The organism is Paludibacter jiangxiensis (genome assembly GCF_001618385.1).
GTDB lineage: Bacteria > Bacteroidota > Bacteroidia > Bacteroidales > Paludibacteraceae > Microbacter > Microbacter jiangxiensis.
Genome location: NZ_BDCR01000003.1, coordinates 403,700 through 519,042, shown reverse-complemented (window position 1 = coordinate 519,042; position 115,343 = coordinate 403,700). Strand labels below are relative to the sequence as shown.

Here is a 115,343-nt window from a genome sequence, read left to right as displayed (position 1 = left end):
AAATGTTTTAGGATGAGGATAATCCAATCGCTGGAAGAATTTTTTTACAGGAATAGCACCTGCTGTTTCGGCAAGAAAAGCCAGTTCAGACAAATATTCTTTTGCCTGCTGTTCGTTTTGTTCTCTGGTGATTAAGCCAACGAGAACCGTTTGTTCTGAATAAATTTCGGTTTGTTCAATCATATATTATTCAAGTAAAAAAACCGTTTGACATTAAGCCAAACGGTTTTTTCTAATATCAAGTGTAAAGACTACTGCAACTTAAAGTTTACAGGAAGAGTATATTTTACACGAACGGGTTGGTTACGTTGTTTTCCAGGTGTCCATCTGGGCATGCTTTGGATTACACGTACAGCTTCTTTATCGAGGCTTGGGTCAACACCACGTACAACTTGTACATCGACGATAGAACCGTCTTTATTAACCACAAACTGACAAATAACGCGTCCTTGAATACCGTTTTCCTGAGCAACTACCGGGTATTTGATGTTTTTAGCCAAATAGCTTGCAACATCGCCATCCGGGAATGCCGGCATTTCTTCTACAATAGTAAATACTTCTTCCGGAGCTTGTTTTACTTCAACTACCGGTTCTACTTTCGGAGCTTCTACCACAGGAGGAGGTCCACCTGTTTCTACCATGATCACCTGTTTACCAAAGTCTTTAGTAACCTGAGTTGTGTCAGTAGTAACTTTAGGAGCCACAAACTTCACCTGCTCAACAATCTTCTCTGCGGGAGGAGGAGGAGGAGGAGGAGGAGGAGCATCCTTTTGATTGGTAATTTCAACCGAAGTTTCAACCTGTACTTTTTTTCCTATGTTTTCCTTATCAAGGAAACTTTTTATCAGAGGGTAAGCAATTACAGCTCCCAGAAGGAAAAGTCCGATAGCCAAGGAAATAAGTACATATTTCTTGTACTTTTTCCGGAGCTGATAAGAACCGTATTCTTTGTTACGATTCTTGAAGACCATTTCTTCAAGTGATTCTATATACTGTTTTTCATTAGTCATAGCCATTTTCTTTCAGTATTAATTCACAACTATCTGGGTTGTGCTTTAAGCAATGTTTTTTCAACACTACTCAAATCAACAATCGCATAGCTAGCTATGTTTGTAATTGCCATTTCATCTACAATCGAGACGATATCTTTGTACTTAGCGGATTCATCTGCTTTTATCAAAATGATAGGACCAACATTATCATCCTTTTTCAGGCTTTTAATGTGTTCATCTGCAGCAGCATCCGATACGTGAATTTTACCTTTAACCCGGCTTTCGTTGTATTCTGTAATTTTGGTGAACAGATCTTTGTTTTTCAACAAGAGAACTTTTCTGATACCATCTTTACTGAAATTAGATCTTACAAATTGAGGCTGGGGTTTTCCCGGTTCAATAGCACCCACATAATAATATACACGATCGCTGTCTGTTAAAAGAATGTTCAACGTACGTCTAGCATCAATCTTAGGCGGTACGGTGTTATCATCCTTCTCAGGCATTGTTATCGTCATTATTTTGGGCTTACTGAACGCGGCGGTAAGAATAAAGAACGTCAACAAAAGACACATCAAGTCCACCATCGGTGTCATATCGATCCGGCCAGGATGTTTTTTGGGGCGTTTCTTTGCACCTTTCTGCGCTTTTTCTTCTGTAACTACTTCACCCATAATTTTTTTATGTTATATCTGTTAGATAAATCTTTTCTCAGTTATCCTATTGTTTAGGAATATCTTTTATTCCGACTTCTTGTTTGTCGTACGTTGTTACGAAATTAAACTTGTTAATTCCGTTCTTTTGAATCAAGTCCAACACTTTCTTAACAACAGGATAGGGTGCGTCTCCATCAGCCTTGATAGCCACTTGTGCCTGAGAGTTTACAGTACGTGCTGAACGTACCCACCAAGCAAATTGGTTGTCAATAGAGTCTGTAGGAATACCAACCTGAAATTTATCGGATTCTTTCGAATCTTCAGTGTTGAGCCATTGTTTCAAATAAGCCATTGGCATACCGAAAGAACTTTTTCTTGAAAATTGTGTAATTTCCTTTGGAGTAAAGTTGATCTTGTATTGGGTAGCCATTGCTTTTAAAAGTTCCGCACGAAAATGTTTGGAAGTGTCTTTCCCGTTGTCGAAATTGAAATAGATTTTTTTATCCGTAGAAATGAAAATAGTCATAATGTCATTATCCGGAGCAACTTTCTCCGAAACTGAATTAGGTATTGTCAATTTTGCCGGATCAACAGGACGAAACGTAGCAGTCAAAATAAAGAAAGTAAGCAGCAGCGAAAATAAGTCCACCATAGGCGTCATGTCTATGTGTGGTGATCTCGCAATTGATTTTATTTTTGGCATGGAATTATTATTTAATTGTTCTTCTAATTAATTTTTTAATAAGTCCGCCTGCTTATTCCCTCTTTATTTTGTGGAAGCTGCAAACGATTGTACTAAGCTAAAACCTGCTTCGTCAATTTTATATGTGAAGTTGTCAATACGGGTTGAGAAGTAGTTGTACAAAATGATTGCCAACAAAGAACCACCGATACCGAATGCTGTGTTGATAAGAGCTTCAGAGATACCAGTTGACAAAGCAACAGCATCAGGAGCACCTGCAGTTGCCAAAGCAGCAAACGCACGGATCATACCCATTACAGTTCCCATAAGACCGGTTAACACTGAAATAGAAGCAATAGTAGAAATGATTACAACGTTACGAGAAAGGATAGGCAATTCAAGAGCTGTAGCTTCTTCGAATTCTTTCTGCAAAGCCAAAATTTTCTGATCTTTTGTCAGTGTAGATTCTGATTGAAGTGCACGGTAACGGAGAAGACCAGCTTTCAATACGTTAGCCAATGAACCTTTTTGTTTGTCGCAACGAACGAGAGCTTCTTCGATTTTATCGTTTTTCAGGTCTTCCTGAATGTTTTTAACGAATACGTTCAAACGACCTTTACCGGCAGCTTGACCTAAAGAAATAAAACGTTCGATTGTGAAGATGATCAATACCAAGTTGATGGTCATCAACAGAGGTACGATAAATCCACCTTTGTAGATAATAGCTAAATAGTTGCCAGGTAAACCTTTTCCTTCAGGGTTGCCACCTTCAAAGTTAATGGGGTTACCCATGATGAAATGGTAAACTAATGCGCACACCACAAAAGCAACTAGAATGGCGACGATAGTCATGGTGGATCTTAGTGCATCCCCCAATTTCTGTTCTTTTTTTTGATTTGTCTTGCTCATTGTAAAAAAAATTTAATGGTTTGAGTTGATAATTTGTTTTCTTACGAATGCAAAGGTAAAAAAATATTTATTATCCCAATGCACGTAATTTTGTTTTTGTACGTAGAAAATTACTTTTTTTATTTTTTTTGAAGTCAGCTCAAAGAGTGTCTAAGATTCTTTTATTTAGAGGTATTACTAAATAAAAGAATCTTAGATGACATGTTAAATAGATTTATTTTTTGACTACGGGACGGTTCATGGTTTTCTCGATCGCGTCATTGATCTTTTTCGCATTGGTGTCGTTAGGATCGATTTCTAGTACTTTATTCCCGTATTCAATTGATTTACGACCGATTTCGTGAGATTTTGTAGCATTGAACTGCACGAAATAGTAATAATTCAGGTATGAATAAGCCTCTTTTCTTTCCGATTTATATTTATCAGCTTCAGCTTGAGTTTTTTCAATCAAAGTTTGATATGCAGTTAATGCAGCTCCGGTTTTACTATCAGGGTCAGTCTGAGAAAGAGATCTTGCTTTCCAAAGGTAGCCACCAATAAATGTCGGAACTTTTTCAATCAACATGGTGAAAGTGCTATCGGCTTTCAGGAATTGCTGAGTTGTGTAATAGGCTGTGCCTAAGTAATAGTAATCCTGAACAGTTTTGAAAGGTGTAGCAAGTTTCTTTTGGTAAGCTTCTATTGCTTTGCTGTACGCTTTACATATGGTAAAGGAAGCTGCAGCTTCTGAAAGATATTCTACACGAATAGTATCTAACGAGTAAGCTTTCATCAGGAATGTGCCGGCAATTGAATCTTGTTTCATTTTTGCAAATGAACGACCCAGGTAAGCATAGTCTGAAGGACGTACGCTTTCTTCAGGTGCTTTTTTGAGAAAAGTTTCCAACGCATCTTTTGCTTCTGAATATTTGCCAATTTCATAGTTTGAATATGCAAGAGCGCGATAAAGGTCAGTATTTGACGCGTTTGAAGAAATTGCATTTTGTGCTTGTTTTGCAACTTCGGCAAAATCTTTTAGTTCAAACAATGTATTGATATACTGCATTTGAGCATCAGTGTTTCCTGAAGACAATTCAAGGAATTTCTGGAAATTTTGTTTTGCTTCGTTTGAATTACCTAACTGAGCGTTAAGGAATCCGAGTTCTTTATATGCAGGAGCATAAGAAGCATCCAGTTGAACGACTTGCTTGTAAGCGGTCAAACCGTCAGGATAATTTTTTGAACGAACCCACAGACGGCCGATGCGTAACTGAGCTGCCGGAGATTTAGGATTGATTCTGTATGCCTTGTTGTAATTATTGATCGCATTGGATCCATCATTCAATAGATAAATATATGCGTCTCCCTCAACCAAATAGATATTAAAGTCTTTCGGATTCAGTTTTTCAGCCTGACGTAAAGCTGAGAAGATAACCGCTGTGTCATTTGTCATGCTGATAACGTAAGCTTCAGCGATTTTAATATAAGCAGTAGCCTGATCTTCTTTGGCCATTTTTACTTTATTCTGCTTGCTGGGCAGTAAAGCTTTAGCCTGATTCAGATATTCCTGAGCTTTAGCTGTGTTCTTTAGAAACAGAGCCGATTCAGCCATACCAATAAAGTTCAATGGATTAACAGGATCAACACTTACTCCTTTTTCAAAGGTTTTAGTTGCATCCGCTGTCGCTTTTTTAATATTAACAGCTACAGTGTCAGCCAAATATTTACGGATGTAATAATCACCGTAATAGAAATAGTTGGTGCCATTCTGAGGTTGTTGCCCAATGAGCGATTGATAGGCTTTGTTTGCATTCTCAAATTGTTCACTTTGCGTAAAACGGATGGCGTCTTGTAAGGTTTGAGCTTTCGTGATGCTCACGCCTGCTACCCACAAGGCTACGCAAATAAAAAGTCCGATTGTTTTTGTTTTTGATGACATAGATGTTCAAATTGAATATTAGTAGCTTATGTTTATTTCTTTAATTCGATAACTCTTATTGGAGCCGAAGCAGGAACCATTCCTGAACGAAGGATAACTGTCTGACCTTTTTCTCCGGCAATAAAGGATGCTAATCCAATGCCTAACCCATTGTAAGTTTGTCTGTTGATGAAATATACATCTCTGACAAAAGGATATGACTGGTCTAATATGTATGCCTGGAATGGTTTGTAGTATGTGTCTGCATCAGTGCTTCCTTCAAATGCCGTAATACCTGCAACCTGAGTTCTCTGCAGGAAATTATGCGAAATAGAGTCCTGAGGATCGCTGATCCAGTTAACGCTTATAATTCCTATTGTACCTTTGTCTTTTTCGACCGCATTAATTACCTGATTATTTGACGTGGATGCAGAAAATGTTGAAGGAAATTCTTTAATTTTGAATTTTTCCATGAAATAACGAACATTGGCTGATCCGTTTTTGTCAAATACCATTTTGATGTTGCCAAGACCGGATTTTGAATCTATCTGATTCCAGCTTTTGATTTTTCCCAGGAAAATGTCTCTTATCTGATCATAAAGGAATTTATTCGTCTTATTGTTTTTGTTTACAATAAAAGCGATTGCATCATGCGCAATTAATGTTGTTGTAGGAACGATTAAATTGGCACGTAAGTCAGCTATCTGTTTTTTAGATAACTGTTTTCCAATGACCATCGTTTGTATAGAGTCTTTTAGGAAAAGGTTTACAATATTGGTTTCAGCATCATAGATGGTGTCGAAAGAAGCATTCTTGTAGAAATTGGTAAACAAGTCAAACTGAGCTTCCATCATGAGTTTGTATGAATCATCGATACCAACCTTGATTTTTCCGGATGTGGGAGTGTCTAAACTCTTATTAGTATTACGTTGTCCGCACGATAACATAACAATGCCAAAAAGTGCAGTGGAAAATAAGACAATAATAAACGGGCGGATTGCATTGCGCTTCATGATAAGATGATTTTAGTTTAGTAAGAGATAATATAAAATCGTATTTTACTCTTCTCCTTCTTGAGCAGATTTGTTTCTGTCTTTTTTTGTCAGAATACGAGCCAGACGGTAGCCTCCATATAAAAGTAAAATGACACCAATGATTATTCGAAGTTCACTTTGTAATCCTCCAAGATAAAATTGATGATTAAAAATAATATACTGAGGATTAATGAGAAGCAATAATCCAAGAATGAAATACATGAGGATTACAGCAAAAGAAATGTATTTTCCAAACTTCTGCATTTGTTCTTTTTACTTAGGTTTTGGTTTACCGTAGGGTTGTTATAAACTGAAAGCTAAAATCACTATAATTTTATTGTTCCTATTCAAAGGAGCAACAATAAGACAAAAGTAGTATTTTTTTTAGTGATTGTAATAGTTTTTGTTTTATTTCTGCTTTTTTTGAAAATAGAAACACTTGGTTATGCTATAACATGCACGGGAACAAGTATTTCCATGCCTTTACGTAGCGCTTTTTCGTTTTGAGGCAGAAGGTGATGGTGGCGTTCAGGCAATGATTTCTTTAAGCCTAACAGAACATCTTCAATTTTTACAATCGGACGAACTTTGAGAAATCCTCCAAGAATGAACATGTTAAATGTCTTTGCCATGTTCAAGGCGATGGATTGTTCAAGAGCATCAATTCGATAGATGTTTATATCTGTCCGTTTTGGTGGGTGAACAAAACCATGACCATCATATATCAATGTTCCACCGGGTTTAATGCGGCTTTCGAATTTATCCAACGATGGCTGGTTCAGGATAATAGCTGTATCAAATTCGTACAAAATAGGTGAACTGATACGTTCGTCACTCAAAATTACAGTAACATTTGCAGTACCACCTCGTTGTTCGGGGCCATATGAAGGCATCCAGGATACTTCTTTACCTTGCATAAGGCCTGAATAGGCGAGGATTTTACCCATGGACAGGACTCCTTGTCCTCCAAAGCCGGCTATAATTATTTCTTCTTTCATCTGTATTGCAGTTTGTAATCAAAAGATCAGAAACCCATGGAGTAGAGTCTCTGATCAAGATTTTCTTATCTGTCTTTTATATCTCCTAATGGATAAGCGGGAAACATATTTTCCACCATCCATTTGTTGGCCTGGTGTGGAGTCATTTTCCATCCGGAATTACATGTAGATACTACCTCTACAATGGAAGTCCCTTTGCTGGCCATGGAATTTTCGAGCGCTTTGCGAATTGCCTTTTTGGCTCTCACTGTTGAAGCTGCTGTGTGAACGGCCTGACGGGTTACGTAGCAAGTGCCATCCAAGAGGGCAAGCATTTCGCTGATCTTTAATGGATAACCTTCCATTGAAACATCGCGTCCGTTGGGACAAGTAGCGGTTTTCATTCCCTCCAAGGTGGTAGGAGCCATCTGGCCGCCAGTCATACCATAGATTCCATTGTTTATGAAAAAGATGGCAATATTCTCGCCACGATTGCAGGCATGAATAGTTTCGGCAGTACCAATTGCAGCCAAGTCGCCGTCGCCCTGATAAGTGAAAACGCAATTTTCAGGGTTGAGACGTTTGACAGCTGTTGCTAAAGCTGGTGCCCGTCCGTGAGCAGCTTCCTGCCAGTCGATGTCTATATAGTTGTAAGCAAATACGGCACAGCCAACAGGCGCTATACCTACGGTTTTATCGGCAATGTTCATCTCTTCAATCACCTCGGCGATGAGTTTATGAACGACGCCGTGACTACACCCCGGGCAATAGTGCATCGGAGTTTCTGTCAATAAGGGAGTTTTGCCGTATATTTGATTCTCGGGTTTGATAATTTCTTCTAAAGTCATAGTAGTAAAATTTACTGGGTGAAAAAAGCTTTCTGCCAGACTGATTTTATTTAATCAATTTGGATTTCAAGGCCTTTACTACTTCATCGGGTGTCGGGGTCATACCGCCCTGACGACCGTAAAATTCTACAGGGGTAACGCCATTTACGGCAAGTCGAACATCTTCAACCATTTGTCCTGCGTTGAGCTCTACCGAAAGAATGCCTTTTACCTGTTTTGCAAATTTAGCAATAGCTTCGGTTGGGAACGGGTAGAGTGTTATTGGTCTCAATAAGCCGGCTTTAATGCCTTCCGATCGCAATATTTCAATCGTTTTCTGACAAATACGTGCGCATGATCCGAAAGCTGTGATCAGGTATTCAGCATCATCGCAAAAATATTCTTCGAAACGAACTTCGTTTTGTTCAACCTGATTATATTTCTCCTGCAAGCGGTTGTTGATTTTTTCCATTTCCTCAGAACGGAGTTCCAATGAGGTAATGACGTTTTGTTGCTTGCGTCCGTGTTTGCCTGTCGTAGCCCAAGGGCATTGTTCTCTTACCTGTTCGTCGGTAAGTCTGGGCTGGTAGGGCGGCAATTGAACTTTCTCCATCATTTGTCCGATGATGCCATCGGAAAGTACCATTACCGGGTTGCGGTATTTGAATGCCAGATCAAAAGCAAGGACTGTGTGATCAGCCATTTCCTGAACGGACGCGGGAGCCAGGGTGATAAGCTTGTAGTCGCCATGTCCACCGCCTTTTACCGTCTGAAAATAATCGGCCTGACTCGGTTGGATTGTTCCCAAGCCGGGTCCCCCGCGGGTAACATTGACCACCACGCAGGGCAATTCAGCACCGGCGATATAGGATAAACCTTCCTGCATCAGGCTGATGCCGGGGCTTGATGATGAAGTCATTACTTTCTTTCCGCAACCAGCTCCTCCATAAACCATATTGATGGATGCGGTTTCGCTTTCGGCTTGCAGAACTACCATTCCGGTTGTTTTCCAAGGCTCTAGCGCCATCAGGGTTTCCAGTATTTCCGACTGGGGAGTTATAGGGTAACCAAAATAACCATCGCATCCACAGCGAATCGCAGCTTCAGCAACAGCTTCGTTACCTTTCATCAATTTAATTTCTTCCATGATTAATCAGTTTTTTACTCTGTAAACCGTAATACAGGCATCAGGACATACATAAGCGCATGAAGCGCATCCGGTGCAAGCTTCTGCCGCTTCCATGTAAGCATAATGGTAACCTTTGGAGTTGGCATCGATGTTCATATTCAACACTTTGGACGGGCAAGCCTCTTTACATAGCTGGCAACCTTTACATCGTTCGGTGTCGATTACAACAGCTCCTCTGTTTTTAGCCATATTTACAAATGTTGGGGTTTGATTGGTTTGTTATGTGGAAGTGTAAATGCCTGGTTGTGTAAGGATTCCCTCTTAATTTGAGAAAGAACTCTGAATTTTAGCATTTTTTTGAATTGGCAACATTCATGTAGCCTCCGCTTGCACATAAAAATGGTTTCGGGGCGCAAATATACCACATGTTTTGCACTAACCGTGCTAAGGAAGGGTTAAAAAGGTTGAATTTGGGGTGCGGAAATCGTGAATGTGTAGAAGAAAAGAGGAGGTTGTTGCAGTGGGTTTTGTCCATAATTCGTTTTGACGGATTATTTTGTACCTCTCTCTAAAAATGAAAAGCTCGCAAATCATTGATTTTGCGAGCTTTTATTATTTTCTGATTTTCTTTTGGCGGAGAGAAAGGGATTCGAACCCCTGGAACCTCTCAGTTCAACGGTTTTCAAGACCGCCGCAATCGACCACTCTGCCATCTCTCCAAAAGCGGGTGCAAAGATAAGAGGTTTATTTTATATCTGCAAATGTTAAGACTGAAAAATGAAATGAAATATGCATTTTTTGTTGGGTGCTGAATGTTGCTCTGTGTAAGTTTTTGAAAATTAATCGTAAAGCTTTTTTGGCTTTTTGTGGCTAAAAGCGAGCGGAAGTGTTGTTTTTACTGAAAAGGGCATTCTTATTGAAATGGGATTGGGAAAAACAGTTATCTTTGCAATGGTTGAAAACGATTTTGAAGCAAAACTATGTCGAATACAGGGCTTTCATTTCCTAAAAAAGAACATCTAACTGGGGAGATTCGTGTTAAACGGTTATTTACTGAGGGACAATCTTTTTTGGCATATCCGCTCCGGGTTGTGTTTCTTCCTGATGAACCGAGGGAAATTCCTTTGCAGGCATTGTTTAGTGTTCCCAAGCGAAGGTTTAAGCGTGCCAATAAGCGAAACTTGCTGAAACGACGTATGCGCGAGGCTTTTCGTTTGCATAAATCATCATTGACCGGAGTTTTGTCACAAAAAGCCCTGACAATTGATGTGGCATTTACCTATGTCGCAAACGAGCCAATTGCTTTTAGTGTTATTGAGCGTAAAATGATTGAGGCGCTGAATATTTTGAAAGAAAAAGCAGTATGAGGAAATTTCTATCGTTGATAGTGTTGTTGCCTATCTATTTCTATCGCTATTGCATATCGCCTCTGAAGCCTCCAACTTGCCGGTATACACCAACCTGTTCTCAATATGCAGTGGAAGCTGTTCGAAAGCATGGGCCTTTGAAAGGAATGGTTCTTGCAGTGAAACGAATATTGAGATGTCATCCCTGGGGAGGACATGGTTATGACCCTGTTCCGTAGCTTCGTAATAAACAGCTTCTTTGAGGATTTGCTTATGTTTTATTGAGTTCCGGTTAATTATTGCGGACTTATATGATAATGAAAATGAGCTTTTTGTATTTATTATGAGTTGGCTTAGTGTTTTTTAACTGGAACGATGGATATGTTAGTGAGTAGCCGAATAATTTTGTTTCTGCCTCAAATGTTAAATCGGAATGTTTGGTATTATTCTGAAATTTAGTTGCTTGTGCGAACTAAAGAGGCTGGTATTTGAAGGTAAAATGTTAAAACGAGTAGCCGGCTTACGAAATAGTGGGTAAACATTTATTTACACGCCGTTGAGTTTTACATTACAACCATTGGCGAAAGATACTTTTATTGGAATAAATAAAGAAGAGAATCCCGGAGAATCGGGTCGCTTCATTCTATAATCAACAAACTAAATTTATGATGAATCCAACAGTTGATATCAGAGAATTAAATGAGCGCATAGAAAAGCAAAGTGCGTTTGTCGATGCCCTGACTATGGGTATGAATCAGATGATTGTCGGCCAGAAGCATCTGGTAGAATCCTTGCTGATCGGTATGCTTTCAAACGGACACGTATTGCTCGAAGGTGTGCCGGGTTTGGCAAAAACACTTGCTATCAAAACACTGGCGCAACTGATTGATGCCAACTATAGCCGTATTCAGTTTACTCCAGACCTTTTACCTGCTGACGTTATCGGTACAATGATTTACAGTCAGAAAAAAGAAGAGTTTGCGATTAAAAAAGGCCCGATTTTTTCTCATTTCATATTGGCCGATGAAATTAACCGTGCTCCGGCAAAAGTACAGAGTGCTTTGCTCGAAGCGATGCAGGAACGTCAGGTGACCATCGGTGATCATACTTTCAAACTCGAAGAGCCTTTCCTCGTTTTGGCAACTCAAAACCCTATCGAACAGGAAGGTACTTACCCTCTTCCGGAAGCTCAGGTTGACCGTTTTATGCTGAAGGTGATTATCAATTACCCGAAGAAAGAGGAAGAAAAAGCAATTATCCGTCTCAATATGTCGGAATCGTTGCCTACAATTAAACCGATGTTGAAACCGGAAGATATTGTAACAGCCCGTAATGTGGTTCGCGAAGTGTATATTGACGAAAAAATCGAACGTTACATCGTTGATATCGTATTTGCTACCCGTTTCCCGGATGAATACGGAATCAAAAATCTTTCCAGCATGATTTCGTTCGGTGGTTCGCCACGTGCTTCTATCAATCTGGCGCTGGCCGCAAAAGCGTATGCCTTTATCAAACGCCGCGGTTATGTGATTCCGGAGGATGTTCGTGCCGTTTGCTTCGATGTATTGCGCCACCGTATCGGCTTGAGCTACGAAGCAGAAGCCAACAATATGACTTCGGAAGAAATTATCAGCGAAATTCTGAACGCAGTTGAAGTACCCTGATTTTCAATGTGCCAGTGAGGCAATATGCCAAAGTGCTAATGTGACGGCTTAGAAAGCCTGCCACAATAGAATTTTGGAATTTGAAACCTGAAATTGGAATAACAATTGAATGGAAACATCGGAATTACTAAAAAAAGTCCGGCAGATTGAAATAAAGACCCGTGGCTTGTCGCGCAATATTTTTGCCGGCGAATACCACTCGGCCTTCAAGGGGCGAGGTATGACCTTTTCGGAAGTGCGCGAATATCAGTTCGGTGACGATATTCGTAGCATTGACTGGAATGTTACGGCTCGTTTCAATCATCCTTATGTCAAAGTTTTCGAAGAAGAACGGGAGCTTACCGTGATGTTGCTGGTGGATGTGTCGGGTAGCCGCGATTTTGGTACAGTGAACCAAACCAAGCGTAGCCTGATGACGGAAATTGCCGCAACGATTGCATTCTCTGCGATTCAGAACAAAGATAAAATCGGGGTGGTCTTCTTTTCGGACAAGATTGAAAAATTCATTCCTCCCCAAAAGGGGAAAAAACATATTTTGTACATCATTCGGGAGTTGCTCGATTTTCAGCCCGAAAGTTCCCGTACAGATGTGTCGCAGGTACTGCAATACTTTACCAATGCCATCAAACGTCGTTGCACGGCATTCCTCATTTCCGACTTTATTGACGGCGAATTTGAACGCGCGATGATGATTGCCAACCGCAAACATGATGTGGTGGCTCTTCAGGTATATGATCCGCGCGAAACAGAATTGCCCGATATTGGTTTGGTAAAACTGAAAGATGCCGAAACGGGAGAACGTTTGTGGGTAGATACCTCGGATCGCCGTTTGCGTATGGCATATCATAACTGGTGGGGAGAAAACCAAATATCCTTGCAACAGGTACTGGCCAAATGTAATGTCGATTCAGTGTCGATCAGTACCGACGAAGATTATGTGAAATCATTAATGCGGCTTTTCAAGCTGAGAAGTTGATATTGTGAGAATTCCCTGCTTAATAAGCTTAAAACATGAGAACATTTTACAGATTATTGCTTTTCTTTTTTGCCCTGTTGCTTGCTCATAATGGATATAGTCAGCAGATTTCGGTAAAGGCATCTATCGATTCGACCTTGATTCTGATAGGAAAGCAATCGCATTTATCTTTTGAAGTAGCTCAGCCAAAGCATATGGTTGTACGGTTTCCATTGCTTGCCGATACGCTGGTTACTGGCGTAAATATTCTTGGCAAACCAAAAATGGATACTGTAGACCTGGGGCATGACCGCATTCAGGTGAAACAAACCTATACCGTTACTTCTTTCGATTCGGCTCTTTACTATATCCCGTCCTATAAATTGATTTCAGGACGCGATACTTTCAAGACTAATGCGTTGTCGTTGAAGGTTATCACTTACAGCGTAGATACCGCCAAACAATCCATTTTCGATATTAAAAAAGTCTATGCGCCTCCGTTCGATTGGGCTGCATTTTTCAGAATGATCCTCATCATTGCTTTGATTCTGATTGTTTTGGCCGCAATTGTATATGTGGTTTGGAAATATGTTCTGAAAAAACCGATACCGTTTATTGAAAAGACGGTACATGTATTGCTTCCTTATCAGAAAGCTATTCAGGAACTTGACCAGATCAGTTCTCAAAAGTTATGGCAGCATGGACGGGAAAAAGAATATTATACTCGCCTAACAGAAGTGATAAGGGTGTATATGGAAGCCCGATTCAATATATCGGCTCTTGAAATGACCTCTGCTGAGATACTGGATGAAGCCCGGATGATTCAGACAGAATATCCCGCGGCATATGATAGCCTGAAAAAGCTTTTGCAAATAGGTGATCTGGTGAAGTTTGCAAAATGGCATCCACAGCCGGAAGAAAATGAACTTAGTCTGAATATTTGTTATCTGTTTGTAAACCAGACAAAGGTGGAAGAAACCGTCGTTGTGGAAGAGCCGGTTGTTGATGACAAAACTGAAGCTGCTGAAGACGCTTCAGTGCCGAAGCTTCACTAAAGTTGAACTGAAAAATTATCTTGGATATGATCTTTAAAAATCCGGAATATCTGTTTTTGCTTCTTATTCTTATCCCTCTGATAGCGGGATATGTTATGAGATTGAGCAAGTCGGATGCCAGCCTGCAAATTTCATCAACGCGTTATTTTGCGGGTTTTAAAAAGACGAAGAGGCTTTACCTGCGGCATGTTCCGTTTGCACTGCGTATGCTGACAATTATTGCTTTGATTATTGTTATTGCGCGTCCACAAACGTCCGATTCAGTGACCGATTCTACTTCTGAAGGTATTGATATAATGATGGCGGTAGATATATCGGGGACAATGCTTGCTAAAGATTTTCGTCCAAACCGTATTGATGCAGCAAAAGCAGTAGCGACTGAATTTATTAACAGTCGTCCTAACGACAATATCGGTTTGGTGATTTTTGCCAGCGAAAGCTTTACCCAATGTCCGTTGACTACTAATCACGCGGCATTGATCAGTTTGTTGCACAGTGTGCAATTTGGTATGGTGGATGACGGTACTGCAATCGGAATGGGACTTGGAAGTGCTGTCAGCCGATTGCGCAATAGCCATGCAAAGTCGAAAGTTATTATTCTTTTGACTGACGGATCGAATAACACCGGCGATATTGCTCCTTTGACTGCGGCCGAAATAGCCAAACAGTTTGGTATTAGAGTTTATACGATTGGGGTCGGTACTCGAGGTGTAGCACCAATGCCGGTTCAAACTCCGTTTGGATTGCAATACCAGAACATGCCTGTGGAGTTTGATGAAAGTACGTTAGCCCAAATTGCTCAAATGACACATGGGAAATATTACCGGGCAACCGACAATAATACGCTGCAATCTATTTATCAGGATATTGATAAATTGGAAAAGCATAAGCTAGAAGTAAAAGAATATAATCGTCGGAGTGATGTTTATACAGGATTTGCTTTGTTGGCGTTACTCTTACTGGGCGGAGAACTCGCACTGCGCTATACAATGTTGCGTAGAATACCATAATAAGCGAACTAAAATCCGGAGATGATTAAAAATTAGACACGATGTTTCATTTTGCACAACCAAATTATCTTTTTTTATTGCTGTTGGTTCCTCTGTTTCTTGGGTTGTTTTATTACAGTAACTTGGTTCGGAAAAGGAAACTGGCAAAATTCGGCGATTACGAATTGCTGAAGGATTTGATGCCCAATGTATCGCAAACACGGCAACGCATTAAATTCTACCTGACACTGGCAGCACTTACGCTTATAATCTTAGCTATTGCACGTCCTCAGTTCGGGGCCAGTACCGAATCGGTAAAAAGAAGAGGTATCGAAGTCATGATTGCACTTGACGTATCCAACTCAATGTTGGCGAAAGATGTATCTCCAAGCCGGCTTGAAAAGGCCAAACAAATGTTGTCGAAGCTGTCCGAATCATTGAGCAACGATAAAGTTGGCGTTATTGTGTTTGCCGGAGAGGCTCAAATGCAGATTCCACTGACGGCGGATTATGTCGCAGCAAAGATGTTCCTCTCTTCAATAGAACCGGGAATGATTTCCCGGCAGGGAACAGCCATCGGTTCGGCTATTGATCTTGGAATTCAGGGATTATCAACAAATGCAAAGACAGGTAAGACCATTATTGTAATAACAGACGTTGAAAACCATGAGGATAATGCGATTGATGCTGCTAAACTTGCAGCGGAAAAAGGTATTATGGTGAATGTTGTGGGTATTGGAACTCCGGAAGGTTCTCCTATCCCAGCCGCAGGGACAATGAGCTATAAGAAAGATCTCAGTGGTAATGTGATTATTTCAAAGTTGGATGAGCAGATGGGAAAAGAAGTTGCAGCTGCCGGTAAAGGAATGTATGTAAGAGCCGATAATTCTAACGGAGCGTTAAAGGCGCTGACTTCTTCACTGGATAAACTGGCAACAGCACCTGTCGAAAGCAAAATTTATTCTTCGCGTGACGAACAGTTTACGACGATGGCATGGTTGGCTTTTTTTCTGTTAGTCATTGAGATTGCTATCCTTGGCCGCCAGAATAAATGGGTCAACAGATTTAAATGGTTTTAATATTGCAACATGCAGAAATTGAATTTGTTGTAATAAAACATCATCGCAGAAAATTATGAGAACTCTTTTTATTTTACTCGGAATGTTGGCATTTGTACCGTCTTTTGCTCAGAAAGAAAGTGCAAATGTGAATGCCGGAAACAAATTATATAATAAGCAAAAATATACTGAAGCAGAAAGTGCTTACAGAGATGCCCTGAAAAAGAATAAAAAGTCGTTTGAAGCGAACTACAATCTTGGAAATGCACTCTATAAACAAAACAAGTACGCAGAAGCATTAAATGCATACAAACAGGCATTGCCTCTTACTCAGGATAAAAAGAGGATGGCTTCTGCAATGCACAATCTTGGGAATTCGCTGATGACACAAAGACAGTATGATAAGGCTTTGGAAGCTTACAAACAATCTTTGCTGCTGAATCCGGATGACAATGAAACCCGCTTTAATTATGCGTTCGCAAAGGCCATGATGAAAAATCAGCAAAACAAGAACAAGAACAAGAATAAAGATAAAAAGAACAAAGACCAGCAAAAGCAGCAGGATAAAAAAGATCAGAACAAGAAGGATCAGAAGAATAACAATCAGCAGAATAATAACCAGAATCAAAACAATAAAGACCAACAAAATAAAAACCAGCAACAGCAGCCTCAGGGTGGTGGCATGTCGAAACAAAATGCAGAGCAGATTCTGGATGCTATTCAGCAAAATGAAAAGAACGTGCAGCAAAAAATGAATGAGCGAAAAGCCAAGGCACGTTCACAAAATCCCGAAAAAGACTGGTAATATGTGTTGTTAATAACAGAACGATTTGGAAGTTATTGACAGCAAAGAAATTAATATTGCCGTTTTAGTTTACAATTCAGCGTATAGAAATCGAAATATAAAATGAAGAAATACAGTCTATTGGTATTCGCACTGATACTGTTGGGTGCCGGTCAACTGAGCGCACAAAAAATTTCTTTTGTGGCGAAGGCTCCTTCATCAGTCGTTTTAGGTTCACCGTTCCAACTATCGTATGTTATAAATACTGCTGCAGATGCAGATGAACTGAGGTTGCCGGATCTGAGTAATTTTGAAATTTTGGCAGGCCCATATACCACCAGTTCGCAGCAGATGATTAATGGTCATTATAGCGGTTCGTTGACAATCACTTATACATTGATGGCCCGTAAACTCGGAACGTTTCCGGTAGGTCCCGCAACTATAACCGTTGCTAAGCAGCGTCTCGTTTCCAATGGATTATCACTCAAGGTGCTCCCGCAGGATAAGAATGCAAAGGCAAATAGTAATAGCGGCGGCGGAGAACCTCAGGGCGGCGGAAGTTCGTCAGTTTCCCTTTCGTCGGGAGACGCTTTTTTGAAGGCCAATGTTACCAAGACAAAAGTGTACGAACAGGAAGCATTTCTTGTTACTTACAAGCTTTATTCTTTGCCGGATGTATTGGGAGTGGAAAGTTTTAAATTGCCCGAGTTTAAAGGGTTTGTGATGCAGAAAATAGATCTGCCGACAGATCAGCGTCCGCAACTTGAAAATTACAAAGGGCACAATTATACAACCTTTGTTCTCTATCAGGTGCTTTTGTTTCCTCAACGCTCAGGAACGTATGACATTGAAAAGGCTTCGGGAACATTTGGTTTTCGTTTGCGTAACCAACGGAAAGTAAAAAGTATATTCGACGATTTCTTCGATACGTACCAGGATGTAAAACGTACACTGGTTGCCCCGTCAATCCGCATAAACGTCACTCCGTTGCCTCTTGCAGGTAAACCTGCAACATTCACAGGCGCTGTTGGCGACTTTCATGTGAATGCGCAGATTGATAAAACCACCATGAAAACCAACGAACCTGTTACGATTCGTATTACTATTTCCGGTACAGGTAATCTGAAGCTGATAAATACGTTGCCACTAAAATATCCGGCCGATTTTGAGGCTTACGAACCGAAGGTGGATAATAACTACAGACCTTCTGCATCGGGCGTTACCGGTACAAAGACAATGGAATATCTTGCTATTCCCCGTCAGCCGGGTGACTTTGTCATCTCTCCCGTTTCGTTCTCGTATTTTGATGTATCGACCCATACGTATAAAACCGTTTCTACACCGCAATATAAGATTCATGTAGATAAGGGATCGGGTAGTTCATCCACAGTAGTTGACAACTACACACAAAAGGAGAATATAAAGGTGCTGAATAAAGATATTCGTTATATCAATACGGGTGATTTTAGTGTCTCGAAGCAACCTGAATTTTTGATTAAATCAGTTGGTTTCTGGTTGCTGTATATCATACCTCTGTTAATTGCGGTGATATTATACTTCCTGTTCCGCAAACAAGCACGCGATAACGCAAATATTGCTTTGGTTCGCAACCGGAAAGCTAATAAAATGGCATTGAAACGGTTGAAACAGGCATCTGTATATCTCAAAGACCAGAAAAAAGAACCGTTCTACGATGAAGTGTTGAGAGCTTGTTGGGGTTATCTGAGTTATAAGCTCAACATTCCGGTTGCTGATCTGACGAAGGAAACAATGAAAGCGGAACTGGAAGCTCATTCAGTAGAGGAGGCTCTTATCGGTCGTTACATGGAACTGCTCAATACATGTGAGTTTGCACGTTATGCACCTGTAACGTCTAATGATGCCCTTGACAAGGTGTTTGCAGAGGCAGTTGCAGTTATTGAAGCGTTGGAAGGATGCATTAAAAAATAACGAGAATGGAAATGTTAAGATATAAAACCGGAATGAAAAGACCTTTTGTTATCTGCATATTTGCATTAATGACGTTGGTCGTGTTTGCTCAACAGGCATCTGTGAAAGAAGCAAATGTATTGTATGCCCAGAAAAATTATACAGCGGCTGTTCAGCAGTATGAAATGGTGTTGCAGTCGCAGGGTTCTTCTGCTGAATTATATTACAATCTCGGGAACGCCTATTATCGTTCGGGTGATATAGCAAAAGCTATTTTGAATTATAATCGTGCTTTGTTGCTAAAGCCGAATTATGATGATGCTGAGTTTAATCTGGAAATAGCGCAGAAGAAGGTCGTGGATAATGTTGATGTAACATCTGTCTTCTTTTTGAAACAATGGGTCAATAATCTGGGCGATATTATGTCGTCCAACGGATGGGCAGTATTTAGCGTTATTTTGTTTATGCTGGCCCTTACGGCTTTCCTTGTTTTTATTTTCGGGCGTTACCGTTCATTGCGGAAGACCACATTCAATGTTGCAATTGCTTCATTTGTAATTGCATTGATATCGGTTGGGTATGCGGTAAAGCAAAGCAATAAAGTGGTTAACTCTACTGATGGAATCATTATGGTGGGTTCTGTTACAGCCAAAGATTCTCCGGCTTTGAATGGAAAGGATATGTTTGTGATGCATGCCGGTACCAAGGTAACGATAAAAAACAGCGTTTCCGGATGGACGGAAGTGGAACTGCCTGACGGCAATGCCGGATTTATCCCTGCTACAAGTATCGAAAAAATATAAGCATTCTAATTAAAACAAATAAGGCGCTAAACATAGTTTGGCGCCTTATTTGTTTTTACTCTCTCTTGAGCCACTTGTCAATAATGTAGTCGGCTGAATATCGTCCCGGGCCCATTAATAAAATGATGATGTAAAGCAGTAGATAGATTCCCGCAAGTTCTTTTGCTGCAAACGGCATACCGGCATGGATGACAAAAAATGCGATGCTCATTCCGAAGATGGAGGGCAATGTTGCAAGGCGGGTGAATAAACCAAGCAAAATAAGCAGAGAACAACCAACTTCAGAGAAAAGCATCATGATTAAGGAGGCAGAGTGGCCGACTCCAAGCGGATCTGGAAATTCTTCGGCAAGAGAGCTGAAATTACTGAGTTTTTCCAGTCCGTGTGTCAGCATAAAACCGGCAGTAAGCAATCTTAATAAAAAGAGTGCGGCATCCATTGTGATGCTGTTGGCTGTTGAAAATATTAAAGACGATCTGTTCATACAGTTAGTTTTTGTTGAATTATGAAGTGCTAAATAATGTTTTAATATCTCAAAGATACATTTGGCGGGAGCAAAATCCAAATATCTTGGAAGAAACATGTATTTGAAGGTCAACGAAAGATCGTCATTCTCTGGATATAGGCAAAACGCAACGGTCAACAATGATCCGATATTTATTGAAATGCCAGATTATTTAATCATTAAAAAAATGCCCTACCTTTGCAATAGAAAATTCCAATGTATATGAACCACGGATTCCTAAAAGTTGCAACTGCAATACCGCATGTCAAAGTCGCTGATTGTACCTATAATGCAACACGCATTCAAGCATTAATTGAAAAAGCGTCTCAGCAAGATGTGCAGATCGTTTGTTTTCCGGAACTATGTATAACGGCTTACACATGTGCGGATCTTTTTCATCAACAATTGCTTATTTCAGAGGCTGAGAATGCTTTACGGAATTTAGTGAAGGAAACGGCTCATCTGAAGATTATCTCAATTGTAGGTTTGCCGGTTAAAGTGGGAAGCCGTTTGTTTAATTGTGCAGTTGTGTTTAAGGCAGGCGAAATCATTGCTGTTGTTCCGAAAACTCATCTGCCCAACTACAATGAATTTTACGAAAAACGGTGGTTTGTTTCCTCTAAAGATGCGATAGTTGATTCGGTTGAGCTGGCAGGGCAACGCGCACCGTTTGGTATTAATCTGCTGATTGGTAAGGTCGATTTCCGTTTTGCGATAGAACTCTGCGAAGACCTTTGGGTTACTGTCCCTCCAAGTTCCTTGCACTCAATCATGGGCGCTCAGGTTATTTTTAACTTGTCGGCCAGTAACGAAATTATCTCTAAGAACGATTATCTCCTTTCTCTAATATCTCAACAATCAGCTCGTTGTATGGCGGGATATGTATATGCCGGAGCTGGTTTCGGAGAATCGAGTCAGGATGTGGTGTTTGCCGGCAAAGGCATTGTGGCGGAAAATGGCCGTCTTGTTGCGCAGGCAGATCGTTTTTCATTTGAAGAACAGTTGCTCGTTAGCGAAATTGACATTGAATTATTGGCTAACGAACGACAAAAAAACACGGGTTTTGCTCAGGATAGCACTGCGTTATTCCCATCCCTTCCTGAATATCGCCTGATTGAGTGTTCTGTCCCCGAAATCGAAACTTTCGTACTTTCCCGTGAAGTTTCTCCGACACCGTTTATTCCTGCCGGCCTGGAACTGGATAAACGTTGTGAAGAGATTTTCTCTATACAAATCGGAGGCTTGGCGAAACGCTTTGTTCATACTCAATCCAAGATAGCTGTTATAGGCATTTCCGGAGGATTGGACTCTACGCTTGCCCTTTTGGTTACCGTCCTTACTTTTGATAAACTGGCGATGCCCAGAAAAAATATTATTGGGATAACCATGCCGGGCTTTGGTACAACCGGGCGGACATATAAAAATGCTATCGACCTGATGAACTCATTGGGCATAACAATTCGTGAGATTGATATTACGGAAGCCAGCCTTCAGCATTTTAGCGATATAGGGCATTCGGAAGATATTCATGATGTGACTTACGAGAATACGCAGGCTCGTGAACGTACGCAAATACTGATGAATGTTGCAAATAAAGAGGGTGGACTGGTGATTGGTACCGGCGATTTATCCGAACTGGCGATGGGGTGGTGTACTTATAATGGCGACCATATGTCGATGTACGGTGTCAATTCAGGCATTCCGAAAACGTTGATTCGTTACTTGGTGACCTGGGTGGCCAACCATAAGGTAAGCGGAGAAAGCGCAGCTACTTTGCATGATATTCTGGATACGCCCGTGAGTCCGGAACTGCTCCCGATGGACGAGAACGACGAAATAGTTCAAAAGACGGAAGATATCATTGGGCCTTACGAACTACACGACTTTTTTCTTTTCTACATGGTTCGCTATGGCTTCAGACCGGCTAAAATATTTTACCTGGCACAACATGCTTTTGAAGGCAAATATACCAACGAGGTGATTCGTAAATGGCTGAAGACGTTTATACGACGCTTCTTTAGTCAACAATTTAAACGCTCGTGTTTGCCTGACGGGCCAAAAGTCGGCTCTATCAATCTTTCACCACGGGGCGACTGGCGTATGCCCAGCGATGCTGTTGCAGCATTGTGGCTTCAGGATATAGAACGACTGTAGTTTAAGGAATCAGCATCTTATCAAGAAGAGCATCTTCGTACTCCCATTGTCCGTCTGTTTTCTTCATGATAACAAAGTATGCAGTGATTGGTGCAGAGTTGCCTGATATATAAAAGATAGCTCTGTTTTGTGCGGCATTAAATCCCACCCGGGAAATATAAGTGCCTGGCCCAAACATACCCGGCGTTCTACTGAGGCCATGTTGTTCTTTCTCTTTTCTGTAAGCTTCTTCCGTATAGATGGAAAAGTCGGGCACAAGTATACGGTCTGTAATCCGGTGTTCGATTCTATTATTTTTTAGATAATTGTCGAACATTGTCTTCGCATCGCTTCCCAAAACATCTTTCAATAGCTTTGGTATTGTCTTGTTTTTGTCATTAATAACTGATGTCATTTCAAAAACAGAACGGGATCTCAGCATATACTCAAAGTATGGTGGATAGTTTGCCTGTTCTTTTGTAGGGGTACTGAAGAAGCCTTCAAAAACTTTATATTCAGCATCAGTGATAGTTGGAGTAGCCTTCTTCGTTGGTTTCTCCTTCAAAGTAAGCGACTTTACAACTAGTTCAAACAGGTTTTGGTGCTTTTGGGCAATGGATATTGGAGTTTCCATTGTAATAACAGTAAATCCTTCTTTTTGAGGAAATATTGCATATCGTTTAACAACGTCGATGGCACTGTCTTGAGAGCCTAAAAGTGGAGAACGTTGTGTTTTGATATCAATACGTATTGCTTTTTGTCCGTTTACCAGAATAGTCTCTGTTTTGCTGTAATCTTCAAAAGGAGGCTTGAAATCAGGGCGTTGTAAGTCAAATAAATATCTTTCGGCGGTTTTGGTTGGTTCTGCAATTGTACTTACAGATAACATTGTTTTGTCGTCATTAAACAGGTAAAGTCGATGAGATTTATCGATCAGCATATCGTCCGACTCTGACTTTTGCCATCCTGTAGGAATCTTTACGGAATACGACTGATCTTTTGGTTGAAATGTTTCAAGCGAAACGGGTCGGTATGCTGCCTCTTCATGTAAACGACTATAGACAATTCCCGGAGTCTCCTCCTCAACCCAAATGGCATGGTTAACTCCCTTTGAAAAATCGTATAGAATGTCGTTTGAAAAAGAATAATCGCCTCTGAATTGCGCCATTTGGACAAACAATTTCTGCTTTCCAAAAAACTGCGAGGCGTCCGGCATTATGTCTGTCACTTCGCCAGTTCGTAACTCGGAAGAAGAGGTTGCCTGCATGTTGAATAACCCGAAACATCCCGGAGCCAAATTGCTTACCGGTGTGCAGGGAGAGATGGTAATCAGGTCGATGCTCCCAACACCTCCAAAAGAATTTGTTGTTTTAAGAGGGTAGTAGAGTTGTTTGGATTTGAAACGATATTGAATTGGCTCAATCATTTTTGTCGTTGAGTCAATATTAACATAATCGAATACAAACCAGTTGATTCCTCTCGAAGTATAATCGGCTGCAATTTTTGCTATGTCCTTAAAGTCGTTTTCAGACTTAATGTTTTTTGAGGCGAGAAAATTAGAAATCCATTGAGAAAAGTCGGCTGTGTTATTGATTTTTATCACAGAGATATCGTGTGCTCCCAGTTGCTCATTGAAAGTGATTTCAACGTTATTGACGTGTGTGGAACTCTTCGTGAAGAATAACTTTTTTAGCTGGTGTTCGTGTATTAGTTTTTTTGCAGATTCAAAAGCCTTTGGAGAAGCCAATTGTACTTTTGGTTCCGATGGAAATGGGATGAAACGGATTAGGCCGGTTGGCTTATCGGCATTCAAATCTGTACCGAGAATGAGAATCTCTTCATCGAAATTGTGGAGAATAATTGCTTTCTGCCCTGTTTCAGTAACCTTCGCGTCACTGATTCGTATTCCTCCCATGTCTGCAAAAAGCGGGCTGGAAAAGCTACTAATTAGTACCAGCGTGAATATGTACGGTAAGCAGCGAAATGTAATATTGAATTTGCCTGACTTCATACACGGTAAGAATAAGGTGATGGTTTAGTTATTAGGCACAATTTACTTGGTTGGCGCTTTTTTTATCCGGGCAATGTAAGGATTTACGATAAATTTGTTGGTGATAGTAAGCGCTTTGTTTGGGTCAATTCCAGCTTCTTTTAAGGAGTAAATAAAACTGACAGGAGACTCCATTGCTTTGCAAAAGTCAGGTCTTGTGCGGTTGATGGTTAGCTGATTCCCTTTTACAACGAATTGAAAATCCTGTTTTTGCGTACAGCCAGAACTGGCAACTGTGATGGTAACTTCCTGTTTGTCGTAATCGAAACTGATACCCAATAATGTTTCAGGTTCGGTAGCTTTCAATATTGGAGTACAAATGAAAGTTGCGATAATCACAATAAACAGCGCTTTTGGAAAAAAGAAATTCTTCATTGGAAATGTTTTTTTGAGTGGAAAACTTATTTCTGAATAGATGTTATGCAAACGTAAGCACTTGGCATGTTCCAATAATTACGCTTATAGACAGTGTAAAATGTTATCCGGTATTTAGTGTTGGGCTTGAGTTGTGTATAGTCGTTGCCTAGGATACCAACCAGATGATACCATGGACCGCTTTTAGACATCCCTTCGACGTGTAGTATCGTATTGTTTTGAGCATTACTTTCAACCCAGGCAGTGGTGGTAATTCTCTCTCTTGCAAAGTTCTGACTGAAGAAATCCTGAGGTGCTTGTTTGCCTTCGGGTAGCGTGTATTTGTCTATGGGCATTTTCTGGTATGTTTCCAGTTCGATTTTTAGAGAATCAAGCGTCTTTTGGAATTCCGCAGCTTCGGCCGGTGCGTTTTGTTGTTTGCGCACGTCAATCCAACGCTGGTAGTTTGCTATTTCGAGCTGGATGGCGGTTTTGGTTGCTTCCAGACAGAGCTTTTTTATCTCGTATTGTGTGGGTTTACTTGTAGATATGGATTGTTGTTGTGCAAATACAACGAAGTAAAACATTAAAGAAACCAACAAAGCGATAGATTTGTGTGTCATGAGGCGTGGTATTTGAATGTTAGTTACGAGATATGAGATAAATCAATTTGTTTGGCTACAAAAACACAGCTATAATTGATTGGAAATTCCTACAAGCCGCACCATGCTATTGTTTTCAGGTGAAAATATGATGAGGCCATCCTGAAAGAACTTCAAAAAGCCTCCATATTGATCAGACAACTTATATACTTTGGTGTTTTTGATATAGAAGATGGATTGTTGCGTTGAGAAAAAAATGATATCATTATGTTTGTCATACGCCAGCGAAATGATTTTGTTGCCGTTTCCCAGCGATGCCATGGATTGTAATTCACCTTCAACGGGATTGAAAGATAGTACTTTTGTTCCTGTTGTGAAAACGAGTTTCCCTTTAACTTCAGTCACCGCTGTAACCGGGACGGGGGATGTAAACAGTTTTATATATCGTCCTCCCTTGAATACTACATAGAAGTTGCATCTTGATATCGGGTCTTTGTCATAAACATACAATAAACTATCTCCGGCTACTACTCCCATGTTGGTATTGGGTAAAGTGAGTATCTTAGACAGGTTATCATTGTTGTCCAAATAGCAAAGATCCTGATTGTGAATAGCAACGACAAATCCTTCCTTGTTGATTGTAAAGGCGTTGATGTGACCATCGAATACACCTCCTAATGGTTGGATGCCTCCCCAGCCTAACAAATAGAATTGTGTGCCGGTGGCCAACAGAATATGATGGTTGCGTGTAACATCGAGGTCGTTAAGCAACGTTCCGTTTATATCAGTATTTTTCAATATTTCTTTTGTGAGCAATCCTTCAAAACGCAATGTGTCAGGGGAGTTGGATCCGTATATTGGTTGCAATCCGACTACAAAAAATATAAGCATTGTGATTGTTGTATGTATCTTCATGGTCTTCCAGATGTTTGATTGATAATAAATAAAGGATAATAGCCTATTTAGTTTGTTCATCTCTGATGGAGGGAGCTTTGTAGATTTCATATAAATCTTTAGCATTTTCAGCAACGTCGATGCCAAGTTTAGAGAATGTTTTACTTATTTTTCCGAATTTGCGATCGAGATATTCGACACCGAGTTCTTTGTATGGATCGTGTGCAACATCCACGGCAGCTTCTTGAATGTTGTTGGTTAATGATTTGTTGATGACTACTTTCACGCTTAAATTTTGTATTTCTACGTCGGTGAGCTTCCCGGTAACAAAAGCGTCCGTAGCATCCTGTACTGCCGTAAAAGTATTGTTAGTGACATTGAGCATAAATGTGCCAATAGCGGCAGGTAGTTTGCCTCCGGGAACTTCTTCTATTTTAGAAAGATAGTATTCGGCTATTTTGTATTCTCTGTAATCTTCCAGTTTAAGTTTTTCAGGAGTTTTCTCTTCTATTCCTTTATTTGGATCACTATAAGCCATGTATCGATAGTCATAACAAAGTTTTAACGATCGGGTCTTGCCATCAAGTGTTGTTATGGTTAAGTTGTTGTTGGTTGGAGTACTGCCATTGGATATTGTTCCAGTCCCTTGACTTGTGTTTCCAGATCCCGGAAAAGGCCGGGGACGGGATGTCGTATTGTTGTTTGTTGTGTTATTGTTTGCAACCTGAGGTGTGGGTTTGACGGGTTTATAAACGGGGGCGTTGTGCGAACGATCATGAGCTGCCCTTGCTTTTGCCAGATTGGATTTTACAGTTGCATTAAACGGATCATACCATTGTGCCTTTTTGAGCATCCTGATGGCTTTGCCGTAATCACCGGAGTTCATGAACCGGATTGCTCTCTCATTGTAGTTGCTTGCTTTTTCAAGCCGCTTGTAATAGGAGGCGGAATAGGAATTGTTGGTGTTTGTATTGTAAGATGAAGAGGTATTTCCTCTGTCAATACGTACTCCAGTCATGTGTTCAAGCTGACCGATAGCGCTTTGAGCGTTTATTTGGTTGCTGGCTGAAGGTATGAATGAGCACAATAGTATCAGACAGAGGACTTGTATGCTGATTTGCGATCTGGTTTTCATGATCTTGTAAAATTAAAGGTGCTTTTGAAGAAAATGATGTTGTATGATTACAGCTCATTCAGAATATCAGCTCTTTTGCTTTGATATTCAGTGTCGGTGATAAGTTTTTTATTTTTGAGGTCTTCCAGTTGCGCAAGCCGTGATTCGATGTCGCTGTTTTGTGTAGTCGTTGTTTTGTCTGTTATTTCTTCGTGATTAATATCTACGTCCATTACCGACAGACCTTTGTTACTAAAGAAGTTTACCAACGAAAAAGTGGTAATGCCCAGCGCAAATAATATGAAAATAATAAAGAACAGAGTAATCACCGTTCCTCCGTCGTCGAAACCTGATTCCTGACTGACAGTGATAAAGAAAACAATACCAAAAATGGTGAAACACAGGCCTGCTACTGCACCCATCAGGGAAGATGCTTTACTTGGCTTTACTTTAGTGTTAAGCTTCATAGGGTTATGTTTTGAATTTGAACAGAGTTTTTCGGTTGAAAAACTGTCTTTAATAGAAGCAGATGCGCAGTCCTATTTGTTTAAGCCAATAAAACTGATCTCCGCCGTAGAGATTATATACAGGACGTACACCGATAGAAATGGCAATGGGAGCTAACGTGCATTGCAATCCGAAAGTGCCGTCAAGTCCGGCAAACGTGTTGTCGTGTTTTGCATTATCATTCCAATGGGTTTTCTTCCAGGATCCCACGTGTCCGCCAAATCCAAGATACCAGTCAAAGGGATATGCAATTGGAGTGTGGACTTCTCCCATTAATGTGAAGTTGTAATATTCTTTGCCAAAACTTCCTATAATGTCGAAGCAATGGCTGGCAGTAGTAAATGCTTTTAGGCTAACTTCGTAGACAAAGTGGTCTGGGTTGGTAATGTCTTTGGAGTTAACGGCAAGTGGGGAGCTGATATAGGTTCCTATTCCCGCAACATATTGGGAATAAAGGGGTGATGAACCTAATAATAAAAAGAGACTAACAAAAATCGTTTTTTTCATGGTTAGTTATGGGTTAATGTTAGTGTCATGCAAAAAGTTTCGCTTAGTTGCCGGGAGGCGGTGGAGTCTGTTCTGCTTGTTGCTTATGTACTTTCTTTTTAGGAGCGCTGAAGGCAAAAGATATTCCTGTTTGCACGTTGCATTGCTTCATTTTGGGAATGCCGCCTTCGGCATACGAAAGGGGCAGATAGTCTGTGATGACGTACCAGTTGAAAGGTCCGGCAATGATGTTTAGTCCTGCCCCAATGTTACTTCCTTCGTTGTTGATGAGCGAGTAACCTACCGACAGGTTTATCCATGACAATGGACGCAGGTTGGCCGAAGCCGTGATAGTGCCGCTTGTTGCAGAGCTTGCAAATCTGCTGTCGTATAGTAGTCCGAATCCTATTTTGTCTTTCAGTATAGAATATTCTGCTCCTACTTTTACATGGGCTGTAAGTGATGAATTATAAGCTGACCCGTTCGGTTTGAAATGGAGAGATTGTTTAAGCGTATCAAGTACAGCTCCGAAATCATTACCACCATTCACAGCAAACGACATATTGTTGAATGTTGTATTTGCTTTTACCGATCCTTCCCAGTCGCTTTTTTGCCAGTGGATAAAGCCGAGATCTGTGATGGCTGCCGAGATGGTCAAATCTTTTGTGAGTTTATAAGCAGCACCTGCATCAATTCCTAATCCTGTTCCTTTGAATTTTGTCGGGCCAAAATCATCTCCGTGCATGTTTGCAAAATCAGGATAACCTTCTTTATCTGCATATATTTTACCGGGGACACTCAAGCGCATGGTTCCGGCTCCGGTCATAGTCGTTTGGGCTTCTGTTCCACTCAGTGAAAGTTGAGAGAACGACATTTTGGTATTAAGTTGGCCAAATAGTAATTTGAGTTTGCCACCAACGCTTAAGCGGGGAGTAACCTGACGTGCATAACCGAATGAAGTTTCTACATAAGCAGTGGCATCAATTGCCAAAGAGGAAAGATCGAAATGTTGCGATGTTGAGTTTTGATTTACACCTTCGAGCAATAATCTGAACATGTCTTTGGGTATGCTTGCAGAAGAAACTACTTTTTCGGATAATCCGAAAGAAAAATAATTCTTGTTTTTGCGGAATCCAAATCCCAGAATACTCAGTGTCGCTTCGGATTTTATTTCTGTGAGAGGTTTAAGGATATGTAAAAAGCTTTGGTATTCAGCCCCTTTGTCAAATGGGGTGACTGTTGATCCATTGACGGATTTAAGAAGATCGCTCATCGCAAACGAATTGTTACCCATGCCTGCATAAACAGACGGCAAACTGATATAAAAATCCTGAGATGGAATAAATCCGGGGTTTACGCCAGTTCTGCCCGGGATTTTATCCATGAAATAAAGCGTGTTTGTTTGCGCGACAGAGTTACCGGCAATGGAAAAAAGTATAGCGATTGCAATACAGGCAGATATATGGAATCTCATAATTGACTATTTTGTAGTATAAATATCCTGGGGATCTTTTCTACAAAAGTATACTATTTATGATATAGATGCAAATTTTTTTTGCTGCAGATTGATGATGAAATGTCAAACAGTATTTTATCTGTGTGATGTTTTTCTGTCTCTTGTATTTTGTTTGTATTGAGTTATATATGGCTTATTGTGATGGGGAAGTGTTGCTTTTTGTTAGCTGTGTTGACGATATGTGTTTATGTGTAATTCTGAATAATGATTAAACACATATTATTTATTAGTTTATTTATTAACGGATATGTGCAAGATATTTGTGTTGTTTAATATATGGTGGATGGCGTTTTAAAAGGCGGTTTTCGATCTTTTGTCAGGGTTTCGATTGTTTTTTATAGTTCCTATTTTTTATACCTTTGTGTTCAACGATAGTTTTGAAGATAATTAAAACCGAGATCAATCATGAAGATAATTTCATATAATGTTAATGGTATACGATCTGCAATAAGTAAAGGGCTGGGAGATTGGCTGGCTCAGGAACAGCCTGATGTGTTGTGCTTGCAGGAAACAAAAGCTCAGCCGGAGCAAATAGATCAACTATTATTTGAGGAACTTGGCTATAACAGTCTTGTTAATTCGGCAGAGAAAAAGGGATATAGCGGAGTTGCTATTTTTAGTAAAACAAAGCCTGACTTCTATACAACAGGCATTGGCGTTGAAAAGTTTGACAACGAAGGACGCGTTATCCGAGCTGACTTTGGCGATTTGACCATTGTTTGTGTTTACATACCGTCGGGGACTACCGGTGATATTCGCCAGGATTTTAAGATGGAGTTTCTCGATGCGTTTACTGCCTATTTGCTGGAATTAAGAAAAGAACGCTCGAATCTATTGGTTTGCGGTGATTTCAACATTTGCCATAAACCGATTGATATAAATCACCCCGAACGTCATACGAAAGATTCGGGCTTTTTGCCTGAAGAGAGGGCGTGGTTCGACCGTTTTGTTGCGCTGGGCTTTATTGATACTTTCCGTGAATTCGATCAAAGCGGCGAAAGATACAGTTGGTGGAGCTTTCGGGCAGGAGCACGAAGCAAGAATCTTGGCTGGCGTATCGACTATCACGTTGTTACGACAGAAGTGAGATCCCGTTTGACGAATGCTTCTATTTTACCCGAAGTGATGTTTTCCGATCATTGCCCTGTTGTGGCTGAACTTGAATTTTAGAATACGATGGATAACGAAGATATACTGTTTATGCGTAGAGCTATAGAGCTGTCGCGCGCGAGTGTGAAGAGTGGCGGAGGTCCGTTTGGAGCTCTGATAGTAAAGGAGGGGGTGATCATTGCTGAAGGTTCAAACTGCGTTACAAAGCATCATGATCCTACTGCACATGCCGAAATCGTTGCCATCAGGGAGGCTGCCGGTAAACTCAATGCTTTTGATTTGTCAGGTTGCGTGATATACAGTTCCTGCGAGCCGTGTCCTATGTGCCTAGGAGCTATTTACTGGGCACACCTCGATAAATTGTTTTACGGAAATACCAAAACAGATGCTCATGATATAGGTTTTGACGACTCGTTTATTTATCGGGAACTCGATTTGAGTCCGGACAAAAGGCAGTTGCACATGACACAAATGCTGGCTGACGAAGCGATACTGGCTTTTCGTGAATGGACGGAAAAATTGGATAAAACTGAATATTGACGATTGTTTTTGGAATAAAACAGAATTAATTTTGTTAAAAAAGAGCTCTTCGGATGAATGTCTGAAGGGCTCTTTGTATTAATTGGAGATGGGGCGTGTATGTTGTTTTGTTTCGTAAAATTCATATTTACAAATAGTTGTTAGTGTGTTGTTGTGTTTGTGAGTTGCATTATATAATTATAACAGTTTCTTAATTGTTTTGAAGTGATAATAGTTATAAATTTGTAACCGTTATTCGATAGTAATAATTCAAATTTGAAATAAGATGGAAAAACAGAACAGTGAAATAGATTCCGTTGCGGAAAATCTGGCTCATATTGTTCCAATTTTGAAGCGGATATTTATCAAAGGGCTTCGAACTAAAACAAATCTGTCTCCGCAAACTTTGTATACTCTGGGTGCTTTGTCGTATCACAGCAAGCTTACCATGAGCGGAATAGGGAACCATCTTTCGGTTCCAAAGCCACATGTAACGGCGTTGGTTGATAAACTGATTTCTGAAGGGTTGGTAGAGCGTTTGAGCGATGAACGCGACCGGCGGATTATTTATATTCAGCTGACAGACAAAGGAAAAGAAACCTTCAGGGAAATCAAAAGAATGATGACGGAGTCGTTTCGTGCTGATCTTAGCATTTTTGACGAAGCTAAAATACACAAAATGTATGAATGCTCACTTTATATCCGTGATACGTTGGATGAGATGGCAAAGTCGCTTCAAGCCGGTTGTTGTTCAGGTAACTAAATAGATACTAAATATAAACTGAAAGGGAATCGCCCTTCTTAAAATTAAAATGGTATGAGTGGTGTAAAAAAAGATTGGAAAGTGTATATTCCTTTGGCTGTAGTTGTTATAGCAGTTGTCGTAGGAGGAATTTATTGGTATGTGGATTATTCAAGCTATTTAAAAACGGATGATGCTTATGTCGCATCCGACAATATTTCAGTAAGTTCGAAGATTATGGGGCGTATTTCGCACCTGTATGTTCAGGAAGGTGACTCCGTAAAGCAAGGTCAGCTTGTGGCAGAACTTGATAGTGCCGATTTGTTGGCACAAAAGAAACAGATTGTGGCCGGCAAAGCACAGACCGAAGCTAATAAGGCACAGACAGAGGCAAAATTTATCTTTGATCAAAAGAGTATCAAGGTAGCCCAAATTGCTTTTGAAAAAGCAAAAGAAGATTTTGAGCGTACAAAAACTCAGTATAACGGTGGTGTTGCAACAAAAGAACAATACGATCATAGTAAAAAAGCGCTGGAAACTTCTCAGGCTCAATATGAAGCAGCAACTGCTCAGTTGCAAGTTTCAAAGTCGCAAATTAAAACAGCAGAAGCATCTATTGTAAGTGCCGATGCACAAATTGGGGTAATATCTACCCAGTTGAACAATACAAAATTATATGCTCCTGCCGACGGTGTAATTGCAAAACGCTGGTTGTTGCCGGGCGATATTGCACAACCCGGACAATCGATTTATACGGTAAACAATAACAACAAGTTCTGGATTCTGGTCTATCTTGAAGAAACAAAGATGGAGAAACTCCACCTTGGTCAAAATGCTATCTTTACAATTGATACCTATCCGGATGTTATCTTCAAAGGGAAAGTATTTACTGTAAGTTCATCCACAGCTTCTCAGTTTTCTTTGATTCCACCCAATAATGCCTCAGGTAACTTTACAAAAGTGACACAACGTGTGCCGGTAAAAATTTCGATTGATGCAACCGAAGGTGGTCAGAAATTATCATCGTTCAAATTCCTGACGGGAATGTCGGCCGTAGTTAAAATTGTGAAGGAATAATGCGGAGAATTTCTACAACACACAGAATACGCCGCAAGCTAAGAAACCGCGAGTCTCTGTATCATCCCAGCAATCCGCGCTATAAGTGGTTTGTGCTTGCCAATGTAATGTTGGGAACCTTTATGGCGGTGCTTGACTCGACTATTGTAAACGTTGGTTTGCCGAAGATTATGTCTTCGTTTGGAGTGGGCCTTGATACAATACAGTGGGTTGTGACGGCTTATATGCTTGCAATGGCGGTTATGTTGCCTACTTCGGGGTGGTTAGCTGATAAGTTCGGGTATAAGAAGGTTTATTTCTGGGGCTTGTTTGTCTTTACATTAGGGTCACTATTGTGCGGGTTGTCAAATGATGAAACCACTCTGATTACCTCGCGTATTATTCAGGGGCTCGGTGCCGGTACGGTACAGCCTTTAGGTATGGCAATTATTACCCGTGAGTTTCCGCCGAAACAACGCGGTGTTGCTCTTGGTTTCTGGACTATTGCAGCGGCAGCCTCCGTGTCATTCGGTCCGTTGCTGGGAGGATATTTGGTCGATAACTTCAGCTGGCAGTTGATCTTTGATGTGAATGTCCCTGTTGGAATTCTGGCATTGTTTTTTACCATTGTCATTCAGCGGGAATTTATCCATCCGAATGTACGTAAGTTCGATTTTATCGGTTTCGTATCGGTTATCATCTTTTTGCCTGTTTTGCTTTATGCTCTTTCCGAAGGGAATGCAGCAAGTAATTCGGCAGGTTGGGGGGCACCGCACATTCTTGCCTGTTTTGCTATCTCGGGAATCGCTCTGGCCGTGTTCCTTACCAGAGAACTGACAACGGAATCGCCGTTGCTGGACATAAGGTTGTTGCGCGACCGTAATTTCGGATTGTCCAATTTGTTTATGCTCATTTTCGGGCTGGGTATGTTTGGTAGTACATTCTTGCTGCCTCTGTATCTTCAAAATTCATTGGGATATACAGCATTGCAGTCGGGAGCGGTATTTTTGCCGGTGGGAATTATTCAGGGGCTGGTGTCGCCGATTGTTGGGCTGGTGTCAGACAAAACCAATCCCAAAATTCCGATTCTTATCGGAATCAGTATGCTGGCCGCCAGTTTCTTTCTCAATTACAATCTCTCCTTTACATCGGAGCATTCGTTTATTATGTTGGCTCTTTACATTCGGGGATTTGGTATGGGATTGATTTTTGCTCCGCTTAGTTCGATGTCATTGCTGACGATTTCGCGCGAGCACATGGCTCAGGCTTCTAGTATTTCAAATACGGTACGACAGATTGGAGGTAGCCTTGGAGTTGCTATTCTGAGTACGTTGCTTACTTCGCGTACCAGTTTTCATGCTCAGGTTTACGGGCAGGCAATTGAGTCGACATCTCAGACATTTCAGAATGTCACTCAAAACATGGCATACTACATTCAGCAACACGGTGGAAGTACATTGCCAACAGCTCTGAAACAAGGACAAACTTTGCTGTTGCAACATGTAAATGTGCAGGCATTCATTCAGGGAGTTGATGATGATTTCTTTCTGGCAGCAGTGATTTCTCTTTTAGGTTTTATCCCTATTTTGTTGTCGCAATCTAAAAAGAAAAGCGTGGTAGTCAAATAAATAGCAAATAAAAAATTGACGTATGAAGCATATTTTTAAATACATAATGATTTTGACTTGTGGATTGCCTGTGGCGTTGACAGCTCAGAATCAAGTGGCTCAGCCTCAGGCAGACTCTTTGTCTTTGGCAGGAGTTATTACCAAAGTAATCGGTAATTATCCCTCGGTGAAGAAAGCAGAACTTGAAATAGAAGCTGCTAATGCTAAGATTGGTCTGGCAAAATCGGCTTATTATCCGAACATTGATATTTCATCTTCTTATTCGCATATCGGACCGACATCAAAGTTCGTGTTGCCGGGTTTGGGAACTTTTCAGCTGTATCCGGCCGACAACTATTCGGCATCGCTGAATGTGAACCAGCAAATTTATGATTTTGGCAAAACTGAAAAGAATATCACATTCGAAAATCAGGCAAAAGTTCTTTCTCAGTTGTCGTTGGAGCAGTTGAAACAAAAGCTGTCTCTTTCACTGGTCGGAAATTATTATTCCATTGTTTATTTACAGGAAGCGATCAGTATTAAGAACGAGGAGCTTAAGACGCTTAGAGAACATTTGGCTTTTGTGGAAAAGAAAGCGGCTACAGGCTCGGCTACTCAATATGAGATACTTACTACTAAAGTGAGAATTTCTAATATTGAAAACCAGAAAACCGATTTGGAGACTAATCTCAAAGTGTTACAATGTCAGTTGAACTCGTACCTGGGAGAATCGCAGCAGTCGAATGTGTTGCTGAAAAAGGATGTTCACGCTCCCGAAATTCTTGAAAGTGCAGATGCTTTGAGTGTTAAAGCCCTGGGACAACGTGATGAACTGAGGATTGTACGTCAGCGTGGTATGATGGTGGATACTCGCCTCAAGATGGTGAATGTCCAAAATAATCCGGTGCTAAACCTTTTTGCTATGGGCGGTTACAAAAATGGATATGTTCCGGAATTGGGAGATCCTAAGGCAAATTATACTGTAGGTGTCAGCTTTAAGCTCCCTATTTTCGATGCAAACAGATCGAAGTATAATCGCCAGCAGGTTCAGACAGACTTGCGCGGAGTAGATCAGGATACCGAACTTGCCCGCCGGAATATTGTAAATGAGGTGGTTGAAAGCCGGGCAAACGTTGATGCTGCTCTGAAAAAGATTGCACAGACAGAATTACAACTGCAACAGGCCCAACAAGCATACAAGTTGGCTGATACTAATTATATAGCAGGGGCAATCACTAATCTCGATTTGCTTGATAGCTCCACTTCGTTGGCAGAGAGTCGCTTGTCTGTGATGAAATCGCGTATTGACTATACCGTTAGTCTTTTGAAACTGAAAATTGCTCTCGGAGAGAGAATTTATTAATAATAGGTTGATAGTAGTTTTTTTAAGCAAAAGGCACTTCCGGTTTGGAAGTGCCTTTTGTTGTTTGGAGGATCCCAAGTGTTGTCTTGAGAAGTTTATTGGGCATGTAATGATTTTCTGATTTTGATAAAATATTTCCAGATAAAGTTCTTGTAATTGAAACGATAGGTTGATATTACATCTTCGAGATAATATTTTACAAAATGAGGATGGTCTTGTAATGCTTTAATGAAGTAGGGTGTGACCGTATCTGCATGTAAAAATTTATGATACAGGTATCCCCATTTCATATTCTTCTTGATCTTACTGCATTTACAGGTGTAAATTTTTTGGAGAGATCTCTTTGGGTTGCCTGATGCTTCAAGAACCGACTCGGAAGCAAAGATTCCCGACAATAGAGCGTAGTAAAGGCCTTCTCCGGTAATTGGGTCGATGAACCCGGCGGCATCGCCAACCAAAATTGTGTTATCCATGACCGACAGAGCATTGATTTTCTTGCCGGAAGGAATAAATGCTCCTTTTGAGGGAAGGCCAGTCGTCTTTGTTACTTCCTGGAAAAACAGTTCAGCTTGTTTGGGTAATGTCTTATTCGTGTTTTTGCCCCCCACACCAATAACGTCATGATCGTTTTTCGGGAAATACCAGCCGTAGCCGTTTTGGACAGGTCCTAGATAAATCCGGAAGGGCTGCTCTTCCGTCGTCTCTTTTGCAACCCGGGCTTCCACACAAAAGTAATCATTCCTTGATATGCCGAAAGGTTTGGTCAGTAAGGAGGAGCATCCGCAAGCTCCTATAAGGTATTTGTATCGCAGTGAATCGTTCCCGAGCAGTATCACATTTTCTGTGAAATTTATATCTTTCGCATTGATACGCGTATTTTCAAGCAGTGTGCCTCCTTTTTCTTTGTACAGTTCAATCAGACTTGTGTCCAGAAGTTTTCTGTCTGTAAAGAAATAAGGCGTGTTTATTTTGGTGTGTGTTATTTGATCGGTTTTGTAGTAGAAGTCCACATTGTCGGACTGTCCAAGAATAAAAGCGCTTTTATCCAATTCCGGACAATAAGTGTCTAACAATTCGATTGTCTTCAGGGTTAGTCCACCACCACACAACTTCTCCCTTGGAAATGACGCCTTGTCAATGATGCAGGTGTTGAATCCATGTTTTTGAAGTTCTATGCCTGTCATGGCACCCGAAGGGCCGCCTCCTATTATCAGAACGTCAAACTCTTTCATTGTTATTTTTATTATTTAATGGTGTTGATTATCGGGTAAATATCCATTCCTTATTGTTCGATAGCTCGGGCCGGAAATAGTATCCTCCTTCCGTAAATCCCTGCAAGTGTTCGGGATTGCTTATCCTGTTTTCTATGATAAAACGCGACATCCATCCGCGAGCTTGCTTGGCAAAAAGGCTGTTGACCGTATACTTGCCGTTGTGCTCCTGTTTGAAAACGGGCGTGATTATTCTGCAATGTGCGGGCAATTGTTTTTGGTTCAGCATTTTGAAATATTCAGCCGAAGCTAAGTTGATCAAAGTGTTATCATCAGTTTTGAGCAATTTGGAAATTTCTTTTGTCACCTGTTCTTGCCAGGTGTCATAAAGTCCGTCAATGAGTTTGGAATTCATATCAAGACGGTAAGGCTGAATGATGTCCATCGGGCGAAGTACGCCATAAAGGGCTGAAAAAATGCGGAGGTGTTCCTGTGTGAAGTTTATGTCATCTTTGCTGAAATCAGATGGATTCAGCTTGTCGAATACATTCCCGGTATAGGCAAACAAGGCCGGCTTTCCCACGTGTTGAGTCGTGGAAAAAGAATGGAAATAGTCGCGGGTAGCAAACGCAATTTTCAGGCTTACACGCTCGCGTTGGGAAATATCTTCGGCAGCAAAATGGCGGAGCGAAGTAATGATCTTGTTGGCTTTAGATGAAAAAATCGGCCATGTCGTCTCGAATGGTGGAGCAGGGGTGTGAAAATTAATTGTTTTTGAAGGAGATAATATAATTAGCATGTAGTTCCGCTTATTTTTTTTATAAATTCGCCGTTCTGAACGCTTGTGTTGCAAAGATACAAGAAATAAATCAGGAGATGCAGTCGGATTGAGCTCTTGTAACGAAAGATTCAAAAAGGTTTGAGGTTGTTTGAGTGAGCATTGGTTATTGTTATCGTTTTCCAGTTATTTCCGCACTTTAGTCTTTATATTTGTGAGACAATCGCTTATTTGCGATGTTTCTGATGTTGATCCTTAAATAAATGCTAAATTTACAATGAAGAATGTCTTGTTTGTTTTGATTCTGTTGCTTGTCAACTTTCAGACAACAAAATCACAGTCTGGCGATGTTGCCGGATACGTTGATCCGTATATTGGCACTGGCGATCACGGTCATGTGTTTTTGGGGGCTCATGTGCCGTTCGGAGCGGTTCAGGTTGGCCCGACAAATTACGTGAAAGGTTGGGACTGGTGTTCCGGCTATCACTATTCCGACAGTATTCTGACCGGATTTTCGCAATTACACCTGAACGGAACAGGTGTAGGCGATTTGGGTGATATTTTGGTGATGCCTTATATCGGAAAGGTACAGTTTGCTCCGGGCACAGATAAAGCCCCATTGTCAGGCTGGGCAACCAAATATACACACAAAGATGAGATTGCAAAGCCAGGTTATTTTTCGGTAAATCTTCGGCAATATCTGATTAATGCTGAAATGTCGGCAACCGAACGTGTCGCTTTCCATAAATATACTTTCCCGCAGTCGACAGAAGCTCATATCGGTATTAATCTGGCAATGGGTATTGGCTGGGACAGGCCAGTGAAAACGTTCATCAAAAAAGTAGATCCTTCTACATATACAGGTTATCGATTTTCAACCGGATGGTCGAAAGATCAGCGTCTTTATTTTGCAATCAAACTATCCCGTCCTGCCGACGCAACATTGTTGTTCGATGGTATGCATCCTAAATCAGGTGACGTTCTGGAGGGAGACTCCGCTGTTTTGGTTATTAACTACCGAACGGACCAGGGAGAGGTGATTATGATGAAAATCGGCATTTCTCCTGTGAGTGAAGAAAATGCATTGTCAAATATTGCGGCAGAAATTCCGGTCTGGAATTTTAAGCAGGTAGTGGATAAGGCTTATGCCAGTTGGAACAAAGAGTTGGGACGCGTGAGTGTTGTAACGAAAGATAAACACCAGCTTCGTGCTTTTTATACAGCGTTATATCATACTTTTACTTCTCCTGTTTTGTTTAATGACCATAATGGCGATTACCGTGGAACCGACAAGGAAGTGTACAAAAATCCGGGTTTCAACAACTATACAGTATTCTCTCTTTGGGATACCTATCGAGCAGCTCATCCTCTTTACACGTTGGTTCAACCCGGTCGTGTTTCTGATATGGTACAGTCGATGCTTGCCATTTACAGACAACAGGGGAAATTGCCTATCTGGCCTCTGATGGGTTGCGAAACCGACTGTATGGTAGGTTATCCGGCTGTTCCGGTTGTCGCAGATGCTATTTTTAAGGGATTCAAAGGAATTGATCCGCAGTTGGCGCTGGAAGCCATGAAGGGCTCTTCCATGCGCGACGATTACGGGATGAACTATATCAAAGCCAAAGGTTATATTCCTGCGGATAAAGAAAAAGAATCGGTTTCCAAAGCCCTGGAATATGCTCTTTCCGACTGGGCAATAGCTCAATTGGCTCAAAAGCTCGGGAAGCAGAGCGATTATGAGTATTATGCAAAACGTGCAAAAGCTTATACCGAATACTTTGATCCGAAAACAGGCTTTATGCGTCCGAAGCTGGATAATGGAAAATTCCGTGAGCCTCTTGATCCGTTCAGGTCGATTCACGAATGGGGTGATTATACAGAAGGAAATGCATGGCAATACACCTGGTTGGTTCCGCAGGATGTGGAAGGTCTGATCTCTCTTTTCGGAGGAGAAAAACCTTTTGTTCAAAAGCTGGACAGCTTGTTCATTGTGCAGGGCGATATGGGCGATAATGCCTCTCCCGATATCTCAGGGTTGATTGGTCAGTATGCTCACGGTAATGAACCTAGTCATCACATTGCATATTTCTATGCATATGCCGGACAGCAGTGGAAAACCGCCGAAAAAATCCGCTATATTCTCGAAAACCGTTATTTTGATAAGCCTGCAGGTTTGAGCGGAAACGAAGACTGCGGCCAAATGTCGGCCTGGTATGTTCTTTCTTCGTTGGGCTTCTATCAGGTGAACCCAGCCAGTGGATGTTTCGTTTTCGGCTCTCCGTTGTTCGACAGAGCATCGCTCGTTCTTCCTGCCGGAAAGAGATTTACGATCAATGTTCGTAAGCCCGGAACCACCAATATTTACATTCAATCGGTAAAACTCAATGGCAAACCCTATAGCCATTCGTTTATCACTTACAAAGAAATTATAGACGGAGGCACTCTCGAGTTTGTGATGGGAGATCAACCCAATAAGGATTTCGGGGCAAAACCGGAAGATCGCCCGCAATCTCGAGTCTTCTGATTTGAGACCGGATTGATTGGAGGTGAGATCAGCATGAAGAGGTGACAGCTTGAGGCAAGGCGCTGAACCATCATTAGATGTTGCAGCTTTGAACTTGAAATTTTGAACTTTATAACTACATAACCTGATTAAATAATTGATGATGAAAAACTGGAAAACGCTGGGGTTGATAATCAGTGTGCTATTTTTTTCAACTCGTTGTATAGCGGGAGAATCGAATATCACTATTATCCCGAAACCAAATCAGCTTACCGTGAATGACGGTGACTTCGTTTTTAAAAACGGGATGACGGTACAGGCTCCATCCGATTGCCAAGGAAAAAAACTGCTGGTAAAGAAGCTGGCTTTGGCAGCCGGTATTACCCTCAGAAATAGTAAAGACGGGCAAAAGGCCGCTATAGTATTTGCTTTGGTAAATAACAACGAACTGGGTCAGGAAGGCTATCGTCTGACGGTGGATAAAAACAAGATCAATATAGAAGCAGCTGCGCAGAACGGTTTGTATTACGGTGTTCAATCGTTGCTGCAACTTTTGCCTCCCCAAATCGAAAGTAAAACAAAAACTGCTGCAGTGTGGAAGGTTCCCTGTGTTGCCATTACCGATGTGCCCCGTTTCTCGTATCGCGGGGTTCATCTCGATTGTTGCCGTCATTTCACAACCATTGACGAAATCAAGAAGATGCTCGATCTGTTTGCTATATATAAGATCAACAAGTTCCACTGGCACTTTACAGAAGACCAGGCATGGCGCATCGAAATTAAACGCTATCCGAAGCTGACTGAGATCGGCTCCAATCGCATTGACGATGGTAAACCATATGGTGGTTTCTATACGCAGGAACAGGTCAAAGATGTGATCAAATATGCGGCGGCCCGCAACATCGAGATTATTCCCGAAATTGAAATGCCGGGCCATGCGCTGGCTGCACTTGCGGCTTATCCCGAACTCTCCTGCACCGGCGGCCCCTTCAAACCACGTACCATCTGGGGTATTGAAGACGATGTTTTTTGTGTGGGAAATGAAAATACCTACAAATTCTTCTACCATGTTCTCGACGAGGTGTGTGCATTGTTTCCTTCGAAAATTGTACACATTGGAGGCGACGAATGTCCGAAGATACGTTGGCATGAGTGTCCCAAATGTCAGGCTTTGATAAAAAAGGAGGGCTTGAAAAATGAGATGGAATTGCAAGGCTATTTCACCAGAAAGATGGAAAAATACCTTATTGCAAAGGGGAAACGCATGTTTGGATGGGACGAAATTCTTGAAGGCGGTGTGGCTCCTACGGCAATGATTATGTCGTGGCGTGGAGAGCAGGGGGGTATCGAGGCAGCCAATGCCGGTCATGATGTGGTGATGACGCCTTCCGGCTACGTTTATCTCGACTTTTATCAGGGCGATTTGCTTTGCGAACCCTTAAAGATTGGTGGTTTTTCACCCTTGCAAAAAGTTTACAGTTATGACCCTGTTCCGAAAGAAATTGCAGCCGATAAAGCTCATCATGTTCTGGGTTTGCAGGGTAATCTCTGGCAGGAATACATGTACGAACCCTCTCAGATAGAATTCCAGTATTTTCCGCGTGTGCCGGCTATTGCTGAGGTGGGGTGGACGCAGAAGGAGAACAAAAATGTGGATGATTTTATCAAACGTCTTGATGATCAACAAGTGCGTTGGGATTATCACAACCTCAACTATTATATTCCGATGCCGGAAGGTAATATGAACTACATTCAATTTGCGGATAAAGTAACTCTGCCCTTCACCAGTAACCGTCCGGTGAAAATAGTTTATACGCTCGACGGGTCGGAGCCTACCGCATCATCGGCGGTTTATGCGCAACCGATTACGATTGAAAAGTCATCGGTGATGAAAATTCGTAGCGTATTGCCTCATGGAAAACTGAGCCCGGTACGTACCATTACCTTGACAAAGGTGACTCCATATCGCGGCGTTGAAAAAATGGAAGGTTTGCAAAAAGGGATGAAGATGCGTTTTGTAAAAGATGGCGATTTCAAAGCGGTTGCACAACTGGCATCGGTGACCAACTGGAAAGATACTGTGGTAACCACTCTGAACGACTTCTTCAAGCTAAAGAAGAAAGAAGAAGCCGGTGGTGCTGCTATTTTTGAGGGTTACATCTATGTTGAGAAAGACGGATCTTATATTCTGCATTGCCTCGGCGATCAGTTCTTCCTTGGCGACAAGCTGCTGATCGAAAATAAGGGCATAAAGAAGAATGCCAAATCGGATGTTGCCGTTCCCCTTACGGCCGGTTATTATCCTATCAAAGTGGTGCTTCTCAACCGAACATTGGGCGGGGTAGTTTCAGCATGGGTGGATGCTCGTCCAACCCTTCGTCCGGTGGATAATACCAATCGCGAAAACCCGACTCCGGTTTACTATTAACCGGTTGCACTTTATACAACAAAGCCGCAGGTAGTTCTTCTAACTGCGGCTTCGTTATTTTACTCCTGAATTTTCCTTCATTTCTTGTGGTTATGGATGTTATCCCGAAATATATTTCCCGTAAGGTAGTTTATTTACCACAAAGATAATGGCCGACGAGATGACGAGACACACCAGAATGGTAACCGGAATGCCGACGATCGGATCGATGAGTTGCCAGTTGATGCCGTAGTCGCCAAGCTGGAAGAAGATGAGTACGTGCACCAGAAAGATGCCGTAGCTGTAGCGGCAGATAAAATCACGCACCTTTACAAACGGACGAAAACGGATGTCTTTGTCTTTCAGTAGCAGAAATATTCCCATGGAATAGAGCAGGATATTGGGCGAAAGGCATTCGTAAAAGGTGGAAGCATACTCATGCTTGAACCGGAGAATCAGGTAGGTGCCGGAGATGGTCGACAGCAATCCCGCAAACAGAAAGCTAAGTGCTAACGTGTTTTGTTGTTTCCTGCTTTTGAAAGTTTTGTTTTTCAGGTAATAACCAAGCACCAGATAGCCAAGAAATCCGCTGAAATAACTCAATTCGATATCCGGTTTCAGTTTTTCAATTATTGGTTGTCCGAAAACGATGGTAAATGCCCAAATACCCAGAAAGTAGAGTTGTTCCTTCTCCGTACTGTTGCGCACCCATTTTCCGATGATGGGGATAAAAAGATAGACGCCGACAATCATGTAGATATACCAGAAGTGAAGCGAACTGCCGTCGCGGAACTGCACGAAAATTTCGCGTGCGATGGAATAGGGCGTCAGTAGAACACCTTCGTCGTGCATATCCCAAAGCGATTTGGCAATGTAGATGCAGCTCCAAAAGAGGAACGGAATCACCAATCGCATCAATCTCTTTTTCAGGAAAACGCCGATGGGATATTCTTTGGATAACAACAACGCGCCGGAAAGCATGACGAAAACCGGTACGCTGAACCGCGACAGGCTATCAAAGATGTTGCCGATCCAAAAACTGTATTCGGAAATGGACCCCGACGACGGTTGGTAATCTGACGAGACGTGGATACCGATTACCCCGATGGTGGCGATCACCCGCAGGTTGTCGTACCAAAGGGTTTTTGCCGCGGACTGCGGTGTGTTGTAATTGGTTTGTGCCATTCCGAATCGGTTGTCTGTTTGGTGCTGCAAAAGTAAGAAAAATTGTAGAGACGCTTCATGTATCTTTACAAAACGCGTGATTAACATGTTATTCTCATGCATTGAAACAGGATAGCTGAACATTAAGTCACAAATAAATATTTCGGCATAGATTGATTTTTTATTAAAACAGTGGGCATCGGCTTTATTCATCAGCTTTTCGCCGGAGAATCGTTACTTTTGCATGCAATTTTACTTTAACCGAAGAATAGTATGCGTAAGAACATTGTGTTGTTGGTATTGTGTTTCGTGGTGGCGTCTGTGGCGAAAGGAGCAACCGGAAACGACAATTATACCATTATTGTTTCGCTGGATGGGTTTCGCTGGGATTATCCCTCGATGTATTCCACGCCAAATTTGCAGTTAATGGCTCATCTCGGGGTGCGGGCAGTGAGTATGAAACCCTCTTATCCGGCATCCACCTTTCCCAATCATTATACCCTGGCTACAGGTTTGGTTCCCGACCATCACGGCATTGTTAACAACTCGTTCTGGGATAAGAAAACAGGGATTCGTTATTCGATGGGAGACTCTGCAACGCGTAACAATCCTGCCTACTATTTGGGAGAACCGATTTGGATCACAGCGCAGAAGCAGGGAGTGAAAACCGGAAATGTGTATTGGGTGGGATCGGATATCGCCATTAAAAATACGCATCCTACCTACTATAAAATTTACGATCAAAAACCGATGATCTCTTTCGAAGCCCGTGTGGATACTGTTATTTCGTGGTTGCGAATGAAGCCGGAAGATCGGCCCCGACTGATTATGCTTTACTTCGATGAGCCCGATGCGAAAGGACATCATTTTGGTCCCCGGAGCCCGGAGGTGGCAAAAGAAGTTCATCGGTTGGATAGCCTGATCGGTGATTTGATGAAGAAAATTAAACAGTTGCCGGTAGCGTCAAATGTGAATGTGATTGTGACTGCCGACCACGGCATGACGGCAATTAGTCCCGATCGTTTTGTGCAAATGGAGAATTATTTGCCTGCCCGTTGGATTGATAGAGCCGAAGGAGCCAATCCTACCTCATTGTTTACCCATTTCGGATATCGCGACTCGGTGCTGATTGCCTTGAATAAAATTCCGCATATCAAAGCCTATAAAAAGGAGGAGGTCCCGGCATCGTTGCATTATGGCACCAGCGATAGGATAGGCGATGTGGTGGTATGCCCCGATTGTGGATGGCAATTCGGTTCTAAACCTTCGCCCAACAAAGGGGCACATGGTTACGATCCGGATGCACCCGATATGCAGGTCGCTTTTTATGCTTACGGCCCCGATTTCAAAAAGGGGTATGTCTCTCAAGGATTTGTCAATGTGGATGTCTATCCGCTGTTGGCCTATTTGATGGGAATCACTCCGGAAAAAACCGATGGTAATTTCGACAGGGTGAAAGATCTGTTGAAGAGCAGATAAGCGTTTGGGTAGAAATAAAAAATGCTCCGGCTTTCATGTAAAGTCGGAGCATTTTTTATTTGATAGGCGGTATCGATTTTTATTTTGTATTGAACACCTGGTTTTTTACCAGTTTGTCTACGTCATACGGTGCCGGATCGCCGCCCAGGTATTTGTGGAACCAATCGAGGTGTGCATCGTAGTAGAGTGGCATCGATTTTACCGTGTTGGGCCAGTGACCGTCGTTTTTCAGGATAATGAGGCGCGACGGAATATTCAGCGTCTGCAAAGTGGTGAAATATTGCAGGCTCTGGTTGTACGATACCCGGAAGTCGAGCTGGCCGGTGATAATCAGGGTTGGGGTAGCAAAGTTCTTTACGTATTCCGAGGGCGACCATTTCTTGTACAAGTTTGAATTCCAGGGCTGACCTTTCAGATCGAAGTTCGGAAACCAGACTTCTTCCGTTGTTCCCCACATCGATCCCAGATCAAACAAGCCCATCATCGAAGCCAGACATTTGAAACGTTTGGTTTGAGCCTGAAACCAGTTCATCATGTAGCCGCCGTAGGACCATCCCATGGCGCCCATGCGGGTAGAATCCACATAAGACAGGTTAGCCAATGCATCGGTTACCTTCATCAGGTCAACAAACGGCTTGCCGCCCCAGTCGCCCGAGATGGAGGTGGTATATTCCTGTCCGTAACCCGTAGAACCGTGCGGGTTGGGGTAGGCCACCACGTAACCGGCACCGGGATATACCTGCCAGTCACCGCGGAACGAGTTCATCCACTGGCTTTGCGGGCCACCATGAACGTTAAGAATGAGCGGATATTTCTTGTTCGGATCGAAGTTGTGAGGTTTTACAATAAACACTTCCAATTTACGACCGTCGGCACCGGCCACCCAAAGTGTGTCGGACGGGCGGATATCCACTGTGTTTTCCAACTCTTCGTTTAAGAAGGTGATCTGTGTGGTTTTGCCTTTGGTTAGGCTCTGGCGATAGAGCGCAACCGGTTTGCCGGTAGAACTGGCAGTGTAGTAAATGTTTCCTTTGTTGTCGAGATCGAAAGCAAAAGTGGCTTTGTCGCCGCTAACCGGAGTGATCTTTTTCGATGCAATTTCAATTTTGTAGATCGGTTGATTGCCCTGTACATCGCCCGAAAAATAAATTGATTTGGAGTCGGCATTCCATTTGAAATCGGTCACCCAGTTGTCGAATGCGTCGGTGATGATTTCTGATGTGCCGGTCTGACGGTTGTAGAGAGCCAGACGAAAACGATCCGATTCATGACCCGGTACCATCTGTTTGCGGTAGGCTATGTATTTTCCGTCGGGAGAATAGATAGGCGAACCGTCCCATGCCGTGTTATCTTTTGTGATGTTTACCGCCTGCCCGCCAGTTACCGGTATTAAATACATATCAGCATTGGTGTTGGCTTCGGGATGATCGGTGTGATTGGAAACAAAGCACAGTTCCTTGCTGTCGGGAGAGAAATTAAACCCGATGCCTCCGCCCAGCATAAAAATGGGTGAAACAAAATTGCCCGGAGTCAGGTCTGTGTAGGTCTGTTTCGCAAGGTTATAGATGATGATGTGCGAACATTTTCCTTCCGAGTAGGATGTCCAGTGACGGAACAACAGGTGGTCGGCCATATAAGCCTGAGTCGGTCCGTTGGCAGCCAGCGAATCGGCAATGGCGTTTGCGCGGCTGTCGGCGCCACATTCGGGATATACGTCGGCCGTGAATGCTATCAGTTGGTTGTCGGGCGACAAAACCGGTCCGCCAATTCCCATCGAAAAATCGGTAAGCTTTTCTGTTTTAGAGTCAGCAAACGAATAGCGATAGACCTGAGGGGCGCCGCTTTCGGAAGAGACGAAATAAAGATTCTTGTTATCGCTGCTCCAGAAAGGGGTGTTGGCTTTTCCGCTGGTGGTAATAGCCACCTTGTTGGTGCCATCGGTATTCATTATGTAAACATTGGAAAACGATTTGCCTTTCGGCAGGTCGTAACTTCTTTCGGCAAGGGCAATCCGGTTGCCATCGGGCGAAATTACCGGGCTTTCCACGCCTTTTATTTTATACAAATCGGCGATGGTGAAGGCTCTTTTCTGAGCAAATGCTGATATTGCAGCCACGCAAATCAACAGGGAGAGAATCGAGATCAGTTTCTTCATATTGATAATGATAATTAGTACTGGTGAAAAACGATTACAAAAGTACATATTTATGCTTAAATCAATGAGTTTTGAGAGATGTTTTTGAAGTGAAGATTCGCAAAAAAAACGATTGAAAATCACGTTTTCCGGTTATTCTGAATATTTCATCGAATTGGCATCTCTTGCAGATTATAGCACAAAAAAATGCCTCTACTAAAAGTAAAGGCATTTTTCAATATCGGTTATCTTACGATTAATATCTTCTGGAACGGTCACCGTAACCACCGCGGTTGCCACCACCCTGGTAACCACCCTGACGGCGTTCTCCATAAGGTCTTTCTTCGCGGGGACGAGCTTCAGAAACAGCAATAGTACGACCGTCAACTTCAGCATCATTCAATTTGCTGATAGCGAGCTTAGCAGCATCGTTGTCAGGCATTTCTACAAAACCGAAACCTTTAGAACGGCCGGTCATTTTGTCAGTGATTACAGTTGCGGAAGTTACTTCGCCAAATTCGGTAAAAAGTTCTCCAAGTTCAGCGCTGTTTACGTTGAAGCTTAATTTTGCTACAAAAATGTTCATTTTGAAATTAGGATTAAATAAAACTTGATTTATTATTGAAGAGAAAGGCAGAGAAAGAAACTCTATAATAATCCTAATCGAGAAATGAAGTGGATTGAATAGCGAATAAACCCGGACTTGTTGTTCAATGATGGTGCAAAGATACGCATAATCCATTGAATTATCATACAATAGGAAAAAAATATTTGATGCGTAAAGTTTCTTTTAGAATTGGATCTGCAAAATATCCGCTTTTGCTGTGTTTCGTTAAACTTTTTTATGGCAGATAATTAGCTGTGGAGCAATTGCAGAACTTATTGAATGATTTCAGATTGACAGGATAGATATGAAGTGGCAGATGCTTCCGCCAAGTACAAACAAATGCCAAACGGCGTGATTATACAGGGGTTTGCGGTTGGCGTAGAATATTGTTCCTATGCTATAAAGAACTCCTCCGCCAATAAGCCACAGAAAGCCTTCGAACGATAGAGCCTCATATACCGGACGAATGAAAAAAACGATAATCCATCCCATTGCGAGGTATATGTAGAGCGATAATTTGGGGTGTTGTTTCCACCATACCAATTTATACACAATGCCTAAGACCACAATACCCCAAATAACAGATAGCAATAACCATTTGAGAGAACCTTGTAAGCAGAGCAATATAAATGGTGTGTACGTTCCTGCTATCAGAAAATAGATGGAGATATGATCGAACAAGCGTAAAGTTGTTTTCAATTTTATAGGTTTCACCAAATGGTAGATTGTTGAAACGCTATACATTTCGAACATGCAAAAGGCAAATGCCAGAATGCCGAAACGGGTTTCGGAGATCATGGCGGAACTTCTGAATAACAGGAGGATTGCTATTGTGCTGAAAATAATACCGAAAGCATGAGTGATGCTATTGGCAATTTCAGCCTTTCGTGGAGGAAAAACATGGGTGGTGGAAGACATTGCGCAATTCAAATTATAACGTTGAACGTTTCAATGATTAAATTTCGCGACTGTTAGCATAAGCGAATAAAAACGGAAAAGAAACGGTTCGGGTTGATTAAACCCGAAGCCGCTTAATATCGTCTTTGGTTGTATCCACCATTGTATCCGCTATTGTGTCCACCATTATAACCACCACGATTACCATACCCTCTGTTATTCTGTTCGGTTTTAGGGCGGGCAACACTCACACTAATTTTGTTGCCTTCAAATTCGGTATCGTGCAAATTGTCAATGGCGCGTTGTCCGTGTATGTCATTGGGCATTTCTACAAACCCGCAGCCTTTGGGGTAGCCGGTCATTCTGTCTACCATGACTTTAACACCGGTTACAATCCCGTATTCTTCGAATAACTCTTCCAGACTGTCGTTTGTGGTATCGTCACTTAAGTTTGAAACGTAAATATTCATCAGTATATAATTTGTTTTGCAATAGGCTGATGGACCTTTATGCTGCTGAAGATTCTCAACACCATCCGGGATGTTTTCCGGGAATGTGTCTTGTTATTAAGCCTCTGGAGCGATGAATTGAATGTGTTATTTCGAAAGCTCAATTCGCACAGCATTCATGCCCTTTTGTCCTTTTTCCAGTTCAAAGGTAACAATATTTCCTTCTGAAATATTCTCCGGCGCATTGCTGATATGAAAAAAGTATTTGTTTACACTTCCCATGTCCTTTATAAATCCATATCCTTTGTCTGTGTTGAAGTGCTCCACACGGCCTCTAAGTGGTTCTTTTTCAATATCTTCTTTTTTCGGAGAAGAAACGGCAATAGATTCGAGTTCTACTTCTGTTTTCTTTGTAGGATCCGGCGGGGTGTCGGTAATCATGCCGAATTCGTCTACATAGGCAATCATATCCTCAAAGGATTTGCTACCTCCACTGGCTTTGCGCTCTTCTTTGCGTTTTAGCTTTTCTCTTTTTTTCTGTTCTTTCTTCTTTTCTAATTCTTTTTTATTCACTGAAATTAATTTAGCGGTTATTGTTTATTTTGAGATTCTTTATGCTGGAATAGGCTTTGCATTCAATGTTTTGCCTGTTAGTTTTTGAATATCACGAAGCATACTGCGTTCTTCTTCTGCGCAAAACGAGAGCGCTGTGCCTCGGTTACCTGCACGTCCGGTTCGTCCGATGCGGTGTACATACGTTTCGGCTACATCGGGCAGGTCATAGTTGATGACAATTTCCAGATTGGCAATGTCAATTCCCCGCGCAGCAATGTCAGTTGCCACAATTACCTTGGTGGCGCCCGATTTGAAGTTAGTCAGTGCCCGTTGTCGTGCTCCCTGCGATTTATTGCCATGAATGGCCTCGCATCCAACGCCTTTCTTTCCCAGTATACGGGCAATTTTATCGGCTCCATGCTTGGTTCGCGAAAAAATCAGAACAGATTTGTCCTGTGCTTTTTCAAGCAAAGAAACAAGCAGTTCGCTTTTCTGGGGCTTTTCAACAAAATAGAGATGTTGCTCAATGGTATCAACAACTGAGGAAACCGGAGCAACTTCCACACGTAATGGTTTATTTAGGATCGTTTTGGACAGTTGAGCGATTGCCGGAGGCATGGTTGCCGAAAAAAACAGTGTCTGTTTCTGCTTGGGCAACAGAGGCAACAAACGTTTAATATCGTGAATGAAGCCCATGTCGAGCATTCGGTCTGCTTCGTCGAGCACGAAATGACGAATATGTTCAAGCTTGATATGCTTTTGCTGTATGAGATCAAGTAATCTTCCCGGTGTTGCCACCAGAATATCGGTTCCGCGCGTTAACTGTTCTACCTGAGGACGTTGATTTACCCCTCCGAATATTACCGTGTTACGTAAGCCGGTATATTTTGCATAGTCGGTGAAACACTCGTCGATCTGAATGGCCAGCTCGCGTGTGGGAGTAAGTATCAGAGCCCTGATTACACGCTTGTTTCCTTTGATCTGAGATTGGTCTAATTGCTGGATAATGGGGATCGCGAATGCCGCTGTTTTGCCTGTTCCTGTTTGTGCTATGCCCAGTAAGTCGCGGCCGTCGAGCGCTCCCGGTATGGCCTGCTCCTGAATGGGTGTCGGTTTTTCGTAATTTTTGTTTGCCAGAGCTTTCAATATAGGCTCTGAAATATTAAGTTCTTTAAATGTCATGAATTGTTCGACGACATCCGTCGTCTTTGTTTTAATTAAAAAATGCCAATAAGTTATTTACAAAGGAGATGGTGCGGAATCGGTGTAAAAGCTTATTGTAGGCAAACATCTGTTTGCTGGTCTTGGTTTTTGTCGGGTAAAGCCGATGCAATTTTTACTTGCGTGACCGGTCTTTCGAAACAAGAAAGCTGATTTTGATGTCGATTTTGACGATGGTAGTTCCGCCAATAGCTGACGGAGCAAAACATTGTAGAGAAGGATTCAATACTCACTTGATTGTTCTGGATGCAAAGGTACGGATTATATTTCACTTATTTGCAATAGAAAGGGAACCGTTACAATGTTTCCATCGCGGCGGTTCCCTTTCTGTAGTTTCGTCAACTTAATAAGTCGTCTGCATCCCGTTGTGCTCGTTATACCACATGCCGTTGTATTGCGATTGTTCGACGCTGACTTCAAAGCTCAGGTTTTTATTGGCCTTATATTTCAATCCCACGCCATAGGCATTTTGAGGCACAAAAGGAGCGTAACCGTAGAATTTGTTAGTATTCGTGGAGGCGCTTACCTGTCCGAAAGCCTTGACCGCTACCTTTTCCGAAAGATTATACTGCGCTCCAAAGCTGCACGAAAAATCGGTAAATGGGGAGAGTTGTTTGTTGCCGAAAAAGTAATGCGCAATCACCGGCGACACTTCAAACGTAAGCTTGTTCAAGGGACGAAACAGAAACGAGGTGCCGAACGAAGTGATGTTTTCGTATTTGAAGTTATAGCTCGACTTGCCCAGTGCTACCGAAAATTGTTCGTTGATAAAAAAGGGTCCGCGTGAGAAAACCGGCTTTGGGAGTTGCTGTACTTTTTGCGATAAAGAGTCGTTCAGATAAAATGACGGCAGATTGACCGGAGCCGGAGCAATGGTGCTGATCTCTTGTCTGGATAATGAGTCGGTTGCCGGCATCGTAATCGTCGGTTGCTTGACGCTTTTGTCTCCTGCATAAAGTTTTTCAGGCGATTGCCCGAAAGCCAAAGCGCCGAATAGTGACAGCGATAATATAAGTGTTGTAATTCTCTTCATGCCGGCAAAAATTACGTTGTGAGTATTTATGCGGCAAACTTACGAAAAAAACAAACCGTCGATAATTTCAGTAGTAAATATTATCCTCAATTAACAAGATTTCAGGGCTTCATAGTGATCCTTGGGCAAACCGGGTGGGCATCCAGTGTTTCCAATGCAAAGAGAGGATTTTAACAATTTACAGCGACAGGCGAAGTTTCAGACCTATCATTTTTTCAGTGTGATTAAGGGAACGGAAGGTAAATTTAGGCGAAATTCCAAGTTGCGATTCCTTCCCTAAACTCCAGCTGAACATGCCATTTCGGTGTCTTTTGTTTATTTTGGAGGCTGATATCGGTGCATCAATCAAAGAAGCCAGATAGTCTAATGAAAAAACTACAGCGCTGATACCTCCAATGAAAAATTCCATAAAAGGTTCGTCTTTGTGCGACATGGTAATAGCACAATATGTTATCACACTCAACGAACCTGCTCCTATTGAACTGAATATTATTCCTTTGGTTTTTTGTCCGTTGTAGAACTGCCCAAGACCGGGAAAAAACAGTGAATTAACAAAGGCAGCTCCGGGTTTCTTTGGCAGCAGCGGCTTGTTGCTGTAACGGATTGTTTGGATTTCATCATAGGTATAACATTGTGTCGTTCCGTTTGCAGTTTGAATAGTGATAGATTGGTTTGGGATGCTCTGAAGAAATAGGCCCTTGATTTGCACTCCATTTTTTAATGTTATATAAACGGATCGAACTTTGTTTTCGATAGAATCAGGAACTATTTTTTGAATTTCAGGGTAAGTGAAAATAAGGGCCTTGCCATCCGCATTTTTAATACGTACCAATTCATTGGGGATGTTCTCTGTGATTTCTCCTTTTGCAACTCTTCCATCTTTTAAGTAGATGTGACAAAGCTCATTCGATTGAGCAGGCAGTTGATAGTTCGCAAAGAGAAAGCAAGCAAAAGACAACACAAAATAAGTTATTATCCGTTCCATAAAGTGTTCTGTTTTATGAAGTTTACCTTGTGCTTTGGCGCGCTGTGCGAAATGCTGTAACAAATTTAATGTCAGATGGAAAAATGTGTGTGCCGGATGTTGATTTTAACATGTTAATATTGAACCGTTACGGAAGAATAGTCGATGGTATGTGTAGTCATACGGAAGACGCTAAAAACAAAGGCTGCCTCCTGAATTTCAGAGAAGGCAGCCTTTGTGTGTGAGTCGCAAAATGATGCTTTACGGGTGGAGATAGCAATCGACATGGAATCGATTTGTGGGTATCGTTCTTATTAAATATGTTTTTGAAAGACAGAGTTTTATTCTACTTTCCAATGCAAAACTTATGGAAGATATTACCCAAAATCTCGTCGTTGGTAATGCTTCCCCCGGTGATAAGTCCCAGATAATAAATTGCTTCGCGAATATCCTGCGAGACGAACTCCCCTGAAATGTTGTTGTTCAACCCTTCGATTACCCGCAGGATGGCTTCCTGCGCTTTTAGCAAAGCTTCGTAATGGCGGGCATTGGTTACGATTACGTCACTCGCGTCTATTTCAGGAATATTGGCCGCAGTTATCAGTGCTTGTTGGAGCTTTTCGTAGCCTTGTCCGAATTTGGCCGACAAGAAACAGCAGGGTTCATTCATCAACACCGGCAAAGCTTGCAGTGCCGTGCGTTTTTCTTCTGTCAGCGAATCAATTTTGTTGACAATGAAGATGCGCTGTTTTCCGCTTGTTTTTTCGACGATATCGGTAGCAAACTGTGTCAGCTCGGTGATGCTGCGCGTAGAGTCGAGCACCGGAAGAACGATTGTTGCCTGATCGATTTTGTGGAAGGTGCGTTCTATGCCGAGGCTCTCAATTTTATCGCGGGTGTCGCGGATACCGGCGGTGTCGATAAAGCGGAATTGCACACCGCCAAAAGTCATTACCTCTTCGATGGTGTCGCGCGTGGTGCCATGAATATCGGAAACGATGGCTCGTTCTTCGTTGAGCAGACGATTGAGCAAGGTCGATTTGCCTACGTTGGTTTCGCCGACAATGGCAACGGGGATTCCGTTTTTAACGGCGTTTCCTACGCTGAACGAGTTGATTAGCTTGGTGGTAACCAGTTCTATGTGGTTAATCAGTGTGTTGAGCTGGTCGCGGTTGGCAAACTCCACCTCTTCTTCGCTGAAATCGAGTTCGAGCTCGATCAATGAGGTAAAGTCGAGTAATTCTGCACGCAAGCGATTGAGTTCTTCTGAGAATCCACCTTTGAGTTGGTTGATAGCCAATTTGTGAGCAGCTGCCGATTCGGCGGCAATCAGGTCGGCAACGGCTTCGGCTTGCGACAAATCCATTTTGCCGTTCATGAAGGCGCGTTGCGTATATTCGCCCGGTTCGGCCATGCGGCAACCGTTTGCAATAAGCAATTGAAGTATTTGTTGCTGGATAAATGCCGATCCGTGACACGAAATTTCTACCGAATCTTCGCCCGTATAGGAGTGAGGATTACGGAAAACGCTTAGCAAAACTTCATCTACCGTTTCTCCTTTTTGATTGATAATGTTGCCGAAACTCACCGTTTGTCCTCTTTGTGAGAGTACATCGCGTGTATTATTTTTAGCTTTGAAAATAGTATTGCAGGCGGCAATTGCATGTTGCCCCGAAACGCGCACAACAGCAATTGCTCCTTGTCCGGGAGCTGTTGAAACAGCGCAAATAGTATCGTTATTCATTCGAAAAATCTTGACTTGTGTAATGCATTCCGCTTGTTGGTGCGACTGATTTTCGCTTGTTTTCTTTCTTTAACCGAATGGTCAGGAATATGCCCGAAATGCCGGTGTAGATAAGGGCTGCAGCTCCAAAGTAGCCTATCAGGTTGACAACTCCCTCGGGTTTAACCAGTACCAGAATGCCAAGTCCCAATAAGACCAACGGACTCAGGTAGTAGAGTGCCGACACGGAGCTGTTAAAGCTGCGGAGCGAGGTGATTTCAATGAGTTGCAATATGGCGAGGCCGATGATACAAATGGCAATAACCACAATGAACCATTGCGCAAAAAAAGAGGGTTTGATGATAAATGCCAAACCTACAACCAATGAAACAATTGAGTTAATAGATGCTGTGTGAATCAACATGTTGCGAATTGCATGGCGAAAGGAGAGCAGAAAGGAAATTACTCCGTAAAGTACCAGTAAAATACCGATTCCAACAACAACTCCGGTGGCAAAAGCATCGGGGTACATCCAAAGAAGGACTCCGGCTGCAATGCAGATAATATTGCGAAGCAACATCCAGTCGGTTCGGGCCGTAAAACGGCTTAATATCGATTCTTTCATATGTAATTAATTTAGATCCTGTCCAGCACTTTTTCCACCAGCATCTGAACCGATTCTTTGTAGTTGGGGAATGCGTCATGGATGCGACGATTGGCAATGATGCAGCAAACGGTCACCGCTTTATGTCCCATTAATTTCGATAAGCCGGCAATGGCTGAACTCTCCATCTCGTAGTTCGTGACTTTGAAACGGCCATAGCGAAACGTTTCTATGTTGTCGTTAAGGGTCGGGTGGGCGAGAGGAAGTCTGAGTTCGCGTCCCTGGGGTCCGTAAAATCCGTTTGCGGAAATAGTCACGCCTCTCAGCATGTCGTCTTTCCCGATACGCTCTACAAGTTCCGGATCATTATCGGCAACATACGGAGCGCACCATTGAGGATGCCAGTTGACATGATGCGTGAACGCTTTTTCAAATTCGATATCGCATGCTGCATTTCTGTTGGCATAGAAATTCAGTACTCCATCAAATCCTATTGATTTTTCGGACAGGACATAAGTCCCCGGTCTAATGTCGGGCTGAACGGCTCCTGATGTTCCGATTCTTACCAAAGTCAGTTGTTTGTGCTCCGGTTTTTCTGTTCTGTTGACAAGATCAATATTTGACAGGGCATCCAGTTCGTTGACAACAATATCAATATTGTCGGTTCCAATTCCGGTTCCCACCACTGTCAGGCGTTTGCCTTTGTAGGTTCCTGTAATAGTGCGGAATTCACGATTGGCAACATCACACTCAATATTTTCGAAATAAGAGGCAATCATTTCAACGCGACCCGGATCGCCTACTAGAATAACTTTATCTGAAAGTTGTTCCGGAAGTAAATGCAGGTGAAAAATTGAACCGTCATCATTGATAATAAGTTCCGAACTTGGAAAATGTTTCATATCGATGTTGTTTTGTTTTATAAAATTCATGGGAAATTTCTGGCATTGTCATCATATGAACTACTTCGTCTACAAATAGATGAGGTAGTTTGAGGAAAGCCAAATTTAGTTAATTTTGAGGACAAACAAAAATACGACTTTGTTTAAGAAATTGTGCCTTTAGATGTAAATTTATTATTTGTCGATTTTTAAGAGAGAATCAACGGCTTCTTTTACAAAAGGAAACCTGTTGTAATCCTGATGAACAATCTCTTCATTACAAACAATAATATCCAGATCCATGGGTACAATACCCTGGGCTTTTTGCTCGGGAGTGCGGCCAAGCTGAGCTTCCATGGTCTTCAGCTTTGGCTTCAGTTCCAATGCAGGCAGGCTGCTCTCAAAGCTTACGGCTCCGTTGTAAAACGGTTGCGTGTAATGATCGCCGATTGCCGGAATCCATTGAAAGTTGGAAAAATGAACATTGGCAAATGCTTCATTCAGTAGGAATTGCACCTCGCTAACATTTTGTTCCGCGTTGAAGTTTGATCCGATGGAAACGATATATATATTGGACATTGGATTATGCTTATAAACAGATGACAAAAATACATTAATCATGTCTGATTTGGAAAATATAAATCCGACTTTATGTGGGTTCAAATTCAAGCTGTCTTTTTATTTATGCTATATTGTATTGATATATAGATGAATGCATCTGTTTGTTCGTCTCGAAGTCTTCCTTTTGTGGTTAAAAGTCTTTAATTTTCATTAATGGGCACACGTTTAAACGTTTAACCTGCTATATTTGCATCGTAATAATCATGTTCGCCTTTAATCTGAAAATTCAGCTATGAAGAAAAAGACTTCCTTAAAAGATATTGCAGCGCAGGTCGGAGTATCGACCGCGTTTGGTCTCTTATGTGCTGAACAATAAGAAAGAAGGTAGAATCAGCAAGGAGATTACGGCAAAAATCAAACAGGCCGCTATCGATCTTAATTACCAGCCGAACCATATTGCACGGAGCCTTCAGGCACAAAAGACCATGACCATCGGTTTGATTGTGGCCGATATTGCCAACCCATTTTCTTCCCAGATTGCACGGATTATTGAAGACGAAGCGCAAAAAGCCGGCTACTCGGTGATTTTTGGCAGTTCGGACGAAAAAGCCTCGAAAACCGAAAAGCTTATTAAGTTGTTTCTGAATCGTCAGGTCGACGGCTTTATCATTGCTTTCCCCGAAAATACTCAAACTCAGGCTCAATACCTGAAGCAAATCGGCATACCGTTTGTGATGATCGACCGTTATTTTCCGGAAATTACCTCCAATTGCGTGTCAATCAACAACTATTCTGCCGCAGCTTCGGCAATTAATCATTTGCTGGAGAATGGCCGCCGGAAGATAGGTATTGTGACATATGCCACTGCTTTGCACCATTTGAATGAACGTAAGCGCGGTGCCATCGATCTTTTGGGCGATGATGCCGCTGTGGGAGAGATACGTATCGACCACGTGGCAGAAGATGTTGCGGAAGCGATTGCTGGTTTTCTGGCTTTGCCCGAACCGGTGGATGCCGTTTTCTTTAGCACTAACTTACTGACAGTCGCAGGTTTGAAATATCTCAACTCGCTGAATGTTAAAGTGCCGGATCAGGTTGCTGTTGTGGGTTTCGACGAAACCGACGCTTTCGATCTTTTTTATGCTCCCGTCTCTTATGTGAAACAGCCCATGACCGATCTTGGCAGAGAGGCTGTGAATCTGCTCCTTGAAACCATTGACGATAGTAGTTTGCAAAAGTCGGTCACTCTGGATACCGAACTCGTTGCTCGTCAATCGTCTGTTTTGCTCCGATAAATTTTTTTTGCACGAACGTTTAAACGTTTAAACAAATTCTGTCTTCTGAAAATTAAACCCCAAAAATATTTTATTTATCATGAAAAATGAATCTAAATCAGTTGTTTGTTTCGGAGAAGTGCTATGGGATGTTCTTCCCAATCAGGTGAAACCCGGTGGAGCTCCGATGAATGTGGCTTACCACCTGAGAAAGTTCGGTGTCGATAGCCACATGATCTCTCGTGTGGGTGCCGATGAAATGGGCCTGCGCTTGTTGAATTTGCTGGATCAATGGCAGATACCGGCCGGTTATTGTCCTCGCGATACCGAGCATGTTACCGGGCAGGTGATTGCAAAAATTTTACCCGGAAACGAGATGGAATATACCATTCAGCATCATGCTGCCTGGGATTATATCTGCTGTAGTGAAGAGCAGGAATCGCTTGTTGCAAAGGCTGATGCATTTGTTTTCGGTAGTCTGGCTGCCCGTGGCGAGACTTCGCGCGAAACGCTCTTCCGTCTTCTGGAAAAGGCTCAATACAAAGTGTTTGATATTAATCTGCGTGCTCCGTTTTACAATTCAGAGATAGTTGAACAACTGCTTGAAAAGTGTAATCTGTTAAAGATGAACGAAAACGAGTTGTATCTGTTGTCGCAATGGTATTTGCTGAGTGCTGATAATGAAGCCGCCAGTGTTAGAACGTTGCAGGAACGTTTCGGAATTGACGAAGTAATTGTTACACGAGGAGGGGATGGTGCCTCTTATTATTCTGCTTCGGAAACTTGTTCGATTGCTGCCTATCCGGTTGAAGTTCAGGATACCGTAGGTAGCGGCGATTCTTTTTTGGCTGCATTTCTTGCCCAAAAACTGCAAGGCGCAGCGCCTTATGATAGAATGAAATATGCATCAGCCTTAGGTTCATTTGTTGCTTCACGCGACGGTGCCTGTCCGGCATATACTCTCGATCAACTTAAATTATTTATAGCTCAAAAAGAAGAAGAAGTCGTTTGGTAATCAATTCCTTGAATCATAAAAACACAAAATTATGCAAACTTCAAATTTTAATTCACCCAAGGCCGTTGTGGCCACCACATCGCTCGATGCAAAAGTTCAGAAAGCAAGTTATCTGATCCCATTTGTTCTCGTTATCAGTCTTTTCTTTATGTGGGGAATGGCCGGTAACCTGAATGATATTCTCATTAAGCAGTTCAAAAAGACGTTCGAATTGACAGATTTTCAATCGGGTTTGGTACAATCGGCTTTTTACATGGGCTATTTTTTGTTTGCCATTCCGGCTTCGTTGGTAATGCGCCGTTTTAATTACAAGTCAGGCATTATAATTGGCCTGTTGCTTTATGCCACGGGTGCTTTTCTCTTTTTCCCGGCCGCCAATCTGGCTTCCTATGGCTTCTTTTTGTTTGCTTTATTTGTCATTGCTTCCGGTCTGGCATTTCTGGAAACGGCCGCCAATCCGTATGTATCGGTGCTGGGTGCCCCTGAGACGGCTACTTTCCGTCTTAATCTGGCGCAATCGTTCAATCCTATTGGCTGCGTGACAGGAATTTTGGTGGGACAACATTTTATTTTCTCTGGCGTGGAATATTCGAAAGAACAACTGGCGGCTATGGCTCCCGAAGCGATAAAGGCTTACCACCAAACTGAAGCGTTGGCCGTACAAACGCCTTATTTGGTAATTGGTATGGTAATATTGATTGCAGCTTTGGCTATCGCCATTACTAAATTTCCGACCGTAAAAGACGAAGAAGTTTCCGAGCAAAGTTCAGCAAAAAGCACTCTTAAATTTATTTTTGGCAAACGTCATTTCAAACAAGCAGTGTTGGCTCAGTTCTTTTATGTTGGTGCGCAGGTCTGCATCTGGAGTTACCTCATTCGCTACATACAGGGTACTATGCCCGGAACACCCGAAAAGGTGGCTGCCAACTTCCTTACAATCTCTCTGGTCGTTTTTACCATCGGACGTTTTGTGGGAACTGCATTGCTCAAGAAAATCAAGGGTCATAACTTGTTGGGACTTTATGCCGTAATGAATGTCGCTTTGTTGATTGTCGGAATTTTGTTGCCGGGAAATATCGGAGCCTGGATGCTGGTTGCCACCAGTTTCTTCATGTCGATCATGTATCCCACTATTTTCTCTCTCGGTATCCGCGATTTGGGCCAACACACCAAACTTGCCTCTTCAGTACTGGTGATGGCCATTATCGGTGGCGCTACACTCACCATGCTTATGGGTGCTGTTTCAGACCTTGCCGGTATTGCCAACTCGCTGATTGTTCCGTTGCTTTGCTTCGTGTTTATTGCGTTCTACGCATTGAAAGGCTACAAAGAAAAAGTAGAAAGCAATTCGCATCTCTCTTCTTATTAAATCATCCACACGATTTTTTTACACGAAAGTTTAAACGTTTAAACTATGAAAAACGTCATTTCAATAATAGTTTTTTTGATGGTTGTACATGCCGTGAGAGGACAGGTGGTGATTACCAATACCCGGATGTCGTTCGGAACTACCGGTCGTATCGGAGTCGGATTGTCGCCTACCGGCGAAGGGAATATGTGGAAGCCGCTGAACCTGACCGGTCAGGGATCGCTGGCCGGCAGAATGGAGCAAAATGACTACATGGATTTATTGCCGGCACTCCATTTTACACCGATGTTGAACGGAAAAGACAGCACCAATGTTACGTTTCAGGTTCGTCTGGGTATGTATGCGGCAAATGGCCAGTTTATGGGCAATACCGGCACACGCACCGATGGTGGTCTGACTTTTATTTTGCCCGAGACTTACATCGAAGCACGGAATATTCTGGGTAGCCGTTGGTCGGCCTGGGTGGGTGTTCGTTTCCGCCGCTACGATGATATTCATATTTGCGATTATTTTTATTTCGACGACCATTCGGCGCAAGGTGCAGGTGTTAGTTACAAGAATACGGAACTTGCAATGTATATGCCGGCATCTACCGATTCATATCCATACAATTACAAGGTGACCGTGGCCGGAGCTACTAATCCGGTGATTCGCCAGCGCCAGGTTTATGTGCTTGAACACAGCATTATTTCCAACAATGGGAATACACTAAAGCTATTGGGAGAATTTCACCATGTGGCAGCCTCCTCCGATTCGGCGTCTATGCATTTTAAGTCCGATAACGGTTGGGTGATCGGGGCAAAGTACAACAATGCCATCAAAACCCGTATGCCCGGTTCGTTCAACCAGTTTGCCGTTCGTTACGGAAAGGGAATTGCCAACGGTGGCGACAACGGGACTACTTACACCTGGTCGACTTACGGAGCTCCCGACGAAAATGGGAAATATACCAATGCTTACTCCTTTACCACGGTAGAACATTTTCTGTTGAACCTGTCGCGAAAAATTACCCTCAATGGATACGGCGTGTTTACCCAAAGTAAAGGTGGGGCTTCGAATGATAATAAAGCGACCTACTTCGACGGATCTGAGATTTATAACCGGAAAACTGATTTTGTGGTGGGCATGCGCAGTATTTTTTATGCCACCAACTGGCTGCACCTGATCAATGAGTTGCACTATGCTGTTCGTAAAGACGGCTCCAATCCCGATGCAGCCATGTGGAAATTCTCTTTTGCTCCTACGATTGCCCCGCTTGGCAAACGCGATCCTTGGTGTCGGCCACATATTCGTCTGGTAATGACGTTGGCCCGCTACAACGATTATGCCGCGGCCAACCACTATTCTCCCTGGTTGCAAATCAACAACAAACGCTGGGGAACCTACGTCGGTGTGAAAACGGAATGGTGGATTTTTTAATCGCTTTATAATTAGTAATAAATAATACTATGCCAAAATTCGGATCAACAATACTCTCTTTTATTCCATCATGGACTCCGGAGGGAGGAAAATATGCCATTGAAAAGTGTGCGGAATATGGTTTCGATATGCTCGAAATTATTTTGCCTGCCACGCTCGATTTCGATGCCAAAACTGTAAAAAAACAATTGGACAACGTCGGTCTGGAAGGTAGATGTACGCTCAATCTTCCTTCTGATTGCCACTTGCCTAAACAACCTGAAAAATCTCTTACTTTGATCAAACGAGCAATAGACAAAGTGGCTGAAATGGAGGGCGATTTTCTGGGAGGAGTCCTGCATTCAGCTATTGGAAAATTTACCGGACAGCCTTGTAGTGACACGGAACGTAAGGTAGTGAATCATGTATTTGCAGAGTTGGCCGTTTATGCCGCTGAACGCAATATTATCGTTGCGCCGGAACCAATCAATCGTTACGAAAGCTATGTGTTTACTTCGGCAGATGAGGTCTTGTTTATGATTGATCGCGTTGGATTCCTCAATCTGGGTCTTCATCTCGATACCTTTCACATGAATATCGAAGAGTCTGACTTTTACACTCCTGTGATTAAGGCAGATAAAAAGCTAAAACATCTGCACATTACAGAGAGCGACCGAGGAATGCTTGGTGAAGGGAATGTTCATTGGGATGATCTTTTTCGGGCTCTTGCAACGATAGATTATCAGGGACCGCTGGTACTGGAAAATTTTTCTTCGGAAATACGAGAGTTGGTCGGACCTACTTCTTTGTGGCGACCGTCGAAGTATAATTCTGAAGATCTGGCTAAAGGCAGCCTTGCGTTCATGAAAAATAAGGTGGCTGAGTTTTATATTAATTGAGAAAAAGAGCGGCTCGAATGTGATTGGACTGGTCGGGTTGTCATTGTAAAGTGGCAACCCGTTTTTTTATACAGACAATCCGCTGGATGATTTGCACAGCTTGCTGATTAATTGTAAATTTGCACTCCGAAAAAAAGAAATTCAAAAAGCAAATCTTTTTCATATATGTTTGAAAATCTAAGCGAAAGACTTGAACGGTCGTTTAAGATACTGAAAGGTCAGGGATCGATTACCGAAATCAACGTTGCCGAAACGTTGAAAGATATCCGTAAAGCATTGATCGACGCCGACGTAAACTACAAGGTGGCCAAGACATTTACCGATGAGGTAAAAGAAAAAGCACTCGGTCAGGATGTGTTGACTTCGTTGCAACCCGGGCAGTTGATGGTGAAGATCGTGCACGACGAATTGGCTCGTTTGATGGGCGGTACTACCGTCGATGTCAATATCAAGGCCAATCCGGCAATTATTCTTATGTCGGGTTTGCAGGGTTCCGGTAAGACAACCTTTTCCGGTAAGCTGGCCAGCATGCTTAAGTCGAAACGAGGCAAGAATCCTTTGTTGGTTGCTTGCGACATTTATCGTCCGGCTGCTATCGACCAGTTGAAGGTGCTTGGAGAACAAATCGGTGTGCCTGTTTATGCTGAAATTGGCAACAAAGATGCGGTAGAAATCGCAAAAAATGCCGTAAAATTTGCCAAACAGAACAATCATGACCTGGTAATTGTCGATACCGCTGGTCGTCTGGCTATCGACGAGCAGATGATGAAAGAGATTGCTGCCGTGAAAGCAGCCATTCAGCCGCACGAAACCCTCTTTGTGGTCGACTCTATGACCGGTCAGGATGCGGTGAATACTGCCAAGGAATTTAACGATCGTCTCGATTTCGACGGGGTTGTCCTTACCAAACTTGATGGTGATACCCGCGGTGGTGCGGCGCTTTCTATCCGTACGGTGGTTACCAAACCGATCAAATTCGTGGGTACCGGCGAAAAGATGGATGCCCTCGACACTTTCCACCCCGAACGTATGGCCGACCGTATTCTCGGTATGGGCGATATTGTTTCGTTCGTGGAAAAAGCTCAGGAAATGTACGATGAAGAAGAGAGCCGTCGCCTGAGCAAAAAACTGGCTAAAAATCAATTCGACTTCGACGATTTTATGGGTCAGTTGACTCAGATCAAAAAGATGGGTAATCTGAAAGATGTGGCTTCAATGATTCCCGGTATGGGCAAAGCATTGAAAGATGTTGAATTTGACGACAATGTTTTCAAATCGACCGAAGCGATTATTCACTCCATGACACCGTTCGAACGCAAGAATCCGGAAGTGATTAACGGAACCCGCCGTCAGCGTATTGCCAAAGGGAGCGGAACTACCATTCAGGATGTGAACCGTCTGCTGAAACAGTTCGACGAAATGCGTAAAATGATGAAAATGGTATCGCAACACAAGATGCCGTTCAAAAGAAAATAATCGGATTAACGATGTAAAAATGAACGCAGCTGCTTTCGGGTAGCTGCGTTTTTTTATGACAAAGAATCAAATCGAGCAGATATACGCTTTTGTTTTGGGAATTGTGTATATTTGTGTGGCTTTGAAAATGGCTGATGTCGGATTGAATGCCCGATTATTGGCTCATTAGCTATGCAGAACGTTGTTTGTCTCATTTTCAAATTGAATTCATGCGAAACGTCAATATTAAAAAATTATACTTCAAGGATACCTCGTTTGCTGATTTGATGAATAAACGGGTGTTCAATATTCTGCTGATTGCCAGTGCCTACGACTCGTTTACGCTGGAGGAAGACGGTCGGGTAGATGAGCAGATATTCAACGAATATGTCTCTCTTAACCTGCGCTATCCGCCACGAATTACGTTGGTGCATACCGAGGAAGAGGCTTTTCGGTTACTGCAAAGCCGTTCGTTTGAGTTGATTATTTCTATGCCTTCGGGCGAACACAGTGATACCTTTGAATTGGCCAAACGAATCAAAGATCAGTTTCCTCAAATTCCCATCACCGTTCTTACACCCTTCTCGCGTGGTGTTACCCGCCGGTTGGCGCATGAAGACCTGAGTGCTATCGACTACGTATTTAGCTGGCTGGAGAATGCCGATTTGTTGCTGGCCATTATCAAATTGATGGAAGATAAGATGAATGCCGAGGCCGACGTGAAATCGGTCGGAGTGCAGGTTATTCTGGTGGTAGAGGATTCTGTGCGGTTTTACTCATCTATTTTGCCTTTGCTTTATAAGTTGGTATTCAAGCAGTCGCGCTCGTTTATGACTGAGGCGCTCAATGAGCACGAACGGATGCTGCGTATGCGCGGACGGCCCAAAATTTTGCTGGCGCGTAACTATGAAGAGGCCTGGGAACTTTATCAACGCTATAAACATCATCTACAGGGCGTAATTACCGATGTGAGTTTCAACCGTTCGGGAGTGAAAAACAAATTTGCCGGTGTGGCACTCTGTGAAGATATTCGGTTGGAAGATCCTTATGTTCCGATCATTATGCAGTCATCCGATGAGGAAAATGCCGAGTATGCTGAACGATTCGGAGCTGTTTTTCTGAATAAGAACGCCAAGGTTTTTCAGCGCGATTTGCAGGAGACGGTGATTAATAATTTCGGTTTCGGCGATTTTGTCTTTATCAATCCCTTAACCGGAGAAGAAGTAGCTCGTGTGACGAAGCTGAAGGATTTGCAGGAACTGATTTTCACTATTCCCGATGATTCGTTGCTCTACCATGTGTTGCGCAACCATATCTCGCGCTGGCTCTATTCGCGGGCCATGTTTCCGCTGGCCGAATTCCTGCGGCGCATTACCATCGAGCCTGGCGATACGCTGGGCGATGTACGGAAAATTATTTTTGATGCCATTGTCGATTACCGTCGTATCAAAAACAAGGGAATTGTGGCGGTTTTCGAGCGGGGTCGTTTCGACGAATATTCCAACTTTGCCCGTATCGGTGAAGGATCTATGGGAGGCAAGGGGCGTGGTCTGGCGTTTTTGGATGCCATGGTGAAACGCAACATTGAAGAGAGCGAATTCGGAACTTCGGTGGTTGCCGTGCCCCGTACGGTCGTGCTTTGTACCGATGTTTTCTCCGAATTTATGGAGCGGAACAACTTGTATTCTATCGCCTTGCAGGACGAACCCGACGAGGTGATCTTGAATCATTTCCTTAATGCGAAAATGGCGCAGAATATTGTGGCCGATCTCTACGCGTTCCTCGGTTCCATTGCCGGACCCATTGCAATACGGTCGTCCAGTTTGCTCGAAGATTCGCATTACCAACCGTTTGCCGGCATTTATACCACCTACATGGTGCCTAATGTGAAAGCCAGTAAAACCAATACCCTGCTGGCTGTGTGTGAGGCAATAAAGGCGGTTTATGCGTCGGTCTATTACAAGAGCAGTAAGGCCTACATGAAGGCTACGCGCAATGTGATCGACGAAGAAAAGATGGCTATTGTGTTGCAGGAGGTATGCGGATCGGCCTACGGGACTCATTTTTATCCCTCATTTTCGGGAGTGGCACGCTCGCTAAATTACTATCCTATCGGACACGAAACTTCAGAGGAGGGCATTGCTAATGTGGCGTTGGGGCTCGGAAAATATATTGTGGACGGAGGTACATCGTTGCGTTTTTCGCCTGCGCATCCCAAAAGTTGTCTGCAGGCCAATAATGTGGAGATTGCATTGAAAGAAACGCAAACTCATTTCTATGCTTTTGATCTTTCGCAGGAGCATTTTACGCCGCAGGTGGACGATGGTTTCAATCTCTTGAAACTTACATTGAAGGATGCCGAGAAAGATAATTCGCTGCCGTGGCTGGCATCAACGTTCAATCCGCAGGCACAAGCACTTTACGATTCGATGTTTGAGGAGGGGCGGCGGGTAATTACGTTTGCCAATATTTTGAAACACGATACTTTCCCTTTGGCGTCTATCTTGCAAAAAGTATTACAGACCGGACAGCGCGAAATGGGGCGTCCTGTTGAAATAGAGTTTGCCGTAGAACTCGATAGGAAGAACAAGGCAGGGACGTTTTATCTGTTGCAAATTCGTCCTATTGTGGATTCCATGGAGATGCTAGAAGAGGATCTGGAAGAGATTCCCGACGGCGAAACCATTATCAATTGCACCAATGCACTGGGCCATGGTATTACGCACGATGTTTGCGATATAATCTATGTGAAACCCGAGTCGTTCAATGCTGCCAACAATCGCAAAATGGTGGACGAAATAGAGGTGATTAACCACCAACTGCTCTCCGAAGAGCGGGGTTGTGTGCTGGTCGGGCCGGGGCGCTGGGGAACTAACGATCCATGTCTGGGTATCCCCGTCAAGTGGCCGCACATCTCATCGGCACGGCTGATTGTGGAGGCAGGCCTGACTAATTATCGCATCGATCCGAGTCAGGGAACGCACTTCTTTCAGAACCTGACTTCGTTTGGAGTCGGTTATTTTACAGTTAACCCGTATATCAAAGAAGGTTATCTCGATTTTGCTTATCTTGATGCGCAACCTGCTCTTTACGAAACAGAAAATATTCGTCATGTCCGCTTCGAACAGCCTTTCGTAATTAAAATAGACGGTAGAAAGAGTAGGGGAGTGGTGCTGAAATCAGGAAAGAATTAATTGACACGCGAACTCGTAACCATCAATATCGTATTCATGAAGAAACTAACTTTATTTTTTGTATTTGCCATTGCCTGTTTGAGCATCCATGCACAACAGGCTTTGTGGGGAGCCGGCGAAATCGTGTCGCCTCAAATTAACAGTGACAACACGGTGACATTCCGTTTGAATGCGCCTCAGGCTGTAAAAGTAGAAGTGACGGGAGATTTTCTTTCTCCTCAAAAACAACAAACTTCGTTCGGACTGGTTGACGCACCGGGTACTGCTAAGCTTAAAAAAAACGACAAGGGTATTTGGGAATTTACCACGCCACAACCCCTTTCTCCGGAACTTTACAGCTATTCGTTTCTGATTGACGGATGCAAAGTGACTGACCCTTCCAATGTTTATATGATACGCGACGTGGCCTCAGTTACAAGCGTATTTATAGTTGGTGGTGGACGAGCCGATCTTTACAAGGTGAATGCTGTGCCCCACGGTAGCGTTACCCGTCGTTGGTATCAGAGTCCGTCGCTTGGATTGACCCGCCGCATCACCATTTACACTCCTCCCGGATACGAAGAAAGTAAAGCGAATTATCCTGTGCTGTACCTGCTGCACGGTATGGGTGGTGACGAAGAGGCCTGGATTGCTTTGGGGCGTACCGCGCAGATTCTCGATAACCTGATTGCTGCGGGGAAGGCCAAGCCTTTGATTGTGGTTATGCCCAATGGTAATGCCGTACAGGAAGCTGCCCCGGGCGAATCGTCGCTGGGTTTCTATAAACCGACTTTTCAGTTGCCAAAAACTATGGAAGGATCGTATGAGAAAGCGTTCCCTGAAATTGTAAATTTCATTGACCTGAACTATCGCACGGTGAAGGCAAAATCGGGACGAGCCATTGCCGGACTTTCAATGGGAGGTTTCCACTCTCTGCATATTTCAAAGGAATATCCCGATATGTTCGACTATGTCGGTTTGTTTTCAGCGGCAATTCTGCCCGATAAAGAAAACACATCGCCTGTGTACATGGATATGGATAAAAAACTTCAGGTTCAGTTCGATAAACATCCGAAACTATACTGGATTGCAATCGGAAAGGCCGATTTTCTCTACAAGGCCAATGCAGAGTATCGGCAACGTTTGGATGAACATAAGTTTCCTTACAAATACTTCGAAACTGAAGAAGGCCATATCTGGAAAAACTGGCGGATTTACCTGAGCGAATTTGCGCCGCAATTGTTTGATAAGTAATAAACGTAACTGTGTTTCTTATTGAGGTAGGCGAATCTTGATGAATTTTTTATACATTTGTTTTATTAAAACAGAATAGAATTATTTTGTCTGTTTTGTGAGCTGATTATGTGCCAATCTATTTTACTTAAGCTATTTATGAAACAAAAATTCGTTATGGGGCTGATGTTGTTATCAGTTCTTTTGTTGTCGTCATGTCAAAAAGATACATGGAGACAAGGTACGCTTGACTATAAATTTACTCCGACGACCTCTCGCACTGGTTATTTTGAAGAACGTCAGGTTGCTTATCCCGAAGATATTTCAATTACCGGCTATGCAAATCAAATCAATGATTTCAGCTTCTTGGGTTCTGTGGTTGAAGTTACCGGTGATCTGGTGGCGGGAGATGTGATTCGGGGCCTAGTGATAGATATAGATGGATTAGAACCTTACACATTTTCCAATATTCCGGTTTATAAAAACGGAGAAGTGATTACGATTGCCGATTCACGCAATAATGTCGCTTTCTATAATTTCATGATGAATGCGTTCAATCACATGCGAAACACGGGAAAGCAGGATATTATTGTCAGCGCATATCTTCAGGATCGGTATGGCTATGCTGTTCCGGGTGCCAGAGTAGAAGTGAATATTTACAACGATTTGGATGTTAATGTGAATGATTAACCTCTTTTTGTTCAAAAAAAAACGGTCGGATTTTCATTTGAAGATCCGACCGTTTTGTATATGTGTGAATGGATATTATCCGTTATTACGGGAGTCTTTTACAATCACATCGTGCGCTCCGCCTTCGATGATACTGGTCGACGAAACTAAGGTGATTTTGCCGTTTTTCTGCAAATCGATGATAGAAGTAACGCCGCAGCTACTCATAGTAGAGCGTATTTTACCCAGCGTAATATCAAGGTTATCTTTCAGTTTTCCGGCGTAAGGCACAAAGCTGTCAACGCCTTCTTCAAACTTCAGGCCTTCTGCACCTCCTGCATCATAGCGTTGCCAGTTGCGTGCGCGGTTCGAACCTTCACCCCAGTATTCTTTCATATAGTTACCGTTTACCATCAGTTTGCGGGTAGGACTTTCGTCGAAACGAGCAAAGTAACGACCCATCATGATGAAGTCGGCTCCCATTGCCAAAGCAAGTACCATGTGATAATCCTGAACGATGCCGCCATCCGAACAGATAGGGACATAAACGCCGGTCTTTTTGAAATATTCGTCACGAGCAGCAGCCACTTCAATTATGGCTGTAGCCTGTCCACGACCGATCCCTTTTTGTTCGCGGGTGATACAGATAGAACCGCCACCGACACCCACTTTCACGAAGTCGGCTCCGGCTTCGGCCAGATAAAGAAATCCGTCACGATCAACCACGTTGCCGGCTCCGATTTTTACCTTGTCGCCGTAAGTGTTTTTTACGTATTCCAAAGTTTCTTTCTGCCAAACGGAGAACCCGTCGGATGAGTCGATACACACCACGTCAACACCGGCTTCGATCAATTGTGGGACACGTTCGCGATAGTCGCGGGTGTTGATACCGGCCCCAACCAGCAATTTCTTGTCGGCATCCGAGATTTCGTTAGGGTTGTCCTGATGGCTATCGTAATCTTTGCGAAATACAAAATATTTCAGACATTGGTTGTTGTCGATAATAGGCAAACAATTGAGCTTGTGATCCCATATAATGTCGTTTGCTTCGGCCAATGAGATGCCGAATTCGCCTGTTATCAGCTTGTCAAACGGAGTCATAAACTCTTTTACTTTCTTGTCGAGGCTGTCACGGGTGATGCGATAATCACGGCCGGTGACAATGCCGAGTAGCTTGCTGTCAGAAGCGCCGTTTTCGGTAATCCCGATGGTAGCGTGTCCCGATTTTTCTTTCAGAGCCAGTACGTCAGCCAGTGTGTTTTCCGGAGTGAGGTTGGCGTCGCTGATTACAAATCCGGCTTTGTATTTTTTGACTTTGCGCACCATTTCAGCCTGCGATTCGATGGATTGCGAACCGAAGATAAATGAAAGTCCACCGTTGCGTGCCAGTGCAATCGCCATTTTATGATCCGATACGGATTGCATAATTGCCGATACAAACGGAATGTTGAGGGAGATTGCAGGCTCTTCGTTCGCCTTGAATCTTACAAGCGGAGCTTTCAATGATATCTGGTTAGGAATACACTCTTTGGTGGTTAAACCCGGGATCAGCAGGTATTCACTAAACGTTCTGGAGATGTCATTTAAATAGTGTGCCATATCAGTTTCTTTTTGGAAATAAAATTGGGCAAAGATACAAAAATTAGAGAACTCCGGCAACAGCCCGGAGTGGTTGTTTCTGTCGGTTTATAAGAAAAAAACGGATTGTGTAATGACGCAATCCGTTTAGTTTATTTGTAGTACATTAGGCCGGCTTCGAAGGTTTACCACCTGTTGTGCCCTGCGGAGAAGCAGGCTTCGCAATAGATTCCCGCATCGACGTATCGGCCTCAATATTTTTCATTTTATAATAGTCCATGATGCCAAGATTTCCGCTTCTGAAAGCATCGGCCATGGCCTTGGGAACTTCCGCTTCGGCTTCAATTACTTTAGCACGCGCTTCCTGAGCTTTGGCTTTCATCTCCTGTTCGGAGGCGACAGCCATTGCGCGGCGCTCTTCAGCTTTAGCCTGAGCAATATTCTTGTCGGCTTCGGCCTGATCCATCTGAAGCTGAGCGCCAATATTTTTCCCAATGTCTATATCTGCAATATCAATGGAAAGTATTTCGAATGCTGTTCCTGCATCCAGTCCCTTTTGAAGAACCAGTTTGGATATAGAATCAGGATTTTCCATTACGGTTTTGTGTGTCTGTGACGACCCAATGGATGAAACAATGCCTTCACCAACGCGAGCAAGCACCGTTTCTTCGCCTGCACCACCCACCAGCTGGCGGATATTGGCACGCACCGTTACACGTGCTTTTGTGATCATTTGGATACCATCTTTGGCAACGGCAGTCACCGGAGGCGTATCAATTACTTTGGGATTTACAGACATCTGAACTGCCTCAAACACATCGCGACCGGCAAGGTCAATAGCAGTTGCCATTTGAAAGGAGAGTTCGATGTTTGCTTTGGCAGCAGAAACCAATGCATGAACTACTCTCTCGATGTGTCCTCCGGCAAGATAGTGTGCTTCGAGGTCATCGCGTCGGATGGTGTTTAACCCAGCTTTGTGAGCTTCTATCATGCATCGTACGATGGCATGAGGGGGGACTTTTCGGATGCGCATCAGAAATAGCTGAATCAGCGATATGCTTACTCCTGAAACTTTTGCGGAGATCCACAACAGGAAAGGAACGTAATAAAAGAAAATGATTAGTAGGATGAATAACGCTACTAATCCGCCAACAACAAGAATATCCATAGTTGATGCGTTTTACGTGAGTATTATTAATGTCCGTTTATTGAAAGCCTAAGAGCTGCACGTCAAAAATCAAAGTTGAGTAAGCTGGGATGTTCCCGTAAGCGCTAGAGCCATATCCTAATGTTTGGGGAATGTAAATTTCCCAACGGGAGCCGGTATTCATCTTTGTCAATGCTTCCTGAAATCCGCTTACGAAATAGGAAACGTAGCTTGAGCTTGCTGTGTTAACCCAGGTCGTATCGTTCATTGTTGTATCGAATACGGTTCCGTCAATCAGTCGGCCGGTGTAGACTATTTTTGCATAACTCGATGTATTGGGCTTGAGGCCAACTCCATCTGTTAATATTTTGTATTGAAGACCGCTTTTTGTGACATGAACGCCATCTTTGGTCGCATTTTCTTTTAGAAATTTTTCGTTCAAATCTTTCCAACTATCGCTGGCGCTGGTGCAAGCGCAAACGCATACGGTGATTCCTAAAGCAACAATAATAAATGTAATCCAGCTACGAGTCGACATAAAATGAGTGTTAGAAGATGAGTTGATGGTGCTATATATCTTCAGGTGTGTTTCTGATTGTAATTTTATTCAAGGGTAAGTTCCCTGAATGTATTATTCTGGCTTTCAAAACCAGGCATCAAAGATAGTAAAATTTGAAAGGGTGGCAAAAAAAATCCGGTCACTTCACAGTGAACCGGACTCCCATCTAACCAAAAACCAAAAAAAAATAAAGATTGTCAGCACTGAGGCTGCAGTTATATTGTTGAATGTTAATTTGTTGAACTATTTTTTAGGGTAAGTTAGTTCGTAACGCATAACATTTCCTGTGTAATTTTTAGCTTCTATTACCAATTGAATATTTCCTAAGGGTAATGTATTTGTAAAGTCCTTTAAGTCAAAAGATATGATACCCTTATTTTGTATGACATATCGTTCACTAAATGCATTCTGTCTGAACTCGAGATGTGTTTTGCCGTCAGTAGCAGTTGGTAACAGTGAGTTTTTTACCAGGCTAAACAAGTGTTTAACCTTGTCGCCATAATATCTAAACGAAACGTTAAGATAATTGCCTCCTACCCAGATTTCATCAATATCAACAGGGTCGTTTCCGATGCTGTCCTGATTAGCTGCATTGAGGACTTCTACTTTCTTTATCTCTATCTCGTTTATGTTGTTGATTCTGATTTTACGCAACAATTGTTCGTTGATGGAATCTGACAAAATGGAGTAATTTATGATTACCCGCTTGCCATTTTCGGCTTTGAAGTCTGTTTCGTTTGCTATGGCATAGCTTCCGTTATCAAACTGAACGCCGAAATTGCCGGAATGGTTGGTTTGGTAAACGGTAGCAAGACTAACCCAATACTTGTCCAAAGAGCTTTGTTCTTCTTTGTCACAGGATGTGACGCTCAATAAAGTCGCACAAATGCAAACTAATCCTATTATCTTCATTCAATAAATTACTGCCTTTGTAATGTAAGATGAAAAGAGCTGGAAAACGTTGCATAATTTGGAGTGATTTAATAAATATTAACTATTTCGTATTGTGTTGATAGAAAGTGAAGTCTATGTACATTTGTAATGCGGAGGTTCCGCTGGATGTTGTAAGGTAATTTGAGGAAGTGGTTTGGCGAAAATTATACTTAACGATTCAAAAAACACCAGTGCTGTTTTCACGCTAATTCAAATATAATTGTAACTTTGCGAATCAATACACCTTGCATTTTTACACTTTTAAAAAAAACGTATGAAGTTATTCTCGGGTTTTGTTTTAAGCTGCTTTGTTGCAGTGTTTGTTATTGTTGGATGTAGTGGGTCGTCCACTTACTCCGATCTTGTAAAAACGCAGAAAGCAACAATCAGCTCATATATCAGTCGTAAAGGAATAAACGTAATAGGGACATTGCCTTCAAATTATTCAAAGATTGTTTGGGGCGAGAATCAATACTATTTAAGCTCAACAGGCTTGTATTATCATTTATCTCAGGTTGGGGATGCGGTTGCTATCGACTCAAAAGATTCCATACGTATCGGGGATAATGTTGTTGTACGTTACATAAAGGTTGATCTTACAGAACCGGCTGATACGGTTGAAAGTACATGGTCGACTCTGAATTCGGCCTACCCCAGCAGTCTGACTTACGGTTCTACAGGTTCGGAACCATCTGCATGGCAAGAGGCAATCACTTATATGAAATATTCAGGTGCTCAAGCAGAACTTATTGTTCCCGGAACACTTGGCACTTCAACTGATCAGTCAAATGTAGCTCCGTATTATTATAAGCTGAGTATTAAAAAACTTCCGCGATAATTAAGAACAACTCATATAAAGGCTGCGAATCAATTAATATATTTGGTTCGCAGTAATTTTTTGTACACACCTAATATTTTTGTACTATGACATTAATCAAATCCATATCAGGAATTCGGGGAACCATTGGAGGCAAGACAGGCGATGGTCTTAATCCTCTTGATATAGTGAAATTTACAACAGCTTATGCTACCTGGGTAAAAAGACATACGCAGCAACGTCCATTGAAAGTAGTTGTGGGGAGAGACGCACGTATTTCAGGCGAAATGGTTAATCATGTTGTGATAGGTACCTTACTTGGAATGGGATTTGATGTGGTTAACATTGGTTTGGCTACAACACCAACGACAGAGCTCGCCGTTACAATGGAGAGTGCTAGTGGAGGTATAATCCTTACGGCAAGCCATAATCCCAAACAATGGAATGCCCTGAAATTGCTGAATGAAAAAGGTGAATTCCTGAGTGCTAAGGATGGAGAAGAAGTTCTTCAGATTGCCGAATCGCAGGATTTTGAATTTGCAGAGGTTGATGAGATTGGTAAATTGACTGAAGATTTTACCTATACACAAAAGCATATCGAAAGCGTTCTTGCTCTCGATTTGGTGGATGTGGAAGCGATCTATAAGGCAGATTTCAAAGTAGCTGTCGATTGTGTTAACTCGGTGGGTGGAATTGCAATCCCGGAATTGCTCTCAAACCTTGGAGTTAACAGTGTGGAAAAATTATACTGCACCCCCGACGGACATTTCCCGCACAACCCGGAGCCCCTGCCGGAACATCTTACCGCAATTTCGGATTTGTTGAAAAGCGGCAAGGCAGATGTCGGTTTTGTTGTCGATCCGGATGTAGATCGTCTGGCTATTATTTGCGAAGATGGCACCATGTTTGGTGAAGAATATACCTTGGTTTCGGTAGCCGACTATGTTCTTTCAAATACTCCCGGAAATACGGTTTCTAATATGAGCTCAACCCGTGCGTTGCGTGATGTTACGCAGCAGCATGACGGTGTTTATACTGCTTCAGCTGTGGGCGAAGTCAACGTGGTGACGAAGATGAAAGAAACAAATGCTGTCATTGGCGGCGAAGGCAACGGTGGCGTTATTTATCCTGCCAGCCATTATGGACGCGATGCTTTGGTTGGTATTGCTCTGTTCCTGACTCATTTGGCAAAAACAGGCAAAAAAGTATCGGAACTGCGCGCAACTTATCCTTCTTATTTTATGGGTAAAAAGCGGATGGAACTGACTCCTGCGATTAATGTTGATGAAGTATTGGTAGCTATCAAAACAAAATATGCTCAATACGATATTAATGATATTGACGGGGTGAAGATCGATTTCCCGGAAGGATGGGTACATTTGCGTAAATCCAACACAGAGCCTATCATTCGAATATATTCGGAAGCTAAATCTCCGGCAGAAGCCGATCGTTTGGGTGAAGAAATTATTGCGGAGATTAAAAAGCTGATTTAATATAGTCGTTTAGCTATATCTCTATTTTATGGGTAATACAGCGATGCAAAATAAAAAGCATGTGCGGGCCCTGATTAAAGAGCGCAAACAGCAATTATCGAAAGACGAACAAGTTTATTTGTCTGAGAAAGTTGTTCAAAATATTGAGCAGTGTGAAGAATTTCGCACTGCTCATTCTGTTTTGTGCTATTGGCCTTTGGCAGATGAAGTGCTGATAGATTCGTTAATTGAAAAATACTGGCAGACAAAGCAAGTCTATTTGCCAGTTGTTGCCGGTGATAAACTGGAATTGAAACTTTTTGAAGGCCGCGATAAAATGCAGGTTGGAGCATTCGGAATTTTGGAACCGAGCGGAGAAGTTTATTCTGGAGATGTGGATCTGGTGATTGTTCCTGGTGTAGCGTTTGACTTGCAGGGGCATCGCCTGGGCAGAGGGAAAGGCTATTATGATCAATTCCTTCCGTCTACTAAAGCGTATAAGTTAGGCGTTGCTTTTCGATTGCAGATAGTAGAAAGCATACCTGTTGATGAATGGGATATGCCTGTCGATAAGGTTGTGACAGATTAAAATATATATTGAAGGACCATAAAAAAAGGGCTTCGCAATTTATTTGCGAAGCCCTTTGCTATTTAGTAATTGTTATCAAAGCATTTTCTGAGGATCTAACCACTGGCTTTCAATGTCAAGAAAGTACTTGTAGGTACCAACCGTCAGCTCTTCGCAAGATGCCTCGTCACACACGATAATTCCTTTCGGATGCAATTGCAGCATGCTGATTGTCCATTTGTGATTTACTCCTTCTTCCACGGCCTGACGTAAAGCGCGGGCTTTGTTGTGACCTGAAATAAGGATCAATACTTCGCGGGCATCAAGAATAGTTGCAACGCCTACAGTCAAAGCCGTTTTAGGCACTTTATTGACGTCGTTATCGAAGAAACGCGAATTGGCAATGATTGTATCGGTGGTCAGCTCTTTATCTCTTGTGCGGGAGTATAGCGATGAACAAGGCTCGTTAAAAGCGATGTGTCCATCGGAACCTACGCCACCCATGAAAAGATCGATTCCGCCTACGGCCTTAATCTTTGCTTCATAGCGTTCGCATTCTGCTGTTGTATCTTCGGCATTCCCGTCAAGAATATTCACATTTTCTTTCGGGATGTCGATGTGGCTGAAAAAGTTCTTCCACATGAATGTATGATAGCTTTCGGGATGGTCTTCGGGAATACCGATATATTCGTCCATGTTGAAAGTGATCACATTCTTGAAAGATACAGCTCCGGCTTTATACAGCGCGATCAATTCTTTGTAGGTTCCCAGCGGTGTTGAGCCTGTAGGAAGACCTAAAACGAAAGGCTTTTCCTGTGTTGGATTAGCTTTCCGGATTTTTGATACGATGTAAGCCGCGGCCCATTTTGATACTACCTCGTAGTTCGGCTCAATAATTAGTCTCATAGTAAGTGTAATTTAAAGATTCGTAATTTTGTGTTTCATCTTCACGTTTATGATAGTCTGCAGACTATCTTGTTCATCAGCACCATAACAAAACTGTCAGTAAATCAGCAATACACTTTTTGTTATGATTTAGCCAGCAATCGTCCCAGAGCGATACAGTCTTCGTATTTGTCCTCTTTGAGGCTTTGCTTTATTTCGATGGGGAGACTTACGACATCCCATTTTACCCGTTCTGCAAAAGCTGCCAACAATTTGATGGAAGCATTTGACCAGGTTGACGATCCGAAATAAGCAAATTTACGATTCTTGATATCGCGGGTTTCCAGTTTTGCCAGCAAAGAGGCTATTTCCGGGAATAATTCGTTGCTGTATGTCGGACTTCCGATAACGATGCGGTCATAGCGGAAAATATCACTCAGAATAAACGAAACATCCGTTTTGGACACGTTGTAAATAGTGATATTCTTTTCGCCTTCTTCCGAAAGGCCATACGCGATAGCCTCTGCCATCTGTTCGGTATTGCCGTACATGCTGCCGTAAATAATTACCACGCCGCGTTCACCTTCATACCGGCTTAGTTTGTCTGTGATTTCGATTATTTTATTAACCTTTTCACGCCAAACCGGTCCGTGAGTAGGACAAATAGTCTTGATTTCAATGTCCTTCAGCTTGTTTAATGCATTCTGAACGGCAGATCCGTACTTGCCGGCAATATTTGAAAAGTAGCGACGGCTTTCTTCCAAATGGTTACCGGTTTCAATATCAGTATCAAGCACTCCTCCGTCCAGCGTGCCAAACGCGCCGAACGCGTCTCCCGTAAATAATAACTTGTCGTTAATATCGTAAGTCATCATAGTTTCCGGCCAGTGAATCATCGGAGTGAGGAAGAACTGGAGGGTATGCTTACCCAAAACCAGTTTGTCCCCATCTTTTACTTCGTGCAAGCCATCATTAATTCCGTAGAAACCATCAAGCATTTTAAAGGTACGCGCGTTCCCAACGATTTTAATATCAGGAAACATGCGTCGTATTGCCCGGATTGCTCCTGAGTGGTCAGGTTCCATATGGTTGATAACCAGATAATCCAGATGGCGATCTCCCAGTACACTCAACAGTTTATCCAAAAATACTTCGGCGAAAGAAACCTCCACGGTATCCACCAAAACTGTTTTCTCATCCATTATCAGATAGGAGTTATATGAAACTCCGTGTGGTAGCGGGATGAGGTTTTCAAAGAGCACTTTTTGCCGGTCGTTGACACCTATATAATAAATGTCATCGGTTATATGTCTTGCTTTGTACATAACTAAGTGATTAAAAGATAAACAATATCCATTGTGTATCTTTCCACGGTGTCAGAAACTAAGGTTGAAGGGCAAGTTTTATTACTTGCCCAATTGTGCTGTAACCTGGTTAACTACATTTTCTGCAGTGAAACCAAATTCTTTATCCAATACTTTGTAAGGAGCAGAGTATCCGAAATGATCCAAACCAAATACTTTGCCATTTGCGCCAGCCAGACGTTGCAATGTAGAAGGCAGACCTGCTGTAAGACCGAATACCGGTGTGGAAGCAGGAATTACTTCGTTACGATAGCTTTCGTCCTGGTTGAAGAATAAACCTTCAGAAGGTGCAGAAACTACCTGAACTTCGATGCCTTTTTCTTTCAGGAACGGAACAGCTTCAATCAAAGTTGCAACTTCAGAACCGTTGGCAACCAAAATGATGTCAGCTTTAGTGGCTGGTTTGTAAACGATATAGGCTCCTTTTGCTGCTTGCAAAGCTGATGTGTAGCCGTTTTCAGCAACAAGGTTTTTGATATTTTGACGAGACAAAATCAAACCAGTTGGGGTACATGTATTTTCGAGCGCTAATTTCCATGCAACGGTTGTTTCGTCAGCATCGGCCGGACGAAGCACCAACATACTGTTTTTGCCGTGGTGGTTTTTCAACTGTTCCATCAGGCGGATTTGAGCTTCCTGTTCAACCGGTTGGTGAGTAGGACCATCTTCGCCTACGCGGAAGGCATCGTGTGTCCAAACGTATTTTACTGGTAATTGCATCAAAGCAGCCATACGTACGGCAGGCTTCATATAGTCAGAGAAAACAAAGAATGTTCCGACAGCAGGAATAACCCCTCCGTGGAGAGCCATACCGTTTGCAATAGCAGCCATTGTCAATTCGCATACACCAGCCTGGAAGAATGCACCTGAGAAATCACCTTTGGTGAAGGCGTGTGTCTTTTTGAGGAAGCCGTCTGTTTTGTCAGAGTTTGACAAATCAGCTGAAGCAACGATCATGTTTTCTACCTGACTAGCAAAAGCTGCCAATACTGTTGAAGATGCTGCACGTGTAGCCTGATCGGCTTTCTGTGCAATAGCAGCAAAGTCAACTTTAGGAGCCTCTTTCGAGAAGAATTTAGCCAATTTTTTAGCCAATTCAGGATTTTCCTTTTCCCATGCTGCTTGTTGAGCTTTCTTTTCTGCAGCGATTTTTACCAATTCGGCTTGACGTTTTGCGTAGAGTTCTTCAACTTCAGGGAAGATAACGAATGGGTTTTCAGGATTCCCTCCGAGGTTTTGAATTGTTTTTTCGTATGAAGCACCGCCTTCGCTCAATGGCATACCATGAGTAGCGCATTTGTTTTCGAAGCTGCTTCCGTCCGCAGCAACGGCGCCTTTACCCATGATGGTTTTACCGATAATCAGGGTAGGACGTTCTGTTTCAGTTTGAGCTTTTGTTAAAGCTTCGCGAATCTGAGCGGCATCGTTACCAACGATTGTAATAACATTCCAGCCCCAAGCTTCGTATTTTTTTGCAGTGTCTTCTACACTAACTTCGCTTACAACTGTAGAAAGCTGAATGTCGTTAGAGTCATAGAACATGATCAGGTTGCTCAGTCCGAGAGTTCCGGCAATACGACCTGCACCCTGAGAAATTTCTTCCTGAACACCACCGTCAGAAATAAAAGCATAAATTTTGTGGCTCATCCAGTTGCCAAAACGGGCAGCAAGGAAGCGTTCGGCGATAGCAGCACCGATAGCCATTGTGTGGCCCTGTCCGAGAGGACCTGATGTGTTTTCGACACCACGTTCAACATCCACTTCGGGGTGACCCGGAGTTACACTGCCCCATTGACGGAATTGTTTCAAATCTTCAAGTGAATATTTGCCGGTAAGAGCCAATACACTGTAAAGCATCGGCGACATGTGACCCGGATCAAGGAAGAAACGGTCTCTGTTGATCCATTGAGGATCGCTAGGATCGTAAGTTAAGAATTCGCTGAACAATACGTTTACGAAGTCTGCGCCTCCCATTGCTCCGCCCGGGTGACCTGATTTGGCCTTTTCGACCATACTTGATGCCAAAATACGAATGTTATCGGCTGCTTTGTCTAAAATGGATGTTGTGCTCATAAGTGTTTTTATGTGTTGATATTTGTGTTTTTTTATTCTTCTTCTTCGTTGTAGATGCCTATTGATTTTCCATATTCAAATTCGCCTTCCAGCAACGATTGGACTTCTTCTTCTGAAAGATTAACCACTTTATCTTTTTTGATTGCTTTCATGACAAACAGCAACATGTCATCTTCGTCAATGGAAGCTTCTTCGGTAGAATTTTCTTCTATCAGCCCATTGGCCTCATAAAAATCGTAGATAACATCCAAAATGTAAGCGATGTCATCTTCGGTTACTTTTGCTTTGAGTTCCTGAGGTATGTATTTCAAAATGAATGCAATGGCTTCATCGTCGTCAAATTCCGGAAGGTCATCAATTTCTTTCATAATAGTAAGTTTTAGAGTTATCGGATTTGTGTTTTGTTTTGTGTCGTTTTTTTTGTTTCTCAGAGCGAGTCGGAACAGAATTTCTTCCTCGCAAAATAAACAACAAATTTAATGCGAAAAACTTCTTTCATTTCAATGATTTAGCCGGATACTGACGGCTATGAAATGACAAGAAGTTATTCAAATGTGTGATTTTGAGGTTGTAAAGATAATGATTTTTATCTTTACAACCTAATCTTATGTTCGGGAAAACCTCGTAATTACATGTCTTATTAAAGCAAATACTGGCTACTGATTGATTCGTTGTTGAATACTTTTTTGATGGTGTCAGCAAACAGATCGGCAACGGATAACACTTTTACTTTGCTGCAATTTCCGTTGTATGGAATTGAGTCGGTAAAAATGATCTCTTTCAATACAGAGTCTTCGATGCGTTGAGATGCCGGGTCGGACATAATGGGGTGGGTGACTACCGCTCTTACCGATTTTGCGCCATACTCCATCATCAGTCCTGCTGCCTTTGTCAGTGTGCCGGCGGTATCAACCATGTCGTCAAGGATGATCACATTTTTGCCGGTTACTTTACCGATAATCTTCATGTCGCTTACTTCATTGGCTTTTTCGCGCAATTTGTAGCAAAGTACCATTGGCGATTCCAGGTGCTTAGAGTAAGATCCTGCGCGTTTTGAACCACCCACGTCGGGGGATGCAATCGCTAAATCTTCGATCTGAAGCGATTTGATGTGGGGGACAAAGAGGGTTGACGCATAAAGGTGATCAACCGGTACATTGAAGAAACCCTGAATCTGATCGGCGTGGAGATCCATTGTGATAAGGCGGTCGATACCGGCAGTACTCAAAAGATCGGCAATCAGTTTTGCACCGATTGAAACACGGGGTTTGTCCTTTCTGTCCTGGCGAGCCCATCCAAAATAGGGAATTACAGCAATTACTTTATAAGCCGAAGCTCTTTTTGCTGCGTCAATCATCAATAAAAGTTCCATCAGGTTGTCTGATGAAGGAAAGGTTGATTGTACAAGAAATACATAACAACCACGGATTGATTCGTCATATCTGACGGCAAATTCGCCGTCGGCAAAACGGGTGGTCGTCATTTTTCCCAGTTCACAGCCAAGGCTCTGACAGATTTGTTCGGCCAGATAGCGGCTGCTTGAGCCCGAAAAGACTTTGTATGAGTCTGCTAAATGCATGTGTGTGATTTTTTGTAGGTGGTGAAAATTGATGTTACAAAGTTATATAGAATTTGCAATTAATCCTTGGAATTATATTGTTTTGTTCATGGTAACGAAGAAGGAATGATAAAGCAGTCAATCTCTGTAAATGATTCATGCTGAGAATGGCATAAAAAAAAGGTTTACACGCAATAGTGTAAACCCTTTATTTTAAAGTACCCGGAGGGGGACTTGAACCCCCACAGCCGTGAAGCCAAAGGATTTTAAGTCCTTCGTGTCTACCATTCCACCATCCGGGCATCCTTTTGAGCGAAAGACGGGACTCGAACCCGCGACCCCGACCTTGGCAAGGTCGTGCTCTACCAACTGAGCTACTTTCGCAATCATTGTTCTTTTTTGTCGAATAGAAAGAGCTCTTTTGAGAAGCTCAATGCATATCTGTTTTGCGGTGCAAAGATAAGGATTTTTTTTAGTCCGGAAATATTCGGGCTGACTTTTTTTCTAAAAAACATTTCGGAAATTTTGAGGCGGTAAAATGTCCGTTTTTTTGAAATTTTGGAGGATGTTTTATATAGGCAGGAGGCTTTACGTCTCATTTTCGCAACAATATCTATCAAAAAGGTAGTATGTGTTTCAAAAATGCAATGATTTGATGCAATTTTTGCAACCTGTTTCACGTAAACGGGATACCTTTGTTTTCATAATACTAGGTGGTCTTATATTAATAATTTTAGGTTCAGCGATAGGGATAAGTTTTTTTAAGCAAAAAGGAAAGTGTGGTTTATTTCGAATAACTCGAATATTCCACACTTTTATTTTTCTTCTAATACCTGCATTTTTTAGCTCCGACCATCATCGGGTTGAGCCTGGCTGCGTTGTTTCCTCCAAAGCTGGTAAGAATTAACTATGTTCTGCCACAAAACATAGGCTCCGGGTCCTATTGACGAGATTGGATCAAGGTACGATAATGCCATCCAGATAGTCAACACCGTATTCTTTTGTCCCAGTCCTTGTCCTCCCGTGACCGTTTTGTCATATCGTTTGCCGATTTTTCTTCCTGCCAGAAATTGTCCTATACAGATAAAAAATGTAGAAGCAGCCATTATTATTTCAACAGCATAATTATCCGCAGGCTGTTTCATGATAAACGAAACGGTTTTCCCCACAACAATTGTAAGAGCCAGCGCCCACAGATAGAATGACCATCCATGCAACGCTTGTATTTTTAATTTGACTTTAGGAGCGAGTTTTTCTAATGTAAAAGCGAATACTAAAGGAAGGATCAGCAGAGGAAATACCTCTTTCAGAATATAGAGGAACGACTCGAAAAAAGTGAAATTTGAGTGTTCTCCGATAAATGAAAAAATTATTGGTGCGAATATAGCGACACATAAGTTGCTGAGAATGCTATAAGCGGTCAAACTCGCAACGCTCCCCCCTAACATGCCGGTGATTACGGCAGCGGAAGTGGCTGTAGGCGCTAAAACACAGATCATTGATCCTTGAGCAACCAGAGGATTGAACCCTCTCAGGGTCAGATATACAGCAATACTCCCGAATAACTGAATGGCCAGCAGAAAGAAGTGAAATTTTTCGAACCGGAGCTCTTTGATTGATAGTTTGCAATAGGTGATAAAAAGCATTGCAAAGATCAGGTAAGGGGTGATGAATGATAATTCTGTAAAAAAACGATAGAAGATAATGCCAATACACATGGCAATGGGAAGCATGTATGATTTTAAAAATCTGGTCATTGTGGGTGTTGTGGATGGACGTGATATGTGGTTGCAAAGCTACAAAAAGAGTGCTGTATACAAAAACGACCGTTTTGCTCATATACAAAACGGTCGTCTGTTTTTATCAGAATTTTCTATTGAATAGGAATATAGCGTACGAATGCTTCAATTGCTTCGTAGGCAGCCAACCCTAATTCGTTGTAGAAGGCCGCCGTTGCACGGTTTCTTTCTTCGGAACGTTGCCAGAAAAGGCGTTCGTCGTTGCCTAAGAAGGGCGCACTTTCCATTTGAGACTGGTGTTTGAGAATTGCATTTCGTTTCGAGCGCAGTTCTTCGGGACTCAGAGGAACTGCCATTTCAATATGGTCAATTTCCCATTCCATCCATGCACCACGATACATCCAGATGCGGCAGTCCTTGAACCAGACTTCGTTTTTCAGATCGTCGATGGCTGCAAGTACAGCATCAAGGCAAACTTTGTGCGTTCCGTGCGGATCGGCAAGGTCACCTGCTACGTAGATCTGGTGAGGTTTGAGTTCTTGTAAAAGTGCTTTTACGATCTCGATGTCGGCCTGAGAAATCGGGTTCTTTTTGATGGTACCGGTTTCGTAAAAAGGCAGATTCAGGAAATGTACATTTTTTGAAGATACTCCGACATAACGACAGGCAGCCTTGGCTTCGCCCCGTCTGATCAGGCCCTTCATGGATAATATTTCGGAAAGGGGAATTTGACCTTCTTTTCTGACCAGAAACTTCGATTGTATTTCGTAACGTGCTTTCAGATCTTTGTTGTCGGGTTCGAACATTTCGATGTACCCTTTTACAAAAGAGAGGAAACGGATGATTTCGTCATCGTTTACAGCAATATTCCCCGACGTTTCGTATGCCACATGCACTTCGTGATGTTGGTCTACAAGGCGTTTCAGTGTTCCGCCCATTGAGATTACGTCGTCGTCAGGGTGCGGACTGAATACAAGTACTTTTTTAGGGAACGGAGTAGCTCTTTCCGGACGATACGTGTCGTCTGCATCCGGTTTACCACCTGGCCATCCGGTAATTGTATGCTGAAGATCGTTGAAAATCTTTATGTTACAATTGTAAGCAGATCCGAAGATGTTGAGTAATTCGCTAAGGTTATGTTCCGAATAATCTTTGTCGGTCAGTTTTAATATGGGTTTGTTTACCTGTTGGCACAGCCATACAATGGCACGGCGAATTAATTTGTCGTCCCAATCGCAGGAAGTTACCAGCCAGGGTTTGCTTATTCTGGTCAATTCTCCGGCTGCGTGAATGTCAATGACAAAAGAAGCGTTGTTGTGAAGTTGCAGGAACGATGCCGGAAATGCAACAGATGCCGGTTCTTCAATAGCAGTGCGTACCACAGCCGACTTGTCTTCACCCCATGAAAGCAATACGATACGTTTCGCTTTCATTATTGTGCCAATGCCTAAGGTAATCGAGCTTACAGGAGGTTCTGAAAAGCCAAGATGGCGAGCAGCTTCCTTGCGCGATTCGCTGTTGAGCATGATCAGTCGGGTAGTAGAATTCAGTTGTGAACCAGGTTCGTTAAACCCAATGTTACCTCCTCTGCCAATTCCCAACAGCTGAAGGTCAATGCCTCCCAATGCGTTGATTTTTTCTTCAAACGCTTTGCAGTGTGCCATCACATCTTTACGGTCGATGGTCGCATCCGGCGAAATGATATTGGCCGGATCAATGTCGATGTGATCGAGCAGCATCTCTTTAATGCGTGATAAGAAGCTTTTATCCATAGCTTTGACTAATGGATAATACTCGTAAAGATTGACTACTGCCACTTTTTTGAAACTTAACCCTTCTTCTTTGTGAAGGCGTACCAGTTCCGAATACAATTCGATGCCGGCTCTGCCGCCGGTGAGGCCTAAAACGAACAATTCTCCCTTGCTGTTTTTCTCTTTCATCAACCCCACAATTTCCGCAGCCACTTTTTTAGAGCCACGCAAAGCATCGTCAAAAATTTCCACAGGAACCTTTTCAAAACGCGTTAAAGCAGCCAATTCGAAGGCATCGGTAGGCCGGTAATAGCGTTCAGGGATCCGGTTCAGTGTAATTTGTGAACTTAGATTTGTTCTCATAGCTAATGTTTATAAAAATATTTGATGGTAATAATACCCTTGCCTGATAAACCCGTCGGTTTATAAAAAATCCCGGACTTTATGGAGGAAGCCCGGGACTTTGATCTTAAATAACGCCTTGTGCCATCATGGCTCGCGCAACTTTCATGAATCCGGCAATATTTGCCCCTTTCATGTAGTTGATGTAGCCATCGGGCTGTCGACCGTAGTGTACACATTGGGTATGTATGCTTCCCATTATCTGATGAAGCTTGGCGTCCACCTCTTCGGCAGGCCATCCCAAATGCATGGCATTTTGCGTCATTTCAAGTCCCGAAGTAGCAACGCCTCCAGCGTTGACTGCTTTTCCCGGACCGTATAATATCTTATTTGCAATAAACAAGTCTATTGCTTCAGGGGTGCAGCCCATATTGGATATTTCACCAACGCAGCGTACTCCATTTGCAATCAGATGTTTTGCATCTTCTTCATTTAATTCGTTCTGAGTTGCGCAAGGCAGCGCAATGTCAGCTTTGACTTCCCACGGACGTTTGTTTGGTACGAAAGTTGCTCCAAATTGTTCGGCATAAGGTGCCACAACGTCGTTGCAGGAAGCACGTAATTCAAGTAAATAGTCTATTTTGTCTCCCGAAACTCCATTCGGATCGTAAATATAACCATCAGGACCGGAAATTGTTATCACTTTTGCTCCAAGCTGGTTGGCTTTCAGTGCAGCGCCCCAGGCTACGTTGCCAAAACCGGAGATTGCAACGGTTTTTCCTTTCAGCGAATCGCCGGCTGTTTCAAGCATTTGTTGTACAAAATACAATCCGCCAAAACCGGTAGCTTCCGGACGAATCAAAGATCCTCCGTATTCGAGACCTTTCCCTGTCAAAACGCCGGTTACCGTGTTGGTGAGTTTTTTGTACATGCCGTTCAGGTAGCCGATTTCACGTGCTCCCACGCCAATATCGCCGGCCGGTACATCAGTTTCGGGTCCAATGTGTTTCCAAAGTTCCAGCATAAACGACTGGCAGAATCTCATCACTTCGGCATCCGATTTGCCTCTTGGGTTAAAGTCCGAACCTCCTTTTGCTCCTCCCATCGGAAGAGTGGTCAATGCGTTCTTAAATATTTGTTCGAAGCCCAGAAATTTCAAAATAGACAGGTTGACTGACGAGTGAAACCTGAGACCTCCTTTATAAGGGCCGATAGCGTTGTTGAACTGAACGCGATAACCCAGGTTGACCTGTACCTCGCCGTTGTCGTCAATCCAGGGAACTTTGAACGTGAAAATCCGGTCGGGTTCCACCAGACGTTCGGCTATTTTTGCCTTTTCGAACTCCGGGTGTTGGTTATAAACCTCCTCGATACTTAACAGCACTTCGTGTACTGCTTGCAAATATTCATGTTCGCCGGGGTGTTTTGCTTCCAGCGAATGCATCAGTTTTTCTATATCCATGGTGTGATATTTTTGCTGCAATTTTAAGCATTCTCGGAGCAGAAAACAACTTTTCGAACTGTTATTTGGTAATTTTATGTATTAAATATGCCAAAAATATGTATCTAAAATGTAATTCGGCCAAATTGAAACGAAGGTCATTTATCAATCTGATAGTGTATGTTTTAATTCAATGGACGTGTGACTATATATGCGTGATAATACGTTCACTTTGTATGACATTTAAGAGTTTTTGAAAAATGCAGGTTAGTGTCGGTCATTTACCCAGTAACAAGATCAAAGTGCCGGTTATGACACCTGCAAGACAAATAAATTTGACTTTAATGTTCTTTTCTCTAAAGACAAAAGCTCCGATTGAGAATGATACTACAACTCCGGCTCTTCTAACAGTAGAAAGAAGCGATATCATGGCATCGGGATCGGAGAGTGCAAAGAAATAGACGAAGTCGGCCAGGGTAAGAAATACCGAAATGCCGATAATCGAATATCGCCACTGAAACGGCGTCGATGTTTTACGTTTGGGATACCAGAGAAACAACGTGATGATACCCATTATAATAGCCTGGTAGAAAAGGTAATATACCTGAACTCCCACCCGGTTGAATTCTCTCATCAGAAACTTGTCATAGAGTCCGCTGGCGGCTCCCGTAAGCGCTGCTAAGATAATAAAAAAGACCCATTTATTGTTGTGGAAAACCACGCCTTCTTTTTTTCCAACCATCGAAAAAAGGTAGAATGAAATCAATGTTACGGATACTCCAATCCATTGATAAGGGGATAATCTTTCCGAAAAAATGACCAACGCTCCGAGTAGCGTCCAGAGTGGTCGTGTGGCTTCAATCGGTGTGACAATTGTGATGGGCAGGTGCTTCATTGCGAAGTAACCAAACAGCCACGAAGACAACACCAATAACGATTTCAGTAAGATGTAAAAATGCGCTCTGCCATCCATTGGCGGAACATACAGCAGCGTGCCTTTCATCGTGTCGGGCAAGTAGTGCGACAATACCGGCAGCGGAGATAAAATAAGACAGGAAATAACGATGGACGAAAAAAGTACCGGAATAACCGCGTTTTTTTGAAGCGAAACCTTTTTTGCAACATCGTAGATGCCTAATAAAAGTGCAGAGAGTGCACCCAATAATAACCACATAATCTTTTTGTTTTAAGGGCTATTCCGTCGATTTCATCATCGAAAGAGATAGCCTGTTTGCCTGAATAACTATTTAAACACGTTTTCGCCGGCTGCCTGCCAGCTGTTGATACCTTTCTCAAGGTTGAGGATGCTGACAAATCCGAGTGTCAGTAATTTTCCGGAAGCTACCACACTGCGGTGCCCGGAGCGGCAATAGACCATCACGGCTTTGGTTTTGTCAAATTTTGAAACTTTAGCGTCAAAATCGGGGTCGTTAACCGGGATGTTGACTGCATTTTTCAGATGTCCGGCAGCAAACTCTTCCGGTGTTCTGACGTCGAGCAGCGTGACTGACGGATTTTTTGCCAGATACTCTTTGAACTGACTGACCGATAAATCGGTTCTGCCTTTTTGGTTTTGTTGTGCATTCAGGCTCAAAGCACAAATGAACAGCAAAATGGAGGCTGTAAAGAAAGTTATTATTCGACTCATGATTGTTGGTGTATAAAAAAACTGCCCCGGCACGAATGCTGAGGCAGTTTTATATTAGCTAATTTTGAGATTGAGAATTCCAGTATTCCATTTCTTTCGGGACGCTCATTTAAGATAATCTTGAATCATTGGAATCTTGAATTCTGAAATCTTCTTATTTGCATGCCTCGGCGATAGCAACGGCAACAGCAACGGTTGCACCAACCATTGGGTTGTTACCCATTCCGAGGAAGCCCATCATTTCAACGTGAGCAGGAACGGAAGAAGAACCGGCAAACTGAGCATCACCGTGCATACGACCCATAGTGTCGGTCATACCATAAGAAGCAGGACCAGCAGCCATGTTGTCGGGGTGAAGAGTACGACCTGTACCACCACCTGAAGCAACAGAGAAATATGGTTTGCCAAGTTCGTTGCATTCTTTTTTGTAAGTACCTGCAACAGGGTGTTGGAAACGTGTTGGGTTAGTTGAGTTACCTGTGATGGAAACGTCAACGCCTTCAGCGCGCATGATAGCAACACCTTCGCGAACGTCGTCAGCGCCATAGCATTTTACTTTAGCACGAAGACCTGTTGAATAAGGTTTTTCTTTTACAACGTTCAACGCACCCGAAGCATAGTCAAACTGAGTTTGTACGTAAGTAAAGCCGTTGATACGAGAGATGATCATAGCGGCATCTTTACCCAAACCGTTCAAAATAACGCGCAAAGGATTTGTACGTACTTTGTTTGCCATTTCAGCGATTTTGATAGCACCTTCAGCAGCAGCGAAAGATTCGTGACCTGCTAAGAATGCGAAACATTGTGTTTCTTCGCGCAACAAACGAGCGCCGAGGTTACCGTGACCGATACCTACTTTACGATCATCGGCTACAGAACCGGCGATGCAGAAAGATTGCAAGCCGATACCGATTGCTTCTGCAGCATCAGCAGCAGTTGTGCAACCTTTTTTGATAGCGATGGCAGCGCCTACTACGTACGCCCATTTTGCATTTTCGAAGCAGATAGGCTGAGTTTCTTCACAAATTTTGTAAGGATCAATGCCCTTTGCATCGCAGATAGCCTTAGCTTCGTCGATGTCTTTGATTCCGTATTGATTGAGAGCCGCATTTACCTGGTTAATACGGCGGTCGTAACTTTCAAATAAAGCCATAATTTTTGTTCGAATTAAAAATTAATAATTAATAATACATCATTCTGCATCACGAGATTATTCGTGGCGCGGGTCAATATATTTAGCAGCTTCTTTGAAGCGACCGTACGAACCTTTTGCTTTTTCCAAAGCTTCAGCAGCATTAACGCCTTTCTTAACCATATCCATGAATTTGCCCATGTGAACGAATTCGTAGCCGATTACTTCACCGTCTTCGTCCAAGCCGATGCGTGTGCAGTAACCTTCAGCCATTTCGAGGTAACGAACGCCTTTTGCCAAAGTACCGTACATTGTACCTACCTGACTGCGGAGACCTTTACCCAGGTCTTCGAGACCGGCACCGATTGGCAGACCACCTTCCGAGAAAGCAGACTGAGAACGTCCGTAAGCAATTTGTAAGAACAATTCGCGCATTGCAGTGTTGATAGCATCGCAAACCAAGTCGGTATTCAATGCTTCAAGAATGGTTTTGCCGGGAAGAACTTCGGCAGACATAGCTGCAGAGTGAGTCATACCCGAACAACCGATAGTTTCGATCAAAGCTTCCTGGATAATACCGTCTTTGATGTTCAGTGTTAGTTTACAAGCGCCTTGTTGTGGTGCACACCATCCCACACCGTGAGTTAAACCGGAAATATCTTTAATTTCCTTAGCCTGAACCCATTTTCCTTCTTGAGGAATGGGAGCTGGTCCGTGGTTAGGACCTTTTTTTACCACACACATTTGTTCTACTTCATGTGAATAAATCATACCCTCTGAAATTTAAAATGTTGATTATTAAGTGTTTAGTTGACAGCTATTTGATATGCAAAGCTAACGAAATTTTTTGATAGCGGCAAATGGGAGGTGTGTATAATAAAAGTGAAATATGGTGCTATTTTGCTTATAGGCATGCATGTGCTTATCCGAAGTGAAAAAATGTCATCCGCAAGCAGTAAAGAGCCTATCCAAAGTTGGTGCTGGATATCCGGGAGATAGGAGGTGGTCTCTTGGTGGTGAATGTTCATTTGCGTATATTTGCGCGATGCATTTTCCGATCAGTTGGGATGTGATGAATAGCAATTCTGCGGATCCCGGTGACGGAACTAAACTAATTTATGTGATGATGAATCGAAAGATAAGGCTTGGCCTTTTGCTAAGTAGCGTGATGATGACAGCTTTTACCTATGCGCAACAGCAACCAGCTGTTTCCATTATTCCCCAACCCGAACGCGTAACCCTGCGCGAAGGAACATTTGCTCTTGACGCGCAAACTCAATTGGTGGCTTCGGGAAAAGCGGCCATGAACTCGGCGCAGTTTCTGGCGCAATATCTAAAACAATACTATGGGCTTGATCTTGCCATAGTGAGTAAACAAAACAATTTGCAAAACAGTATCCGTTTGGCTGTAAGAAAGCAGGCGGGTAGTGTGCCCGGGCAGTATACCCTGGAAAGTTCGCCTACAGGAGTGATGCTTCAGGGTGCCAATTCCGAAGGACTTTTTTATGCCATACAGAGTCTCATTCAACTATTGCCTCCTGCAAAAGGTGACAAGCTGCAGATAGCCTCGGTATCCATTACCGACAAACCGCGGTTTTCGTACCGTGGAATGCATCTGGATGTAGTGCGGCATATGTTTCCGGTGAGTTTTATTAAACGATACATCGATTTTATCGCGCTGCACAAGATGAACTATTTTCATATTCATCTAACCGACGATCAGGGATGGCGACTTGAAAGTAAAAAATATCCTCAATTGAATAGCATCGGATCGTGGCGTGAGGGTACCATTATCGGCCTTTATCCCGGTACCGGTTTCGATTCTACCCGTTATGGTGGATATTACACACAGAAAGAGATGAAAGAGATTGTGCGGTATGCTGCCAAGCGATACATTACTGTGGTTCCTGAAATTGATATTCCCGGCCATTCGTTGGCGGTGTTGGCTTCATTTCCGCAGTTTGCAACCGACACGGCTCTGCATCCGAAAACGGCTACCACCTGGGGTATTTTCAATAAGGTGAATAATGTGCTGGCTCCTTCTGACGAACTATTTGTTTTTCTGAAAAATGTATATGAAGAGTTGATGCAAATTTTTCCATCGCCCTATATTCATATTGGAGCCGACGAGTGTTCGCACAAATGGTGGAAATTATCGCCTGTTGTGCAGGAATTTATAGAAAAACATAATCTCAGGGATGAAAAGGGGTTACAGCGCTATTTTGTAGAGCAGGTCAGTGCGGTGATTCGCAAGCACGGTCGTACCCCCATTGGTTGGGATGATATGCTCGATGATGGCAAACTGGCAGATGGAATAACCGTGATGAGCTGGCGCAATGCAACCAACGGAATAAAAGCTGCCAACTTGGGACATAACGTAATCATGACGCCTTACCGGAATAGTTACTTCAATGTTCAACAGAGGAAAGGCGAGGAGCGTTTGGCGCATAAAGATTGGTTGGTAACAGCATCGAAGGTATATAATTTCGAACCGGTTCCCGATTCGATTGCTCCATCGGTTGCAGCCAATATTCTGGGCGGGCAAGGCTGTTTGTGGACAGAATACTTTGCCGATGACAAGGAGGTGGAATATGGTATTTTTCCACGTATGTCGGCAATTGCAGAAGTTTACTGGAGTAATAAATTGGTGCGGGACTGGAACCGTTTCAAAACCAAAATGGAGGAACAGTTTCTTCGGTATCAGTTGTGGGATGCCAAATATTGCAACTATTTGAGCGAAGAAGAATAAAAATTAAGCCCTGAAGGTTTCAACAACTTTCGGGGCTTAATTTTTTATTTACCGGTGTCCCGGTCTGAGCAAATCATTTATGGTTTTCAACTGATGGCGCAAGTATTTCAGATTAGCTTCGCCGATCTTCGGTTCCGGTCCAGGTTACGGCTATCGCCTAAACAGGAACTAAACAACGGGCAAACCTGGAACAAGTGAGGAAAAATGGAGGTTGAACCAATGCTATGAGATTCAGATATTCATTTGTAAAAAAAACGCCTCCAGCTGAATGGTTCAGATGGAGGCTGACATAATTTATTACTTGTCTGCAATCTTCTCGGGCTTGCAAACGTATTTTTCTTTGGAGGCTTTCTCTCCGCAGCGCTTGCACTGATAGTTTTCTTCTGCTTGTTTTTCTTCAAGCTTTGCTTTGTCGGTGGTCTTACAAATTGTTTTGGACATAGGCATTGATCTTTTAATACAAAGTCACGAAGGCGCAAAGATTAATTTATAGCTATGCTTAGAATCGTAATAGATAATAATCTTAGTATGTTATTAATTTTCTGAGTCTTGGCCTCTTTGCGTTGAAAAATATGTTACTGGTGTTCCGGTCTCAATAAATCATTCACTGTTTTTACCGGGCTGAAAGTCTCTACCGGAGTGTCCACAAAAATGGTGTTCCAGTCGCTCATGGCACCGTTCCAGAGGCCGGGCAATTCAAGAGCTTTCAGCTCTTTGCCGCTTTTGGATTTGGAAGAGATAAAGCCGGTGTTTTTATCTACATATTTTGGCAAGTCGAACTTCTTTCCATTGTAATCTTTAATGGCACAAACCAGATCAACCGGGTTGAAGTGTGTCGCTTTTTTCATCAGCTCTACCTTTTCGGGATCGGAGGTGTCGATTTGAGAACTTTCGAGGATTTGAGGAGAAGCCGTCCCATCCGTGTTAACCGCAATGTATGGGCCGCCGCCGGGTTCGCCTTCATTTTTTACCATGCCGCACACCCGCAACGGACGGTTCAGTTTGTTGTGCAGATATTGAATCAGCTCTTCGCGGCTGTAGCCTGCAATAGCCGGATTGTGGATGGAAAGGCGGGACGCGCAGAATTGTTTGATAACTTCCAGTTTTGCATCCGAAATCTCTTTATTGTCCAGTTCGTGAAGGAAACCGAAAATCTGTTTTTGGGTTTGCACAAGTATGCCGGCCAACAGACGTTTGTAGGTAATGGTCGGTTTTTTCAATTTATCGGTAGTGACATTGTCAATATTTTTGATGAAAACCACGTCGGCATTAATGTCGTTCAGGTTTTCGATCAAGGCTCCGTGCCCACCCGGACGGAACAGCAGTTTGCCATCTTCGCGGAACGGTTGGTTGTCTGCATCGGCGGCCAGTGTGTCGGTCGAAGGTTTTTGTTCCGAAAAAGAGACGTGATAATGAAGGTTGTTCTTTGTAGCAAGGATTGCCAGCTTTTCTTTTACATGCTGTTCGAACAGTTTGCGGTGCTCGGTAGAAACCGTGAAATGAATGTTGACTTCACCTTCGTTGTTGGCGGCATAGGCGGCGCCTTCTGCCAGATGCTCCTGAACCGGAGTGCGTACTTCATCGGGATAACGGTGAAAAAGCAATAATCCTTTCGGTAGATTTTGATAATTCAGTCCTTTTTCTTCAAGCAGGTTGCGCACGATGGTTTTGTATTCTCCTGCCTCGATAAGTTGAGGTATGGTGCGGCCTTCGTTATGAAAACAGATTGTGTTCAGTGCTTCATAAAAAGCGAAATATTCAATTTCGGAGAAAAACTTCTTTTCAAAATCAGATGCGGGAGTGTCAGATTCTCCGTCGATAAATTCAAACAGGTTTTTGAACATGCGACTTGCAGCTCCCGAGGCCGGAACAAACTTTACAATTTTCTTCTTTTCGGCAAGAAAATCAGTCCAGAACTGGATATAATGATCGATATGAGAAGTTTCAATTTTTAAAATTCCGTCATTGATGGCGGCTGCTTTTTCTATTTGCAGGAAAGGAAATCCGGCAGCGAAACGGTTCAATTGTTCAGTACAGGTTTCAACTGAAATTCCTTTGGTTTTGAGTAGTTCCAGATCAGAGTCGAGAAATGTATTCATGGACGTGAACGTTTATAAAGTTTTATAAGACTAATTTGATGTAAATTCATTGTCAGGTTGGAAAGAGAAAGGGATTTTTCCATACGAAAGCAAAGAAAAAATGTGTAAAAAAGTCAGGTAGACTCAAATAAATAAATACCTTTGCATATTCAGGAAAAAGAGTGATTCAACCGTAAAAACGTTGCAAGTTAGCTCTTTTTTATCACAATTATATTCTGTTTTTACTAAGATTTTATCATGTTCAATAAAAAAACCATCGTTTACACATCCGGAACTTTCGATATGTTCCACTCCAATCACCTGAAAATGATTAACTATGCCAGAGGGTTGGGAGATATTCTGATTGTTGGTGTGAGTACCGACGAATTGGTTAAGTCGTATAAGGCTGCTCCGATCATTCCTTTCAACGAACGGATGTTGATTATTGAAGCACTCAAGGCTCCGGATCTTGTGATTCCCCAGCATACGCTCGATCATACCGAGATTGTAAAGAAACTGAATATTGACGCTTTCGTTGTGGGTGATGACTGGTTCGGTAAATATGATTACCTGAAGGATCTGGGAGTAGATGTGTTCTATTTCCCTTATGGCGACGGTGTTTCGTCCTCATCGCTGAAGAAAACTATTTATGAATCATACGACCAGCAGCTACACGCTCAGCGTAAGGCAAAGCCAACTTTTGTAAAGCAGGATGAAGAGTAAGACAGCTCTGGTAACCGGGGCAACCAAAGGAATCGGGAGGGCAGTTTGTGAACGACTCCTGAAAGAAGGCATGTCGGTTGTGATGACCTATTCATCCGATGAAACAACAGCTTCTCTGGTTTGGAACGAGTTCGAACAACGTTTCCCATCAAAAGTGATGTTGTTGAAAGCCGACATTTCCGATCTCAGTTCGATTGATACAATAAGCCATTTCTTAGCGGAACAGCAAATTTCGCTTAGTTGCGTCGTATTTAACGCCGGAATGACAGACAGAAGCGACTTTCTGCAAATTGAACCCGAAAACTGGCTAAAGGTTTTCACGGCCAATGTCCATTTTCCTGTTTTTTTGATGCAAAAGCTTTATTCCTCTTTTGAGGAAGGTGGTTGCGTTGTGTTTACCGGTTCGTTGATGGCTATTCATCCACATTCTGTTTCGTTGGCGTACGGCGTCACTAAAGCTTCGGTTCATGCGTTGGTGAAGAATCTGGTGAAATTTTTTGCAGGTAAACGTATACGGGTTAATGCTGTGGCTCCTGGATTTGTGGATACCGAATGGCAAAAAACAAAACCGGTCGAAATTCGAGACAATATTAACCGCAAACTGGCGATGGGGCGTTTCTGTACTCCGGAGGAATTAACGGACGTGTATTGGCTGCTTATCAATAACCAATATATGAACGGAGAGGTCGTTGTTTGCGATGGCGGATACAGTTATAAGTAGCCGGCTTTGTGTGCTAATCGACTGGCTTAATATATCTTAAAACTTATGTGGGCTTATTAAACCTGCATATTCTTTTTTTTTTCTAAATTTGCAGCAGATATTTACTTGTTAATTTGCAGGAAAGTATCGTTACAAATAAAGTACGCAATGGACACAAAATCATCGGTTACCTTCAAAGACTCTTTAAAATCGTGGGATACGGAAAATTGGCTCGACAGAGTTTTTTATCGTCCTATCGGTTTTCAGATAGCTTTACTCCTCAAATCAACTCCTGTTACTCCGAATATGATTACCATCATTTCCATTTTTGTTGGAATGATTGGTTGTATTCTGTTTTACCCGGATGATAGCCTAGCAATTAACCTGCTCGGCTTTGCTTTTTTAGTGTTTGCCAATATTTTGGACTGTGTCGACGGGCAGTTGGCTCGTATTACCGGTATTAAATCTAAAATTGGCAGAATATTGGATGGCTTTTGCGGAGATATCTGGTTTCTGACATTCTATACCACTATTTGCCTGCGTCTTATGCATGGAAATGACCGCATTTTGTCTGCTTATGGCTACGAATGGGGATGGTGGGTTTTTCTGATTGCTCTTGTCTCGGCATATTCTCACTTCAACCAGGCTGCAATGATAGATTACTACAAAACATTGCATCTCCATTTTCTGAAAGGTGGAAAAAACAGTGAGTTTGAGGATGCCGATTCAGTCAAAAAACATTTTCAGTCGCTCAGTTGGAAAAAGGAACCTGTTGAAAAATTCTTCCTGAAGTTGTATCATATCTACACGTTGAATCAGGAGCGCAGAACGCCTGAATTACATCGCTACATTAAACGTTTACACGAAACATATCCAAACGGATTTCCTGAAGAAAAAATTGAGGAATTTCGTTCCGAAAGCCTGAAAATGATGCCTTTACTGGATTGTTTTACTTTCAATGCAAGAAGTTTTGTTATGCTTGTTACTTTACTGCTTGATGTTGAATGGTTTTATTTTGTATGCGAAATTGTTATCCTCAATCCTTTGTTGGGTTTTGCAATCAATCGCCATGAGAAAATGTGCCGTAGTTTAAACCAACTCTAACGTTTTGCATGGGAAAAATCAGCACAAATCTCGGACGAAATCTATTCTTCGCTTTAGGCTTGGTAGCTATGGTGGTGATTGCCTGGTGTATCGGTTGGGATACCATCGTGGCACACGTGCAAAAGACCGGATGGTGGTTTATTGCCATTATCGGCATGTGGCTTCCGATCTATCTCATTAATACTATGGCCTTTAATACCATTATTCGTGATGATGCGCCGGAGCATCGTATTGTACCTTTTCTTCATGTTTTCAAAATTACGTTGAGCGGTTTTGCCCTCAAAGCTGCCACTCCATTAGGATTTGTCGGCGGAGATCCTTATAAGATCATGGAGTTCAAGCCAATGCTGGGTGTGGAAAAAGCGACTTCGTCGGTGCTGTTGTACACCATGACCCACATCTCGGCACATTGCATTTTCTGGGCGTTATCTATCGTAGTGGCTGCCTTGTTTCTTCCGATGAAACTTTCGCTGAGTATTGTTTTGCTTGCTTCGTTTGTGTCATTCGTCATTTTACTGACACTTTTATGGAGAGGTTACCGGAGGGGAATGGCTGTAAAAGCATTCAATTTCTTTGCACGTTTACCCTTGCTGAAAAAATGGGTAGAGCCATTTAAGGATAAATACCAGAATCAGCTTTCGAAAATAGATACCCAGATATCTTATCTTTATGGAGCCCGCCGGAAAGCATTTTTTACGGCACTTAGTCTGGAGGTAATTGCCCGTATAATGAATTGCCTTGAGGTATATGTAATTTTAAAGCCGGTTAATGTGGATGTAAGTCTCGTGGAGTCGGTGGTGGTTTACTCGTTTATGAGCCTCTTTACTAATATATTGTTCTTCTCTCCGATGCAGATTGGAACCCGCGAAGGCGGATTTGCATTGGCGCTCAGGGCACTTTCTTTGCCTGCCGGTCTTGGTATTTACGTGAGTCTGGTAACCCGTGTCAGGGAATTGTTCTGGATGGGCGTGGGAATATTATTAATGAAGGTCAAGATGAGAACCAATTATCTGGCGGTTAAAACCGAACAATCAGAATATGTAGAAACTCCACAAAAGATGGTGCCATAGCTTGCGTATGAAGCGGACAGTGATCGATGTTGAATTTTTAGCGAAGAAATCTCTGTTTTTCAGAGGCCGGTTAGGACGTTGGCTGGGTAAAGTTGTACTACATCTTCTTGCAATAGACCGGATCAATTGGGCTTACGGGCGGTCATGTGATCATACGGGAGCCGCTTTTGCAGAAGGCCTTTTGAAAGATTTTGGTGTCGATTACCGGGTGGGTAATGCCGAACGCCTCCGGCACCTGCCTGAAGGTCCTTTTATTACTGTCTCTAATCATCCCTACGGAGGATTGGATGGTATTATGCTCATTCATTTGATGGCAGGTATTCGCCCCGATTACAAAGTGATGGTGAATCAGATACTGACATTGATTGAGGCAATGGATGAAAATTTTATCTCGGTTCAACCTCGTATCGGACATAATACAACGCCTTCTGCGGCAGCAATTAATGGTATGCGAGAAACATTGCATCACCTGAGAGACGGACACCCCGTAGGGTGTTTTCCCGCAGGAGCTGTTTCAATGTTTAGTTGCAAAACACTTCGGGTGCGTGATCGTCAATGGCAGGAGGGCATTCTGAAATTGATTCAGGTTGCAAAAGTACCGGTTCTTCCCATTCGTTTTTATGATAAAAACTCAATATTCTTTTACTTTCTAGGTCTGATTGACTGGAGAATACGTAGTTTGAGAATGCCTTATGAGCTATTCAATAAAAAAGGACAACGACCGCGCATCGGGATAGGTGAACTGATAACGGCTGAAGAAATAAAACAATTCAAAGATGCCAAAGCTTTGGGAGATTTTCTCCGCAACAAAGTATACGACATGCCGCTTCCGACAACTTTTACTCCTAAAACAAAGTTGGATGTACAGGACAAAACGGTTTAGTTAAGTTCGAAATCTAACACGCTTATAATAAAATAAATAATACAATGCATACCTGGTTTGAATGCAAAGTCCGTTATGAAAAAACAGGGGAAGACGGACTCCCCAAAAAGGTAAATGAACCTTATCTGGTGGATGCGCTTTCGTTTACAGAAGCCGAAGCCCGTATCATAGAAGAAATTAAGCCTTTCGTGAGTGGTGAGTTTACTGTAAGCAATATCAAAAGAGCACGTATTGCCGAACTGTTCGACAACCCCAGCGGTGATAAATGGTACCGAGCAAAGGTTAACTTTATCTCTCTGGATGAGGAAAAAGGAATAGAAAAGAAAACGGCCGTAACAATGATGGTGCAGGCAGCTAACCTGAAGGATGCTTTAATGCTTCTTATTGAAAAGCTGGGCAATACGTTGTCGGATTGGGAAATAGCCGCTATAGCCGAAACAGCTATTATGGATGTGTATCCGTATGCCGGAACACAGCGTGAAGAAACCGGAGAAACTTCCGATTAAATTGCAGACACCTTTATGCTCAGGTTGTAACTTTGAGCTTGAATTGAAAATCAGCGATAGCTAAACTTGAATTTTGAACTGTTATATCATGTCGATTGCCGGTAATTTGAACGCCATCAGAGCAACACTGCCTTTTCACGTGAAGTTGGTATGCGTCTCAAAATTTCATCCAAACGACTCCATTTTAGAAGCCTATGCAGCTGGTGAAAAAGTTTTTGGAGAGAGCAAGGTTCAGGAAGTATGTCAAAAATATGACACCCTTCCAAAAGATATTGTTTGGCACTTCATTGGTCATCTTCAAACTAATAAAGTTAAGTTTCTTGTTCCTTTTGTTGCGCTGATACACGGCGTTGACACTCTTCGTTTGCTCGAAGAAATCAATAAACAGGCTGCAAAGGCCGGCCGCACGGTCGATTGCCTACTACAGGTGCATATTGCCCGCGAAGAAACCAAGTTCGGGTTCTCGCCAGAAGAAGTGAACGATGCTCTGAATTCGGGTATTTTCGATACTCTGAATTCGGTACGCATCCGGGGGCTGATGGGCATGGCTACTTTTACCGACAATGAAGCTCAGGTTCGTGCTGAGTTCCGTTCACTCAAAACTCTTTTCGATCAACTTAAAACTTCTTATTTCTCCGATAAACCCTGGTTCGATACTCTATCAATGGGAATGTCCGATGATTATCGCATTGCCATTGAGGAGGGAAGCACCATGGTTCGTGTCGGTAGCTCGATTTTCGGAGCAAGACAATATTGAACAATGTGACAATTCCCATATGCCAATTAACTTTGTGTGTGAAAAATTGGCTCACCCTTTCAATCGTAAATTGTCAATGATTAAATTGTAAATTCCAATGACTTATTCAATCTTTCATATTGCCCAATTACTCGGGGGAAAGTCGCTTTTGCGCACCGAGGGCAATATCAGCCGCCTGTTGACGGACAGTCGTTCACTTATTTTTCCGGACGACACACTCTTTTTTGCTTTACGTTCCGCCAGTAACGACGGTCATCGTTATGTGCGCGATCTCTATAACCACGGTGTACGCCATTTCGTGGTAAGCGACTTTCAGTCCGATTTCGATTCGATGCAGGATGCCAGTTTCCTCATTGTAAACGATACGTTGCAGGCTTTGCAGCAGTTGGCGGCCTTTCATCGCAACCATTTTTCGTTGCCGGTAATCGGCATTACCGGAAGTAACGGTAAAACTATTGTCAAGGAGTGGCTCTCGCAATTGCTTCACAACGATTATAATACCGTTCGTTCTCCGCGAAGCTATAACTCGCAAATTGGAGTTCCGCTGTCGGTTTGGCAAATCAACGAACAGAATAATCTTGGGATTTTTGAGGCCGGTATTTCAAAAAAAGGAGAGATTGAACGACTGGAGCATATTATCCGCCCAACGGTGGGTGTGATGACAAATATCGGGCAGGCACATCAGGAAAATTTCTCCTCTCTGATCGAGAAATGTCGCGAGAAATTATTGTTGTTTACCGATGCTCAATGGCTGATTTCGTGCAAGGATCATGCCGTGGTGGAGAAATGTATTTTAGAATCTGGGTTGCGGTGCCGCCGGTTTATTTGGGGGTACGATCAACTTTGCGATTTACAGGTGTTAGGCATAGATAAAATCGGCAAAGTAAGTACCATAACCTGTAAGTTTGGCAATGAAACCATCATTTACAGCATTCCGTTTACCGATGATGCTTCGGTGGAAAACAGCTTGCACTGCCTGTCGACATGGATTTTGCTCGAAACGGTAATCGAAAATAAACCGTTGAATATGCAGCTTATTGCATCCCGCATGAAGTTGCTGGAACCGGTAGCCATGCGTCTGGAAGTGAAAGAGGGTCGCAACGATTGTCTGGTAATCAACGACAGCTACAATGCCGACATCAACTCGTTGAATATTGCTCTCGATTTTGCCCGTCGTCAGGCAGCAGACAAACAGATGAACATGACGCTGGTGCTGTCGGACATTCTTCAGAGCGGTGAAGTTGCCGAAAAGCTATATGCCAATATTGCCAACTTGGTGCAAGAGAGCGGAATCAACCGTCTGATCGGTATTGGAACCGAAATTTCAAAACAACTCGATAAATTCAATATTCCGCAAAAAGAGAGCTTCAACAGCACCGAATCTTTTTTGGGATCGGGGCGTTGGAAAGCACTGAAAAACGAGGTGGTTTTGCTGAAAGGTTCGCGTAACTTCCACTTTGAGCAAATATCCGAACAACTGGAAAATATTACACACCAAACCACGCTGGAAGTGAACCTGAGCGCTTTGGTGCATAACTTCAACTATTTCCGTTCCAAACTCCGTCACGAAACGAAAATCGTCTGCATGGTGAAAGCCTTTGCTTATGGAAGCGGTTCGGTGGAGGTAGCCAAAACCCTGCAACACCATCGTTGCGATTATCTGGCGGTGGCTGTAGCCGACGAAGGAGCGGAACTGCGACGCGAAGGAATCACTTTGCCTATCATGGTAATGAATCCTGAGCCCAACAGTTTCAATCTGCTGTTTGAATACCAACTGGAACCCGAAATTTACAGTTTCAGCCTGCTTAATGCCTTTATTAAAGCGGCAGTTCGCCACGGCGAGAGTCATTATCCTATCCATGTCAAAATAGATAGCGGAATGCACCGTCTTGGTTTTGAAAAACCGGATATGGACGAGCTTGTGGGCATTTTGAAAGATCAGGAAACGGTGCAGGTACAGTCGATATTCTCGCATCTTGCCGGTGCCGACAGTCCTGCTTTCGACGATTTTACTCATCAGCAACTCGATCTGTTCAAACACTGTGCCGATACCTTACAGAATGGCATTGGCTATTCGTTCCTGCGCCACATCCTCAATTCGTCGGGCATTGAACGTTTCCCCGAATATCAGTTTGATATGGTACGTCTGGGAATCGGTCTTTACAGCATTAGCGCGGTAAATTCGCCCGAAATGGAGACCGTTTGTACCCTCAAAACAACCGTACTTCAGGTGCGGAAGGTGAAAGCCGGCGAAACGGTAGGTTACAGTCGCCGCGGAGTGCTGGAACACGATAGCGAGATTGCCGTGTTGCCATTGGGTTATGCCGACGGATTCGATCGCCGCTTCGGAAACGGAGTCGGGAAGGTGCTGATAAACGGAAAACTGGCTCCGGTTGTGGGAAATATCTGTATGGATGTCGCCATGATCGATGTTACCGGCATGGACGTACACGAAGGCGATACGGCTGAAATTTTCGGCAAGGGGCGCAACATCAGCGAACTGGCCGATTCGATTGGCACCATCTCGTATGAATTGCTGACCAACGTGTCACGTCGTGTAAAACGTGTTTATTTTCAGGAATAATACAATTTAGCACACGGAAAACACAGACTATACGGAAATCGATTAGTTTCATCTCTGTGTTCGCCTGTTTCTTCCGTGTATTCTGTGTGCGTTTTCTACTATAACAATAATAATCCCGCAATCGTTTATCGGCGACTGCGGGATTTTGTGTTATTTATGATGGAATGGTTATCTTTGTTCTTCATTGATTTGCATGGTACGGAAAATCATACATATCGACATGGATGCCTTTTATGCCTCAATCGAACAGAGGGATAATCCTGATTACCGTGGCAAACCGGTTGCGGTTGGCTATCCTGAAGCGCGTGGCGTGGTGGCAGCTGCCAGTTACGAAGCACGCCGCTATGGAGTGCGTTCGGCTATGGCATCTACCACGGCATTGAAAAGATGTCCGCACCTGATTTTTGTTCCTCCGCATTTTGATGTTTATCACGCCGTCTCCGATCAGATACGGCAGATTTTTCTTGATTATACTGATCTGGTGGAACCGTTATCGCTCGATGAGGCTTTTCTGGATGTGACGGAAAACAAAAAAGGGAATCCGTCGGCAACGATTATTGCCCGCGAAATCAAACAAAGGATCAAAGAAGAGACCGGACTGACGGCTTCGGCCGGAGTCTCGTTCAATAAATTTTTGGCAAAAATTGCTTCCGACTACCGCAAGCCGGATGGCCTTTTTGTGGTACGGCCTCAGGCAGCCGAAAAATTTGTGGAGACTTTACAGGTGGAACAGTTTTTCGGAGTTGGTAAGGTGACGGCTGAGAAAATGCACAAACATGGTATTCGTACCGGTGCTGATCTGAAAAAATGTTCGGAAGCGGTGTTGGTCGACCTTTTTGGAAAGGCCGGTCATCAGTACTATCTCAATGCCCGTGGACTTGACTACCGGGAGGTGGAACCTGAGCGCATCACCAAATCGGTAAGTGCCGAGAGTACTTTTGACCACGATAAAGATTCGGTGCTGCACCTTCAACTGGAACTTTACCAGGTGGCGTTGGAAGTGATGAAACGGATGGAAAAGGAACAGTTTTTCGGTCGTACGGTGACTGTCAAAATAAAATTTGCCGACTTTAAGATTATTACCCGAAGCAGAACCTTGCCCGAGGTGGTGAAGAACTTTCAGCAATTGTGGTCGGCAGCTAAAACCATTCTTCGAAATACCGATCTGGGTGGTCAGAAGGTGCGTTTGCTGGGACTGGGAATCAGCAATGCGGGAGAAACGGTAGGTCGTAAGTCGATTCAGTTGCAGCTGGATCTTTTTTAAATTGAATTTTTGAGAATGAATACGAGTTTATTTCGGAAAAAAGATATGGCTTCATTGCAGGCCGAAGTAGAAGCGGTACATACGCACGGTGTGCTGAAAAAGGTGCTGCGGGTGCGCGACCTGACTTTTATGGGCGTGGCGGCGGTGATTGGAGCCGGTGTCTTTTCTACTATTGGCACGGCGGCTTACAATGGTGGCCCCGGAGTGATTTTTCTTTTTATCATTACAGCCGTTACCTGCGGCTTTACGGCACTGTGTTATGCCGAATTTGCCAGTCGGGTGCCGGTGGCCGGTAGTGCATACACCTACTCGTATGTCACGTTCGGAGAGCTGATCGCATGGATTATCGGCTGGGCGCTGATTTTGGAATACTCCATCGGCAACATTGTGGTAGCCATCAGTTGGAGCGCCTATTTCAACAATTTGCTGGAGGCAGTGCATATTCATCTGCCGTCGTGGCTCACCATCGGATGGCAGACGGCAAAAGCCAATTACCACGAGTTGTTAGCTGCTGGCAAAGATGTTTCTCATACGGCATATGCGCAGGCTCCGGTTATTGCCGGTTTCCATATTGTGATGAATTTGCCGGCTTTCCTGATTGTAGGCTTCGTTACACTGCTGGCGTACATCGGCATCAGCGAGAGTAAGAAAAGTGCTAACCTGATGGTCGGTCTCAAGCTTGTGGTACTGGCCTTTATCGCGGTAGTGGGTTTCTGGGTGATTTTCTCTGATGACAAGATGACCAACTGGTCGCCCTTTTTGCCCAACGGTGTGACAGGCGTGCTCAAAGGTGTCTCATCTGTTTTCTTTGCCTATATCGGGTTCGATGCTATCTCCACCACTGCCGAGGAGTGTGCCAATCCCAAGCGCGATTTGCCCCGCGGTATGATATATTCCCTGTTGATTTGCACTGTGATCTATGTGGTAACGACGTTGGTCATTACAGGACTGGTTTCCTATTCCGATTTTATGGGCGTTGCCGATCCTTTGGCCTATGTGTTCAACGCGATTAATATGCACAAAGTCGGCTTTATTATTTCGGTTAGTGCAGTTATAGCTTCCACCAGTGTACTGCTGGTGTTTCAGATCGGGCAACCGCGCATCTGGATGAGCATGAGTCGCGACGGCTTGCTGCCAAAACGTTTCGGGAAGATCAATAAAAAACGGCTTACTCCGGGCTTTGCTACCATCGTCACCGGTTTGTTGGTGGGTATTCCGTCTTTGTTTATCGACGATTTGCTGATGACCGACCTGACCAGTATCGGTACGCTCTTTGCTTTTGTGCTGGTGTGTGGTGGCGTATTGCTGTTGCCAAAAATTGAGAAAGAATCAGGTTTTCAGTTACCCTATATCAACGGGCGATGGATTATTCCGGCTTTGGTGGGACTGTTTTTGCTACTTTTCCGTCAACGCCTTGCCACAGACTTGTTGCATGTAGAGGCGGAAAATCTGGAGGAAATTCTCTTCCTGCTCTTTTCTGCAATAGCCATTGTCGTGGCAATTCTTTCGTTTGTAAAACACTTCTCGTTGATTCCCATTTTGGGCGTGTTGTGCTGTCTTTACCTGATGATTGAAATTCCCATCAACAGTTGGATTGTCTTTTTCGGTTGGATGGGTCTCGGATTATTGGTCTATCTGCTTTACGGACGAAAGAACAGCGCGTTGAATCAATAGCCGCTGATTTACATAACAAAAGACCCGAATTTTCGATTATCATGGAAATTCGGGTCTTTCTTTTTTCTTATATTTCGATGGTAGCTCCCAGTAGTTTCAGGAACTCGCGTATAAAGGCGGCGTGGCCGGGCCATGCGGGCGAGGTAACGAGGTTGCCATCCACAAAGGCTTTGTCGGCGGCAATGGCATGGAATTCGCCACCGGCCAGCGTTACTTCGGGACCAACGGCAGGGTAAGCGGTCAGTTTGCGTCCCTTTACCACATCGGCTGCGGTGAGTATTTGAATGCCGTGACAGACGGCGGCTACCGGTTTGTTATGATTGAAGAAATAGCGCACGATGTCGATCACCTTGTCGTTGAGGCGCAGATACTCGGGAGCACGGCCTCCGGCAATCACCAAACCAAGATAATCACTTACCGTCACTTCGTCGAAACTATAGGTAAGGGTAAAGTTGTGACCCGGTTTTTCGGAATAGGTTTGGTCGCCTTCAAAATCGTGGATAGCGGTTTTCACCGTGTCGCCCTTTTTCTTTCCTGGACACACCACATGCACTTCGTAACCTACCATTTCCAACATCTGAAACGGTACCATCGTTTCATAATCTTCGGCAAAATCACCGGTGAGAAACAAAATCTTTTTCTTCATGGTCAAAACATTTTAGAGGGTGAAACATTATAGTTGATTGTGTAATCAATGCGGGTGTTTATTCCTTGCAAATATATGTTTTAAATGTTACAAACTGATGATGTTTGTTCGTTTAAAACGCAAAAAGACTTATATTTAGCAAGCATGAGCCAGCCGGCAATCCGAAAAATTATTTCCGCAAAAATAGTGGTGTATTATGGAAACCTTCTGTTGACGCACCTTTCCTCTCTGTTCCCGACAGCTTTCCGAATGTCCTTTTATTAGTGATAGCTTTCTGATAAAAACACCTCTTCCGAATTAGTAACATTTTTGTGTTATATATTTATAAATGACTTTAAATCAGCAATATATGTCTTTTGTGTAGCGCAAATTTTCTATCTTTGCATCAAAATCAATAATTGGAAGAGTATTGTCATTGCAATCAATGAAAATTGGGCAATGACATTCCGTTGAAATAAGTATTTAGGAACAGACTTGGTATATTTTTCTGCCTTGAGGAAGCATTTCGTATGTGTTTAGCAGGTCTTTGAATAGAATCCTGTTTATTCACAGCTTCGACTCTCCGTCAATTGTTTATAAGCATAGTTAGTAAGTCTCCGTAAAGTTTTGTTGTCATGGAGAGATGGTTTCCATCTTTCTTTACCTGCAGTTGGAATATCCTGTAATCATGTTGTTTTAAGCATCAATGATTGCTTCGTATTTCCAATAATGCTATTATTTACATTCTATAAAGTTGTTTTGTTTGTCATTTAGTAATTCTTACAGGCCGGAAGCATAAGTATAAAATCACGGTTCCCCCACGTGAAAAATGTCGATTGAGATTGCAGGAAAGGGGCTTGAATATCCTGTATAAAGAACATTTTACACCGTGTGCTGTCAATAAAATTGATGGTACAGGGATGTATTACCCTTATTAAAAAAAAGAAAAGAGCGAGATTAGAAACCATTTTAAAATGTAACGTCTCCATATTAAGTAGAAAATGAATTTTGTGTATCAAGTATGAGAAGAATTATTTTATTGTCAATTAGCCTTTTATTGATATGTGCCGTTAAAAATACATGCTTTGCGAAAGTCTATTATGTTGCAAAAAACGGGAGTGACTCACGAACAGCCACTCAGGCGCAAAACATAACCACCCCAAAACTGACAATTGCATCCGGACTAACCTGTCTTTCGGCAGGTGATACTCTGTATATACGTAGCGGCGTTTATGCCGAAACATTGAATCAAAACATGATTGCCATTCCCAGTGGCACTTCATGGAGCAAGCCGGTTACTGTTGCCGGATATCCGGGCGAAACGGTTACTATTCGTCCTAACGCAGGAGTTGATGAAGTGATTCGCTTGATGGGGCCTGCAGGTGGAGCGAAGTATCTGATTTTTGATAATCTGCATCTCGATGGGATTAATATTGCTGATAATGTGGTAAAAATCACATACACAGGATCCGATCCGTCGTACACGGCAAACCATATCATGTTTAAGAATAGTGAAATTTTTAATGCTCCTAATCAGGGCGTTTTTGTCGACCACAACAGCGTAGGCAATAAATTTATCAATTTACAGGTTCACAACAACGGAACCACCGATTTCCACCATGGATTGTATATAACCGGAGCGAATAATCTGGTCGACGGGTGTGATATTCACCATAATGCGGGCTGGGGTGTGCATGTATATAGTGATACAGGAATAGCTGTAGATAGTAATGTTGTTCGAAACAACAGTATACACGATAATGCATATGTCGGAGGTCGTGGCTGCGGTATCATTCTTTCTTGCGGCAAAGGGAATATGGCTTACAATAACCTGATTTGGAATAATAACGGAGGTGTTCAGATCGATGTGGCGGTAAATGCCTGTGTGTATAACAATACGATTTATTCAAACAATAAGGGATCGGGAGGATATGCCGGAGTGAAAATTCAGTCAGGGAGCACCGGAGCAAGAATTGAAAACAATATTTGTTGGCAAAACAATGCCGGAGCTATAGAAAATATGGGTAGTAGTACGACCCTCACCAATAACCTGACAACAACCGATCCGCTTTTTGTCGACGCGTCTATTTCTAATTTTTACCTCAAATCGACTTCTCCGGCGATCAATGCGGGAGTGAATTTATCGCCCACCGTGACAAGCTATTATGATGGAACTGCCAGAGTGCAGAGCTCGACTTATGTCGTTGGTGCCTTAGGAACTTCTGTTGCAACAGCAGACGAAATTGTGAATGCCACAGCACAACTTAAAATATTCCCGAATCCATCAGACGGGAGGTTTACGATAGAAACAGGTACAGATCAAACTGTGAGCTTACTAATTATTAATGCAGCAGGAGTGCCTGTTCATCAGCAATTGTTGAATAATAGTAAAGCTGATGTCGATTTAAGCGGCAAGCCGAAAGGTATTTATCTCTGTCGATTGCAAAGCGGGACGAAAGTTCTGGGAGTCGGGAAAGTTATTATTAACTGATTGTTCGTTCTGTAAAATAAAAATGCCCAAGGTGTAAGTCACAACTTATACCTTGGGCATTTTTTTGTGCCATATTGTCTGTTAATCGACTTTTTTTACCTTTTGCTTCTTACCGAAGTTAATTTCTTTCACGCTTTTTGTTCTGAACAGCAATGCGGCAATGGAAATGCCGATCGCTAAAATTGCCAGTAGCGATAACGTCAGCATTAGGTTGTGTCCGATTTGTACCATAATGTCAGGCGTTTTCTGCACGATTGCCGGGTCAGTGAGTTTGATGCAGCCCAGCATGGTGCGATAGGCATAAAGTCCCGGAATCATAGTGATGAAAGCAGGCATGGTGAAAACCACCGGCGGATGGTGCACCTTGTGGGCGCAATAGATACCCAGAATGCCAATGGTGACGGCGCTGATCATGGTGGCAGTGATGAGCACTACGCCACTTTCCAACAAAACAAAGCGCAGGCTATGTCCGAGTGCACCGAGCAAACCTGCCATCCAGAGAATGCGTTTGGGTGAACCGAAGAGGATGCCCCAGCAAAAACCGACCACAAAAGCCAGTACGAAATCGAGTAATATGCGAAGTAGAAGTTCTGAGGTCATGGCTAAAAGTTATTAAGTCCCAACAAAGAGATGCTCAACGTCATTCCGACAGCAATGCAAAGCAAAATGGATGCCCCGAATAGTGCCCGGTTCCATGCCGACGAGAGATGTCCCTCTATCAGGTCGATCAGCGAATTGATGAGAGGTACGCCCGGTACCAGATAGAGTACGGCAGTGGCCAACGCTGCCTCCGGAGCCGGTCCCCAGTGAAACACCATATTGGCACCCGACACCATGGTGGTGACAAACGAGGCAATGACAAACGAAATCATCGGGTTAAACTTGTGATGCATGATAAATACCCTGACGATCGATCCTATGAAAGCACCCATGCAAGCTACAATCGCGTCGATAAGGCCTCCTCCGGCCAGCACACACAGACAGGCACAGGAGAATCCTACTGCCAGAGCCACCGACCAGTAGCTATAATGTTTGATTTTTTTGATGCGTTCGGTCTCCTTTTTTACCTGCTCGAAGTTGAGATCGCCATCGGCTGCTTTCCACGTCAGACTGCTGAACTCGGTAAGCAGTTCTAGGTGTACGGAGTGGGGCGGGGTGGAACGGTAGCGGGTAACGGTGTGGTATGGGTCGTGTTCGCTGGTGACGGTCATTGCCACGCCGATAAAGGTGAGTTGCATCTGTACGTTCAGTTCCCATCGCTTTGCCAGACGATCCAGATTGCGGGTGATGCGTCCGCAATGGGCTCCCGAAGCCAGCATGGTGGTGGCAATGTCGAGTGCCAGATCGGCAAACTCCGTGGCATGAACGTATTCGTTAGTTGAAGAAGGTATATTTTCGGTCATTCGTTACACTGTTTACTTCGCAAAGATAGTTCCTGAAGAGTGGGTTTTGCAAGAAAAAGCTCATATCCTCTTCTCAACTATCGAAAGCAATGGCTAATATTTCAGATTTATCACCACCAGTTCCGATTGAGTGCCAATGCGGTATTGCGGTCCCCAGATGCCCAGTCCCGACGAAATGTAATACTGCGTTTTGCCTTTGCGCAAATAACCGTGTGCCTGCTCAAACTCTCGTTTTACGATGAGGTTACCCGGGAAAAACTGCCCTTCGTGCGTGTGCCCCGAAATTTGGAGGTCGATGCCGCTTTGCTCTGCCTCTTCCAAATGGTGTGGCTGGTGATCGAGCAAAATGGTTGGTAGTGCCGGATTGAGACCTTCCGTCAGGTATAGCAACGGTTTGCGGTGAATATTGGTACGGTCGTCGCGTCCGATGATGTAGAATGCACTGTCAATCAATGCTACATTGTCGGTCAGCAAACGAACCCCTGCTTTTTGGTAGAAATCGTCGATAGCTTTCAAATTGCCCGAATAGAATTCATGATTACCGTTGATGGCATAAATTCCTTTCGGCGCATGAATGTTCCGCAGTTCTTCCTGCATCTTTTGTTTTACAACCGGTTCTACTGCCCGATCAAAGAGATCACCTGCAATCAGCACGATGTCCGGATGTTGATCGTTAATCATCTGTACGTACTGTTGTAGTTGTTTTTTCTGAATAGAAAAGCCTACATGCAGATCGCTCACAGCCACAATGCGCAGTTCTTTGCCTTGTTTTGGCTTATTGGTCTCGAGATTGAGCGTTACCACTTCGGGATGGTTGAATTTGTAATTGCCTGCAATCAGAGCGATGGCTATCACGCCGAAACTGGCCATTAGCCACCAGAACCGGAAGGCCATCATGCCCGGCGGGGCAAAATGGGCAAACGAGTTGATGATACGCACCAAATCGGCGGACAGAAAGGAGAGCAACAGGTAAATCATTACCAGAAAGTAAGTGTCACCTGCAAACGAGATGGCTGATGCCATGCCCAATGACATCGTTTGTCCTAAAAACAGTGCGACAAAAAAGGAGGCAAAAAGAAGGACACTCAGTCCAGCATAGAGTTGTCGCCAGTATCCCTGAGTGGGCAATACCTGCCATCCACGTCCAATCACGTAGCCGAACATGGCCAGGAAGATACCAAACATTATGATGAAAAATCCGTATTTCATACTATAGTAATTTTTTATTTAAGGAAGTATGGAACTTTATGTTGCTGATATTGTTATAATACGATTGAAAAGCAACATGTTCGTTTCATAATTGTAATAGTGTTTTGTCGTTATGTGAGTAACTCTTCTCTCTTCCGGCAAATTCCGTGCCGGAGAATAATGTGCGACGAATGTAAGAAGAATTTGTCACTGGAGAAAGTAATTTTCAAATAAGCAAGATCGGACAAGATGGGTCGTTTGTCGAAGGTGTATCTTTGCAGTGTCAAACAACAAACGATTATGCAGAACAAACTTACCACACGGGAGGAGTATCTCCGGCGAATCAATATCGTAACGGAATATATCAACAATCATTTGGATGAAAAACTTGATTTGAGTAAACTGGCTGATTTGTCGAATTTATCTCCGTTTCATTTTCATCGCATCACCAAGGCATTTCTGGGCGAACCGATCGGAGCGTACATCACCCGGACGCGGGTGGAGACGGCAGCGCGGTTGTTGCGCTATACAGAACTCCCGGTGCAGGATATTGCCTTTAGCGTTGGGTACGAAATGCCCTCTTCCCTGTCGAAGGTATTTAATCAATATTACGGCATATCGCCGATCGAATTCAGAAACAATAAAAATTTTACCATCATGAAACCAGCAGTTATCAATCCGGCGCTAAACCTGAAAGCTCCGAAAATGGTCGATCTTGCAGATCAGAATCTTATTTACATCCGCCATACGGGCGACTATTCTTCGCTCGATTTTTGCGGAGCCTGGACTAAGCTCTGGGGGTGTGTCAAATCGCAGAAGCTTTTCACAGCTGGAATCGAACACATTTGCATCTATCACGATGATCCGAAGGTGACCGAACCCGACAAATTGCGTACCGATATTTGTCTTGTTATTCATAAGCCCGCTCAACCAGAGGGTGAGATTGGTGTAAAAACAATGCCGGGAGGGAAGTATGCCGTCTTCCTCTATCAGGGCTCTTACGATAACCTGGGCTCGGTGTACGATACTATTTTCGGTTACTGGTTGCCCGAAAGCGGAGCGCAGTTGCGCAATGTTGCCTGTTTTGAAAAATACCTCAACAATCCGGACAAGACCGAGCCGGCCAAACTGAAAACGGAAATCTATGTTCCGGTGCAGTAAACAGAGCGTCTTTAATAAAGCATTTACAGAGAGCATGATCCTTTATGGGTTATGCTCTTTTTTTTTCTTTTTATGCAGAACGTTATAAAATCGTAACATTTTGTTTATGTCGGGTTAATATAATAAAGCTCCCTTTGTATCGGGATTTTGGGTGTTTGAAAGAACTTTATGATGCGATGGAAAATATTAAATATTAACTAAATAGAATGTATGTGTAAGATGAGACTGTTGAAAAATCGGATGAGACTGGGCTTGATTCTGATGGCATTTATGCCGGTGATGATTTATGCTCAGAGTGTAGTGAAGGGAAAAGTGACTGATACTAAGGGAGAACCTTTAATCGGAGCTACGATTGCCGTAAAAGGTACCGGCGAAGGAAGTGTCACTGATGCAAACGGGGAGTTCTCGTTCAAAACGAAGAAGACTCTTACGGCAAAGAATATGGTGGTCTTTAGTTATGTGGGATATAAAACCCGCGAGCAGGTTTATGCCAATGGTACCATCAACATTAAACTGGACGAAGATTCCAAACAACTTAACGATGTAGTCGTGACGGCGTTGGGTATTAAGCGAGAAGAAAAAGGGTTGGGGTATTCGACCCGGACGGTGCAGGGCGATCAGATTACCGGATCGATGCCCAGTAACTGGTCGTCGGCTCTCAGCGGTAAGGTGGCAGGTCTGAATCTCTATTCGGCCGGTGGCCCGTTATCATCCAGCCGTATCTCTTTGCGAGGTGATGTATCGCTTAACCCGGAAGGGAATAGCGCGTTGGTAGTTGTCGATGGTGTTCCGATGAGTAGCCCCCTCACCAATCCGGGTGTGGCTTACGGTGCCGGTTCGGCTGCCGAACTGTCAGTCGACTACGGAAACGGGTTTTCGGATATTAATCCGGAAGATATTGAGAGTATTCAGGTGCTGAAAGGTGCCAGCGCGGCTGCTTTGTATGGTTCGCGTGCGGCAAACGGTGTTATTATGGTTACCACCAAGTCGGGTAACCGCGACAAAAAGGGGATCGGGGTCTCATTTTCGTCGAATATCAGCATGGAAGATGTGATGCGCTGGCCCGATTATCAGTATGAATTCGGACAGGGAACACCGTCGAATATAGGCAAAACCGGAACAATTTATGCCGGACAACAATACTATTCGTATGGTACCGCACCCGATGGAAATGCGAGCACCAGCGGAACCAGTAGCGCATTCGGACCTCGTTTTGATGCCAACCAGTCATACTATCAGTTCGATCCGGTGACTCAAACCCGCGCCACTACCGCCACTCCGTGGGTCGCCTATAAGGATAACCGCAAAGGTTTGTTTCAGAATGGCTATACACTGACCAATTCGGTTGCTATCGATGGTAAGGGTGATAAAGGCTCGATGCGTGCTTCCCTTACATACACCAAAAACGAATGGATCTTGCCCAATACCGGTTTTGAACGGTTGGTGGCCAGTTTTTCAGGACAGCAACAGGTA

105 protein-coding genes and 3 tRNA genes (2 of these 108 running past the window's edge) are annotated in these 115,343 nt (G+C 43.0%); 46 read left to right on the top strand and 62 right to left on the bottom strand.

Translation table 11 applies throughout. From position 1 onward, the window contains the following. The 13 genes from hflX to PJIAN_RS08650 all read right to left on the bottom strand — a co-directional run. Positions 1-183, bottom strand: partial view of a GTPase HflX gene (gene hflX / locus PJIAN_RS08710; protein WP_068704106.1) — the start only. It extends 1,035 nt beyond the left edge of the window; the window shows 183 of its 1,218 coding nt (coding positions 1-183); the start codon lies at positions 181-183; its stop codon lies beyond the left edge, outside the window. Between the two features lie 68 nt (positions 184-251). Then, entirely contained in the window at positions 252-1,016 is a 765-nt protein-coding gene (locus tag PJIAN_RS14795) for an energy transducer TonB (RefSeq protein ID WP_236714391.1), read from the bottom strand. Between the two features lie 23 nt (positions 1,017-1,039). Next, positions 1,040-1,666, bottom strand: a complete 627-nt coding sequence (locus PJIAN_RS08700; protein WP_068704105.1) for an ExbD/TolR family protein — start codon at positions 1,664-1,666, stop codon at positions 1,040-1,042. Between the two features lie 46 nt (positions 1,667-1,712). After that, positions 1,713-2,351, bottom strand: a complete 639-nt coding sequence (locus PJIAN_RS08695; RefSeq protein ID WP_084252339.1) for an ExbD/TolR family protein — start codon at positions 2,349-2,351, stop codon at positions 1,713-1,715. A 63-nt stretch (positions 2,352-2,414) separates the two neighbouring features. Continuing rightward, positions 2,415-3,239 carry a MotA/TolQ/ExbB proton channel family protein gene (locus PJIAN_RS08690; protein WP_068704103.1) on the bottom strand — a complete coding sequence of 275 codons (825 nt, stop codon included), beginning with the start codon at positions 3,237-3,239 and terminating at the stop codon, positions 2,415-2,417. Between the two features lie 214 nt (positions 3,240-3,453). Further along, positions 3,454-5,157, bottom strand: coding sequence for a tetratricopeptide repeat protein (locus tag PJIAN_RS08685; protein WP_068704099.1), 1,704 nt, complete (start codon positions 5,155-5,157; stop codon positions 3,454-3,456). A 32-nt stretch (positions 5,158-5,189) separates the two neighbouring features. Then, positions 5,190-6,149 carry a PstS family phosphate ABC transporter substrate-binding protein gene (locus tag PJIAN_RS08680; protein WP_068704094.1) on the bottom strand — a complete coding sequence of 320 codons (960 nt, stop codon included), beginning with the start codon at positions 6,147-6,149 and terminating at the stop codon, positions 5,190-5,192. Between the two features lie 45 nt (positions 6,150-6,194). Continuing rightward, on the bottom strand, positions 6,195-6,434 hold the full coding sequence (locus tag PJIAN_RS08675) for a hypothetical protein (protein ID WP_153802532.1): 240 nt from the start codon (positions 6,432-6,434) through the stop codon (positions 6,195-6,197). Between the two features lie 179 nt (positions 6,435-6,613). Beyond that, positions 6,614-7,168: a 2-oxoacid:ferredoxin oxidoreductase subunit gamma family protein gene (locus PJIAN_RS08670; RefSeq protein WP_068704089.1), complete on the bottom strand. Its 555-nt coding sequence runs from the start codon at positions 7,166-7,168 to the stop codon at positions 6,614-6,616. A gap of 65 nt (positions 7,169-7,233) precedes the next feature. Continuing rightward, entirely contained in the window at positions 7,234-7,995 is a 762-nt protein-coding gene (locus PJIAN_RS08665) for a thiamine pyrophosphate-dependent enzyme (protein WP_068704087.1), read from the bottom strand. A 46-nt stretch (positions 7,996-8,041) separates the two neighbouring features. After that, positions 8,042-9,124 (bottom strand): 3-methyl-2-oxobutanoate dehydrogenase subunit VorB, encoded by a 1,083-nt coding sequence (locus PJIAN_RS08660; protein ID WP_068704085.1) that lies wholly within the window; start codon positions 9,122-9,124, stop codon positions 8,042-8,044. 3 nt (positions 9,125-9,127) lie between these two features. Continuing rightward, positions 9,128-9,352: a 4Fe-4S dicluster domain-containing protein gene (locus tag PJIAN_RS08655; protein ID WP_068704083.1), complete on the bottom strand. Its 225-nt coding sequence runs from the start codon at positions 9,350-9,352 to the stop codon at positions 9,128-9,130. A 382-nt stretch (positions 9,353-9,734) separates the two neighbouring features. Further along, positions 9,735-9,822: transfer RNA gene (locus tag PJIAN_RS08650), tRNA-Ser, on the bottom strand. A 261-nt stretch (positions 9,823-10,083) separates the two neighbouring features. On the opposite strand from PJIAN_RS08650, the gene PJIAN_RS08645 reads away from it, so the two are divergent. From PJIAN_RS08645 to PJIAN_RS08605, 10 genes are all read left to right on the top strand, one after another. Beyond that, complete coding sequence (locus PJIAN_RS08645) at positions 10,084-10,470, top strand: ribonuclease P protein component (RefSeq protein WP_068704081.1); 387 nt, start codon at positions 10,084-10,086, stop codon at positions 10,468-10,470. Then, positions 10,467-10,688 carry a membrane protein insertion efficiency factor YidD gene (yidD, locus tag PJIAN_RS14790; RefSeq protein WP_084252338.1) on the top strand — a complete coding sequence of 74 codons (222 nt, stop codon included), beginning with the start codon at positions 10,467-10,469 and terminating at the stop codon, positions 10,686-10,688. Before PJIAN_RS08645 ends, yidD begins: the two co-directional genes overlap by 4 nt. Positions 10,689-11,117: 429 nt before the next feature. Beyond that, complete coding sequence (locus PJIAN_RS08640; protein ID WP_068704079.1) at positions 11,118-12,113, top strand: AAA family ATPase; 996 nt, start codon at positions 11,118-11,120, stop codon at positions 12,111-12,113. A gap of 109 nt (positions 12,114-12,222) precedes the next feature. Then, positions 12,223-13,089 (top strand): DUF58 domain-containing protein, encoded by an 867-nt coding sequence (locus PJIAN_RS08635; RefSeq protein ID WP_068704077.1) that lies wholly within the window; start codon positions 12,223-12,225, stop codon positions 13,087-13,089. Positions 13,090-13,124: 35 nt separating this feature from the next. Beyond that, complete coding sequence (locus PJIAN_RS08630) at positions 13,125-14,123, top strand: SH3 domain-containing protein (protein ID WP_068704075.1); 999 nt, start codon at positions 13,125-13,127, stop codon at positions 14,121-14,123. 26 nt (positions 14,124-14,149) lie between these two features. Further along, positions 14,150-15,133 (top strand): vWA domain-containing protein, encoded by a 984-nt coding sequence (locus PJIAN_RS08625; protein ID WP_068704074.1) that lies wholly within the window; start codon positions 14,150-14,152, stop codon positions 15,131-15,133. A gap of 41 nt (positions 15,134-15,174) precedes the next feature. Then, on the top strand, positions 15,175-16,191 hold the full coding sequence (locus PJIAN_RS08620; RefSeq protein WP_068704072.1) for a vWA domain-containing protein: 1,017 nt from the start codon (positions 15,175-15,177) through the stop codon (positions 16,189-16,191). A 55-nt stretch (positions 16,192-16,246) separates the two neighbouring features. Next, positions 16,247-16,975 (top strand): tetratricopeptide repeat protein, encoded by a 729-nt coding sequence (locus tag PJIAN_RS08615; protein ID WP_068704068.1) that lies wholly within the window; start codon positions 16,247-16,249, stop codon positions 16,973-16,975. 102 nt (positions 16,976-17,077) lie between these two features. Then, positions 17,078-18,904: a BatD family protein gene (locus PJIAN_RS08610; protein WP_068704062.1), complete on the top strand. Its 1,827-nt coding sequence runs from the start codon at positions 17,078-17,080 to the stop codon at positions 18,902-18,904. A gap of 5 nt (positions 18,905-18,909) precedes the next feature. Beyond that, positions 18,910-19,686, top strand: a complete 777-nt coding sequence (locus PJIAN_RS08605; RefSeq protein ID WP_068704061.1) for a tetratricopeptide repeat protein — start codon at positions 18,910-18,912, stop codon at positions 19,684-19,686. A gap of 55 nt (positions 19,687-19,741) precedes the next feature. Here the strand turns inward: PJIAN_RS08605 and PJIAN_RS08600 are convergent, their stop codons facing one another. Further along, positions 19,742-20,170: a DoxX family protein gene (locus PJIAN_RS08600; protein WP_068704679.1), complete on the bottom strand. Its 429-nt coding sequence runs from the start codon at positions 20,168-20,170 to the stop codon at positions 19,742-19,744. A 243-nt stretch (positions 20,171-20,413) separates the two neighbouring features. On the opposite strand from PJIAN_RS08600, the gene PJIAN_RS08595 reads away from it, so the two are divergent. Then, entirely contained in the window at positions 20,414-22,345 is a 1,932-nt protein-coding gene (locus tag PJIAN_RS08595; RefSeq protein WP_068704677.1) for an NAD(+) synthase, read from the top strand. Position 22,346: 1 nt separating this feature from the next. Here PJIAN_RS08595 and PJIAN_RS08590 read toward each other — a convergent pair whose 3' ends face one another. From PJIAN_RS08590 to PJIAN_RS08555, 8 genes are all read right to left on the bottom strand, one after another. Beyond that, positions 22,347-24,335: a DUF2330 domain-containing protein gene (locus PJIAN_RS08590; protein ID WP_153802531.1), complete on the bottom strand. Its 1,989-nt coding sequence runs from the start codon at positions 24,333-24,335 to the stop codon at positions 22,347-22,349. 42 nt (positions 24,336-24,377) lie between these two features. Beyond that, positions 24,378-24,749 carry a hypothetical protein gene (locus PJIAN_RS08585; protein ID WP_068704059.1) on the bottom strand — a complete coding sequence of 124 codons (372 nt, stop codon included), beginning with the start codon at positions 24,747-24,749 and terminating at the stop codon, positions 24,378-24,380. A 26-nt stretch (positions 24,750-24,775) separates the two neighbouring features. After that, positions 24,776-25,351, bottom strand: coding sequence for a hypothetical protein (locus PJIAN_RS08580; protein WP_153802530.1), 576 nt, complete (start codon positions 25,349-25,351; stop codon positions 24,776-24,778). A gap of 69 nt (positions 25,352-25,420) precedes the next feature. Then, positions 25,421-26,221, bottom strand: a complete 801-nt coding sequence (locus PJIAN_RS08575; protein WP_153802529.1) for a hypothetical protein — start codon at positions 26,219-26,221, stop codon at positions 25,421-25,423. Positions 26,222-26,288: 67 nt separating this feature from the next. Then, positions 26,289-27,359 carry a tetratricopeptide repeat protein gene (locus tag PJIAN_RS08570; protein ID WP_068704053.1) on the bottom strand — a complete coding sequence of 357 codons (1,071 nt, stop codon included), beginning with the start codon at positions 27,357-27,359 and terminating at the stop codon, positions 26,289-26,291. 47 nt (positions 27,360-27,406) lie between these two features. Continuing rightward, the gene (locus PJIAN_RS08565) at positions 27,407-27,805 is read right to left on the bottom strand and encodes an SHOCT domain-containing protein (protein ID WP_068704049.1); all 399 of its coding nucleotides are present in this window, start codon (positions 27,803-27,805) and stop codon (positions 27,407-27,409) included. Between the two features lie 49 nt (positions 27,806-27,854). Then, positions 27,855-28,352 (bottom strand): hypothetical protein, encoded by a 498-nt coding sequence (locus PJIAN_RS08560; RefSeq protein ID WP_068704044.1) that lies wholly within the window; start codon positions 28,350-28,352, stop codon positions 27,855-27,857. Between the two features lie 43 nt (positions 28,353-28,395). Next, positions 28,396-29,805, bottom strand: coding sequence for a DUF5723 family protein (locus tag PJIAN_RS08555; RefSeq protein WP_068704039.1), 1,410 nt, complete (start codon positions 29,803-29,805; stop codon positions 28,396-28,398). 447 nt (positions 29,806-30,252) lie between these two features. Here PJIAN_RS08555 and PJIAN_RS08550 point away from each other — a divergent pair, with 447 nt between their 5' ends. The 6 genes from PJIAN_RS08550 (at position 30,253) to PJIAN_RS08525 (ending at position 36,244) form a co-directional block, all read left to right on the top strand. Next, the gene (locus tag PJIAN_RS08550; RefSeq protein ID WP_068704037.1) at positions 30,253-31,017 is read left to right on the top strand and encodes an exodeoxyribonuclease III; all 765 of its coding nucleotides are present in this window, start codon (positions 30,253-30,255) and stop codon (positions 31,015-31,017) included. A gap of 6 nt (positions 31,018-31,023) precedes the next feature. Continuing rightward, the gene (locus tag PJIAN_RS08545; RefSeq protein ID WP_068704036.1) at positions 31,024-31,497 is read left to right on the top strand and encodes a nucleoside deaminase; all 474 of its coding nucleotides are present in this window, start codon (positions 31,024-31,026) and stop codon (positions 31,495-31,497) included. 265 nt (positions 31,498-31,762) lie between these two features. Further along, positions 31,763-32,239, top strand: coding sequence for a MarR family winged helix-turn-helix transcriptional regulator (locus PJIAN_RS08540; RefSeq protein WP_068704034.1), 477 nt, complete (start codon positions 31,763-31,765; stop codon positions 32,237-32,239). A 54-nt stretch (positions 32,240-32,293) separates the two neighbouring features. Continuing rightward, complete coding sequence (locus tag PJIAN_RS08535) at positions 32,294-33,295, top strand: HlyD family secretion protein (protein ID WP_068704033.1); 1,002 nt, start codon at positions 32,294-32,296, stop codon at positions 33,293-33,295. Then, a complete protein-coding gene (locus PJIAN_RS08530) occupies positions 33,295-34,902 on the top strand; it encodes a DHA2 family efflux MFS transporter permease subunit (protein ID WP_084252337.1) in 1,608 nt (535 codons plus the stop codon). The genes PJIAN_RS08535 and PJIAN_RS08530 overlap by 1 nt, the downstream gene beginning before the upstream one ends. A gap of 22 nt (positions 34,903-34,924) precedes the next feature. Then, positions 34,925-36,244: a TolC family protein gene (locus PJIAN_RS08525; protein ID WP_068704025.1), complete on the top strand. Its 1,320-nt coding sequence runs from the start codon at positions 34,925-34,927 to the stop codon at positions 36,242-36,244. 95 nt (positions 36,245-36,339) lie between these two features. Here the strand turns inward: PJIAN_RS08525 and PJIAN_RS08520 are convergent, their stop codons facing one another. Together PJIAN_RS08520 and PJIAN_RS08515 are read right to left on the bottom strand one after the other, a co-directional pair. Next, entirely contained in the window at positions 36,340-37,476 is a 1,137-nt protein-coding gene (locus PJIAN_RS08520) for an NAD(P)/FAD-dependent oxidoreductase (protein ID WP_068704022.1), read from the bottom strand. A 28-nt stretch (positions 37,477-37,504) separates the two neighbouring features. After that, a complete protein-coding gene (locus tag PJIAN_RS08515; protein WP_068704020.1) occupies positions 37,505-38,254 on the bottom strand; it encodes a YaaA family protein in 750 nt (249 codons plus the stop codon). Between the two features lie 256 nt (positions 38,255-38,510). Between PJIAN_RS08515 and PJIAN_RS08510 the strand changes: the two genes are divergently transcribed. Both PJIAN_RS08510 and PJIAN_RS08505 read left to right on the top strand, forming a co-directional pair. Continuing rightward, a complete protein-coding gene (locus tag PJIAN_RS08510; protein WP_068704019.1) occupies positions 38,511-40,760 on the top strand; it encodes a GH92 family glycosyl hydrolase in 2,250 nt (749 codons plus the stop codon). Between the two features lie 142 nt (positions 40,761-40,902). After that, positions 40,903-43,167, top strand: coding sequence for a family 20 glycosylhydrolase (locus tag PJIAN_RS08505; RefSeq protein ID WP_172795592.1), 2,265 nt, complete (start codon positions 40,903-40,905; stop codon positions 43,165-43,167). 99 nt (positions 43,168-43,266) lie between these two features. Here PJIAN_RS08505 and PJIAN_RS08500 read toward each other — a convergent pair whose 3' ends face one another. Next, complete coding sequence (locus PJIAN_RS08500) at positions 43,267-44,331, bottom strand: acyltransferase (RefSeq protein WP_172795591.1); 1,065 nt, start codon at positions 44,329-44,331, stop codon at positions 43,267-43,269. A gap of 252 nt (positions 44,332-44,583) precedes the next feature. Here PJIAN_RS08500 and PJIAN_RS08495 point away from each other — a divergent pair, with 252 nt between their 5' ends. Next, positions 44,584-45,789, top strand: a complete 1,206-nt coding sequence (locus PJIAN_RS08495) for an alkaline phosphatase family protein (protein WP_068704006.1) — start codon at positions 44,584-44,586, stop codon at positions 45,787-45,789. A gap of 79 nt (positions 45,790-45,868) precedes the next feature. Here PJIAN_RS08495 and PJIAN_RS08490 read toward each other — a convergent pair whose 3' ends face one another. From PJIAN_RS08490 to PJIAN_RS08435, 13 genes are all read right to left on the bottom strand, one after another. Continuing rightward, positions 45,869-47,944 (bottom strand): S9 family peptidase, encoded by a 2,076-nt coding sequence (locus PJIAN_RS08490; RefSeq protein ID WP_068704003.1) that lies wholly within the window; start codon positions 47,942-47,944, stop codon positions 45,869-45,871. Between the two features lie 235 nt (positions 47,945-48,179). Further along, the gene (gene rbp, locus PJIAN_RS08485) at positions 48,180-48,509 is read right to left on the bottom strand and encodes an RNA-binding regulator (RefSeq protein WP_068704002.1); all 330 of its coding nucleotides are present in this window, start codon (positions 48,507-48,509) and stop codon (positions 48,180-48,182) included. Between the two features lie 306 nt (positions 48,510-48,815). Then, the gene (gene trhA / locus PJIAN_RS08480; protein ID WP_068704001.1) at positions 48,816-49,448 is read right to left on the bottom strand and encodes a PAQR family membrane homeostasis protein TrhA; all 633 of its coding nucleotides are present in this window, start codon (positions 49,446-49,448) and stop codon (positions 48,816-48,818) included. Between the two features lie 113 nt (positions 49,449-49,561). Further along, complete coding sequence (locus tag PJIAN_RS08475) at positions 49,562-49,897, bottom strand: RNA recognition motif domain-containing protein (protein ID WP_068703999.1); 336 nt, start codon at positions 49,895-49,897, stop codon at positions 49,562-49,564. 126 nt (positions 49,898-50,023) lie between these two features. Beyond that, positions 50,024-50,455: a cold-shock protein gene (locus PJIAN_RS08470; RefSeq protein ID WP_439951404.1), complete on the bottom strand. Its 432-nt coding sequence runs from the start codon at positions 50,453-50,455 to the stop codon at positions 50,024-50,026. A 33-nt stretch (positions 50,456-50,488) separates the two neighbouring features. After that, a complete protein-coding gene (locus PJIAN_RS08465) occupies positions 50,489-51,613 on the bottom strand; it encodes a DEAD/DEAH box helicase (protein WP_068703995.1) in 1,125 nt (374 codons plus the stop codon). A 382-nt stretch (positions 51,614-51,995) separates the two neighbouring features. Further along, positions 51,996-52,685, bottom strand: a complete 690-nt coding sequence (locus tag PJIAN_RS08460) for a hypothetical protein (RefSeq protein WP_068703994.1) — start codon at positions 52,683-52,685, stop codon at positions 51,996-51,998. A 178-nt stretch (positions 52,686-52,863) separates the two neighbouring features. Beyond that, positions 52,864-53,670, bottom strand: coding sequence for a hypothetical protein (locus PJIAN_RS08455; protein ID WP_153802528.1), 807 nt, complete (start codon positions 53,668-53,670; stop codon positions 52,864-52,866). 113 nt (positions 53,671-53,783) lie between these two features. Next, positions 53,784-53,936, bottom strand: coding sequence for a hypothetical protein (locus PJIAN_RS14910; protein WP_153802527.1), 153 nt, complete (start codon positions 53,934-53,936; stop codon positions 53,784-53,786). A 59-nt stretch (positions 53,937-53,995) separates the two neighbouring features. Further along, the gene (mnmE, locus tag PJIAN_RS08450; protein ID WP_068703991.1) at positions 53,996-55,393 is read right to left on the bottom strand and encodes a tRNA uridine-5-carboxymethylaminomethyl(34) synthesis GTPase MnmE; all 1,398 of its coding nucleotides are present in this window, start codon (positions 55,391-55,393) and stop codon (positions 53,996-53,998) included. Next, a complete protein-coding gene (locus tag PJIAN_RS08445) occupies positions 55,386-55,997 on the bottom strand; it encodes a DUF308 domain-containing protein (RefSeq protein ID WP_068703990.1) in 612 nt (203 codons plus the stop codon). The genes mnmE and PJIAN_RS08445 overlap by 8 nt, the downstream gene beginning before the upstream one ends. Before the next feature lie 11 nt (positions 55,998-56,008). Further along, complete coding sequence (locus tag PJIAN_RS08440) at positions 56,009-56,878, bottom strand: nucleoside phosphorylase (protein WP_068704673.1); 870 nt, start codon at positions 56,876-56,878, stop codon at positions 56,009-56,011. A gap of 174 nt (positions 56,879-57,052) precedes the next feature. Continuing rightward, positions 57,053-57,436: a 2-amino-4-hydroxy-6-hydroxymethyldihydropteridine diphosphokinase gene (locus PJIAN_RS08435; protein WP_068703988.1), complete on the bottom strand. Its 384-nt coding sequence runs from the start codon at positions 57,434-57,436 to the stop codon at positions 57,053-57,055. A gap of 344 nt (positions 57,437-57,780) precedes the next feature. On the opposite strand from PJIAN_RS08435, the gene PJIAN_RS08430 reads away from it, so the two are divergent. The 9 genes from PJIAN_RS08430 to PJIAN_RS08390 all read left to right on the top strand — a co-directional run bounded on the left by PJIAN_RS08430 (position 57,781) and on the right by PJIAN_RS08390 (position 69,924). Beyond that, the gene (locus tag PJIAN_RS08430; RefSeq protein WP_201787354.1) at positions 57,781-58,713 is read left to right on the top strand and encodes a substrate-binding domain-containing protein; all 933 of its coding nucleotides are present in this window, start codon (positions 57,781-57,783) and stop codon (positions 58,711-58,713) included. A 79-nt stretch (positions 58,714-58,792) separates the two neighbouring features. Continuing rightward, complete coding sequence (locus PJIAN_RS08425) at positions 58,793-59,707, top strand: carbohydrate kinase family protein (protein ID WP_068703987.1); 915 nt, start codon at positions 58,793-58,795, stop codon at positions 59,705-59,707. Between the two features lie 31 nt (positions 59,708-59,738). Next, the gene (gene fucP / locus PJIAN_RS08420) at positions 59,739-61,076 is read left to right on the top strand and encodes an L-fucose:H+ symporter permease (protein WP_068703986.1); all 1,338 of its coding nucleotides are present in this window, start codon (positions 59,739-59,741) and stop codon (positions 61,074-61,076) included. Positions 61,077-61,121: 45 nt separating this feature from the next. After that, on the top strand, positions 61,122-62,495 hold the full coding sequence (locus PJIAN_RS08415; RefSeq protein WP_068703985.1) for a carbohydrate porin: 1,374 nt from the start codon (positions 61,122-61,124) through the stop codon (positions 62,493-62,495). A gap of 29 nt (positions 62,496-62,524) precedes the next feature. After that, complete coding sequence (locus PJIAN_RS08410; protein ID WP_068703984.1) at positions 62,525-63,373, top strand: sugar phosphate isomerase/epimerase family protein; 849 nt, start codon at positions 62,525-62,527, stop codon at positions 63,371-63,373. Between the two features lie 165 nt (positions 63,374-63,538). Next, on the top strand, positions 63,539-64,849 hold the full coding sequence (gene ffh, locus PJIAN_RS08405; RefSeq protein ID WP_068703983.1) for a signal recognition particle protein: 1,311 nt from the start codon (positions 63,539-63,541) through the stop codon (positions 64,847-64,849). 209 nt (positions 64,850-65,058) lie between these two features. Further along, complete coding sequence (locus PJIAN_RS08400) at positions 65,059-68,022, top strand: PEP/pyruvate-binding domain-containing protein (RefSeq protein ID WP_068704671.1); 2,964 nt, start codon at positions 65,059-65,061, stop codon at positions 68,020-68,022. A 36-nt stretch (positions 68,023-68,058) separates the two neighbouring features. Next, positions 68,059-69,255 carry an esterase gene (locus PJIAN_RS08395; RefSeq protein WP_068703982.1) on the top strand — a complete coding sequence of 399 codons (1,197 nt, stop codon included), beginning with the start codon at positions 68,059-68,061 and terminating at the stop codon, positions 69,253-69,255. A gap of 138 nt (positions 69,256-69,393) precedes the next feature. Then, a complete protein-coding gene (locus tag PJIAN_RS08390; protein ID WP_068703981.1) occupies positions 69,394-69,924 on the top strand; it encodes a hypothetical protein in 531 nt (176 codons plus the stop codon). 75 nt (positions 69,925-69,999) lie between these two features. Here PJIAN_RS08390 and PJIAN_RS08385 read toward each other — a convergent pair whose 3' ends face one another. The 4 genes from PJIAN_RS08385 to PJIAN_RS08365 all read right to left on the bottom strand — a co-directional run bounded on the left by PJIAN_RS08385 (position 70,000) and on the right by PJIAN_RS08365 (position 74,099). Beyond that, positions 70,000-71,502 (bottom strand): IMP dehydrogenase, encoded by a 1,503-nt coding sequence (locus tag PJIAN_RS08385; protein WP_068703980.1) that lies wholly within the window; start codon positions 71,500-71,502, stop codon positions 70,000-70,002. Positions 71,503-71,647: 145 nt separating this feature from the next. Beyond that, positions 71,648-72,649, bottom strand: coding sequence for a flotillin-like protein FloA (gene floA, locus PJIAN_RS08380; RefSeq protein WP_068703978.1), 1,002 nt, complete (start codon positions 72,647-72,649; stop codon positions 71,648-71,650). Between the two features lie 37 nt (positions 72,650-72,686). Continuing rightward, positions 72,687-73,166, bottom strand: a complete 480-nt coding sequence (gene bamJ, locus PJIAN_RS08375; protein WP_084252335.1) for a BamJ family beta-barrel-assembly machinery protein — start codon at positions 73,164-73,166, stop codon at positions 72,687-72,689. A 264-nt stretch (positions 73,167-73,430) separates the two neighbouring features. After that, the gene (locus PJIAN_RS08365) at positions 73,431-74,099 is read right to left on the bottom strand and encodes a NigD1/NigD2 family lipoprotein (RefSeq protein WP_084252334.1); all 669 of its coding nucleotides are present in this window, start codon (positions 74,097-74,099) and stop codon (positions 73,431-73,433) included. A 295-nt stretch (positions 74,100-74,394) separates the two neighbouring features. On the opposite strand from PJIAN_RS08365, the gene PJIAN_RS08360 reads away from it, so the two are divergent. The 3 genes from PJIAN_RS08360 (at position 74,395) to PJIAN_RS08350 (ending at position 76,998) form a co-directional block, all read left to right on the top strand. Next, positions 74,395-74,958 (top strand): DUF4827 family protein, encoded by a 564-nt coding sequence (locus PJIAN_RS08360; protein ID WP_068703972.1) that lies wholly within the window; start codon positions 74,395-74,397, stop codon positions 74,956-74,958. 86 nt (positions 74,959-75,044) lie between these two features. Beyond that, positions 75,045-76,430: a phosphoglucosamine mutase gene (glmM, locus tag PJIAN_RS08355; protein ID WP_068703970.1), complete on the top strand. Its 1,386-nt coding sequence runs from the start codon at positions 75,045-75,047 to the stop codon at positions 76,428-76,430. A 28-nt stretch (positions 76,431-76,458) separates the two neighbouring features. Then, the gene (locus PJIAN_RS08350; protein WP_068703968.1) at positions 76,459-76,998 is read left to right on the top strand and encodes a 5-formyltetrahydrofolate cyclo-ligase; all 540 of its coding nucleotides are present in this window, start codon (positions 76,459-76,461) and stop codon (positions 76,996-76,998) included. Between the two features lie 75 nt (positions 76,999-77,073). Here PJIAN_RS08350 and nagB read toward each other — a convergent pair whose 3' ends face one another. The 14 genes from nagB to PJIAN_RS08275 form a co-directional block, all read right to left on the bottom strand. Further along, positions 77,074-77,883 (bottom strand): glucosamine-6-phosphate deaminase, encoded by an 810-nt coding sequence (gene nagB / locus PJIAN_RS08345; protein ID WP_068703966.1) that lies wholly within the window; start codon positions 77,881-77,883, stop codon positions 77,074-77,076. 122 nt (positions 77,884-78,005) lie between these two features. After that, the gene (locus tag PJIAN_RS08340) at positions 78,006-79,187 is read right to left on the bottom strand and encodes an FprA family A-type flavoprotein (RefSeq protein WP_068703964.1); all 1,182 of its coding nucleotides are present in this window, start codon (positions 79,185-79,187) and stop codon (positions 78,006-78,008) included. An 81-nt stretch (positions 79,188-79,268) separates the two neighbouring features. Then, positions 79,269-81,299, bottom strand: a complete 2,031-nt coding sequence (locus tag PJIAN_RS08335) for a transketolase family protein (protein ID WP_068703962.1) — start codon at positions 81,297-81,299, stop codon at positions 79,269-79,271. A gap of 32 nt (positions 81,300-81,331) precedes the next feature. Next, positions 81,332-81,667: a hypothetical protein gene (locus tag PJIAN_RS08330; RefSeq protein WP_068703960.1), complete on the bottom strand. Its 336-nt coding sequence runs from the start codon at positions 81,665-81,667 to the stop codon at positions 81,332-81,334. A 272-nt stretch (positions 81,668-81,939) separates the two neighbouring features. Continuing rightward, positions 81,940-82,878 carry a ribose-phosphate pyrophosphokinase gene (locus tag PJIAN_RS08325; RefSeq protein ID WP_068703958.1) on the bottom strand — a complete coding sequence of 313 codons (939 nt, stop codon included), beginning with the start codon at positions 82,876-82,878 and terminating at the stop codon, positions 81,940-81,942. A 198-nt stretch (positions 82,879-83,076) separates the two neighbouring features. After that, positions 83,077-83,159: transfer RNA gene (locus PJIAN_RS08320), tRNA-Leu, on the bottom strand. Positions 83,160-83,168: 9 nt separating this feature from the next. Further along, positions 83,169-83,241: transfer RNA gene (locus PJIAN_RS08315), tRNA-Gly, on the bottom strand. 458 nt (positions 83,242-83,699) lie between these two features. Continuing rightward, positions 83,700-84,614: a bile acid:sodium symporter family protein gene (locus PJIAN_RS08305; RefSeq protein ID WP_068703955.1), complete on the bottom strand. Its 915-nt coding sequence runs from the start codon at positions 84,612-84,614 to the stop codon at positions 83,700-83,702. A gap of 116 nt (positions 84,615-84,730) precedes the next feature. Then, positions 84,731-86,710, bottom strand: a complete 1,980-nt coding sequence (locus PJIAN_RS08300; protein WP_068703953.1) for a glucosamine-6-phosphate deaminase — start codon at positions 86,708-86,710, stop codon at positions 84,731-84,733. 106 nt (positions 86,711-86,816) lie between these two features. Next, positions 86,817-88,151: an NADP-specific glutamate dehydrogenase gene (gene gdhA / locus PJIAN_RS08295; protein ID WP_068703951.1), complete on the bottom strand. Its 1,335-nt coding sequence runs from the start codon at positions 88,149-88,151 to the stop codon at positions 86,817-86,819. Between the two features lie 256 nt (positions 88,152-88,407). Continuing rightward, entirely contained in the window at positions 88,408-89,304 is an 897-nt protein-coding gene (locus PJIAN_RS08290; protein ID WP_068703949.1) for a DMT family transporter, read from the bottom strand. Positions 89,305-89,373: 69 nt separating this feature from the next. Then, a complete protein-coding gene (locus tag PJIAN_RS08285) occupies positions 89,374-89,778 on the bottom strand; it encodes a rhodanese-like domain-containing protein (RefSeq protein ID WP_084252333.1) in 405 nt (134 codons plus the stop codon). 154 nt (positions 89,779-89,932) lie between these two features. Continuing rightward, a complete protein-coding gene (locus tag PJIAN_RS08280) occupies positions 89,933-90,931 on the bottom strand; it encodes a GGGtGRT protein (RefSeq protein WP_068703947.1) in 999 nt (332 codons plus the stop codon). A 57-nt stretch (positions 90,932-90,988) separates the two neighbouring features. Continuing rightward, on the bottom strand, positions 90,989-91,681 hold the full coding sequence (locus PJIAN_RS08275) for an iron-sulfur cluster assembly scaffold protein (RefSeq protein ID WP_068703945.1): 693 nt from the start codon (positions 91,679-91,681) through the stop codon (positions 90,989-90,991). 274 nt (positions 91,682-91,955) lie between these two features. Between PJIAN_RS08275 and PJIAN_RS08270 the strand changes: the two genes are divergently transcribed. Then, entirely contained in the window at positions 91,956-93,659 is a 1,704-nt protein-coding gene (locus PJIAN_RS08270) for a beta-N-acetylhexosaminidase (protein WP_068703943.1), read from the top strand. Between the two features lie 297 nt (positions 93,660-93,956). Here PJIAN_RS08270 and PJIAN_RS14905 read toward each other — a convergent pair whose 3' ends face one another. Then, the gene (locus tag PJIAN_RS14905; RefSeq protein WP_153802526.1) at positions 93,957-94,100 is read right to left on the bottom strand and encodes a hypothetical protein; all 144 of its coding nucleotides are present in this window, start codon (positions 94,098-94,100) and stop codon (positions 93,957-93,959) included. Positions 94,101-94,234: 134 nt separating this feature from the next. Then, positions 94,235-95,758: a DUF4301 family protein gene (locus PJIAN_RS08265; protein ID WP_068703942.1), complete on the bottom strand. Its 1,524-nt coding sequence runs from the start codon at positions 95,756-95,758 to the stop codon at positions 94,235-94,237. 237 nt (positions 95,759-95,995) lie between these two features. On the opposite strand from PJIAN_RS08265, the gene PJIAN_RS08260 reads away from it, so the two are divergent. The 10 genes from PJIAN_RS08260 (at position 95,996) to PJIAN_RS08215 (ending at position 107,002) form a co-directional block, all read left to right on the top strand. Further along, positions 95,996-96,460 (top strand): FAD synthase family protein, encoded by a 465-nt coding sequence (locus tag PJIAN_RS08260; RefSeq protein WP_068703941.1) that lies wholly within the window; start codon positions 95,996-95,998, stop codon positions 96,458-96,460. Then, on the top strand, positions 96,450-97,181 hold the full coding sequence (locus PJIAN_RS08255) for an SDR family NAD(P)-dependent oxidoreductase (RefSeq protein ID WP_068703940.1): 732 nt from the start codon (positions 96,450-96,452) through the stop codon (positions 97,179-97,181). Before PJIAN_RS08260 ends, PJIAN_RS08255 begins: the two co-directional genes overlap by 11 nt. A gap of 147 nt (positions 97,182-97,328) precedes the next feature. Then, positions 97,329-98,264: a CDP-alcohol phosphatidyltransferase family protein gene (locus PJIAN_RS08250; protein WP_068703939.1), complete on the top strand. Its 936-nt coding sequence runs from the start codon at positions 97,329-97,331 to the stop codon at positions 98,262-98,264. Positions 98,265-98,272: 8 nt separating this feature from the next. Then, complete coding sequence (locus PJIAN_RS08245) at positions 98,273-99,334, top strand: lysylphosphatidylglycerol synthase transmembrane domain-containing protein (protein WP_068703937.1); 1,062 nt, start codon at positions 98,273-98,275, stop codon at positions 99,332-99,334. A gap of 7 nt (positions 99,335-99,341) precedes the next feature. Further along, positions 99,342-100,217 (top strand): lysophospholipid acyltransferase family protein, encoded by an 876-nt coding sequence (locus PJIAN_RS08240; RefSeq protein ID WP_068703935.1) that lies wholly within the window; start codon positions 99,342-99,344, stop codon positions 100,215-100,217. 44 nt (positions 100,218-100,261) lie between these two features. Beyond that, positions 100,262-100,723, top strand: coding sequence for a DUF4494 domain-containing protein (locus PJIAN_RS08235; RefSeq protein ID WP_068703933.1), 462 nt, complete (start codon positions 100,262-100,264; stop codon positions 100,721-100,723). An 88-nt stretch (positions 100,724-100,811) separates the two neighbouring features. Beyond that, a complete protein-coding gene (locus PJIAN_RS08230; protein ID WP_068703931.1) occupies positions 100,812-101,480 on the top strand; it encodes a YggS family pyridoxal phosphate-dependent enzyme in 669 nt (222 codons plus the stop codon). Between the two features lie 97 nt (positions 101,481-101,577). Continuing rightward, complete coding sequence (locus PJIAN_RS08225) at positions 101,578-104,064, top strand: bifunctional UDP-N-acetylmuramoyl-tripeptide:D-alanyl-D-alanine ligase/alanine racemase (RefSeq protein WP_068703930.1); 2,487 nt, start codon at positions 101,578-101,580, stop codon at positions 104,062-104,064. A gap of 193 nt (positions 104,065-104,257) precedes the next feature. Then, a complete protein-coding gene (dinB, locus tag PJIAN_RS08220) occupies positions 104,258-105,328 on the top strand; it encodes a DNA polymerase IV (protein WP_084252332.1) in 1,071 nt (356 codons plus the stop codon). A gap of 15 nt (positions 105,329-105,343) precedes the next feature. Further along, positions 105,344-107,002 (top strand): amino acid permease, encoded by a 1,659-nt coding sequence (locus PJIAN_RS08215; protein ID WP_068703928.1) that lies wholly within the window; start codon positions 105,344-105,346, stop codon positions 107,000-107,002. A 67-nt stretch (positions 107,003-107,069) separates the two neighbouring features. On the opposite strand, the gene PJIAN_RS08210 is transcribed toward PJIAN_RS08215, so the two are convergent. Continuing rightward, the gene (locus PJIAN_RS08210) at positions 107,070-107,648 is read right to left on the bottom strand and encodes a DJ-1/PfpI family protein (RefSeq protein WP_068703927.1); all 579 of its coding nucleotides are present in this window, start codon (positions 107,646-107,648) and stop codon (positions 107,070-107,072) included. Positions 107,649-108,648: 1,000 nt separating this feature from the next. On the opposite strand from PJIAN_RS08210, the gene PJIAN_RS08205 reads away from it, so the two are divergent. Beyond that, positions 108,649-110,118 (top strand): right-handed parallel beta-helix repeat-containing protein, encoded by a 1,470-nt coding sequence (locus PJIAN_RS08205; RefSeq protein WP_084252331.1) that lies wholly within the window; start codon positions 108,649-108,651, stop codon positions 110,116-110,118. An 81-nt stretch (positions 110,119-110,199) separates the two neighbouring features. Here the strand turns inward: PJIAN_RS08205 and PJIAN_RS08200 are convergent, their stop codons facing one another. The 3 genes from PJIAN_RS08200 to PJIAN_RS08190 form a co-directional block, all read right to left on the bottom strand. Then, positions 110,200-110,718, bottom strand: coding sequence for a threonine/serine exporter family protein (locus PJIAN_RS08200; RefSeq protein ID WP_068703924.1), 519 nt, complete (start codon positions 110,716-110,718; stop codon positions 110,200-110,202). Positions 110,719-110,720: 2 nt separating this feature from the next. After that, entirely contained in the window at positions 110,721-111,521 is an 801-nt protein-coding gene (locus PJIAN_RS08195; protein ID WP_068703922.1) for a threonine/serine exporter family protein, read from the bottom strand. Positions 111,522-111,614: 93 nt separating this feature from the next. Next, positions 111,615-112,730, bottom strand: coding sequence for a metallophosphoesterase (locus PJIAN_RS08190; RefSeq protein ID WP_068703920.1), 1,116 nt, complete (start codon positions 112,728-112,730; stop codon positions 111,615-111,617). 279 nt (positions 112,731-113,009) lie between these two features. Between PJIAN_RS08190 and PJIAN_RS08185 the strand changes: the two genes are divergently transcribed. Continuing rightward, positions 113,010-113,870, top strand: a complete 861-nt coding sequence (locus PJIAN_RS08185; RefSeq protein ID WP_068703918.1) for an AraC family transcriptional regulator — start codon at positions 113,010-113,012, stop codon at positions 113,868-113,870. A 240-nt stretch (positions 113,871-114,110) separates the two neighbouring features. After that, positions 114,111-115,343: the start of a SusC/RagA family TonB-linked outer membrane protein gene (locus PJIAN_RS08180; RefSeq protein WP_068704663.1), read on the top strand. The gene runs 2,010 nt beyond the window's last position; only the first 1,233 of its 3,243 coding nucleotides appear in the window; it begins with the start codon at positions 114,111-114,113; the stop codon falls past the right edge of the window.

What these genes read in the sequence shown, in the direction of transcription:
- PJIAN_RS08340 (WP_068703964.1), bottom strand. Translation starts at nt 79,187, where the DNA reads ATGTACAAAGCAAGACATATAACCGATGACATTTATTATATAGGTGTC.
- PJIAN_RS08460 (WP_068703994.1), bottom strand. Translation starts at nt 52,685, where the DNA reads ATGAAGAGAATTACAACACTTATATTATCGCTGTCACTATTCGGCGCT.
- PJIAN_RS08700 (WP_068704105.1), bottom strand. Translation starts at nt 1,666, where the DNA reads ATGGGTGAAGTAGTTACAGAAGAAAAAGCGCAGAAAGGTGCAAAGAAA.
- PJIAN_RS08590 (WP_153802531.1), bottom strand. Translation starts at nt 24,335, where the DNA reads ATGAAGTCAGGCAAATTCAATATTACATTTCGCTGCTTACCGTACATA.
- PJIAN_RS08245 (WP_068703937.1), top strand. Translation starts at nt 98,273, where the DNA reads ATGGGAAAAATCAGCACAAATCTCGGACGAAATCTATTCTTCGCTTTA.
- trhA (WP_068704001.1), bottom strand. Translation starts at nt 49,448, where the DNA reads ATGTCTTCCACCACCCATGTTTTTCCTCCACGAAAGGCTGAAATTGCC.
- PJIAN_RS08260 (WP_068703941.1), top strand. Translation starts at nt 95,996, where the DNA reads ATGTTCAATAAAAAAACCATCGTTTACACATCCGGAACTTTCGATATG.
- PJIAN_RS14905 (WP_153802526.1), bottom strand. Translation starts at nt 94,100, where the DNA reads ATGTCCAAAACAATTTGTAAGACCACCGACAAAGCAAAGCTTGAAGAA.
- PJIAN_RS08670 (WP_068704089.1), bottom strand. Translation starts at nt 7,168, where the DNA reads ATGAAAGAAGAAATAATTATAGCCGGCTTTGGAGGACAAGGAGTCCTG.
- PJIAN_RS08520 (WP_068704022.1), bottom strand. Translation starts at nt 37,476, where the DNA reads ATGAAAGAGTTTGACGTTCTGATAATAGGAGGCGGCCCTTCGGGTGCC.
- PJIAN_RS08565 (WP_068704049.1), bottom strand. Translation starts at nt 27,805, where the DNA reads ATGAAGCTTAACACTAAAGTAAAGCCAAGTAAAGCATCTTCCCTGATG.
- PJIAN_RS08440 (WP_068704673.1), bottom strand. Translation starts at nt 56,878, where the DNA reads ATGAAACATTTTCCAAGTTCGGAACTTATTATCAATGATGACGGTTCA.
- PJIAN_RS08385 (WP_068703980.1), bottom strand. Translation starts at nt 71,502, where the DNA reads ATGGCACACTATTTAAATGACATCTCCAGAACGTTTAGTGAATACCTG.
- PJIAN_RS08500 (WP_172795591.1), bottom strand. Translation starts at nt 44,331, where the DNA reads ATGGCACAAACCAATTACAACACACCGCAGTCCGCGGCAAAAACCCTT.
- PJIAN_RS08490 (WP_068704003.1), bottom strand. Translation starts at nt 47,944, where the DNA reads ATGAAGAAACTGATCTCGATTCTCTCCCTGTTGATTTGCGTGGCTGCA.
- dinB (WP_084252332.1), top strand. Translation starts at nt 104,258, where the DNA reads ATGGTACGGAAAATCATACATATCGACATGGATGCCTTTTATGCCTCA.
- PJIAN_RS08610 (WP_068704062.1), top strand. Translation starts at nt 17,078, where the DNA reads ATGAAGAAATACAGTCTATTGGTATTCGCACTGATACTGTTGGGTGCC.
- PJIAN_RS08290 (WP_068703949.1), bottom strand. Translation starts at nt 89,304, where the DNA reads ATGTGGTTATTATTGGGTGCACTCTCTGCACTTTTATTAGGCATCTAC.
- PJIAN_RS08325 (WP_068703958.1), bottom strand. Translation starts at nt 82,878, where the DNA reads ATGCATTTAGCAGACTCATACAAAGTCTTTTCGGGCTCAAGCAGCCGC.
- PJIAN_RS08240 (WP_068703935.1), top strand. Translation starts at nt 99,342, where the DNA reads ATGAAGCGGACAGTGATCGATGTTGAATTTTTAGCGAAGAAATCTCTG.
- PJIAN_RS08360 (WP_068703972.1), top strand. Translation starts at nt 74,395, where the DNA reads ATGAAGTTATTCTCGGGTTTTGTTTTAAGCTGCTTTGTTGCAGTGTTT.
- PJIAN_RS08560 (WP_068704044.1), bottom strand. Translation starts at nt 28,352, where the DNA reads ATGAAAAAAACGATTTTTGTTAGTCTCTTTTTATTATTAGGTTCATCA.
- PJIAN_RS08415 (WP_068703985.1), top strand. Translation starts at nt 61,122, where the DNA reads ATGAAAAACGTCATTTCAATAATAGTTTTTTTGATGGTTGTACATGCC.
- PJIAN_RS08600 (WP_068704679.1), bottom strand. Translation starts at nt 20,170, where the DNA reads ATGAACAGATCGTCTTTAATATTTTCAACAGCCAACAGCATCACAATG.
- PJIAN_RS08535 (WP_068704033.1), top strand. Translation starts at nt 32,294, where the DNA reads ATGAGTGGTGTAAAAAAAGATTGGAAAGTGTATATTCCTTTGGCTGTA.
- PJIAN_RS08505 (WP_172795592.1), top strand. Translation starts at nt 40,903, where the DNA reads ATGAAAAACTGGAAAACGCTGGGGTTGATAATCAGTGTGCTATTTTTT.
- ffh (WP_068703983.1), top strand. Translation starts at nt 63,539, where the DNA reads ATGTTTGAAAATCTAAGCGAAAGACTTGAACGGTCGTTTAAGATACTG.
- PJIAN_RS08695 (WP_084252339.1), bottom strand. Translation starts at nt 2,351, where the DNA reads ATGCCAAAAATAAAATCAATTGCGAGATCACCACACATAGACATGACG.
- PJIAN_RS08570 (WP_068704053.1), bottom strand. Translation starts at nt 27,359, where the DNA reads ATGAAAACCAGATCGCAAATCAGCATACAAGTCCTCTGTCTGATACTA.
- PJIAN_RS08475 (WP_068703999.1), bottom strand. Translation starts at nt 49,897, where the DNA reads ATGAATATTTACGTTTCAAACTTAAGTGACGATACCACAAACGACAGT.
- PJIAN_RS08285 (WP_084252333.1), bottom strand. Translation starts at nt 89,778, where the DNA reads ATGAGTCGAATAATAACTTTCTTTACAGCCTCCATTTTGCTGTTCATT.
- PJIAN_RS08185 (WP_068703918.1), top strand. Translation starts at nt 113,010, where the DNA reads ATGCAGAACAAACTTACCACACGGGAGGAGTATCTCCGGCGAATCAAT.
- PJIAN_RS08495 (WP_068704006.1), top strand. Translation starts at nt 44,584, where the DNA reads ATGCGTAAGAACATTGTGTTGTTGGTATTGTGTTTCGTGGTGGCGTCT.
- PJIAN_RS08555 (WP_068704039.1), bottom strand. Translation starts at nt 29,805, where the DNA reads ATGAGATTCCATATATCTGCCTGTATTGCAATCGCTATACTTTTTTCC.
- PJIAN_RS08255 (WP_068703940.1), top strand. Translation starts at nt 96,450, where the DNA reads ATGAAGAGTAAGACAGCTCTGGTAACCGGGGCAACCAAAGGAATCGGG.
- PJIAN_RS08680 (WP_068704094.1), bottom strand. Translation starts at nt 6,149, where the DNA reads ATGAAGCGCAATGCAATCCGCCCGTTTATTATTGTCTTATTTTCCACT.
- PJIAN_RS08250 (WP_068703939.1), top strand. Translation starts at nt 97,329, where the DNA reads ATGGACACAAAATCATCGGTTACCTTCAAAGACTCTTTAAAATCGTGG.
- PJIAN_RS08545 (WP_068704036.1), top strand. Translation starts at nt 31,024, where the DNA reads ATGGATAACGAAGATATACTGTTTATGCGTAGAGCTATAGAGCTGTCG.
- PJIAN_RS14910 (WP_153802527.1), bottom strand. Translation starts at nt 53,936, where the DNA reads ATGTCGATTGCTATCTCCACCCGTAAAGCATCATTTTGCGACTCACAC.
- PJIAN_RS08235 (WP_068703933.1), top strand. Translation starts at nt 100,262, where the DNA reads ATGCATACCTGGTTTGAATGCAAAGTCCGTTATGAAAAAACAGGGGAA.
- PJIAN_RS08580 (WP_153802530.1), bottom strand. Translation starts at nt 25,351, where the DNA reads ATGACACACAAATCTATCGCTTTGTTGGTTTCTTTAATGTTTTACTTC.
- PJIAN_RS08635 (WP_068704077.1), top strand. Translation starts at nt 12,223, where the DNA reads ATGGAAACATCGGAATTACTAAAAAAAGTCCGGCAGATTGAAATAAAG.
- rbp (WP_068704002.1), bottom strand. Translation starts at nt 48,509, where the DNA reads ATGAACATTTTTGTAGCAAAATTAAGCTTCAACGTAAACAGCGCTGAA.
- PJIAN_RS08390 (WP_068703981.1), top strand. Translation starts at nt 69,394, where the DNA reads ATGAAACAAAAATTCGTTATGGGGCTGATGTTGTTATCAGTTCTTTTG.
- PJIAN_RS08195 (WP_068703922.1), bottom strand. Translation starts at nt 111,521, where the DNA reads ATGACCGAAAATATACCTTCTTCAACTAACGAATACGTTCATGCCACG.
- PJIAN_RS08205 (WP_084252331.1), top strand. Translation starts at nt 108,649, where the DNA reads ATGAGAAGAATTATTTTATTGTCAATTAGCCTTTTATTGATATGTGCC.
- PJIAN_RS08465 (WP_068703995.1), bottom strand. Translation starts at nt 51,613, where the DNA reads ATGACATTTAAAGAACTTAATATTTCAGAGCCTATATTGAAAGCTCTG.
- PJIAN_RS08630 (WP_068704075.1), top strand. Translation starts at nt 13,125, where the DNA reads ATGAGAACATTTTACAGATTATTGCTTTTCTTTTTTGCCCTGTTGCTT.
- PJIAN_RS14795 (WP_236714391.1), bottom strand. Translation starts at nt 1,016, where the DNA reads ATGGCTATGACTAATGAAAAACAGTATATAGAATCACTTGAAGAAATG.
- PJIAN_RS08190 (WP_068703920.1), bottom strand. Translation starts at nt 112,730, where the DNA reads ATGAAATACGGATTTTTCATCATAATGTTTGGTATCTTCCTGGCCATG.
- PJIAN_RS08330 (WP_068703960.1), bottom strand. Translation starts at nt 81,667, where the DNA reads ATGAAAGAAATTGATGACCTTCCGGAATTTGACGACGATGAAGCCATT.
- PJIAN_RS08625 (WP_068704074.1), top strand. Translation starts at nt 14,150, where the DNA reads ATGATCTTTAAAAATCCGGAATATCTGTTTTTGCTTCTTATTCTTATC.
- PJIAN_RS08280 (WP_068703947.1), bottom strand. Translation starts at nt 90,931, where the DNA reads ATGGCTTTATTTGAAAGTTACGACCGCCGTATTAACCAGGTAAATGCG.
- PJIAN_RS08685 (WP_068704099.1), bottom strand. Translation starts at nt 5,157, where the DNA reads ATGTCATCAAAAACAAAAACAATCGGACTTTTTATTTGCGTAGCCTTG.
- PJIAN_RS08215 (WP_068703928.1), top strand. Translation starts at nt 105,344, where the DNA reads ATGAATACGAGTTTATTTCGGAAAAAAGATATGGCTTCATTGCAGGCC.
- PJIAN_RS08655 (WP_068704083.1), bottom strand. Translation starts at nt 9,352, where the DNA reads ATGGCTAAAAACAGAGGAGCTGTTGTAATCGACACCGAACGATGTAAA.
- PJIAN_RS08395 (WP_068703982.1), top strand. Translation starts at nt 68,059, where the DNA reads ATGAAGAAACTAACTTTATTTTTTGTATTTGCCATTGCCTGTTTGAGC.
- PJIAN_RS08210 (WP_068703927.1), bottom strand. Translation starts at nt 107,648, where the DNA reads ATGAAGAAAAAGATTTTGTTTCTCACCGGTGATTTTGCCGAAGATTAT.
- PJIAN_RS08230 (WP_068703931.1), top strand. Translation starts at nt 100,812, where the DNA reads ATGTCGATTGCCGGTAATTTGAACGCCATCAGAGCAACACTGCCTTTT.
- bamJ (WP_084252335.1), bottom strand. Translation starts at nt 73,166, where the DNA reads ATGTCGACTCGTAGCTGGATTACATTTATTATTGTTGCTTTAGGAATC.
- PJIAN_RS08275 (WP_068703945.1), bottom strand. Translation starts at nt 91,681, where the DNA reads ATGATTTATTCACATGAAGTAGAACAAATGTGTGTGGTAAAAAAAGGT.
- PJIAN_RS08515 (WP_068704020.1), bottom strand. Translation starts at nt 38,254, where the DNA reads ATGCTAATTATATTATCTCCTTCAAAAACAATTAATTTTCACACCCCT.
- fucP (WP_068703986.1), top strand. Translation starts at nt 59,739, where the DNA reads ATGCAAACTTCAAATTTTAATTCACCCAAGGCCGTTGTGGCCACCACA.
- PJIAN_RS08665 (WP_068704087.1), bottom strand. Translation starts at nt 7,995, where the DNA reads ATGACTTTAGAAGAAATTATCAAACCCGAGAATCAAATATACGGCAAA.
- PJIAN_RS08425 (WP_068703987.1), top strand. Translation starts at nt 58,793, where the DNA reads ATGAAAAATGAATCTAAATCAGTTGTTTGTTTCGGAGAAGTGCTATGG.
- PJIAN_RS08300 (WP_068703953.1), bottom strand. Translation starts at nt 86,710, where the DNA reads ATGAGAACAAATCTAAGTTCACAAATTACACTGAACCGGATCCCTGAA.
- PJIAN_RS08615 (WP_068704068.1), top strand. Translation starts at nt 16,247, where the DNA reads ATGAGAACTCTTTTTATTTTACTCGGAATGTTGGCATTTGTACCGTCT.
- PJIAN_RS08550 (WP_068704037.1), top strand. Translation starts at nt 30,253, where the DNA reads ATGAAGATAATTTCATATAATGTTAATGGTATACGATCTGCAATAAGT.
- PJIAN_RS08540 (WP_068704034.1), top strand. Translation starts at nt 31,763, where the DNA reads ATGGAAAAACAGAACAGTGAAATAGATTCCGTTGCGGAAAATCTGGCT.
- PJIAN_RS08675 (WP_153802532.1), bottom strand. Translation starts at nt 6,434, where the DNA reads ATGCAGAAGTTTGGAAAATACATTTCTTTTGCTGTAATCCTCATGTAT.
- nagB (WP_068703966.1), bottom strand. Translation starts at nt 77,883, where the DNA reads ATGAGACTAATTATTGAGCCGAACTACGAGGTAGTATCAAAATGGGCC.
- PJIAN_RS08585 (WP_068704059.1), bottom strand. Translation starts at nt 24,749, where the DNA reads ATGAAGAATTTCTTTTTTCCAAAAGCGCTGTTTATTGTGATTATCGCA.
- PJIAN_RS08400 (WP_068704671.1), top strand. Translation starts at nt 65,059, where the DNA reads ATGCGAAACGTCAATATTAAAAAATTATACTTCAAGGATACCTCGTTT.
- PJIAN_RS08270 (WP_068703943.1), top strand. Translation starts at nt 91,956, where the DNA reads ATGCATTTTCCGATCAGTTGGGATGTGATGAATAGCAATTCTGCGGAT.
- PJIAN_RS08510 (WP_068704019.1), top strand. Translation starts at nt 38,511, where the DNA reads ATGAAGAATGTCTTGTTTGTTTTGATTCTGTTGCTTGTCAACTTTCAG.
- PJIAN_RS08595 (WP_068704677.1), top strand. Translation starts at nt 20,414, where the DNA reads ATGAACCACGGATTCCTAAAAGTTGCAACTGCAATACCGCATGTCAAA.
- PJIAN_RS08435 (WP_068703988.1), bottom strand. Translation starts at nt 57,436, where the DNA reads ATGTCCAATATATATATCGTTTCCATCGGATCAAACTTCAACGCGGAA.
- PJIAN_RS08575 (WP_153802529.1), bottom strand. Translation starts at nt 26,221, where the DNA reads ATGCTTATATTTTTTGTAGTCGGATTGCAACCAATATACGGATCCAAC.
- PJIAN_RS08200 (WP_068703924.1), bottom strand. Translation starts at nt 110,718, where the DNA reads ATGACCTCAGAACTTCTACTTCGCATATTACTCGATTTCGTACTGGCT.
- PJIAN_RS08225 (WP_068703930.1), top strand. Translation starts at nt 101,578, where the DNA reads ATGACTTATTCAATCTTTCATATTGCCCAATTACTCGGGGGAAAGTCG.
- PJIAN_RS08690 (WP_068704103.1), bottom strand. Translation starts at nt 3,239, where the DNA reads ATGAGCAAGACAAATCAAAAAAAAGAACAGAAATTGGGGGATGCACTA.
- floA (WP_068703978.1), bottom strand. Translation starts at nt 72,649, where the DNA reads ATGGATATTCTTGTTGTTGGCGGATTAGTAGCGTTATTCATCCTACTA.
- yidD (WP_084252338.1), top strand. Translation starts at nt 10,467, where the DNA reads ATGAGGAAATTTCTATCGTTGATAGTGTTGTTGCCTATCTATTTCTAT.
- PJIAN_RS08530 (WP_084252337.1), top strand. Translation starts at nt 33,295, where the DNA reads ATGCGGAGAATTTCTACAACACACAGAATACGCCGCAAGCTAAGAAAC.
- PJIAN_RS08525 (WP_068704025.1), top strand. Translation starts at nt 34,925, where the DNA reads ATGAAGCATATTTTTAAATACATAATGATTTTGACTTGTGGATTGCCT.
- PJIAN_RS08455 (WP_153802528.1), bottom strand. Translation starts at nt 53,670, where the DNA reads ATGGAACGGATAATAACTTATTTTGTGTTGTCTTTTGCTTGCTTTCTC.
- PJIAN_RS08335 (WP_068703962.1), bottom strand. Translation starts at nt 81,299, where the DNA reads ATGAGCACAACATCCATTTTAGACAAAGCAGCCGATAACATTCGTATT.
- PJIAN_RS08365 (WP_084252334.1), bottom strand. Translation starts at nt 74,099, where the DNA reads ATGAAGATAATAGGATTAGTTTGCATTTGTGCGACTTTATTGAGCGTC.
- gdhA (WP_068703951.1), bottom strand. Translation starts at nt 88,151, where the DNA reads ATGGATATAGAAAAACTGATGCATTCGCTGGAAGCAAAACACCCCGGC.
- PJIAN_RS08605 (WP_068704061.1), top strand. Translation starts at nt 18,910, where the DNA reads ATGGAAATGTTAAGATATAAAACCGGAATGAAAAGACCTTTTGTTATC.
- PJIAN_RS08305 (WP_068703955.1), bottom strand. Translation starts at nt 84,614, where the DNA reads ATGACCAGATTTTTAAAATCATACATGCTTCCCATTGCCATGTGTATT.
- PJIAN_RS08620 (WP_068704072.1), top strand. Translation starts at nt 15,175, where the DNA reads ATGTTTCATTTTGCACAACCAAATTATCTTTTTTTATTGCTGTTGGTT.
- PJIAN_RS08640 (WP_068704079.1), top strand. Translation starts at nt 11,118, where the DNA reads ATGAATCCAACAGTTGATATCAGAGAATTAAATGAGCGCATAGAAAAG.
- PJIAN_RS08350 (WP_068703968.1), top strand. Translation starts at nt 76,459, where the DNA reads ATGGGTAATACAGCGATGCAAAATAAAAAGCATGTGCGGGCCCTGATT.
- PJIAN_RS08645 (WP_068704081.1), top strand. Translation starts at nt 10,084, where the DNA reads ATGTCGAATACAGGGCTTTCATTTCCTAAAAAAGAACATCTAACTGGG.
- mnmE (WP_068703991.1), bottom strand. Translation starts at nt 55,393, where the DNA reads ATGAATAACGATACTATTTGCGCTGTTTCAACAGCTCCCGGACAAGGA.
- glmM (WP_068703970.1), top strand. Translation starts at nt 75,045, where the DNA reads ATGACATTAATCAAATCCATATCAGGAATTCGGGGAACCATTGGAGGC.
- PJIAN_RS08410 (WP_068703984.1), top strand. Translation starts at nt 62,525, where the DNA reads ATGCCAAAATTCGGATCAACAATACTCTCTTTTATTCCATCATGGACT.
- PJIAN_RS08445 (WP_068703990.1), bottom strand. Translation starts at nt 55,997, where the DNA reads ATGAAAGAATCGATATTAAGCCGTTTTACGGCCCGAACCGACTGGATG.
- PJIAN_RS08265 (WP_068703942.1), bottom strand. Translation starts at nt 95,758, where the DNA reads ATGAATACATTTCTCGACTCTGATCTGGAACTACTCAAAACCAAAGGA.